This is a genomic window from Bacillus sp. X1(2014) (genome assembly GCF_007678255.1).
In genome coordinates, this window is the sequence record NZ_VEED01000010.1 from 1 (window position 1) to 115,343 (window position 115,343).

Sequence of the window (115,343 nt, forward strand, 5' to 3'; positions counted from 1 at the left end):
ATAGGTGGAAAAACAGTGAAAAAGTCAAAAGGGGTTCGGAATGTAAACATTCCGAACCCCTTTTGTCGACAATCTGACATGGTGCTTCCGCGCCATGTTTTTTTATTTTATTTTATTTTTACTGAAAATTTGCTATTATTTATTCTTAAATGTGTAAGTGCAACAAGGGGAGGAATAGTGTTGGCCGATCTAGCTTTTAGTAAAGAATCATCAGAATTTAAAAAAGGAATTCAAGCCGGGATAAGTATTGGAATTGGCTATTTTCCAATTGCGCTGACCTTTGGTCTTCTCGCTAAGACTTCGGGACTATCTCTATCTGAAACGGTGTTAATGAGCTTAATTGTATTTGCTGGTGCATCCCAATACATATCGCTGAGCCTAATCGCTTATGGTACAGGAATATTTGAAATTATTTTAACAACGTTTATCGTAAATATTCGTCATTTCCTAATGAGCACATCCCTGAATGAAAAGGTTGAAGAGGACCATCTACTCAATAAGTTAATTTATTCATTTGGGATTACAGATGAAACATTTTCAGTGGTTGCTACAAAAGAAGGCCCGGCGGCAACCGGTTTTTTATTCGGTGTTATTTCGGTATCATACTCTAGTTGGGTAGTTTTTTCTGGACTGGGTCATTTGATTGGAGCTAACCTGCCTCAAACCCTGCAGGACAGCATGGGGGTCGCGCTATATGCCATGTTTATTGGACTTCTAGTCCCATCCATGAAAAAGAGCATAAAAGTAGTATTTCTAGCGGTACTAGGCGCGATATTTAATTCGATTTTTACCATTGGAAACCTCATGGCTCAAGGCTGGGCCATTGTTACCGCCACCCTTTTATCAGCCATCATTATCGAATCAGTTGAAGTAATTAAAAGGAATCGGAGTGTAAGACATGAAAACTGAAATCGTTTGGATGATTCTTGGAATGGGTTTGGTTACATATATACCGCGTATGATGCCGTTTGTTTTATTCAAAGGGAAAGAACTGCCACCCTTTATTCAAGGAGTATTAAAAAATGTTCCGTATGCTACACTGGGGGCGTTAATTTTTCCAGCGATTATTTTTATTCAGAAGGATGATATCTGGTATGGGGTATTAGGGGCCGCTGCCGCTTTTATTGCGGCTTTTTTAGGAGCTAATATTATTGTAGTAGTGCTTGGTTCTATTGCTGTCCTATCCATATATTCGTATCTTATGTAAGTCGGTATTTCATACCGGCTTTTTTATTGTATAGGAAATTATAAAATAATTTATGGTGGATACATTCAAATGGCTCTCTGAATCCAGCTCCAGCGCCCAGCGGCTAGTGTACTTCGCTCTCCGCCCTACGATAAGTCAAGCACGAATGCGCTCCGCTCTTCGTGTTTCCTTTATCTCGGTTGGAGCGCTCCAGTCCATACGCCGCAAAACGGGCGCTTGCGCTTTTTGTTCTTGTCTAGGCTCAAGCGCGGAGGCACTTGCATTTTAATTGTTCTAATTTGTCTTTTTTTAACTAAACTAAGTATAGAGAGTTTGTACAAAAAGGGGGACAAATCATGGCGAGAAAAATGGGAGTCTATGCGGTTGTGGGCTACATTCTATATGGATTGTTTTTTTATTGGTATTTATTTTATTTTGCTGACTCAAGCCTTCCTTTCGAATATGAAGGATCGAAGGCTGACCCGGCCACCTTTTTGAATGGCAGGGAACTTATGCTGAGTGAGGAGTACTCTAAAATAAGAAATTTATTATTTTTCTTATCTACTCCCTTAGAATGGCTTATTTACTTCTTAATATTATTATTCGGCTTATCTAAAGCAATCAAGAATTGGGCTGAAAACTCCTCTAGGTATAAATTTCTCCAAACAGCCATTTATCTGATTTGGCTATCTGTTTTTGCTTATTTGGCGACATTTCCATTAAGCTATATTAGTTTTAAATTATCAAAAACGTATAATATTTCGACCCAGTCGTTTGCTTCCTGGATGAAAGATGAGTTAATAGATTTTTGGATTAATTATGGGACGTGGCTGATCATTGTTCCGGTATTATACTGGTTGATGAAGAAAAGTCAGAAACGCTGGTGGCTGTATGGATGGCTCTTATCCATTCCATTTACATTATTTATGATGTTTCTCCAGCCAGTTGTGATTGATCCGTTATATAATGACTTTTATCCTTTAAAAAATAAAGCATTGGAAACAAAAATCTTGACCCTGGCTGAAAAGGCTCAAATTCCAGCTACTCATGTATTTGAAGTGAATAAGTCAGAAGAAACGAATGCTTTAAATGCCTATGTTACGGGGATTGGTTCTAATGCTCGGATTGTCCTGTGGGATACTACCTTAAATAAACTATCGGATAATCAAATCTTATTTATAATGGCTCATGAAATGTGCCATTATGTTGAAAAACATATTTATTTTGGAATAGCTGGCTACTTGCTGATATCACTGCTCGGTTTGTATTTGACCTATAGGATTATGAATTGGGCAACAAGACGATGGGGCAACGAATTGAAAATCTCAGATGTAAGAGATATCCGTTCACTGCCATTATTTTTTATGATTCTTTCGATGCTTCTGTTTGCTGCCAGTCCGTTTACTAATTTTACTTCCCGTTATCAGGAAACTCGCGCTGACAAATACGCGATTGAAATGACCAAAAATCCAGAAGCAGCGATTACATCTTTTCAGGAATTAACTCGTTCTGGTTTAAGTCAAGTAAATCCACCGTTATTAGTAAAAATCTTCAGGTATACCCATCCTTCCATGCTTGACCGGATATCGACGCTTGAAGAGTACGAATTAAAGCATAGAAATAAATAGATACAAATCAAAAAAGGGCTGCAGACATCGTTAGATGTCTGCAGCCCTTTTTGTTGGCGAAAAATAAAAAAGCCGTCAGTCATGACGGCAGTTAAAAGTAATTACGTTCCAAACTTTTTGTTAATTTCCTTTAGTTGCCCGGATAACTTGAGAAATGACTTTTTGTCTCGAGAATCAATGGCCACATCGATTTTTTGCAGTAGTTTTTCTCTTTCAACTGTTAGCTGAATTTCGGACAGCAGCATGTCGATGTATAAATCCTGGACAAAGTTCTCTTTCAAGCGATTGCGTTTCATGGCACCAAGTTTCATTAATTCCGTGTATGATTTTTCATTCATGAAAATCACCTCTGATACTTTTTAAAATTATATGGGTTTTTTTGAAGAATATCTCAGTTTTTATAATTTTCAGATAAATATTTATTTAGCCTAAATTTTGTGAATAATTTAGGAACAGTTCAGAAAAGTAAGGGAATAAAAAACAAGGAGTGTTAAGATATGATGGATAAGATGAAAAAGGAGTTGAATGGATTGAAGCAAATCGAGATCGAAGATTATGAAATCAATTCACGTACGATGTTTGTAGAACCGGTGGTATATGGTAGTAAAATTTACTCACGTGTAGTGGAAGTAGAAGATGAATTCTTGTTACCCTTTAAGCCCTTGGATCTAATTAAAAAAAGTTGCAATTATTATGGTGTCGATTACGAAAGCAGGAAAAGAGGAACACGGCAACTAATTGGTTATTTCCGAAAACTCTCAATCATCATTGAACCAACTTACCACATCTATTTTTTCCCTACAGTTTCGCCGCTTAAACCTGAGTGTATTTGGATAGCATTTGAACATGTGGAATGTTATCGCCGCGTAGCCGCACAAAAGACAATGATCACTTTCCGTAACAAACAATCACATTTATTTCCAGTTCCAGTAAGTACAATAGAAGTACAGATGTTAAGAACTTCATTATTAAAAACAAAGCTCATGCAAAGAATAGAAAGTAATGGGAGAAAGTTCTTTAATAAGGCAAATGGACCCCAGTTGATAAATGCATCGGAAAGCTCCCTAGAATACGATGCCTATTCGAAGGATCCAAAGTAAGGTTGCTTATTTCTAACAATTAACGGGACAGATGTTTTTTTAATAAATAGGCCTCCATTATTTCTTGGACCTTATTGCGTATCCTTGGGTTAAAGTAATTATGGTTTTCTTCGTAGCCTTTATAGATAAACCTGTATAAAGTAAAAGCATCGTCCCGTTTTGTTTCAATTACCTGAAGTTTATTTTTTTTCATATAATGTTTTACTTCCGCCAATTCCTTCTGGATTTCCTTCATCGTTTCCTCAATCAAATCTAAATAGGGTTGTTTTAATTTAAAAGGGCTTTTTTCGACAACGGTTAAATCCCGGTTTAAGATAATTAGAACCATTGGCAAATACATTGCCTTCTCCATTATGTCTCGATCATCTTCGGGGATTCTGGTCATTTTTTTCAGTCACACCTTTCGTTATAATAAGAACAAATGTTCCTCCTTATTTTACAAAAAAGGAACATTAAAAGCAATAGGACTTAACATAAACAAAACTCGTCATTTGGCGAGCTTTTTTTATTGAAATAATCTGTTGTTATATGAGAAAGTTTTTATTAATAGAAGGATATCTGATAGGGGAAAATGAATTAAATGAAGAAACCCCTAAAGAGAAAAAACGGTCATATAACTAGGAGCATAAAAAACATGGATGAATAGGTGATAATCAATGAGATCTGATAAACATCAAGTGAAGAAAAAGAGACGATGGCCATCCGTTTTACTAGTATTCTTACTGCTAATTGGGGCAGTAGCGGGCTATGCTTATTATCAATACAAGCAAGGAGTTAACCAATCACTAAAAAAAATTGATAAAAAGGCATCAAATATTGTCTATACTTTCGAAGGGCAAAAGGATCAGTATGGGGGGACGAATATCCTTTTGCTTGGAAGTGATGCAAGAGGGAAAGAAAAGTCTCGCGCAGATACAATCATGATTGTTCATTATAATGAAGACAAAGGAACCTTTAAATTAACTTCAATTATGAGGGACAGTTACCTCGAGCTTCCGGGACATGGTAAACATAAGGTTAATTCAGCATTTGCACGCGGTGGACCAGAATTAATGAGGCAAACGATTAAGCAAAATTTTGATATTGACCTTCAATACTATGTCATTGTCGATTTTCAAGGCTTTGTGCAACTTATCGATGAAGCATTCCCTAATGGGGTAGAGATCGATGTAGAGAAAAAAATGTCAAAAAATATTGATGTAACTTTAGAGCCAGGTCTGCAAAAATTAAATGGAGAGGAAATGCTTGGTTATGTCCGCTACCGTCATGATGCTATTGGGGATTTTGGAAGGGTAGAACGTCAACAAAAGGCGGTTAAGGCCATCGGAGATCAATTGATGGGACTGCAAACGATACCCAAGCTCCCTAAACTTATTGGGGTAGTGACTCCTTACGTGAATACAAATATGAAAACTTCAGACATAACATTTATGGCGAAGGATTTCTTTTCAAATGATCGTGGAAATATTGATACGTTACGAATTCCTGTTGAAAATAGCTATTCGGATGCTCGTATAGCTGGGGAAGGTGCCGTATTAGATATCAATGTTGAAAAAAATAAAGAGGCACTTCATCAATTTATCACAAAGTAATCATTGGTACTGCTAATTCGTAAAAAAATGAGGAGAAATAGGATGGACATTGAATCATTAAAAGCATGGTTTACGCTTGAACATATAATGAGTCTAATTCGTGAATATCGAACCCTTGGCCCCATACCTGGCATAATGCTTATTGTCATTGAAGCTTTTTTGCCATTTCTCCCATTGTTTTTATTTGTAATGGCTAATGCCAGTGCTTTTGGACTCTGGTTAGGATTTTTATATTCATGGCTCGGAGCCTGTATTGGGGCCATACTCGTATTTTTACTAGTCAGAAGGTATGGGCAGCAAAAGTTATTATCTTTTTTGCCCAAGCACCCTCAGGTTCGTAAATTGATGGATTGGCTGGATCGTCATGGATTCGGCCCCCTCTTTTTATTGCTATGTTTTCCATTTACCCCCTCAGCTGTAGTGAACATAGTTGCAGGTCTTTCTAAAATTCGCCTTGCCCAATACACGTTAGCTGTGTGTATCGGGAAGATGGTGATGATATTCACAATTAGTTTTGTGGGCTATGATATCCAGTCATTGCTGACGAAGCCTCTTCGGACTGTTGTAGTATTGCTTATTATATTCATTCTTTGGATTGTTGGTAAAAGAATTGAAGGCCGAATGAATAAGAGCACGGAAACTGACCATAATGGTGAAATAGATAGAAACTATAAGCAGGAGAAACGGAGGAGCGTTAATGAAGATTGAATGGAAAAAGGAAGGCATGGAGTGGGCTAAGGCTTTTGCGATTGGAATCATTATTTTTGCTTTTATTCGTACATTTTTCTTTTCAAATTATGTTGTCGAAGGCGAATCAATGATGCCAACGCTCCAGGATGGAAATAAGCTGGTAGTTAATAAGCTTGGTTATCAAGTGGGGGAATTGAATCGATTCGATGTGATTGTTTTTCATGCCAATGAAAAAGAGGATTTTGTAAAACGGATCATCGGCCTGCCAGGAGACAAGATTGAATATCGAGATGACCTATTGTATATTAATGGGCATAAGTATGATGAACCATTTTTAAATGTGTACAAACAAAAATCACCTGGAATAAGGATTACTGGTGATTTCAGTTTAAAAGAAATTACCGGTGAAAATACTGTCCCTGACGGAAAGTTATTTGTCCTTGGTGATAATCGATTAGGAAGTTGGGACAGCCGACAATTCGGTTTTATTTCAGCCAGTCAAGTCGTAGGTAAAGTCGATTTACGCTACTGGCCCTTAAATGAAATGGACGTCCATTTTTAAATATTGAGATGAAGGCACTTACACGATGAAGAATCGTGTTTTTTTTGTCTTAAAACCGTATAATTTACCAATTATGGCTTGAATCTGTACATGGGTATTGCAAACGTTTGTGCTTATTTTATGATAGAATGGGAGATATAAAGTTTAAGAGTGGTTGTGGAAAGCGAGGTTTTTACATGTCATTAAGAATGGTAATCGGGCGGTCAGGAAGCGGCAAAACAGCTATGTTCATCGAAGAAATAAAGGAGCGGCTTCTGGAAAAACCAGAAGGTACACCGATCATTTACATCGTTCCTGAACAGATGACTTTTTTATCTGAATACCGCTTGGCAACAGACCCAGCAATCGGCGGAATGATCCGCGCTCAAGTATATAGTTTTTCACGACTAGCGTGGCGGATCTTGCAAGAAACAGGCGGGATTAGCCGAATCCATTTAAGCAGTGTAGGGATGAGCATGCTCATTCGCAAAATTATTGAAGAGCAAAAGGAGCAGCTAGGACTTTTTCAACGTGCTGCCGATAAGACTGGATTTATCAAACAGCTTGAGCAAATGATCACTGAATTTAAACGATATTGTATAAGACCCGAGGATTTAATTCAGAGCGCATTCCAATCTAATGGTGATGCAACAGCGGCCAATGCCTTAAATGATAAAATCAAAGATTTAGAAATTATTTATAAAAAGTTTGAGGATGAAATTTTTGGTAAATATATCGATTCAGAGGATTACTTTACACTCTTAGCCGAGAAAGTGTCCCATTCAACCTATTTAAAAGATGCAGAAATATATATTGATGGTTTTGATAGTTTTTCACCACAGGAATATCGGGTAATGGTGGAATTAATGAAACATTGCCAAACTGTTTCAATTGCACTAACAACCGATCATTTATCCTTTGGTTCAGCTCCTGATGAACTAGACTTATTCCGCTTATCTGGTGGAACTTGTTTTTCCATTTATGATTTAGCTAAAGCAAATGGTATCGAGATAGAACAGCCTGTCATTTTAAAAGAGCAGAAAAAATGGTCTGAGCCATCCTTGTGTCATCTGGAAGAAAAATTTGATACGCGTCCTGTAGTACCATTTTTGGATAAGTCCCAAATTCATATTTGCCAAGCTGCAAATCGTAGAGCCGAGATAGAAGGGATTGCCAGAGAGATTCGTGATTTTGTCAGAACAAAGGGTTTCAGGTACCGGGATATCGCATTGTTAATCAGAAATGGGGGGGACTATCATGAGATTGTTGAACCAGTTTTCAATGATTATCAGATTCCCTATTTTATTGACCAAAAACGGACGATGCTTAACCATCCTTTAATTGAATTAATTCGATCGAGTCTTGAGGTGATTAATTCTTACTGGCGCTATGAACCGGTATTTAGAGTAATTAAGACAGAATTATTATTCCCCCTTCAGGAAAATACCGCTAAAATGCGCGAGAGAATGGACAAACTAGAAAATTATTGTCTTGCATACGGAATAAACGGAAGTAAATGGACGAAAAAAGATCGTTGGAGCTATCGGCGCATTAGAGGGCTGGAATTAGAGGTTAACTCTCAAACCGATGCAGAAAAAGAGATGGAACAAGAGTTAAATGAATTAAAACTGATGATTACAGCGCCGATATTACGTCTATCAAGAAGATTGAAAAAAGCTGATTCAGGACGAAAACTCTGCGAAGCCATCTATTTATTGCTAGAGGAATTGGATGTCCCAGCCAAGCTTGAAAAGTGGAAGGCAGATGCCGAGGAAAAGGGTAATCTGGTAAAAATGCGTGAGCACGAACAAGTCTGGAATGCTGTCATTGACCTTCTCGATCAATATGTTGAAATACTCGGGGATGAGCCAGTCCCATTAAAGGCATTCGCGGCGGTGTTAGAGTCAGGTTTTGAATCCTTACATTTCTCACTTATTCCACCTGCACTTGACCAGGTTTTGGTTGGGGATTTAGAAAAATCAAGGCTGAATGAAATAAAAATTGTCTTTGTGGTGGGTGTCACTGAAGGAATATTGCCTGCGAAAATATCGGATGAAGGGATTCTTTCAGATGAAGACAGGGAAATGCTTTTGGCAGCTGGGGTCAATATTGCACCTAGCAGCAGGACACGGTTGCTCGATGAAAACTATCTAGCCTATAAAGCTTTTACCGCACCATCTGAAGCCCTTTTTGTGTGTTATCCACTTGCGAATGATGAAGGAAAAGCGTTAATTCCTTCCTCGTATATTAAGAGACTGAAAGATATGTTTCCAGATGCTAATGAGCTTTTCTACGTTTCAGATCCATCACAAGTTTCGGAACGGAGTCAACTAAGTTTTATTTCAAATTTTACAACTACGTTGTCTTACCTCAATTCCCAACTGCAATGGAAAAAACGAGGATATCCAATTTCTGATCTTTGGTGGGATGTTTATAACTACTATCTTGATAGTTCAGGGAAGGACAAGGCCAAAAAAGTGTTTTCAAGCCTGTTTTATTCGAACCCAGTAGTAAAACTTTCTACAGAGACAGCAGATGAATTATATGGCGAAGCCATTCAAGCTAGTGTTTCCAGAATGGAACTATATAACTCTTGTGCTTTTTCTCATTTCGCTCAGCACGGTTTAAAGCTCCGGGACCGCCAAGTATATCGGTTAGAGGCTCCTGATATCGGGGAGTTGTTTCATGCAGCCCTAAAACAGATTGCGGATATTGTCAATGAACAAAACCTTTCTTGGGCAGAGCTTTCAAGGAAACAATGTGAAGAGCTCTCGAAGGAAGCAGTCATGACATTAGCCCCTAAATTGCAAAACGAAATATTATTAAGCTCAGAGCGACATCATTATATTAAACGGAAATTGGAGCAAATTATTACCCGTGCTTCTGTTGTATTAAGTGAGCATGCTAAAGTGAGTGGTTTTTCACCTATTGGTTTGGAATTAGGATTTGGACCAAATGGAAAACTGCCGCCATTATCATTCTCACTGAAAAATGGGAAAAGAATGGAGTTAGCTGGTAGAATTGATCGAGTCGATCAGGCAAAAGCTGCAGATGACAGCGTCTTTTTACGAGTTATTGACTACAAGTCAAGTGAAAAGGATGTCAATTTTAGCGAAGTGTATTATGGGCTTGCACTGCAAATGTTAACATACCTTGATATTGTTATGACACATTCGAATGAATTGGTAGAGATGAAAGCCAGTCCTGCAGGTGTTCTCTATTTCCATGTTCATAATCCTTTTATTAATACAACCAAAATGTTGACGATTGATGAAATCGAAAAGGAAATGATGAAAAAGTTTAAAATGAATGGATTAATGGTAAGTGATCAAAATGTAATCCGGCTGATGGATAAAACACTTGAATCGGGTGATTCACAAATTATTGCGGCTGGTATAAAAAAAGATGGGAATTTATCTAAAAAATCAAAAGTTGCCAGTCTATCAGAGTTTGATGACCTGAAAACGTATGTCCGTAAATTATATCTAAAAACAGGTAACGCTATAATCGATGGTCAGATTGATATAGCACCATATAAATTAAAGGATAAAACACCTTGTACATTTTGTTCTTATAAATCAGTTTGTCAATTTGACGAGGCCATTGAGACTAATCAATTCCGGGTTCTCACACCGCACTCGAAGGAAGATGTACTAGAATTGATTAGGAAGGAGGTTCGAGAATATGAGTAAGGTTGCTATTCCGCCCAAGCCAGAAAATGTAACATGGACTGATGACCAATGGAAGGCAATAATGGCAAAAGATAGAGACATACTCGTCGCGGCAGCGGCTGGTTCGGGAAAGACGGCTGTCCTCGTGGAAAGAATCATTCAAAAAATTCTATCAAAAGAAGATCCGATTGATGTTGATGAATTATTGGTAGTGACCTTTACGAATGCATCGGCAGCTGAGATGCGGCATCGAATAGGGGAGGCGCTTGAAAAAGCTATTGATGCGGACCCAAGGTCTCGCCATTTAAGAAAACAGCTCAGCTTATTAAACAAAGCATCCATTTCAACTCTTCACTCTTTTTGTATGGAAGTCATCCGAAAATATTATTACTTAATCGACGTAGACCCAGGGTTTCGAATTGCTGATGAAACAGAGGCGCAATTAATCCGCGATGAAGTGATGGACGAGTTATTTGAAGAAGAATATGGCCAAAAAGATAATGATGCCTTTTTTAACCTTGTGGATTCATTCACTAATGACCGCAGCGATGCTGCTTTAATGGATATTGTTCGGTCTATTTACGATTTTGCTAGCTCAAATCCAGAGCCAGATCGATATTTACGGTCGATAATAAATATGTATGATGTTTCATCGATTCAAAATATAGAGGACCTTCCTTTTATACAGGACCTGCTTTTTGATATTGAACTACAATTAGAAGCGGCTAGAGAAATGATAAACCGGGGGCTGGAAGTTACGAAGCTGCCAGGCGGACCAGCACCTAGAGCCGAAAATTTTCTAGATGATTTAATGGTAATTGATACTCTTCTACTTGCCAAAAAGGAATCTTGGGAAACACTTTATCAAGCATTAATGACCTGGTCATTTTCACGGGCAAAACAAGTGAAAGGTGATCACTTTGATAAAGAACTAACGGATAAGGCTCAAAAACTTCGCGACAAAGCAAAGAAAAAAATTCAAGATATAAAAGCGGAATTATTCTCTCGAAAACCTGAAAGCTTTTTACGTGATATGGAAGAGATGCGGCCGTTAATAGAAACATTGGTACATCTTGTGAAGGAATTTTCACAGCGGTTTGCAAAGGTGAAAAGGGAAAAAGGACTTGTCGATTATGCAGATTTAGAACATTACTGCCTTGGAATTTTGATAAAAGAAATCTCAACTGAGGGTGAGTTTCTTCCATCAGAAGCGGCTCTTGCATACCAAAGGCATTTTAAAGAAGTCTATTGTGATGAATATCAAGACACAAATATGGTGCAGGAAACCATCCTGAAACTTGTCACGAAGAATGAAGAGCAGAATGGAAATATGTTTATGGTCGGAGATGTGAAACAGTCCATTTACCGCTTTCGATTGGCTGAGCCAAACCTTTTCTTAAGCAAGTATACCCGCTTTAAAGTCGACGGAGAGTCAACGGGATTACGTATTGATTTAGCACGAAATTTCAGGAGCAGAAGTGAGGTACTCGATGCTACCAATTATTTATTTAAACAAATTATGGGTGTTAAGGTGGGCGAAATCGAATATGACGAGGCGGCAGAGTTACGTGCAGGTGCACCCTATCCAGAAGATGAGCCCTTTCCAGTTGAACTTCTGCTGATTAATCAAAACGTTGAAGAAAAAGAATCATCAACCGCGACATCTGAAGTTGAGGCAGGGACAGAGGCGGAACTAGAAGAATTTGATGCAGTTGGTCTGGAACAATCTCAACTTGAAGCAAGGGTTATTGCTTCTAAAATTAAAGAATTAGTAGCTGCTGGAGCACCAGTATATAATCCAAAAACAAAATCTACTCGGCCGCTCATGTATCGGGATACAGTTATTCTGCTCCGTTCAATGACATGGGCGCCGCAGATCATTGAAGAATTTAAGCAGCAAGGGATTCCCGTTTACGCCAGTCTCTCAACGGGGTACTTTAACGCAACGGAAGTGGCCATTATGATTTCACTTCTGCGTGTTATTGATAATCCATTCCAAGACATCCCTCTTGCCTCTGTATTACGGTCCCCCATCGTTGGATTGAACGAGGAGGAACTATCAATCATTCGCATTCAACAAAAGCGAGGCTCATTTTGGGAGGCAGTTACCGCTTTTTGCAAAAGTAAACAAGCTGAGAATACGGCTGCATGTTACGAAAAACTGCGACGCTTTTATGACTTTTTGACAGGATGGCGTTCTATGGCAAGGCAGGGGTCACTTTCGGAATTAATTTGGCAGCTGTACCGCGATACTCAGTTTTATGATTTTGTCGGTGGTTTACCGGGAGGAAAGCAGCGTCAAGCGAACCTGCGTGCATTATATGATCGAGCCCGGCAATATGAACACACCTCTTTCCGTGGTCTGTTCCGGTTCCTGCGGTTTATTGAACGAATGATGGAAAGGGGAGATGACCTCGGGGCAGCAAGGGCACTTGGAGAGCAAGAGGACGTTGTCCGAATTATGACAATTCATAGCAGCAAAGGGCTTGAATTTCCAGTTGTATTCATGGCAGGAATGGCCCGAACCTTTAATATGGCTGATATACGTAAACCATATATGCTTGATAAAGAATATGGATTTGCTTCTAAGTATGTAAATGCAGAAAAAAGAATATCGTATCCTTCCTTACCACAACTTGCTTTTAAGCGAAAAAAGAAAATGGAAATGCTTGCCGAAGAAATGCGTGTCTTATATGTAGCTATGACAAGAGCAAAGGAAAAACTTTATTTAACCGCAACACTAAAAGATACTCTCAAAAAAATTGACCATTGGAATGATGTTGCAGCCAATACAGAATGGCTGTTAAAAGATTATGAACGGGCAGCTGTTTCAAGCTATATTGATTGGATTGGTCCGGCCCTTGTTCGCCATCAAAATAGTAAAGAATTTAGAAGTAATGAAACGATAAATCCACTTATACCTGAAGAAATCACAAATCACCCTTCCGTATGGAAAATTTCTTTGCTAAGTGCTGAAGAGGTGAAGCAGAAAGAAACAAAAGAAGATATAGAAGAAAATCATCTTCTTGAACGTGTACAAAAAGGTGCACTTGTCGAGATTACGTCACCATTTGCTGAAGAAATTAGGTCCCGCTTAGATTGGGAATATCAGTTTTCTAATGCTTCAAGCCATCGTTCAAAGCAATCCGTTTCGGAAATAAAGCGCCAAAGGGAAATGGCAGATGAACAAAGTGGAACCGACCTTGTAAACCACTTTAAGAAATCAATCGTAAAACGTCCTAAGTTTATGCAGGAAAAGCAATTAAGCCCAGCCGAACGAGGCTCTGCTATGCATATGGTCATGCAGCATGTCGATTTAACAAAAACAGTGAATCAAGAATCACTTCAAGAACAATTAACATGGATGGTTAATAATGAATTGTTAACCCCCGAACAAGCTGCAGTCATCGATAAAAATTTGATCATTCAATTTTTTGATTCCAATTTGGGACGAAGATACTTTAATGCTAAAACAATCAACAGGGAAGTTCCATTTACACTTTCGATGCATGCGCGTGATGTGTATCCTAATTGGAACGAGGAAGATGAATCTGTGTTTGTACAAGGGATTATTGACTGCATCTTTGAGGATGAAGACGGACTGGTTTTGGTGGATTATAAGTCAGATCGGATAACTGATCGCTATAAAGGCGGGTTTGACCAAGCCAAGATAATTCTTGAAAACCGCTATAAGATGCAAATTAACTTATATACCCGTGCAATTGAACAAATCTGGAAAAGAAAGGTCAATGAGAGGTATTTGTTTTTCTTTGATGGGGCTTATATTTTGAAGGTTGAGAAGGATTAATTCAATAAAAAATGACATAGACCATCTTGTGGTTTATGTCATTTTTTTAATTATTACCCACAATTGGCTGATCGACTACTTTCGTATCAAGTACATTTGTACCACTTAATCCCGAATTCGTCACGATGAATCCACCGGTATTAAATGCACCTGATCCTGCATTTGCCTTAGAGGCACTCTTTGGAGAGATATACACCGTATCGCCAAATTGCACAATACCGCCACCTACGTTAACGATTTGGACAGGACCGATAATCGCTGGCATACCAAACATCCTTTTTAGTAAAAACTTAGTTATATCCTTAAGAGTAACTTATGCATTTATTGTTGTCCTTGTTCTCCTTCGTCTTCTTCATTTCTAGGACTTGGACTTAACTGTCGAATATGCATAATTCTAGCTTCCATGGAAATATGACGGCTGCTCCCAACGTGCAAGAGGGAAGCTGAAGATATCCCCGTAATATCAATTCGGCCAACCTTAATTAAAGGGTTTGGATTTTGACGGGAGTATGTGAAAGATTCATTAATAGGTAGAAAAGGTATTGGTTCAGAATAGACTCTGTAAGGGGATAAATTCCCTTCATTTCCATAGAACACTTCGACCTCCCTTTGGACCGCGAGTGCTCTAGAAAGACTATTTATAATACAGGAATCCCCTAACTGTACCGTAGAGGAAAAAGAGACGATTTTAATATTAATCGTGTCTACACAAGAGGTTCTCTGCAGCATGTTGTTCACTCCACTGAAAGCGGAACAAAAGGACCAATAATTAATGATTCCGCAGGGGTATCAAAAGTAGAGGCTAACTGGATTGTCTCTGTATCGCCTACCATTACTAACGAGGAACTTGACACCCCAGTGATTTTTATGTTTTGGACAAAGAGTTCGCGGTTATAAACTACAAAGTTCATTCCGTATGCATCCCTTTCAGGTTATCAGGTAAATTACTAAAAAAAACCATTACCCCATTTTGAATTTCCTTCTTTAATGCTTCAATAATTAAATCATCTGACGGGGCATCTTCAATCGTGCGATTGTCCGAGGATTTGGTGTTTAAATGATGTTCGATTCTACTCGGAAGCTGTTTAATGATGTCTTGTTTTATGAATGCTAAATACTCGTCATTTGGTAGAACGTTCAATTCTCTTTGAGTAGCTTCCACGATCGGAGGTAAATCCGATTCTAAATATCTATAAATGGCTTCCTCAATTTTCATTGATCTTTGCATTTGATGTTTTGGTGAGATTGGGGTGGATAAGGATTGATTTTGGACCGCAAAATCTTCAATTCCTGCTAATTCGGATGGATTTAGACCAATGTTTAACGTTCCTTCAAGTGTCTCTACCTTTAGTTGATCAAATTTATATTCAATTTTGTCTACATGGATGGCTTGTTTTTCACATAATTGTTTGATTTCTGCTTGCATTTTTTGGAGAGTACTCTCTAAATACAGAATTCTCTGCTCCTGAGCTTGAATACACATCTGCAACCATTGAAGATATTGGGAATAATCCTGATACATGTAATCACCTCACAATTATTTCTCCAATAAACGTATCGATTTTCATAAGATAGGCGACTTATTTATCCTGTTCTCTTACCGAGGCTTGTAGGGGGACTGCTGGTGTCCCTAATAAAGAGCCTGAAGATTTGATCGTTTGTGGTGCAGGTCCAGTAAATCCGCCAGTATTATATAAATGAGCCGTAGGTTTAATAATCCCAGCACTGCCTATTTGTAAGACTGAGGAATTGGTAATCCCGCCAATTTTAATGAAATTAATCTGAATGGACTGCTGGATATAAAAGTTCATTTAAAATCACCCATTCATTAAGCATTTAGTGCAATCCCTTGATCGTAAAGATCTGAATCAGTTGTGTTGGTGGAACTTACATTATTTTGAAGTTGTAAGCTATCCCCAGTGTTAAAGGAACCAGCGCCAGAAAATGTTTTTGCGGTAGAAAATGGCATGATTTTATATACATCTCCAATATGGAAAACAGAACTGCTGCCAAGTGTAATGACCTGTGCAACTCCAACAATTGCTGGCATTTTCAACACCCTTTTTTTCATAGTATCTTCTACATCCTATGTATAGGCAAAGGTAATGTGATTGATTCGCCTAAATAAATTGAAATCAGTGGTTATTTATTTTGTTAGAAAATAAGTGGATAATGATTATAAATACCTATTATTTTCGATGAAAAATGATAGGTTGGTAGGATTTTTAATAAATAAGAAAGGGACTATTATAGGATTAAGAGAACAGTCGGAAATAAACACTGTTTCTCGATAAAGGCAAACCTGATGAAAATCAGTGACGCAAAGCTAAAGGGGCTAAGGTGCATGTGCACTAAGCCAGCCAGTTACCGAAAGATTAGGGTGTTTCATAATGATTATTCTATGTGTGCATAGGTCTTCTATGTATCTATGGATAATCTATGAATTTTATCCCCCCTTAGGTAAAGGCGGGGCTATTTCTATTTTACGGAGGTGAAAACTAATCGATTACTTAACCTGTTTTGGACCCATAAATCCACTTATTTTAGATGAAGATGTTTCAGAGGTTATGGTAAATGGACCTAACCAGGTGTACTGTGAACGAAAAGGGAAATTAGTATTAACATCAGTACAATTCCGTGACAATGAACATGTCATGACTATGATCGACAGAATTCTTGCCCCACTTGGATGGAGAATCGATGAAAGTTCGCCAATGGTAGATGCTAGGCTGCCTGATGGCTTACGAGTGAATGCCATCATTCCTCCCCTTGCATTAAATGGACCATCCATTACTATCAGGAAATTTTCAAAGTATCCCTACCAAATTGAAGATTTAATCAACTTTGGGACAGTGACCGAGGAAATGGCATTTTTTCTAGATGCATGCGTGAAAGCCCGGTTGAATATGTTTGTTAGCGGTGGCCCGGGGTCTGGTAAAACAACCACTTTGAATGCCCTTTCCAATTTTATTCCAGATGAAGAAAAAATCGTAACGGTTGAAGATGCAGCTGAAATTCAATTGGGACACGAGCATGTAATATCATTAGAGCTGCGACCTTCCGAAATAAAAGGTAAAAGGGCCATTTCAATTCGGGATCTTTTCAAGAAATCGTTACGTATGAGACCTGACCGGGTTATTATCGGAGAAGTCCGTGGTGGAGAAGCGTTTGATATGCTTCAGGCAATGAATTCTGGCCATGATGGTTCACTTGCTGCAGGGCACTCATATAGTCCAAGGGATATGATTAGCCGCCTGGAAACAATGGTCCTTTTAGCCGGAGTGAATAATTCGATTAAAACCATACGAGAGCAAATTGCCGGCGCAATCGATGTAATTATACAGCAAACTCGTTTAATGGATGGAACAAGGAAAATTATCAATATTACTGAAGTTCAAGGAATGGAAGGAGAAAATATCGTTCTGCAAGATATCTTTTCATTTAAACAAAAAGGACTTAATTCTGAGGGGAAAATTATTGGACAACTTATATCTACCGGTGTCCGCCCCAAATTCTATGATCGCCTAGAGGCATCTGGGATTCATATTCCGGCGTCATTGTTTAAATAAAGTAAGGTAATAAAAGGCATTAATTTTGTATAGTAGGGGCTGAATTTCCTTTTCTTAGGGTTCGGCTTTTTTTGTTCACTAAATTTGTTCGAGGGATTTGTCTCTTTGTGATTAAAAGGAAGTAACAATTGAAAAAATTGGGACGCTGAAAAATACTATTCAAGAATAAAGCTATACTTGAAAAATAATTTATAGCATTCTTCTGTTTGTTGCTATATTTTACTTCCTTTTTTTCGTTTTTATTAAAGGTTTATGGTATGATAAATTTCGATATATATGAAATTTCATACTTAAGGAGGAACTATATTGATTCACGGACATATCACGGCTTGGCTTTTAGCATTAATCTTATTTGTTGTGGCACTTTTTTTACATAAGGGTGGAAAAGAAAAAGGTGCAAAAATTGTTAAAATGATTTTACGAGTATTATATTTGCTTATTATTGCAACAGGTGTAGGACTTCTATTTTCGGTTTACAAAATTGATGTATGGTATGTTTTAAAAGCGGTTGTCGGACTGTGGGTAATCGGATTATTTGAAATGATCCTTAGCCGAGTGGCTAATAACAGAAGAACTTCTGTATTTTGGATTCAGTTTGTCGTTGCATGGGTTCTTGTTTTATATCTAGGTGGAAGATTGCCAATGTCATTTTTAAACCCATAATTTTAATGTTTCTTGTAAAGGCTGTCGAACAATTCGGCAGTCTTTTATATTTGCAAAAATGATAAACAACGTGACAACTGCTTAGTTTGGTTTTAATATTGAAATTAGTAGAGAGGAGAGGGATCCATATGCTCGTAAAAGTGTTTGCTAATCTCCGGCAAATTTGTGGTGGGGTAACGGTTGACGTTCAGCCAGATGGTGAAAGAGTAATAGATGTACTGGATAAAATGATTGAGATGTTTCCGCCTTTAAGAGATGAAATCTTTACAGCAGAAAAGGAACTTCTACCATTTGTTCATGTCTACGTAAATGGGAGAAATATTATCCATCTCGATGACCTAGAAACGAAAGTAAACGAGAAGGATCAATTTGCTCTATTTCCGCCAGTAGCAGGTGGGTAATATGGAAATACGAGAATTAGAATTTCGTGGGATAGGGATTGAACATCTAGGTATGTATTTTGAAGAATTAGGTGCCAAACCAGTGACTGACAAGTTCCCTTACATTTATGAAACGGAAAACTGGAGCGGATATATACTTTCGGAAGAGGAAATTTCATTTACTTCAAGTTTTAAAGTTAATAAAGTCAAAGTTCGTTTTTGTGCAAATGAAGCTCAAACTCTTGATGAATTAATCAAAAATTACCGCTATAAAACAACTAGAATAGGGGGTTAACCTCTATCAAAAAAGCTTCAGCACCTTTATGGGCAGAAGCTTTTTTGATATTTTTCTTAGACTGTTTGCTTTACTTCAGGATCGATAATACCCAATTCACGAAGTTTCTCATCTGTGACGAGGCCGTCTTTCCAGCCGCGAACTTGGTAATATTCTTCAAGCATGATATCCATTCGGCTAACATGACCTGCACTGTTTCCAGATGCTGGTTCTTCCGTAAAACGTTTTGGCAGGAAGTCGTCCTCGCGTTTATTAAAACCAGCTAGGTTATTGTAATAACGTTCAAGATTATAGATTCTCTCCCCAGCCTTCATCACATCCTCAGCAGTAAGCTGATTTCCTGTCATTGCACTATATTGCTCAGCATAATGCTCTGCGTTTTCAGAGAAGGAGGAGAACTTACAAATATTCATAGAATCGGAGAATGCTAGCATGTCTTGGAATACCTTTAATAATTCGCCTTTGCCTTCTGGCTTTAAGCGGTCAGTTGGTTCAGGGATACCGGCTATTTCACTGGCAACTGTGTATCCGCGCAGATGGCAGGCACCGCGGTTACTTGTTGCATAACCAAGTCCAATACCTTGAATTCCACGTGGGTCATATGCAGGGATAGACTGACCTTTAACAGACATGGACAGTTCAGGTGTTCCCCAAGCTGCTGCTGCACGTGCTGGTCCTTCCGCAAGAATCCCCCCGAAGCCTTCACGATGTGCAATCTTCTTGGTTAAATCAATCATAGAATCGGCATCACCCCAGATTAATTCCTCTGAAATGATTCCTTTTTCATAAGCTTCCATTGTAACAGAGAAGCAGTGGCCCAGTTCAATTGTATCTAGACCATATTCATTACAACGGTCGATCATATATGAAATCGCTTCTGCATCACTTAGTAAACAGTTTGAACCAAGTGACCAGGCAGATTCAAATTCAATACTTTCTACACGAGTTTTGTATTTGCCATCTTTTACTTCTACTTCGATTTTACAGCCAACAGGGCAGGCATGGCATGTATTATTGGCTACACGTAAATTCGTGTTATAATATTCACCGCTATGTTTCTCTGCTTCATCCCAGTGTGTTAGTTGGGAATTCTTAGTTGGAAGCGCTCCCACTTCATTGATTAAGTTAGTTAATACATTTGTTCCATATACGGATAATCCACCTTTATTAGGTGCAGTTAAGCCCCCATCAAGGATTGCTTTGACGGCTTTTTTATTAGCATCTTTGTAATCAGTATCCAATTTTGGCTGCGGCATATTGCCTTTTTGAGGAGCTTTAATGACAATCGCTTTTAACTTTTTAAAGCCTGCAACTGCAGCAGTACCACCGCGGCCTGCTGCCCGGTCATGCTCATTAATAAATGCGGCAAAGCGTACAGTGTTTTCACCCGCTTGACCAATAGTCATTACACTTAGATCTGTTTCTCCATGTTCATCTTTCATCGCTTGGATAAAAGCTCTAGTACTAGTTCCCCATAAGTTAGATGCATCGCGAAGCTCTGCTTTGCCATCTTCAATTAATAGGTATACAGGCTTGTCGCTTTTTCCTGAAAAAATAATATTATCCACACCAGCCCACTTTAGACGTGCTGCTGTCCATCCACCAATGTGAGAATCTGTAACTGTGCCAGTTAAAGGTGATTTTGTAACAACACAAAGGCGTCCGCTCATGGAAGAACGTGAACCTGTGACAGGACCTGTCATGATACATAGGATGTTTTCTGCAGATAAGGGCTCGACTTCAGGGCCGTTATCTAACACATACTTAACCCCAAGGCCGCGGCCGCCTATGTACTTTTTTGCATCCGCTTCATTTATTTCTCGGTAATTAACTACCCCATTTGTTAAATCGACCAATACTTCTTTGTTATTAAAACCGCCTAAATTCAAAGTTTTTCCCCTCCAATTCTAATTTTAAGGATTAGATATGAATCTCTTATAATATTAGAAAATGGTATAAGAGATTCCTTCCAAAATTATACTTAAACCTATTTTTTATTATATATCTTTTTAATTATTTTTAAAATTAAATAATTTGTAAACAACAACAATAATTAATAATTTGGTAAGATAATAGTAGTTTGGAAAAGAGGTGTAATATGAGTGATTTAGAACGCTATTCGAGACAGATTCTTTTTCAACGCATTGGGGAGACAGGTCAAATAAAATTATTGAATAGTAAAGTGGCCATTGTGGGAGTAGGAGCACTTGGCACGGTGATTGCGAACCATCTTGTCCGTTCAGGGCTGGGCTATATCCGTTTAATTGATCGGGATTTGGTTGAATTTTCAAATCTGCAGCGTCAGACGCTCTTTGATGAGGAGGATGCAAGCTTACAGCTTCCAAAAGTCATCGCTGCACAAAAAAGGTTAAAAAAAATAAATTCATCTGTTACCATTGATGCACATATCACTGATATAAACCTGGATAATGCAGAAGAATTATTAACAGGAATGGATTGCATCGTAGATGGCACCGATAATTTTATGACACGCTTCTTAATCAATGATGTAGCTGTTAAGTATCGAGTTCCCTGGGTTCATGGGGCTGCTGTTAGCTCTAGAGGGATGTTTACTTCCATAATACCAGGAAAAACACCTTGTTATCGCTGTCTCTTTCCAAATGTTCCAACTGGGACAGGGGAAACTTGCGATACCGTTGGTGTATTGTCACCGTTAACAGATATTATTGGTTCATTTCAAGCCCTTGAGGCAATCAAAATATTAATTGGGGAAAAGACTACACCTAATTTAGAACAAATTGATATTTGGGATTATTCCACCATGCAAATGGATATTTCCGAGGGGAGAAATCCTCATTGTCCAACATGTGTGAACCATCAATTTGATTTTCTCGATCGATCCTCAGAGCAGCAGATAGCTTTTACAACACTTTGCGGGCGTAATACCGTTCAAATTAATCCACGAAATAAACCCGAATTGGATATACGAAAGTTAGCCGCGAATCTTAAGAAAAGTGGCAATGTATCGGGAAATGACTATTTGCTCCGCTTTTCTCCAGATGTAGATATTTCAATTGTTGTGTTTAAGGATGCACGTGTATTGATTCATGGAACTAATGATGTGGTCAAAGCAAAATTGCTTTATTCCAAATATATCGGGAACTAAATGAATTCAAATGAAAAAGGCGTGGATGCCCATGCCTTTTTTTCTATGAAATCATTTTCTCTATCACTAATCGTTTTCCCGTATTTAATGTAAATTCAAACCGATCATTCACTTTTTCGTAATAACAAAAATGGTGTTGGACATTGCAAATTTGTTCTTGATTATCGAAGACTAAAAAATTTACCCCATCCTTGCGATTTTCATCCGATAAGAATGATAAATGATTATAACAATAGATGCAATCGTAAATAGAAAAGTTTAAGGAGTTTAAAGTGGTAACAAATTGAAAAAAGGCATCATCATTTATCCCATCTAAAAGCCTTTCAAGTGAATAGACTAAATGTTTCCTAATCCTGACTAAATCATGATTACGAAGCATGGTTGCTTCGTTTCCAATTCTGATTTTTCCTGTTTCATACAATTTACCTCTCTTCCAACGGTTCATTCGGAAGACTTCAATTTCTTGCTGAAGGTAATCATCTAACATTTCAGCTTCTTCCGTTTCCTCATCAAAGAAGATCCATTGTTCATTAATTTGTTCAACAGTTCCTTCAGTGTAGGCTCTTTCTTGAAAATCGTATAGTCTCATTCGTTGTTGTCGATTCATTATTAACCTCCGTGCCAGATGATATCATATTCTTTTTAGACATCTTCATGGGATTTTATAACTGAAAAATAAATTATCTTAAAATCTGACTTCCTTATGCAGCCTTCCGCTTTTCTTTTTGGACAATTAACCATTTCCTATGGGCTGAATACTATAAAACATGATTCATGTACAGTAGTTCTGTTAATGAGGAGTGTGAAAGGAAATGTGTGGCATTACAGGCTGGATTAATTTTGATAGGTCACTCAAAAACGAAGTAGAAACACTGACCAAAATGACAAATACTCTGGCAAAAAGAGGCCCTGATGAAACAAACATCTGGTCTGATGCAAATGTTGCTTTTGGTCATAAAAGACTGATTGTTGTTGACCCTGAAGGGGGAAGACAGCCAATGTCCAAACAAAAAGACGGATATAATTACACCATTTGCTATAATGGGGAATTGTATAATACAGAAGATATCCGCAAAGTTCTCCATACTAAAGGATATTCATTTAAAGGTCATTCTGATACAGAAGTTCTATTATCTGCCTATATAGAATGGGCGGAAGAGTGTGTAAATTATTTGAACGGAATTTATGCATTTGCTGTCTGGGATAGCAAAAGGGAGCACCTCTTTATAGGCCGAGATCGCTTAGGAGTAAAACCATTATTCTTCAGGGAACATGAGAAAGGTCTTTTATTCGCTTCTGAAACCAAGGCTATTTTAGCCCATCCAGAAGTCAAAACTGAAATCAATCAAGAAGGTCTTGCTGAAATCTTTGGAATTGGGCCTTCTAGATCACCAGGTTCCGGGGTCTTTAAAGGAATAAATGAACTTAGACCGGCACATGCTCTAACATTTTCAAAGAATGGTCTAAAAATTTGGCGTTATTGGAATGTAAAAAGTGAAGAACATAAGGACAGCGTGGAGGAGACCGCTGAAAAGGTCCGCTATTTAGTAACAGATGCTGTAACGAGGCAGCTTGTTTCGGATGTTCCATTAAGTACCTTTTTGTCTGGCGGTTTAGATTCAAGCATCATCACGGCGATTGCTGCAAAGGGTTTTCAGGACCAAAACAAAGGGCAGCTCCACACCTACTCCATTGATTATGAAGGTAATGACAAATATTTTTCCTCAACAGAATTCCAACCAGATGCTGATGGAAAATTTATTCAAATGATTACGGATAAATTTAAGACCATTCACCATAATAAAATAATTACTCAGGAGCAATTGGTGAATGATTTGGTGGAAGCGACCCATGTAAGAGACCTTCCAGGGATGGCAGATGTTGACTCCTCATTACTTTGGTTTTGTAAGGAAATCAAACAGGATTTTGTTGTTAGCCTATCCGGGGAATGTGCAGATGAAATTTTCGGCGGGTACCCTTGGTTCCATCGAAAACAAGATTTAGACCGGCCAGGGTTTCCGTGGATGCGGTCATTAGCAGAACGACAAAATTTGTTGAAATCACATTGGCAGGATAAACTTAAATTGAATGATTACGTAATGGAAAAGTATTATCAGGCTACCGCTGAAACGCCAAGATTAGATGGTGAAAGCGTGGAAGAAACAAAACGTAGAGAATTATTTTATATTAATATGATTAGCTTTATGACTACATTGCTTGATCGGAAAGACCGGATGAGCATGGGTGCAAGTCTCGAAGTCAGGGTTCCATTTGCTGATCACCGCCTGGTTGAATATGTGTGGAATATCCCGTGGGAAATTAAAATGTATCGTGGGAGAGAAAAAGGAATTCTCCGAAAAGCATTTGAAGGTATTTTACCAGAGGAAGTATTGTATCGGAAAAAAAGCCCGTATCCGAAGACACACAATCCTGCTTATACCACTGCTGTCCAAAAACAGGTGGAGAATATTTTAAAGGATAAATCCTCTGCATTACATGAATTCTTTAATAAAGAGCAACTTGAAAATATTGTGAAGTCTGGTGGGAATTCATTTCAAGAACCTTGGTTTGGCCAATTGATGACAGGTCCTCAATTATTGGCGTACCTTGTGCAACTGCACACATGGTTCAAGGATTATAATATTAACATAGTGAATTAGGTTTGATTTTTTAATAAAACAAAGAATTTAAATTTGGAATAAAAATTGGATTAGATTAAAATAGTGTAGGGAAGAGGATATCCTCTTCCCTTTTTTAGAGGAGGATATAACTATTATGAAAAAAATTACACTTATTTTAATCTTGTTATTACTTAATTCATCGCTTTCTGCACATGCGGCTGTTGAAAAGAAAGAACGGTTATGGCAGGATGAATCGGTTTATTCCATTATGGTTGATCGTTTCAACAATGGAGATCGGAATAATGATATTGATGTAAATACAAAAGATCCTTTGGTATATAATGGCGGAGATATCCAGGGAATTATTGATAAGTTAGATTACATACATGATATGGGGTTTACTGCGATTCGATTAAGTCCAATTTTTGACAATACAAAAAATGGGTACCATGGATTTTGGGTAAAGGATTTTTATAAAGTTGATGAGCATTTTGGCACGATGAAATCGTTTCAAACGTTAGTAAAAGAAGCCCACAAACGAAAAATGAAGGTAATCATCGATTTTGTGACGAATAATGTAGCGGCGGATCATCCTTGGCTAAGTGATTCTAGCAAGCAGGAATGGTTTCATGCAAAACAAGAGAAAGTATCTGGAGAGGAAAAACAGAAGGAACTTGAGCAAGGCTGGATTGATGGATTGCCCGATCTTAATCAGGACAACCCAGAAGTGAAAAAATACTTAGTAGATACAGCAAAATGGTGGATTCATAAAACAGATATTGATGGATTTAGTTTACCAGAAGTTAACTATGTTCCGGTCAGCTTTTGGACCGACTTTTCAACTGAAGTAAAGAAGGGAAAGAAGGACTTTTTTCTATTAGGGGTACTGTCAAATAATACTCCTTTAGATGTACAAAAATATACAGGCGCGGGGATAGACAGTGTCGTTACTTATCCGTATAGTGAAAAGTTAAGAAAGGCATTTGCAAGTACGGATCAGTCCTTTAGCAGTCTGTACACGGATGTCGACAATAATCAAAAATCTTTTTTAAGGGCTAATTTTTTGGATAATGAATATACATCAAGATTTACAAGTGATATTGTGGCAAAGAAACAATTTCCTGGATCACGATGGAAAACAGCAATGTTGTATCTTTATACCACCCCAGGCATTCCTATCATTTATTATGGAACAGAAATTGCTTTAAATGGTGGAGGAATTCCTGATAACCGCGGGCAAATGAGTTTCAGGGCTGAAAAGGAATTGATTGATTATATTACCAAGGTGGGTGAATTGAGGAATCAACTCCCATCCTTAACAAGAGGAACAATGGAGACACTCTATGATCATAAGGGTATGGTTGTTTATAAACGTGTGTATAAAGGTGAAACCTCAATTATTGCGATCAATAATTCCAGTAAGTCCCAAAGTGTAGCATTAACAAATGAACAGATTAAAGATGGACAAGAACTGAGGGGGCTGCTGGGAGGAGATAAAGTAACAAGTAATGATAATAAATATATGATTATTCTAGATCGGGATAATTCGGAAGTGTATGTTGCAACTGAAAAAAGCGGCATCAATTTTCCACTAATTACAGGGTTAGTTGTTGTTTACCTATTGTTTTTCTTATTTCTAATGAAATTAAGAAAAAATAAAAGATAAAATGTCGGGGGGCTTTCCCCGACATTTTTTTAGCCGTTAATAATTTCTCCACCATTTACATGAATCATTTGCCCGCTAACATAAGAGGAGTCATCTGAGGCAAGAAATACATAGCTACCTGCTAGTTCATATGGCTGTCCTGCTCTACCCATTGCCGTATTTGAACCAAATGTAGCAACTTGATCTGCTGTAAAAGTCGAAGGAATCAGTGGTGTCCATATTGGACCCGGAGCCACACCGTTAACCCGAATCCCTTGAGGTGCAAGGGACAGTGCTAAAGAGCGGGTAAAGGAAACTATTGCTCCCTTGGTTGAAGAATAGTCCAATAATTGTTCATGCCCCTTGTAAGCCGTAATGGAGGCAGTATTAATAATCGATGCCCCCTGTTTTAAAAAAGGGAGAGCCATTTTTGTCATATAGAAAAAGGAGAAAATATTTGTACGGAATGTTTTTTCCAATTGTTGTGAAGTAATGGATAATAAACTTTTTTGCGGGTGTTGTTCCGCTGCATTATTGACAAGTATATCTAACCTGCCAAATTCAGAATGAATCTTATTCACGGTCTCTTTGCAGAAATCTTCACTGCCAATATCTCCAGAATAAAGGAGGCATCTACGCCCTTCCGCTTCAATTAATTGCTTTGTTTCTTTTGCATCTTGATGCTCTTCCAAATAAATAATCGCTACGTCTGCCCCTTCTTTGGCAAAATAAATAGCAACTGATTTGCCAATCCCACTGTCACCACCAGTAATAATCGCTGTTTTACCAGTTAATTTTCCACCTGGCTTATAATTAGGATCAACCGAAATGGGCAGAGGATTCATTTCACTTTCTATGCCGGGCTGATGATTTTGATGTTGTGCTGGAAACGTTTTCTTTTGTTGATTTTGATTGTTGCTCATTACCTAAAACCTCCAAGTGTTTACTCCTTATTAGTTTTAGATAAATGGGTCAAATTATGAAAAATAATGATAATAAAAAAAGCGAAAGGATTTTACCATCCTTCCGCCGTTTTTATTCATCGATAATTTATAAATTGGACATCCACTGTTAAGTCAGCTTCACGCACAAGGGAGATTATTTTTTGTAAATCATCCCGGTTTTTACCGCTTACACGCACTTGGTCATCCTGAACCTGACTTTTCACTTTGACGCCGCTATTTTTAATAATGGTATTAATTTTTTTTGCATTTTCTTTATCAATCCCTTGAACCATTTTAGCACGTTGACGAACGGTTCCACCGGATGCTCCTTCGACTTTACCGTAGTCCAGATTCCTTACTGGAACTCCACGTTTTATTAATTTGCTAAATAAAACATCCTTTAGTTGGTCCATTTTATATTCATCATCGGATACAAGCACTAGTTCTTCTTTATCTTTATCAAGTGAGACTTCACTTTTGCTGCCTTTAAAATCATAACGTGTACCAATTTCCTTCATTGTTTGGGCAATCGCATTTGATACTTCTGATAAGTCAACTTGAGATACAATATCAAATGAGCTATCTTTTGACATAACAAAACCTCCATTTTATTAACAATATCTTAAAATCACGCTTGAAGAAAGTTTCCCTTTATGGGTACATTATAGTAAAATATAGCAGTTCAAACAACTATTTGAAGAGGAAGCGTCCGTTCCGTACATATGGAATGGAGTGCTCGGAATGAACTTAACTAATTCTCCGTGAGTAGAAAAGAGGAGCTATATATGTCTTTAAATGAATTAATCGGTCAAACCACCACATTAACTGTAGCTAGGAAAGCTTCGTTTGGGTATTTTTTAACAGATGGTAATGAAGATGTATTACTTCATTTTAATCAAGCCCATCAAGAATTTGAAGAAAATGATCAAGTTGAGGTTTTTCTTTATGTTGATTCAGAAGGTCGAATCTCTGCTTCAACCAATATTCCAGATGTAGCGATTGGACATTATGCTTGGGTAAAGGTTACAGACTCAAATCCAAGGATTGGTGTCTTTTTAAATATTGGGCTTCCCAAGGATATCTTGTTAGGTATTGATGATTTGCCTGTACATAAATCCGTCTGGCCACAGCCTGGAGACTTAGTCTATATTACTTTAAAGCTAAGCAACAATTATCTCCTATACGCAAAACTGGCCACGGACCCAGTGATTGAATCTATTTCTGTAAAAGCAACAAGAGCAAATTTTAATAAAAATGTGCAAGGTCATATTTACCGAACAGCCAAAGTCGGCAGTTGGATTTACACTATAGAAGGTTTTAAAGGATTCATTCATGAGTCACAAAGACAACAAGAACCGCGGATTGGAGAAAAGGTTGAAGGTAGGATTATTGATGTAAAAGAAGATGGTACAATCAATGTTTCCTTGCTGGCAAGAAAAGAGGAAACGCAAGATATTGATGCGGAACGGATTTATGAGTATTTGATGAGCAGAAATGGTGCCATGCCATATAACGATAAAAGCATGCCTGAAGATATAAAAGATCGATTCAACCTTAGTAAAGGTGCCTTTAAACGTGCGCTTGGTAAACTTATGAAAGAGGGCAGAGTATACCAAGAGGGCAGCTGGACCTACGTAAAGAAAGATTAATGTTTTTACATACTCTTTTCAAATTGACAGAAACTAAATGTGAATCTATTTGAAAGGGGTAAGTTTATGCCGCATACTTCAGACAACGATAAAAAAGCGAAAGACAACAATGCCCTTCGCCATGAAAAGAATATGATGCGCGAAAAAAATCGTCAAGCAGGAAAAAATCAATACTCCAAGAAGACGGACCATAAATAGAGTAATGAAAAATGAGTGAGGTGTTTATACCCCACTCATTTTTTAATTTGATGAAGGCAGTTCATTTAAAAAGAAAATGGAAATGGTACCAGCACCTGTATGGGACCCGATAGCAGAACCGATTGAAGTCATAAAAACTTCGACCGGACGGAATTCTTCTTCAATCATTGCTTTCATTTCTGTAGCGTTTTCTTCACAATCCGCGTGGCTAATTCCAATGACTTGGTTATCCATATCAGCGCCGCGGTCCTTCATAATTTCGATGATGCGCCGCATCACTTTTTTCTTACCGCGTATTTTTTCGATTGGGACAAGTCTCCCATCCTCTACATTGAGGATAGGCTTAATATTCAATAAACCTCCTAGAAAAGCAGAGGCTTTGGATACACGCCCTCCCTTCGCTAAATAATCTAAATCTTCTACCGTAAAAAGATGTTCCATATGAGAACTTCTAATTAGCACATCTTCTAATATCTTTTCTTTTTCAATATTTTTAGCAGCAAGAACCGCTGCTTCACGAACCACTAGACCAATTCCAAGCGAAGCACATTTGGTATCGACAATTGTTAAATTAAAATTTGGATATTTTTCCTTCACTTGGTCAAGAATCATAACAGCAGTAGAATATGTACCAGATAATTCTGAAGAAAAGGCTATGTATATCCCGTCTTCACCTTTTTCTGCCATTTCGGTAAATACTTCCTCGAACAAAAGAGGGGAGACTTGGGATGTTTTTGGAACAATTCCACTACGAATTGCTTCATATACAGTGTTAGGATCAATTGATTTTACATCTTCATATTCTTTGCCATTAATCTCAACTTTTAAAGGAAATAAAGTCACATGGTGCTCTTCATAAAAACTTTTTGGTAAATCGCATGCGCTATCAGCTAGTATTCGTACCTGCATATAGCTCACCTGCTTTCAAACTATTTATAGTTTCAGTTTATCGGTTTCACAATAAAAATACAATTATCTATCACAGAAAACGTTTCAACGGATTCATATTCTCTCAGGTAAAGGGGTAATAGATATGATTTGGCTCCAGATAAAGAAGCTAGGAGTGGTTGCAGCGGGTTCCTTGTTAGGTGCCTTAGCGATGAATTTATTTTTGGTACCTGCAAATATTTACTCAAGTGGATTTACAGGAATAGCCCAATTACTTTCAAAGGTGTTAAGTGACTATACACCAATACATGTGTCTCTAGGATTTTTATTATTATTACTAAACATTCCTGTGGCTATTTTAGGATGGAAAAAGGTAGGAAAGTCTTTTACAGTCTACAGCTTCATTAGCGTTGCACTGTCTTCGTTATTTTTGATACTCATCCCAATTAAACAGGTTTCAAATGATATCCTTCTAAATGCAGTTTTTGGTGGTGTCATCCAAGCCGTTGGCGTTGGGATTACGTTGAAATGGGGAGCTTCAACGGGCGGTGTAGATATCATTGCAATGGTTTTATCGAGAATGAAAGACAAGCCGATCGGACCTTATATGTTGGTCATAAATGGAGTGATTATTTTAACAGCTGGATTTTTGTATGGCTGGGAAAAAGCTCTTTATACGCTTGTTACTTTATATACTTCGACAAGGGTGATTGACGCCATCCATACAAGGCATGCAAAACTTACTGCAATGATTATTACCAAAAAGGCAGATGTAATGAAAAAAGCCATACAAGAAAAACTTGTAAGAGGAATCACGATCCTTCCTGCCAAAGGAGCATTTTCAAACGAAGCTAGAGAAATGTTAATGGTTGTCATTACACGATACGAACTTTTTGATTTGGAAAGAATCCTTAAGGAAGTGGATCCTAATGCCTTTACGAATATAATTCAAACCACCAATATCTATGGATTTTTTCGCAAAGAATAACGCAAAAAGCGGAAGCGACAAGGCGCTTCCGCTTTTCGGGTTAAGACAGTTGTTCAAGCTCTTGTTGCATTTGTTGGAGCTGTGCTTGCTCTGCTACAGTGGAATTTGCATAAGCAGAACTTAATGCATTTTTTGCTTTCGCCACAGCAGAATCAAGTTCAGCAGGGTTGGCCGATTTCGCCATTTCAACAAATCTTCGTGCTTCTTGGAACAATTGGTTTCCCATTTTATATTCCTCCAAGCGAGGATTCTTGCACATTGGCCATTTTCTGAGCTTCCGCTTCAGCATAGGTCATGTGGTAGGGAATACGTTCCGCATGTTTACTGACCGTATCCACTCCTTGCTGGACAAAGCGTTTTGATTTGTTTCGTTTACCCATTCGAATCCCTCCAATATGCTCAAGGCTCATTTTGAAACAGCATTGCTGCCTCAGAATATAGTATGTACAAAAATGAGGACGTTCATTTAGGTAAACACTGGCGAATGGATGTTATAATTTTATATTTAACAAATTTGCCAAATATTGTCCTACTCCATCTTCTTCGTTACTTAAAGTAACGTCATTTGCAATGTTCTTTACTTTATCAATGGCATTTCCCATGGCAATCCCATGACCAGCATATTCAAGCATTTCTAGATCGTTGTCTTCGTCGCCAAATGCAATCACTCTTTCCGCAGGGATATTATAATAATCGGAAGCCTTTTTCAATCCAACAGCCTTATTTAAGCCAGACTTAATTATTTCAACCACATGCCATGGTGCTGCCCAACTGCGATGGTCAATAACTTCCGCATGGACTGCAGATAAATGATCGCGTATTATATTTAATTGATCTTCTTCTGTATGAACTAACAAACTTGTAGGTGAATCCTTTAAATAATCGGCTAAATCTCCAGTCGTGATGTTAGGGTTTCCAAAATTAAAAATGTCTAAAAGCTTTTCATCATGATAGTGAAAATAGACATCATCGATTACTTCCGCGATAATATTATGAAAATGAAAGCTTCTACACGCTTCAACTATTTCGTGCGCAACCTTGATATCAAGTGGTTCGTGATAACCCCAGCCGGGCTTTCCGGGATAATGCATAAACGCACCATTGAAATTGACAATTGGTGTGTCTAAATTCAATTCACGATAATACATTTCACAGGAACGAAAAGGCCTGCCCGTTGCAATCATGACGATATGTCCTAATTCTCTTGCCTTTTTAATAATTTCTTTTGTTTTTAAAGATATCGTCTTATCATCTTTCAATAAAGTTCCATCTAAATCTAATGCAATTAAGTGTCTATTTGCCATAAGAACTCCTTCTAATAATAATTTCATCACGAATAATGATGGTTGCTTTAGGAAAAAAATTATATTCGTGATACACTCTAATATAAATATAGCTGTTTCCTGTAACTTTTATTATTTCTATATTCACTATGTTAACAATTTTATAACGAAACTGTAAAAAAATTCACACCAAAAGGTATAAAAAAACTATATACTTTTTTTTGTGAAGTCTCAATTTTAAGGAAAATAAAGTTATTTGCTATAATAAATTTAGGACCAAGACATTTGAGGAGTGGAATAAAAATGAATGAAGAGTTAAAAGAAAATATATTAGGCGCGTTAGAGTTAGTTATTGACCCAGAACTTGGAGTAGACATCGTAAATTTAGGGTTAGTATATGATACGGAAATGGATGATGAAGGGAATGTAACCATTACGATGACATTAACATCAATGGGCTGCCCGCTTGCTGGTACGATTGTGGACCAAGTTAAACGAGCATTGGCTGATATTCCAGAAATCAAAGAGGTCGAAGTAAATATTGTATTCAATCCTCCTTGGAATAAAGATATGATGTCACGCTATGCGAAAATTGCCTTAGGAATTCGCTAAAAACAGCAGAACTTTTCTGCTGTTTTTTTATCCTTCACTTTTCAGACATATTTATGGGCCAGAATGTGAGATAGTTCACTTTTTTCTTACATAAACACCTTTATAATACAGGTTAATAAGGCTATTTGATTAAAAGCCAGTATTAGGAGGCACATTCAATATGAATTTTAGCCGAGATTTTAATAAAGACCCATTTATCGTTATTTGGGAACTCACTAGAGCTTGCCAATTAAAGTGCCTGCACTGCCGTGCGGATGCCCAGTATAGAAGAGATCCACGTGAACTATCGTTTGAAGAAGGAAAAAATTTAATTGATCAAATATATGAAATGAACAATCCAATGCTAGTTTTTACAGGCGGGGACCCGTTGATGAGAGAAGATGTTTTTGAAATTGCAAAATATGCAGTCGAAAAAGGTGTACGGGTATCAATGACGCCAAGTGCGACACCGAATGTAACCAAAGAAGCTATTGAAAAGGCGAAAGAAGTAGGTCTAGCACGTTGGGCATTTAGTATTGATGGTCCCAAAGCCGAGATTCATGATCATTTTAGAGGAACGGCTGGTTCCTTCGACCTTACCATGGAAAAAATAAAATATTTGCATGAGGTTGGGTTACCTATTCAAATAAATACGGTAATTTCCCGTTACAATATTGACTATCTTAATGAAATGGCAAAAATGGTAGAGGATTTAGGCTGCGTGTTATGGAGTGTCTTTTTCCTAGTTCCAACAGGAAGAGGTCAAGAATCGGATATGATTTCTCCTGTTCAACATGAAAAAGTCTTCAGATGGTTATATGATTTAAGTAAACGGGTTTCTTTTGATATCAAAACGACAGAAGCAATGCACTACCGTCGGGTTGTGATTCAAAAAAAAATGCGTGAAGCAAAAGAAACAACTGATGAAATCGAATATTTAAGTGCTTTAACAGAAAAAGGATTAACAGGCTCCATTGACGGATTGGGACGAGCTCCAAAAGGTGTTAATGATGGAAATGGATTTGTGTTTATCTCCCATATTGGGGATGTATATCCAAGTGGACTACTACCAGTTAAAGCGGGTAATATTCGTGAAACCCCATTAGTAGAAATTTACCGAGAATCACCAATATTTAAATCATTAAGGAACCCTGACCTCTTTAAAGGAAAATGCGGTGTTTGTGAATTCCGTCATGTTTGCGGAGGATCAAGGTCAAGAGCCTATGCGATGACGGGAGATTATCTGGAAAGCGAGCCATTCTGTGTTTATATCCCAAAAGCATTAAGAGAAAAGCAAGTACAGGAAAATTAGAAAAATAGTACAAGGCTGCCCCATTTTTGTGGGACAGCCTTGTCAGAATCGTTAATTAAGGAAAATAAAAATAGGATGGCTTCCCATCCTATTCAATATTGCAATAGACTGCAGAACAATTTTCACAATCTATTTCATTTTTTAAGTATTGTAAATCCAAAATGGATATTTTCCCTTTTTTAACAGAAATGATTTTATCTTTTTTTAATTCGCTTAAAATTCGGTTGGTACTTTCACGGGATGTACCGCAGAAATTAGCCAGTTCTTGGTTTGTAAGCGGAAGGTCAATGAGGATTCCGTTATCTTTTTGAATACCATAACTATTTGACATACGGATAAGAGTTGAAAATAGTGCCCCGCGTTTCCCATTTAGGACAAGATCGCGAAACTTTGTTTGCGTTTTACGGAAATGATCACTCATCCATTTCATGAATTCAAAGGCAAGTTTACTATTTTGAAATATTTCGCTTTCAATTACATCTTTTTTTATTGCAACCACTTCTCCTTCTTCAAGAACCATTGCACTTAATAAATACCTAGGATTATCCGTAAAAAGGGTTAATTCTCCGCAAATATCATTTTCTCCACAAATTCTTAACGAAAGTTCACGACCATCTGATGTGATTTTACTAATTTGAACTTTTCCAGAAATGATAATGTAAAGTTCTTCGGCAACCATTCCTTCTTGAAATAAAAAGCTTCCTCTTTCACTTTTAAATTTCCGATCTGCAAATCTAAGTAATTCTTTTATTTCAATGGAATGAGTTGGTTTCATTGGTATTGTCATTGGATTCACCTCTACGCATCATTTTAATAACCATTTATTTTCTAATCTTCATGATTTGTTTGTTAGTAATATTTTATCTTATTAGAAGTCATAAAATAGAAGTAAACAATGACAATATAGTGAAAACTTGTGCGGACCTAAAAGTATTTCTTGATTGGCAAACTTCTGCTAAGATAAGACTTATAGTAATAAGTATTGTGATAGTGAATAATGTAACAGTCTTTTTTATGAATTACTGATACACTTAAGATAGGTTCCTTAAAAATAATGGAGTTGAGATTAATGGAAAAAACCATTATTAAAGATAAATTAAATAGACCCTTGCATGATTTAAGGATTTCTGTAATCGACCGATGCAATTTCCGCTGCCAATACTGTATGCCAGCAGATCAATTCGGGCCTGATTTTGAATTTCTTCCAAAAAGCGCTTTGCTGTCATACGAGGAGATTGAACGCCTTGCGAAAATTTTTGTTAGTTTGGGAGTGGAAAAAATTCGCCTAACTGGGGGAGAGCCTCTTCTTCGTAAGGATTTGCCTATTCTTGTTAAAAAACTTTCAGTTATTGAGGATTTGCACGATATCGGATTAACGACTAACGGTGTGCTCCTGCCGAAATTAGCAAAAGAGTTAAAGGAAGCTGGTCTTAAACGCGTTAATGTCAGCCTTGATACTTTGAACGATGAACTCTTTGGGGAGATTAACGGTCGCGGAGTAGGCACTGGACCTGTATTGGAGGGCATTGAAGCCGCCAAACAAGCTGGACTTGGGGTCAAAATTAATATGGTTGTAAAAAAAGGTCTAAATGATACTGAAATCATTCCAATGGCAGAATATTGCAAAGAAAATGGACTAGAGTTGCGTTATATTGAATTTATGGACGTTGGCTCTACAAATGGCTGGAAAATGGATGATGTCATTACAAAAAAACAGATTTATTATCTATTAAAAGAACGATTTGAACTCGAGCCAGTCGATCCTGCCTATTATGGGGAAGTAGCAAAACTGTATCGTTATAAGGATAAAGATGTGAATGTTGGGTTCATTACATCTGTATCTGAGTCGTTTTGCACAAGCTGTACACGCTCTCGTTTATCAGCCAATGGTCAGATTTTTACTTGTTTATTTAATGGGAATGGGCATGATATTCGAAACTTTATGAGAAATGGTGCCACTGATGAAGAAATCCGGGCACGAGTGACTGCGATTTGGAATGGTCGAGATGATCGATATTCAGACGAAAGAACTGCAGAAACGTACAAAAATCGAAAAAAAATAGAAATGTCTTATATTGGCGGTTAAACTCTCTTCATCAGAAGAGAGTTTTTTTACAGATGAAAAACAGCCTGGGATTGTACAGGCTGTTGTTTTTATCGTTAAATATATCTTGGAAATAGTATGTTGTTTTCAAGATGCACATGCATAAAAGTTAATCCTTCTAAGGCCTCTAAACGTGCATAAACTAGACGATACGTACCACAAGCATCTAAAGGGAGGGTAAAGTCAGAGGTAACAGCACGAATTTTCCTTAAAATTTCTCCAGCTTGATCATGTTCTTTTTCTAATTCAACAATCATTGCAATAGCTTCTTCACGGTTCTCGACAGTTCCATCTGCCAGCTGCTTAATTAAAGGAAATACAACAGCTTCCTCTTTTGCCATATGTTCCATCAATTCTTTTTTGAATTCATAAAAGAGTTCATTCACCTGTAATAATTCTGGGTGGTTATCACCGTGAACACGTGATACTTTTGTTACGTATGGACTAAGCATTGTTAATTCCTCTTCTGATACACGATGGTAATTGGAGATGACATGATTAATTATCGTAGTTGAATCAGAATTAGTCCAAACTTCAACGTTTTTTTCGGCGTTTTCATATGTTTCAAATACTTTTTTTAATTCCTCTAATAAAGTATCGAGGTTAAGATTATTTTGAGTGACAGCAGTTGCTAATGGAATGTTACCTCCACAGCAAAAATCAATCCTGTTCTTTTTAAAAACATCACTTGTTTTTGGTAATTCATTTACAATATCTTTAACTAATGATTCTGCAGTAATAGTGAAACTCATCGTATATTTCCTCCTTAAAAAAATCCTGTTGAGTAAATCTACGTTAATCATAATTTATAAAAGCAAAAAATTAGGTGACCTGAATCACACATTCGATATGATTTACATTTTTATGTCTGAATTCCTTTAAATTGTGACATTTGATATATTGTTATGTTTCTAATAAGCTTATAATGAAGGGGATTCAATGATTATTGGTACATATCAAAAATAGATATAGGTTTATGGCAGGAGTTGATGAATTTGTTTGAGAGAAGAAAACCGATTCCAATTGGAGAAGCGGTCCAAAAAATTATGGAATATCAATTAGAGGGTGTAACTGAACATATTTCAATAAATGAGAGCTATGGCCGTTTTTTATCAAAAGACTTAATCGCTACAAGCGATGTTCCTCATTTTGATCGGGCTCCCTACGATGGCTTTGCTGTCAGGTCAATCGATACCCGTGATGCCTCACAAACGAATATCGTTGAGTTTGAAGTTGTCGATCATATTGGTGCTGGAATGGTTTCAACAAAAGTAATTGGTGCGTTCCAAGCTGTAAGAATTATGACTGGAGCGATGATGCCAGAGGGTACAGACGCAGTGGTTATGTTCGAACTTGCACAGGGATACGAAAAGAATGGAATTCCCTATATGTCAATTAAACGCAGCTTTAAAAAAGGTGATAATGTTTCATTCAGTGGAGAGGATGCCAAGCAAGGTGAAGTCTTGGTTAGAAAAGGGACGTTAATCAATCCTGGGATACAAGCCATGCTTGCGACATTTGGATATGAACAAGTAGCCGTAGCCAAAAAACCTCTTGTTGGTTTATTTGCTACAGGGACGGAACTGTTAGAGGTGAACGAACCCCTAGTTCCTGGGAAAATTCGTAACAGTAATTCCCATATGATTGCAGCGCAGATAGAAAGAGCCGGAGGGATGGTCCGATATTTTGGCAAGCTTCCTGATGAGTTTGATACTTGCTTTGAAGCAGTGAAAAATGCTTTAAACGATGTTGACTTGTTAATTACAACCGGCGGGGTTTCAGTGGGTGATTTTGATTATCTGCCGGCTATTTATGAAAAGCTTGGTGCCGAGGTTTTCTTTAATAAAGTTGCCATGCGGCCTGGAAGTGTGACGACCGTGGCACAGTATAATCGTAAGCTTCTATTTGGGCTTTCGGGAAATCCATCAGCATGTTATGTCGGGTTTGAATTGTTTGCCCGCCCAATCATCCGAAGAATGCTTTTTTCAGAAAAACCGCATCTTCGAATTGAAAAGGCACTATTAGAGGCGGATTTTCCTAAAGCCAATCCATTTACTAGGTTTGTTCGAAGTTCAACGTTTATTGATGCGGGAAGACTAAAGGCCACACCGAGTGGACTTGACAAGTCTAACATCATTATGAGCCTTTCAGGGGCTAATTCATTAATGATTCTTCCAGGCGGAACTAGAGGCTATGCAGCTGGCAGTGAAGTCGATGTCCTTCTGCTTGAAGATCAAGTTGGTAGTGAATGGCCTTGGTAACTCCTGTCATCTTTCAAGTGGTCGGTTATCAAAATAGTGGAAAGACAACAATCACTTCAAAGTTGATTAACCTGTTAGCAGAAAAAGGGGTAAAAACAGTTACCATAAAGCACCACGGACATGGTGGCAGACCAGAATATCTACCGCTGAAAGATACAGAAAAACATGTAAAGGCAGGAGCACTTGCATCAATCGTCGAAGGAAATGGAAGTTTACTCCTCCAAGCAGAAAACCATTATTATTCACTTGAAGACCAGATTGAGTTGATGACATTTTTTCAGCCAGATGTGATTTTAATCGAAGGATACAAACTAGAGTCTTTTCCAAAGTTGCTGTTATTAAGAGATGAAAATGACCTTTCTTTATTAAAAAGCGTGTCCAATATTGCTGCAATTGTATACTGGAAAGCTAAAATGGATAAGGTACTCACGTTGAAAACCAATATTCCTTGTTTTCATATAGATGATAAAAGGGCGATAACTTGGACTTTGAAATTACTTCAAGAGCTTGTTCATAAAATGGATCAAAAAAGTTAAGAAGATGTCACAAAGAGAAGGCGAAGGCCTTCTTTTTTATGGAATTATGTGATGTGTTTCACTTATTTTTTTGCTTAACTAGCTTATATTTAGGCTAGTCAGGAAAAAGGAGTGAAAATAATGAAGTTATTTTTACCGAAGCAACATGGTGCATGGGCAATGCTAATCATCCCTTTTTGGCTTGGTGTCATTAAGGGAGGATTCATTTGGCAACATATCCCGTTTTTCATCGGCTGGCTCTTGTTATACTTGGCAACCTATCCGATGCTCCTCTTATTTAAAAGAAAAAAAATCTCTTTTTATACAAAATGGACTCTTTTATATATGATTCCATCGTTATTATTTTTACTTTTTCCTTTGTTAGAAAGACCATCAATTATATATTTTGGCCTTCTGATGCTGCCATTTTTTATGATAAATGCTTTTTATACTTCAAAGAATCAAGACCGGGCGTTTATGAATGATCTCAGTGCTGTTTTTGCCTTTTCAATTGCCGGATTAGCAAGCAGTTATTTAACAAATGGGGAAATAAACTTCGAGACACTTGTTTTCACCTTTTTAACATCAGTCCTATTTTTTGTTGGATGTACCTTTTATGTAAAAACAATGATTAGGGAAAAGAAGAACACCCAATTTAAATGGATTTCATGGTTTTACCATATTATGTTAGTGATTTCTTGCTTTGGTTTAGGTGTTTGGATTGTTGCATTAGCATTTATCCCTAGTTTACTAAGAGCGATTGTTTTTTATGGCAGGTCATTATCCCCGAAACAAATTGGCATTTACGAAATCATTAATTCCGCGATATTCTTTACGATATCAGCTATTCAAATAGGCTTATTAACATAAAAAATCGGTCAAATGACTGATTCAGATTGTCGAGAAAGGGAACTTTTCTCGGCAATTTTTTTCTTTATCTGAAACAATTTTTTGATTTTGTCCATGCTATTGGGCCTGTTGATTTCCGCTCCGGGCACTCGCTTTCCGCGGGGAGGTCCTGGAGCCTCCTCGGCGCAATGGCGCCTGCGGGGTCTCCAGTGACCTCTATATCCCGTAGGAGTTGAGTGTCCTCCGCTCCAATCAACATGGTGTCAAATCAACCCAAGCATTGCCACACACTTTTGCTACCCTAATTAAATATGTTGTGATCTTTATTATATTTTTGCAGGCTACAATAAGAAGAACCTTTCATTCATCTTTAAAGATATATTTATATTCCATTTGGTTAGATTCTTTTGGCTTAAAAATTGAATTATTATAATATATTGAGTTGCAGATCTTTATTAATACACCTGTTGATTGGAGCGAAGCACCTGGAGCGCAAATCAACAGACTTGTCGCAAAGTCTAAATATTAAAATAAAAAGGCTATCGAAAGTTTCGATAACCTGAAAATTGGTCAAATGACCGATTTTTTTCGCCTAAAGGATACCTAATCCACTTTACAGATTTCTACTGGACAGTCCTCACAATCGATTTCCCTTTTTAAATAGTCCAAATCATGAATGGTAATCGTGCCCTTCTCGATGGATACAATTCCGTTCTTTCGTAAATCGCTTAACAAGCGATTTACAACTTCGCGTGAAGTACCGCAAAAATTTGCTAACTCCTGATTGGTTAATGGCAGCTCGATTAATATTCCTTTATTGGTTTTAATTCCATAACTATTGGTAATTCGAATAAGTGTAGAGTATAAAGCTCCTTTTTTACCATGAAGCACCAAATCACGAAACTTAGTTTGGGTTTTTCGATATTGTTGGCTCATCCACTTGATGAATTCGAAAGAAAGTGATATATTTTGCGAAAGTTTTTCTTCGAGCGTATCTTTCATAATAACAGCTACCTCACCGCTCTCAACAACACGAGCACTTAATAAATATCGTGAAGAAGGGGAGAATAAGTTTAACTCACCGACAAAATCACCACGCGAGCACATTCTTAATGTGAGTTCTCTCCCATCAGGAATGATTTTGCTGATTTGAAGAATTCCACTTTGTACTATGTACAATTCATCAGCTGTAGATCCTTCCTGAAATAGAAAAGTACCTTTTTCAACTTTCTTTATATGGTGAACTGTATCAAAAAGATGGGACAGTGTTACCGGCATTTCTCTTACTGACTGCATACTCATAACCACCTTTAAAGGTACGAAAATTTGATTTAAAAAATTGACAGTCAAGGTTGGATTTACAAGATAATACTATAATTATATTGTTAACAAAGAATAATTAGCAATAAATGAGCAATAAGTTCATACAATCGTCATAACTTCGTGCCGACTTTGTTTATTTCTTAGGAAATAATGTCGAATAGTATGGGAATTTGTAAGAAATGCCAATAATGACAGAGCCTGAAACGGAAATAATAACATTGTGAAGAAAAGGAGGGAAAAAGAATGGGTCAAAATCGCCAGTTTAAATCTGGGAGTAAAGCACCTAATAATGGTGTATATATTGAAGTGGGAGATACGGGAAGCAATGTCAATAATCCGAAAAAAATCAAGTTAAAAGCAGGAGATGCCTTCCCTGAGACTTCTAATGATGAACGTGTTTGGACATATCAGCGAAAACCATAAATTTAATACAGAAAAGGTCATCCATTGGGTGGCTTTTTCTTTTGTTTAAACTCTCGACTACAGACTGTATTTCTAAACGGGAAAATTTTCTTTTTAGACGCGATTGTTTTATAATAAAGACAAAGGTCAAAAATGGTCAAAGAGGGTGTTGAAAAATGGATATGAACCGAATGACAGAACGGTTACAGAAAGGATTGATGGATGCCCAAACGTTAGCCGTTAAGCAAAATCATCAAGAGATTGATGAACCTCATTTATTTATATCGTTAATGGAGCAAGAAGATAGTCTCATTTCTGCCATATTAGAAAGGGCAGGAGTGTCTTCTGAAAGAACGAAAAGCAACCTTATGGAATCTCTGTCTAAAAAACCAGTGGTTACCGGCAGTGGAGTAGAACAAGGAAAACTATATATTACCGCAAGACTGCAGAAGATACTTGTAAAAGCTGAAGAATATAAGCAAAAATTTTCAGATGAGTATTTATCTGTCGAACATATTCTGTTAGCTGCGGTTTATTCAGATGACTCAGAAATGCGAAAGATATTACGAGCTTTAGGCAAGCAGCCAGATCATGTTTTACAAGCCATAAAAGATATAAGGGGGAATCAAAGAGTGACATCACAAAATCCCGAAGCAGGATACGATGCCTTAAAAAAATATGGACGGGATCTTGTTGCAGAGGTTAGAGCAGGAAAAATGGATCCTGTTATTGGCCGTGATACTGAAATCCGAAATGTCATTCGGATCTTATCAAGAAAAACAAAGAATAATCCGGTGTTAATCGGTGAACCTGGTGTAGGAAAAACAGCAATTGTAGAAGGGTTAGCACAGAGGATTGTTCGGAAAGATGTTCCAGAGGGTTTAAAGGATAAAACCATTTTTTCATTAGATATGAGTGCGTTAATTGCAGGTGCTAAATTTAGGGGTGAATTTGAAGAACGATTAAAGGCCGTATTAAATGAGGTTAAAAAGAGTGAAGGCAGGATCTTATTATTTATCGATGAGATTCATACAATTGTTGGCGCAGGGAAAACGGAAGGTGCAATGGATGCAGGAAATATGTTAAAACCGATGCTTGCACGTGGTGAACTTCATTGTATAGGAGCAACAACGCTTGATGAACATAGAAAATATATTGAGAAAGATCCTGCACTTGAACGAAGATTTCAGCAGGTACTTGTCCAAGAACCAAACGTTGAAGATACCATTTCAATTTTAAGAGGCTTGAAAGAGCGTTATGAGGTACACCATGGTGTTAAAATCCATGATCATGCTTTGGTAGCAGCGGCAACATTATCAGACCGTTATATTACGGATCGGTTCTTGCCCGATAAAGCCATTGATCTTGTTGACGAAGCGTGTGCGTTAATCCGGACTGAAATAGATTCCATGCCAACAGAATTAGATGAAGTAACTCGTAGAGTTATGCAATTAGAAATTGAAGAAGCAGCGTTAAGTAAAGAGGTAGATGAAGGAAGCAAGTTACGACTTGAAGCACTTCTAAAGGAACTTGCGGACCTTAAAGAGACAGCCAATGAAATGAAGGCAAAGTGGCTGCAAGAGAAACAAAGTATTCAAATATTGCAGGAGAAAAGGGAGCAACTGGAGAAACTTCGCAGGGAGCTTCAACAGGCAGAGGATAAATACGATTTAAATCGTGCAGCAGAACTTCGACATGGTCAAATTCCGTTAGCAGAAAAGGAACTGAAAGAACTCGAAACCGCAACCTCTAAAGATGAAAGATTACTTCGTGAAGAAGTGACAGGTGAAGAAATTTCGAACATTGTATCTAGGTGGACTGGAATTCCACTTTCTAAATTAGTCGAAGGCGAGAGAGAGAAGCTGCTCCGATTAGAATCGATCCTGCATGAAAGAGTAATTGGCCAGAATGAAGCTGTAAATTTAGTGGCAGATGCAGTCCTAAGGGCCCGTGCTGGAATTAAAGACCCTAACCGGCCAATCGGATCATTTTTATTCTTAGGTCCAACTGGGGTTGGAAAAACAGAGTTAGCAAAAGCTTTAGCGGAGTCTTTATTCGATAGTGAAGAACATATCATCCGGATTGACATGTCAGAGTATATGGAGAAGCATGCCGTTTCCCGCTTGATTGGTGCACCTCCTGGATATGTGGGCTACGAAGAAGGCGGACAATTAACTGAAGCAGTAAGGAGAAGGCCATACTCTGTTATCTTAATGGATGAAATTGAAAAAGCCCATCCTGAGGTCTTTAACATTCTCCTTCAAGCGCTTGATGACGGAAGAATTACAGACTCGCAAGGGCGTGTAGTTGACTTTAAAAATACAGTGATAATTATGACATCCAATATTGGCTCACAATTTTTGCTAGAACGAAGTGAAATTGAAAGTGGAATCCCCGATGAGGTTCGAGAAAAAGTGATGATTCAATTGAGGGGGCATTTCCGGCCAGAGTTTTTAAATCGCATAGACGAGACGATTCTCTTTAAGCCACTATCCCTAGAGGAGATAAAGAATATTGTTGCAAAAATGATGAGGGAATTGCAAAATCGTTTAAAACATCAACATATAGATATTCTAATCAATGAGAAAGCAAAAGAATTTATTGCTGTAAATGGTTTTGATCCAATATATGGTGCTAGACCGTTAAAACGTTTTATCCAAAGAAATATCGAGACAAAACTTGCTCGTGAAATAATTGCTGGAAAGCTTCATGACCAATCCAAAGTGGAGATAGGTATCAGCAATGGAGAAATTTTCATTAACGGTTAAATAGAGATCCATATAAAAAAGGTCATCCGCTTGGATGACCTTTTTTAATGTTTTGAAACTGGCTCGTTTGGAATCAATGCAGTTACTACGTAAATTAGAATAGTTACACCAATTGCAGCAACAGTACCAGTAACGAAATCATATTTTGCGCCTGCAGTCATTGAGCTCACTACATATGTAAGCATTTGCACTAATAGAAATGACCAGAAAAGGGTCCAAAAAAATCGCATTATTCTTCACCTCTAACAACCTATTTTACATCTTTAATTATATTATCATATGATTCAGAAATGATAAAGCGAAACTTAATCTCGGGATGGGTTGTCCAATTCTGGTTTATAGTGCAATCTTCTTATTTACAACTTGAATTCCAGATATGACATGTAAATTAGGCAAATCCCCTTTCAACTTTAATAAGGCGGCATACAATACTGTGAGGAAATATGGAAAAGGAGATTTATCGATGGAGAATCGCAATTTTCAGATGGATACCCAATGGAATATTATTCATTACCCAGAGAAGCCTACAGGATTTGGGATCTTAGTACTTGGAGATGAAAGGCATTTTGTCGATGACTGTAAATGCTTTTGGACACAAAATGAAGGTAAGTTGGCAATTATCAACCAGCTAAAAGAAAAAGGGTACACCATTTTTTCCTCGAATCTTTATGGGCGAAACTGGGGGAGCGAGAATGCTGTTGAACTTGCAGAGAGGTTATATCAGCATGTAATTCGAAACGAGATTCTTAATAACAAAATTCATGTTTTGGCAGAAGGTATGGGGGCATTGGTCGCATTGAAATTAATGGAAAAAATGAAGCACAAGATTAGGTCAATCATTTTACTTAATCCGATCCTATCCTTAAAACATCATCTTGAACAAGAAAAGGAACATAAATTTTTTTATAAGAAATTACTGAGGGAATTATCAGTGGCGCATCAAATGGAGCAGAAGGTACTTGAAAACACTATTCTTAGCAAGGAAGAAACCATTAAACAACCATTTGACTGCCCAGTTAAAATAATTCATGTCCTATCTGGGGCAAAATCTTATAACCAATCTAAATTGTATCAACAATTAATTAGTGTATCAGAAATAAATCCAACATTTATTCTTCCAGAAAAAAAACAACAACTAGCGATTATTATGATAAAGTTCTTCAACAGCCATGAATCGGTCTTATAAACTTCATCCTCCCTGCAAGAAATAATTCCTTAACGATGCGCATAGGATTCATTAAGGTTAGTGTGGGGAGGAAAAATATATGGACAAGGCAATTCTTTTTGGTATGTTTGACTTTGTAAATTTTCATATTTGCAAGAGTTTGTTAAATAAAGGGATAGAGGTAAAAGGGATTCATCTAGCAGAGACGGAGCATATAGCATTTCTAGAAGAAAAAAGGCTTGAAGTGGGCCGAAATGCAAACTTGATTGAACAATCATTATCCGAGTGGGAGAGTGACACAGAAAAACCCACACCTAATACCAGTCTGATCATTTCAATATATGATCTTTTTATGAGTAAAAAAGAACAAATTTTACAGGATAGCAAAATAACTAAGCAGATAATTCAATACCTTGAGGTTAATAAGAACCAAGTCAATAATGTTCTTATTCTCCCAGTACAATTACTTACGAGTACATTTAGGGGCAAGGAAATAGAGGGATTTCTAGATTTAATAAAAGAAACAGGAAAGAATACGCAGTTTATTTACTTACCCTCAGTTTATGGCCCATGGCAAACGTCTACTTTTTTATTTCAAAAAGTATTAATTTCAAAATATCAAGAAATAAAGATTACAACTGATGAACGGGAATGGTCCAATGATGTCCTTTTCATTAATGATGCGCTAGAGGCGATCTTAGATATAATGGAAACAGGAAAGGCAGGCAGTTATGTACTTGACAGTGGCAAGCAGAATCAATGGTTGAGATGTGCCGACTATCTAAATATCACTGAAAATCATCTGGGTAAAAATGGTTTTGAATCATTGGATTTGAATTCTGACATTGTAAAAGTCTCCATAAAAAAAGGAACTCCATTAAAAACATCCATTCAGGAACAAAAGGATCATGTCCAGCGATTGTATGCAAATCAGTTGTAAAGTGTCCTGATTTTTGTATAGAATATGTTGGAAATAGGGATGATGTAAGAAAGGATTCATTTCGCTAATAACAGCTAGAAGGAGATAATATGATAAGTCAGGATAAATCTTTAGAATTTATGCAGATCGCGATGAAATACTTACCAGAAGCTAAAGAACAATTGGACAAGGCTGGCGTTGAATTATCAATGGATTTAATTCAGCCGTTCATGAACCTTTTTACAAAGGTTATGCATGAGGCATACGAACTCGGGTTAGCTGAAGGACGTAAAGAAATGTAAAAAGAAATAAGCTCTCGGTTGCGGGAGCTTATTTCTTTTTCAATATTTGCCCTAAACTGTTGCTTAAAATAGACTTTATTTGATAAAATTAGTACCAAGTCATAATAATTGATATTAAACAATAGGATATAGAATCTTGTCATAAATAAAAGGAGATGGACCGTATGAGAGCAGGGATTGTAGGTATCGGAAGATATTTACCAGAGAAAATTGTCACCAATAAGGATTTAGAAAAAATTATGGATACATCTGATGAATGGATTCGTACAATGACAGGAATCGAAGAAAGGAGAATCGCAGCCGATGATGTTGAAACCTCGGACATGGCATTTGAAGCGGCCCAAAAGGCGATTCAAGATGCAGGGATTACTGCAGAAGAGATTGATTTAATTTTGGTAGCTACGGTTACTCCTGATACTCCTTTTCCTTCGGTTGCATGCAGAATTCAAGAAAGGCTGGGAGCAAAGAAGGCAGCAGCGATGGATGTCAGTGCTGCTTGTGCTGGTTTTATGTACGGCATTGTGACTGGTAAACAATTCGTTGAAACCGAAGTTTATAAATATGTCCTAGTCGTTGGAGTTGAAAAACTTTCGAAAATTACAGACTGGTCTGATCGCAATACAGCAGTTTTATTTGGGGACGGTGCTGGAGCGACAATTATCGGACCTGTTTCAGAAGACCGAGGAATTCTTTCCTTCGAACTTGGGGCTGATGGGACAGGATCTAAACATCTGTACCAGGATGAATATATTATTATGAACGGTAGAGAAGTTTTCAAATTTGCTGTTAGGCAAATGGGGGAAAGCTGTATTAATGTCCTCGAAAAAGCAGGTTTATCAAAAGATGATGTCGATTTCCTGATTCCTCATCAGGCAAATATTCGTATTATGGAAGCGTCTAGACAAAGATTAGAATTACCAGTTGAAAAAATGTCAAAAACCATTAATAAATACGGTAACACTTCTGCAGCGTCGATTCCCATTTCACTTGTAGAAGATTTGGAAGAGGGAAGAATTAAGGATGATGACATTATTGTCATGGTAGGTTTCGGTGGAGGCCTAACTTGGGGTGCGATTGCGATCAAATGGGGAAGATAAAGAACAGAATGAGCAAAAAGATAAGAAATGAAGGAGATAGATAATATGGAAAAGCGCAGGGTTGTAGTAACTGGCATAGGTGCAGTAACGCCGCTAGGAAATGATGCCGAAACTACTTGGAAAAATATATTAGAAGGGAAATCTGGGATTGGGCCGCTGACAAGAGTTAATGCAGATGAATATCCGGCAAAAGTTGCTGCAGAATCAACTGATTTTAATCCTGAAGCATTTATGGATAGAAAAGATGCACGCAAAATGGACCGTTTTACACAATTTGCGGTTGCCTCGGCAATAATGGCAGTGAAAGATGCTAATTTAACCATTAATGAAGAAAACTCCCATCGTGTTGGAGTATGGATTGGTTCTGGAATTGGCGGTATGGAAACCTTTGAACAGCAATTTGAAATATTTCAAAATAGAGGATATAAGCGTGTTAGTCCATTTTTTGTTCCAATGTTAATTCCAGATATGGCAACAGGACAAGTTTCCATTACATTAGGTGCGAGAGGCTTCAATTCATGTACGGTAACCGCCTGTGCAACTGGAACAAATTCGATTGGTGATGCATTTAAAGTCATTCAACGCGGTGACGCAGATGCAATGGTTACAGGCGGAGCAGAAGCACCGATTACAAAAATGTCAGTCGCAGGGTTCTGTGCGAATACTGCTTTGTCCACCAATCCAGACCCAAAAACTGCTAGCAGACCATTTGATAAAAATCGTGATGGATTTGTCATTGGTGAAGGTGCGGGGATTATTGTCTTGGAAGAACTTGAACATGCCTTAGCGCGTGGTGCCAAAATCTATGCTGAAATTGTCGGCTATGGGGCTACTGGTGATGCCTACCATATTACAGCACCAGCACCAGGTGGTGAAGGCGGCGCCCGTGCTATGAAAATGGCCATTAATGATGGCGGGTTAAAGCCGGATGAAATTGATTATGTTAACGCCCATGGGACTAGTACAGAATATAATGACAAGTTTGAAACCCTTGCAATGAAAGAGGTATTTGGTGAGCACGCCTATAACTTAGCAATTAGTTCAACGAAATCTATGACTGGGCATCTTCTTGGTGCTGCTGGCGGTGTAGAAGCGATCTTTACGGTATTAGCGATAAGAGACAGCATACTGCCACCTACCATTAACTATGAAACACCAGATCCAGAATGTGATTTAGATTATGTACCAAATAAAGCACGTCAAAAGGAAATTAAAGCGGCCATGAGTAATTCATTAGGATTTGGCGGACACAACGCTACGATTGTATTTAAAAAATACGAATAAACATCTAAGAACGACCAGACAATTATGTCTGGTCGTTTTTTAACCATTTTACCTATGAACCTCTTTCGATAACCTTCATAAACTGTTCAGAGAGGCTAGGTAAATGGGGTGTTAGGATGGGAATTATTCAAACAGATTATTGGATAGAAGAGGAGTTTGACAGACCTGTAAAGTTGTGTGAGAAACTAGAGCCATTTTTTTTAAAGCAAACGCCAAAGGAAATATATAATCAATTATTGAATTTTGGTATGTACCGGCCTTCTAGATCCGCTCGGATTATTTTTGACCGAATGAAAGAACAAAAGGCTTGGACTCAAGTGGAAGAACTCTTTCATCACTATAAAGAGAAATGGAATGGTCCTGACATACCAGTATTTCTTTTTCCAGTAGCACAAGCAGGCGGGTTCTTTTTTAGAGAAGTTAAAAGTAAAGCTGGTGTCTCGTTCCCTGATAAAATGTTTCTTTTTCTCTCGCATTTTGAGGATCCGAAAGAAATAGAGGCACTAATGGTCCATGAATATCATCATGTCTGCCGGTTAAGAAAGTTGAATAAAAGAATGGAAGACTATACCTTGCTTGATTCAATAATTATAGAAGGACTTGCTGAATATGCTGTTTTAAAAAATTGTGGTTCGGAATATTTAGCCACATGGTGCCGTATGTATAATAAAAAAGAATTACTAAAATTTTGGGATAAATATATAAAAAAACAACTAGGTACGAAGAAAAATGAAAGAGGACACGATGAATTACTTTTCGGAGAGGGAAGACTGCCAAGACTTCTCGGTTACGCAATTGGATATGATATTGTTGAACATTTTTACAAAACTAATCATTATTCTACAAAACTATCTTTTTCCATTCCCGCAATAAAGTACCTAGAAAACTATAAGAATTACTTCGAAAAAAGCTAATAAAACTAGATTAAAAAAGTTAGATAACATATATTATATAGAATTCAAATAAATCTTGCAATTGTAACAATTTCGTAATAAAATTTCAAGTGAATAGTTTGAATAAACAGAATAATTTAAAAAGTTAGAAGGTGTACTATGAGCACAAAAAAATCGTTGCACAAAGAGGCACCATTGCTCGAGGTGAGAAACTTAGAGACGGCATTTGATATTGACGGAACTGATTATAATGCAGTAGATAATGTTTCATTTAATGTTAAGCCGGGACAAATTGTTGGAATTGTTGGAGAGTCTGGTTGTGGCAAATCCGTTATGAGCCTCTCCGTTATGAAGCTTTTGCCTAAGGGAAGCGGAAAAATAAAAACAGGTGAGGTTATTTTTGATGGAATAAATCTTGAGAAAATGTCCGAATCTCAAATCAATAAAATTCGTGGAAAAGACGTCTCGATAATTTTCCAAGAGCCGATGACTTCACTAAATCCAGTTTTTACAATAGGCTATCAAATACAAGAAGTCCTTTTTAATCATTTAAAAATTACGAAGCAAGAAGCCAGGCTAAGATCAATTGCCCTTTTAAAAAGTGTCGGAATCTCACGACCTGAAAAACTGGTTGATGAGTATCCACATCAACTATCCGGCGGGATGAGACAAAGAGTGATGATCGCTATTGCAATTGCTTGTCAGCCTAAATTATTAATTGCTGATGAACCAACGACTGCTCTGGATGTTACTGTTCAAGCTCAGATATTAGAACTTCTTAAGGAAATTCAGGCAGTAAATGACATGTCTATAATTTTAATAACACATGATTTGGGCGTGATTGCGGAAATGTGTGATGAAGTTATGGTGATGTATGCCGGAAGGATTGTTGAACGTTCGGATGTTGATACGCTTTTCCATAATCCAAAACATCCATATACTAGTCTGCTATTGGGGGCCATCCCGAAAATGGATGGACAAGAAGAACGGTTAAGTTCAATTAAAGGTATCGTGCCATCTCTTATTAATATGCCAAAAGTGGGCTGCCGTTTTGCGAATCGATGTCCAAAAGCAATGCCCGAATGCACGGCAATCACCCCTTTACTTGAAGATGTTGAACATGGCCACGAAGTTGCATGTTTACTCTATGAAACAAGTAAACCAATTGAAGGGGTGATATCATGAAGACTGTTTCAGTACATAAACAGGGTGACCATTCTCCCTTACATTCAGAAAATCTATTAGAGATTAAAAATCTTAAAACCTATTACCCTGTTAAAGGCGGATTTTTAAAACGCACAATTGGAAATGTAAAAGCAGTGGATAATATCTCTTTTGAGATTAAAAAAGGGGAAACCCTTGGGCTAGTGGGTGAATCTGGATGTGGTAAATCAACTGCAGGCAGAACAATCCTTCGACTATTAAAACCAACAGAGGGCCAAATTCTATTTAATGGTAAAGACATTACCAAAGTATCAGGCAAATCACTTCGTGAGATTCGAAAGGATATGCAAATGGTGTTTCAGGACCCATATGCTTCTTTGAATCCGATGCAAATGGTAGGGGACATTATCGCTGAGCCTATTTATAACTTTTCTAAAAAAAGTAAGGATGAATTAAAACAGGAAGTCATGGATTTGTTAAATAAAGTAGGGTTACCGCCAGATGCCTATTACAAGTATGCACATGAATTTTCTGGGGGCCAGCGTCAAAGAATCGGAATTGCTAGAGCGTTAGCATTAAAGCCAAAATTAATTATTGCCGACGAACCCGTTTCAGCACTTGACGTTTCAGTCCAATCTCAGGTCCTAAATTTGTTAAAAGATTTGCAGGAAGAATTTAACCTTACTTTTCTTTTTATAGCACATGATTTAAGTGTTGTTAAACACATGAGTGACCGAATTGGTGTTATGTATCTAGGTAACATGGTTGAGGTTGCAAATAAAGAAGATTTATATGCTGAGCCTCTCCATCCATATACACAAGCATTAATTTCAGCAATTCCATCTCCTGATCCCAGGGTGAAAAAAGAGCGGATTATCTTAAAAGGTGATGTGCCAAGCCCAATTAATCCTCCAATGGGATGTTCATTCCATCCGCGCTGCCCCATGGCAATGGAGCAATGTTCAAAAAGTAAGCCGGTATTAAAGGAGGTGAAGCCCTCTCATCGAGTAGCTTGCCACCTATACTAGAAAAGCGAAAGCTCATGAACGCTTTCACTAGACAGTAACGAAAGCAAAAATAAAAACTATAGGGGGGAAAACAAATGAAGAAGAGAAGTATGCTTATGCTAGCCGCATTGATGCTGGTTCTATCCGCATTTTTAGCGGCCTGCAGCGGCGGAGAAAAAACAGGGACAAGCAAAAACGAAGATGATGGTAAGACTGGTGAAACTGCTGGAAAGCCACAAGACGGCGGGACACTAGTTTATGCACTTGATTCTGCACCAGAGGGTAAGTTTAACTACACTTTTTATGAAAGTGCATCAGATCAATATGTAATTGATTTCTTTGATGAAAACCTAATTGATTATGACGAAAACCTAAAGGCACAGCCGCATATCGCTTCATGGAAAACAACTGACAATAAAGTGTTTGATTTCGAAATCAAGCAGGGCGTGAAGTGGCACAATGGTGATGAATTATCTGTTAAAGACTGGGAATTCGCATTGAAGGTTATTGCTGATAAGGATTATGAAGGTGCACGTTTTGATAACGTAAGAAATATCGTGGGTGCACAAGATTATCATGATGGAAAAGCGAAGGAAATCGCGGGTATTAAAATCATTGACGATTACCACATCCAAATTACTTTTGATAAAGCTCGTGTAAACAACTTGGATAATCTTTGGACATACCCGATGAACCGCACGGAATTTCAAGGCGTTGCAGTCAAAGATATGCTGGGATCTGCACAAGTTCGGACAAAGCCTGTAGGTTTAGGACCATTTAAAGTAACGAAAGTGATCCCAGGTGAATCCGTAGAATTGGAACGCTTTGATGATTACTTCGGCGGCAAACCTCATATAGAAAAAGTTGTTATTAAAGTTATCGATCCGTCTCTTTCTGTAGGAGAGCTTAAAAACGGAACGCTTGATATGACTTCCTTCCATCCTAGTATTATTGATCAAGTTAAAGCACTTGATAATGTAAATGCTGTAACCTATCCAGGCGTAAGCTACTACTATGTTGGTTTCAGATTAGGTACTTGGGATGGCGAGAAAAACATCATGAACGAACCAAAATACCAAGAGAAAAAGCTTCGTGAAGCAATGTATTATGCAATCAATCGTGAAGAATGGGTTAAGGCGTTCTTCTTTGGTGTTGGTAAACCAGTAAACCGTCCAATTCCAACAAACCATTGGATTGCAGCCCCAAATGAAGAGTTAGAGCAATACAAATATGATCCGGAAAAAGCTAAAGCATTATTAGATGAAGCTGGATATAAAGATGTTGATGGCGATGGTTTCCGTGAAGATCCAAATGGGAAGAAATTTGTTGTTAATTTCAGCCACTATGCAACGGATAATCCTACATTTGAATCGCGTGCCAAGGCAATGACTCAATATTGGGAAGCAGTCGGCTTGAAAACGAAATTAACAATGACAGATGTAAACCTTTATTATGAAATGCTTGATAAAGCTGATAAATCAATGGAAGTATTCTTCGGCGGCTGGTCAACTGGAGCAGACCCAGACCCGACTCCGCTTTGGGGATCAAAAGCAGTTTGGAACTATCCGCGCTGGGTAAATGCTGACAGTGATAAATTGTTAGATCAAGCACTTGATATCAGTGTTGTAGGAACAGATACCGAGAAGCGCAAGGATCTGTATGTAGAGTGGCAAAAACTATTCATGCAAGATCTACCAGCCTTACCAATTGCTGAACTAGAAGAAACAATGGCAGTCAGCAAGCGAGTACAGGACGTTAAATTTGACGTATCTGGAATGAACCGTCCAAACGAGTGGTGGATTAAGCAATAGGTTCGTCAAAAAAATACTAACTCAATCTTAAACTTCAATGGGAGAAGCCTTACTTCTCCCATTTGAATAAGCTGGTATTGGATTTACGCAGCTCTTGTGTACCAAAGCTTATTAGACAAGGAGAATGCACATGCTGAAATATGCATTTCGAAGAATATTGGGAATGATTCCAATGTTACTCCTTACCTCCATTGTAGTATTTACATTGGCAAAATTAATGCCGGGCGATTCACTAAGTGGAGAAATAGATCCTAGAAATACAAATCCAGAGTATATCGCAGAAATGCGTGAGAAATTGGGTTATAATGACCCACTGCCTCAGCAGTATTTCCGTTGGATTAGTGGATTCGTTGAGGGGGATTTTGGAAAATCAACACGTTTCAAAATAGAGGTATCCGAGGTTATTGGTGAGCGGCTCCCTAATACGATACTTTTAGGATTTTCATCAATATTAATAACCTATATTCTCGCATTTATAATGGGTTCCTATGCAGGACGAAAGCCATATACCTTAACAGATAATTTAATTGGAGGATTAAACTACATAGGATTGGCCATTCCATCCTTTATTGCTGGGGTATTCGCCATTTTCTTCTTTTCTTTTACGCTGGGCTGGTTCCCATCAAATGGTTCAGTCGATATTAGTGTTACCGATGGAACTATTGAATGGTGGTTAAGCCGATTACATCATGTCTTTCTGCCTGCAGTTGTACTTGGATTATTAAGTACAGCTAGTTATACCCAATTTTTACGTAACGATATTATTGAAAATAGCCGCAAGGATTATGTCCGTACAGCACGTGCAAAAGGCACGCCGGAACGAAAGATTTATAATGTTCATATTTTAAGAAATTCAATTATTCCACTTATAACGTTTTTAGGATTTGATATCGTCGCCATTATTAGCGGTGCCATCATTACTGAGACGATTTTTACCTATCCTGGTTTGGGACAACTATTCCTACAATCAGTTGGGACAAGGGATTATCCAGTATTATTGACGTTGACAATGTTATTCTCCTTCTTAACACTAATCGGCAATTTAATAGCTGATGTTTTATATGGTGTTGTAGATCCGAGAATTAGGCTAGATTAAAGGGGGGAGAAAAGAATGCAAATAGCAACTCAAAATGAGAAAAATGTTTCAGTTACACCCCCGAGAAAAAGTTTATCTCCTTTTGCAATAGCCCGAAAGAAATTTGTGAAAAATAAATTGGCAATGATAAGTCTTTTCTTTTTACTGATTGTTACTATTGTTTCTATTCTCGCCCCCTATATCACAACGGCAGATATTACTAGAATTAACATTGGGCAAATGTCGTTAGAGCCAAGCAGTGAACATTGGCTGGGGACAGATAAATCCGGACGGGATGTATTTACAAGATTACTCTATGGCGGACGTATATCTTTGTTAGTAGGAATCAGTTGTACATTATTTGTTATTTTACTAGGAACGTTAATTGGCTCGATCTCAGGGTATTTCGGCGGAGCCGTTGATAGCTTATTAATGAGATTTACTGATTTTATCTTAAACTTTCCATTCCTTGTATTTGTCATTGTTTTAAATGCCATTCTTTTTGGAAAAGTTAACGGTTTATGGGTCTTAATTGGAACAATTAGCTTGCTAAGCTGGGGGGGGATTGCACGGATTGTCCGTAGTAAGATTCTCGCTGAAAAAGAAAATGAATACATTACAGCGGCCATTTCTATTGGTTGTTCACCGGCAAAAGTTATTATGAAGCATCTGCTGCCAAACATTTTATCTACCATAATTGTTCAAGCGACGATTACATTTGCCACGATGATCGTTGCTGAAACAGGTTTAAGTTTTCTTGGCTTTGGGGTCCCGCAAGAAATTCCAAGCTGGGGAAATATGTTGAATTCAGCAAATGAGCCGGATGTTCTCCAATTCAAACTTTGGATTTGGGTACCGCCAGCATTAATCATCACAATAACCATCTTATCAATTAACTTCATCGGTGAAGGTCTAAAGGATGCTTTTAATCCAAAATCTAAACGTTAAAGATCCGCCATTAACCTGGTGGATTTTTTTGCGTGTTAACGGTCATTGATTATTGGAGTTCATAAATGTAATTGGAGCAAAATATATATAAAGGAATAATTTAACTAAGGTCTGCCCATACTGATTTACAAACAGTTTCTTGAAGTGAGGGGTTGTACAATGTTGTATCTTCATGATGTATGGGTAAATTGGTTTGAAGGGGAAGAAAACGGTTATAATGTATGCCAATTCCATGAATGGCGTAAGGATGATGGAGTGGAATTATTAGACCAAGTGCCATTGATGAAAGTTGAACCGATTTTGTTTAATTACATTGAAAATGATTTGTCAGAATTACCTCAACAGCTCTTGGATGATATCTTCCAGAAAGCTTATTTGAGGAAGAATCATGAAAGAGTGCAACTTGACTATTGCTTTGTAGTCACAGATGGAATCGGTATATTAGCCATTGATACCATTGGCTATAATATTCCGATCCGTAAAAGCCGGTTAATTCCAAGACAAGAGCAGTTAGTTTACGAAATGATAAGTCAACATGAGGCTAATAAATACCACTTTTATGAGCAACCAAAGTTAAAGGACTATCACATTCTCTCACCTGAACCGGAATTGATGAGAGGTTTAACAAGAAAAGAACGTCAATTAAAACAATTATTATTTATGGCACTTGACCAATTACTCTCTTCGAGTAATGAAGCAGAAGTAAGGTATTGGTACACTGAATGGTGTCCGGAGAATTATTCAACGATTCAAGCTTTAAATTTTGAAGCAGCATGGGAACAGTTATTTGAGGAAACAAAGTATGGATGGTCGAAGAGGCATGAAACATTTTGTGAAAATCTAATAAAAGGACAGCCGTTTTTTGAAAAACTTTGGGAAATGGAACACGGTCCAAAAGTAAATTAAAAGCCTGACCAAAAGATATACGCACAACATATCTTTTGGGCTCAGGCTTTTTTTATGCTATCTTCTCTTACGACCTAATCCCATAGCATTTTCCATTTTCTTTAAAGTCTTATTAGCCACTAAATTTGCTTTTTCTGCACCCTCATCCAATATACGGTCAAGTTCTGGTGAATCAAGTAATGCATAGTATCTTTCTTGTATTGGTGTAAAGAAATTGACAACGACATCCGCTAGGTCACTTTTAAAATCACCATAGCCTTTCCCTTCGTACATTCCTTCAATTTCGGAAATAGTTTTTCCACCCAAGATAGAGTAAATCGATAATAGGTTTGATATGCCAGGTTTGTTTTCTTTATCGAATTTAACAATCCCTTCGGAATCTGTCACAGCACTCTTAATTTTTTTCACCATTTGCTTTGGATCATCTAACGGTGTGATATTAGCTTTTTGGTTTGGATCAGATTTGCTCATTTTTTTCGTTGGTTCTTGCAGAGACATAATTCTTGCACCAACCTTCGGAATACTTATTTCAGGAATGGTTAAAATGTCTCTGTATTTTTTATTAAATCTTTCTGCTAAGTCACGAGTTAATTCCATATGCTGCTTCTGATCTTCGCCAACAGGTACTAAATCCGTATTATATAGAAGAATATCGGCTGCCATAAGGGGTGGATAGGTTAATAAACTTGCCTGTACTGCCTCTTTCCCCGTAGATTTATCTTTGAATTGAGTCATTCTTTCTAATTCACCGATGTAGGCTACACACTGCATCAACCATCCCGCTTGAGCATGAGCAGGAACCTCTGACTGAACAAACAATGTGGCTTTGTTTGGATCAATTCCAACTGCTAAATATAATGCAGCTAAACTTCGGATATTTTTCCGAAGTATTCCCGGATCCTGAGGAACGGTAATGGCATGCTGGTCCACGATACAAAAAAAGCAATTGTATTCGTTCTGCATTTCTACAAACTGTTTCAACGCTCCAATATAATTACCAAGTGTGATCGTTCCACTTGGCTGAATACCAGAAAAAATCGTTTTCATAATAACTTCCTCCTAAAAAATATATAGAAAAAACCATTCATCCCCTAGAAACGAATAGGGACGAATGGTTCGCGGTACCACCCTAAATTACTCAAAAAAAGAGTCACTCAATGCTAAAACCATCTTGAAGACAATTTAGCCACCTTTTAACGCAAGGTTACGTCTAATCCTACTTTTTATAAAACATAAAAATAATATGTTCAGACAGAGGCTCCAAAGTCCATTCCGTATTTATTCGTGTTTGTTTCCACCACCCACAAACTCTCTGAACCGAATGTAAATACGTACTATTCTTTATCATCGCCTTTTAAGCAACTATACAATTGTACTTATTATAATGAAACGAATAATTATTTTCAAGTCAGTTAAAAATAATATATGACAAGGGCAATAAGCATAAACAGCCCATTAATAAGCCCGTAAAAAACTAAGGGTTTTTGGTTGAAAGTAACAAGTTCTGATAAAGGAGGTATTTCATCAAAGCGTCTTTTATTCTGGCCTCTTTGAAACGCAAAACTAAAGGATCTTGAAATGACGTCATAGAATCCTGAATGAATAGTAAAAACAAGCAATGAGATAAGCAAGAGTCCTGCTGAGAAATAAAAAGATATATTGATATAGCTTAACAAAGAAACTTTGTGATAAGTAAGGAACGAAATTAAAATAATCACTAGTTGTGTGAATGCTAAAATTAAGAGTCTTTTCTTAAGTTGATAATTCACTAAATAACCTCCAAAAGATTGATTTAATAGGGGTTCACTTAAGTATATTATATTAAAAATCCGTATAAGTCTAAATTATATCACAGGGAAATGTAATGATAACGTAAAGATTGTTTCTGAAATGTAAATAAAGTTCAAAAAAATAATGTACAATTTGTAGAAAATATGTATAATAGAGAATGTAGTAATTTTTCAGAATAATAGAAAAGGGAGGTCTACTAGTGAAGAAATCAAAACTTTCACTACTATTAGTACTATCACTAGTTCTTAGCATGTTCCTTGCAGCATGTTCGGGCGGAAACAAGAATGAAGGTACGTCCAAAAATGAAGGCGATAACAAAGCCGGCACTGAAGAAACTCAATTAGCAGATGAGCAAGTTCTAAATGTTCTTGAGTCTGCAGAAATTCCTTCAATGGACAGCGTTATGTCTCAAGACGTATTGAGCTTCACAATGTTAAATGCTACAAACGAAGGACTATATCGTTTAGATCCAGACCAAAAAGTTATTCCTGGAGTTGCTGAAGCAGCACCAACTTATAATGATGATAAATCTGTTATCACAATTAAATTAAGACAAGATACAAAATGGTCTAATGGTGACCCTGTAACTGCGCATGACTTTGTGTTTGCATGGCAACGTGCAATTGATCCGAAAGTTGCTGCTCCATACGGTGCATACTTCATGGAAGGCAAAATCAAAAATGCATCTGAAATTGTTGCTGGTAAAGCAAAACTTGATGATTTAGGTATTAAAGCACTAGATGATTATACTGTGGAAATTACATTAGTAAGACCACTTCCATACATCGAATCTTACTTAACTTTCCCATTGTTCTTCCCGCAAAACAAAAAGTTTGTTGAAGCGGAAGGCGATAACTATGCGAAAGATGCAACACACCTACTTTACAATGGTCCATTTAAAATGACAAAATGGGATGGTCCTACTGGTACTGAGTGGGTATTAGAAAAGAATGCTGATTATGTAAATGCAAAGGACGTTACTTTAGAGAAGATTAACTTTAACGTTTCTAAAGATCCACAAGCATCTGCTAACGCATATACTGCTGGTGAAGCTGATATCACACCAAAACTTGCACAAGCTGCAATCCTTTCACAATTTGAAGGACAAAAAGATTTACTTCGCTATCAAGAACCATCAATCTGGTGGTTAAAAATGAACGAAAAGAACCCAGCATTGAAGAATGTTAATATCCGTAAAGCAATTGCTTTAACTGTTGACAAAAAAGCTTTAACAGAGGATGTATTAGCAAACGGATCAATCCCTGCTGATTTCCTTGTACCAAAAGGTTTCTCATTCTTAGATGGTAAAGATTTCCGTGAAACTGCAGGAACTTACTTAAGCACTAACAAAGACGAAGCTAAAAAGCTTTGGGAACAAGGTCTTAAAGAAACAGGACTTAAAGAAGTTAAGTTTACTTATGTAGGTCAAGATACTGAAACTTCAAAAGTAACTGATGCATTCGTTAAAGATCAGTTAGAGAAAAACTTACCAGGATTAAAAATTACAATCGAAGCAGTTCCTTTCAAAATTCGTATTGCTCGTGAAGATGCTGAAGATTATGATTTATTAATGGGTGGCTGGGGACCTGACTACGCTGATCCAATGACTTATATGGATCTATGGGTTACTAACGGCGGACAAAACCACATGAGCTATAGCAATCCTGAATTTGATAAGTTAATCAAATCAGCTAGTGAAGAACTTGTAGCTAAGCCACAAGATCGTTGGAAAGCTCTTCAAGATGCAGAAAAAATCTTGTTAGAAGATGATGCTGCTATCGCACCACTTTACCAACGTTCAGTGAACCTACTAATCAATCCTAAGGTTCAAGGTTTTGCTCACCACGCATTCGGTCCTGACTATAGTTACCAGTGGATTAAAATCACAAAATAGTAACTATAACTAATCAAATAAAAAGAGAGTATATTTACCAATATACTCTCTTTTTACCTGTGTGAGAATTGTCGTAAGATGTCGAAAATTCAAATTAATTAGGAGGTGTAGGCATGGTCAAATATATACTAAAACGTGTTGGTTATATGATTATTACACTTTTTATCGTTACATCGCTTACCTTTTTCCTCATGAAGCTAATTCCAGGTAGTCCTTTTAATAACTTCGAAAAGCTGTCGGAAGTTCAACGAAATATTTTGCTGGATAAATATGGCTTGAACGACCCCCTGCCTGTTCAATATTTTAACTATATGATGAGCTTAGTAAAAGGGGATTTAGGAGTTTCCTTCCAATTTGATAATACCCCTGTAACAGAACTTATTGCAAATCGCCTGGGACCTTCTGCACAATTAGGTTTTCAAGCTATGGTTGTAGGTTCAATTTTAGGTATTTTATTAGGTGTAGTTGCTGCTCTAAAGCAAAACACTTGGATAGATTACGGTTCTACTTTTATCGCAGTAGTTGGTAAATCTATCCCATCATTTATTTTTGCTGGATTAATGCAGTATTATATTTCGGTAAAGTTAGGCTGGCTTCCAGTAATGCTATGGAAAGGACCTGAATATACTATCCTTCCTACTATCGCACTAGCAATGTTCCCAATCTCGATTGCAGCGCGTTTTATGCGTACTGAAATGGTTGAAGTATTAGGGTCTGATTATATTACTTTGGCAAGAGCTAAAGGTGCGAGCCGTTGGCAGATAAGCTTTAAGCATGCCTTAAGAAATGCCTTAATACCAGTTGTAACTGTTCTAGGGCCTTTAGCAGTTAGTTTAATGACGGGATCCCTTGTTATTGAGCAAATTTTTGGAATCCCAGGAATTGGTGAGCAGTTCGTTAAATCAATTAATATGAATGATTACCCCGTTATTATGGGTACTAACATTTTATTTGCCGTCCTATTTATCGTAGTAATCTTAATTGTTGATATTCTTTATGGAATCATCGACCCACGTATTCGTGTATCGGGGGGGAAAACTAAATGAGCAACAAAGACATAACAATTTCAAAGGATATGTTTGCTCCTGTCCATATTGATCCATCAAAAAGTGAAAAAATTGCTAAACCAAGTTTAAATTTCTGGCAGGATTCATGGCTAAGAGTCAAGAAAAATAAAGGTGCTGTAGTCAGCATGGTTATCCTGGTTATCATGATTATCATGGCCTTTGTGGGACCAATGATTACGCCATATGACTATGATACGCAAAACACAAAACATAATAATTTGCCACCGCGAATTCAAGGTTTAGAGGATGTTCACTGGCTTCCTTTTGATGGAACTTTGTCAAGAAGAGATGGTACAGTTTATAACGCTTATGAAGTTCGTAAGGTCGATGCCTATTATTGGTTCGGTACCGATAATTTAGGCCGAGATCAATTTGCACGTGTTTGGAAAGGTACGCAAGTATCGTTATTCATCGCTTTTATGGCTGCGTTAATCGATATGGCTATTGGAGTTGCATATGGAGCCATCTCTGGTTATCTGGGTGGACGAATAGATAGCGTAATGCAGAGGATTATCGAGGTTATAGTGGGAATTCCGAACCTGATTGTTGTTGTTTTAATGATTCTCGTGTTAAAACCTGGTATTATCCCAATTATTATTGCCTTAACTATTACGGGATGGACTAGTATGGCTCGTGTGGTTCGTGCGCAAGTATTAAAATTTAAAGGTCAAGAATTTGTTCTTGCGGCTAAAACTTTAGGTGCTTCAAATTCGTCTATCATTTTTAAACACATGATTCCAAATATGTTTGGAGTAATTATTATTAATACGATGTTTTCTATCCCGAATGCCATTTTCTTTGAAGCATTTTTAAGCTTTATCGGGTTAGGATTACAGGAACCTCATGCATCGCTTGGAACATTAGTAAATGCAGGATTTAAATCGATGATTGCTTTTCCTTATCAAATGATTATTCCTTCCATTATGATTGCGTTAATCATGGTATGCTTCAACCTTGTTGCAGACGGATTACGTGATGCGTTGGATCCAAAAATGCGTGATTAGAAGGCAGGTGGATGTAAATGGATAAAATTTTAGAAGTAAAAGACTTAAATATATCGTTTCATACGTTTTCAGGTGAAGTTAAAGCTATCCGTGGCGTAAGTTTTGATTTATATAATGGTGAAACCTTAGCCATTGTAGGTGAATCTGGTTCAGGTAAATCCGTAACCACCAAATCTATCATGCGTTTACTTCCTGAGCATAATTCAGAAATAAAAGGCGGACAGATTCTATTTGATGGCAAGGATTTAACAAAATTAAAAGATAAAGACATGCAAAAAATCCGTGGGAAAGATATATCAATGATTTTCCAGGATCCAATGACGTCATTAAATCCAACCATGAAAATTGGCAACCAGATTATGGAACCGCTTATTAAACACCAAAACATGAGCAGACACGCTGCAAAGGAAAGAGCAATTGAATTATTAAAGCTAGTTGGTATTCCTAAGGCGGAGTTAAGAGTGGATCAGTATCCGCATCAGTTCTCTGGTGGTATGAGGCAAAGGGTTGTTATCGCTATTGCATTGGCATGTAACCCGAAAGTACTTATTGCTGATGAACCGACCACTGCACTTGATGTAACCATTCAAGCGCAAATTCTTGAATTAATGAAGGATTTGCAAAAGAAAATTGATACATCTATTATCTTTATTACTCATGATCTTGGTGTGGTTGCAAATGTAGCCGATCGTGTTGCTGTTATGTACGGAGGAAAAATAGTTGAAATTGGGACTGCAGATGAGATTTTCTATAATCCAAAACATCCATATACATGGGGATTAATTAGTTCGATGCCTGATATGGATACCCAAGATGATGAACTATTCTCTATTCCAGGAACACCACCAGATTTATTAGATCCACCAAAAGGGGATGCGTTTGCACCACGTAATCCATTTGTTATGAAAATAGATTTAGAGCAAGAACCACCATTCTTCAAAGTGTCGGATACGCATTATGCTGCAACATGGCTGCTCCATCCGGATGCACCAAAAGTTGAACCGCCAGCTGCTGTTTTAAGACGGCAAAATCAATTTTCTGGTAATGCGGATTTAGTCAAAATTGGAAAAACTGGTCAAGCACCATTCCCTGAAAATAAGGAGGGGAAATAAATGGCTGAAAAAGAAAAATTACTTGAGATCAAAAATCTCAAACAATATTTTAATGAAGGTAAAACAAATGAAGTAAAAGCTGTTGATAATGTATCCTTTGATATTTATAAAGGTGAAGTAATGGGCCTTGTGGGTGAGTCAGGCTGTGGTAAATCCACAACAGGACGTACAATTATTCGTTTGTATGATGCTACTGGCGGAGAAGTTTTATACGATGGAGTAAATGTTCATGGAAAAAAGTCAAAAAAGCAATTAAAAGATTTCAACCGAAAAATGCAAATGATCTTCCAAGACCCTTATGCATCTTTAAATCCTAGATTAAAAATAGCAGATGTTATTGCCGAGGGAATTGATATTCATGGTTTAGCAAAGTCTAGGGAAGACCGAATGGAGCAGGTGTATGAGCTCCTAGAAACCGTTGGCTTAAATAGAGAGCATGCAAACCGATATCCACATGAATTTAGTGGCGGTCAGCGTCAACGGATTGGAATTGCACGTGCTCTTGCTGTTCAACCTGAATTTATTATTGCGGATGAACCGATTTCCGCATTGGATGTTTCTATCCAAGCTCAGGTAGTTAACTTAATGAGAAAACTGCAAAAAGAGAAAAGTTTGACCTACCTGTTTATTGCTCATGATCTTTCAATGGTTAAATATATTAGTGATCGGATCGGTGTTATGTATTTTGGTAAAATGGTGGAGCTTGCACCTGCGGATGAACTTTATAAAAACCCACTGCATCCGTATACACAATCACTTTTATCAGCAATTCCTTCTCCAGATCCAATCAGTGAACGGACTCGTAAACGGAAGTCTTATGACCCGGCAAGTCATAACTACGAGCCGCATGAACCAGTGGAATTCAGAGAAGTTACACCAGGTCACTTTGTACTATGTTCTGAGAAAGAATTCAAACAATACCAAGTACAATCTAGATAATAAAAAAAACGATCTCGCATCTGAGATCGTTTTTTCAAATGTTAACGGTATTCTTATTTCCGATTTCCCCCAACAGTTTTCCAACCAGTCTGGTATTTGGCACTTTCATCAACAAATTCACTCCGATTTTTCCCACCGAATACCTTTTCACCAAAACTGTTCGTAATCACACCCATTAAGGCTGTGATTCCTATAATTAATAAAGCAACAATCGTTAAATCAAATATGTATGAGCCCATGGTAATAACCCCTCCATTAATTAGTTGCTTAGAATATTTGTGGTGCCAATTTAAATATCTCCTACTTTATTGTAAAAGACTTTACCGTTGATTTAAAGAGGAAATTAAATTAAAGTGATAAGTTTTCAAAAATTAAATGAATGCGTTTTCATTTCGGATTTATAATTGAGAATACTATGAAGGTTTATTTTTCTTAGAAATAGGGTAACTCAATATTATAAGTAATTTATTTCATGAATACCCTTGCATTATCAATCATTGTTGACGAACATTATAACAGATGAATAAATATGAGTGCAAAAATACAGATAAAATAATTAAAAAACATGAAACTTTTAGAATAATTATTCGTCTAATATAGTGTAAATGAAATTTTTGAATGTTTTGCTCTTACAATATTTTTTGGAAAAAAGGATACCCTTTTAAGAAACAGTGGTGTATAATCAATGATATAAATTACTTATTTATAATTATTATTGAAATTGGTACTACCTGATTATAACCAAATTGCTTGATTCAATATAACGGATATTAAATAACAGTCTCAAATAAAAGAGGAGTGTGAAGATCGGATGGTAACACTATACACTTCACCAAGTTGTACATCATGCAGAAAAGCAAAATCATGGTTAGAAGAACATGAAATCCCATACACAGAGAGAAATATTTTTTCAGAACCATTAACCATGGAAGAGATTAAAGAGATTCTTCGAATGACCGAGGATGGTACAGATGAAATTATTTCTACAAGGTCAAAAACATTTCAAAAATTAGACGTTAACCTAGATGCAATGCCGTTACAAGATCTATTTGGTTTAATCAAAGAAAATCCAGGGCTATTACGCCGCCCGATTATCATTGATGAAAAACGATTACAGGTTGGGTATAACGAGGATGAAATCAGACGATTCCTTCCAAGAAGAGTTAGAACATTCCAGCTGCGTGAAGCACAGCGAATGGTTAATTAGATAAATAGGCCTTCAAATAGGAGGTCTTTTTTTGTATATAAAAATTATATGATTTCATTTGTAGTTTTGTTGCCACTTTGCTACAATAAAATGAATATCCAACTGTTATTCATTAGGCATTATCACGGTTTATAGATTTTAGCCTTTTTTATTTCCCTTATTAGTACTTTTATCATAAAATAAAGTACACGAGTATTTACTTTTTGCCCTATGAGAATCTTTGTGGATTTAAGTAAATGCTAAGGCAGTATCTGCTTGGGGGTATTTTGTCCCTTCAATCTGGAAAACGGAAGGGAGAGGTTTAGATGGAGATTGAACGTATTAATGAAAATACAGTAAAATTTTACATTTCATATGGTGATATAGAAGAACGAGGCTTTGACCGTGAAGAAATCTGGTACAATCGGGAACGAAGTGAAGAACTCTTTTGGGAAATGATGGATGAAGTTCATGATGAAGAAGAGTTTGTGATTGAAGGTCCTCTTTGGATCCAAGTTCAAGCGCTTGATAAAGGTTTAGAAATCCTTGTTACTAAAGCACAACTATCAAAGGATGGTCAAAAGTTTGAATTACCTATTCCAAATGACAAACTAAAAGATCTGCCAGTTGATGAGCAAATTGATGAGATTCTTGATCATCATTTTAATCCGAATCATTCAGATGAGGAAGATATATTACTTGAGGAAGAAACATTAGAATTTCTCATTGGTTTTAAAGATTTTGAGGATGTCATTAGTTTATCCAATCGGGCAGGTTTAGATGATTTAGTGACAAAGCTTTATCATTTTGAAGGGAAATATTATCTATTTACAGAATTTCCTGAAGACTTATTTGAAGAAGATGAAATTGATGATATTTTAAGTATTTTGCTTGAATACGGATTTGAGACACAACTTACGATCCATCGAATTCAAGAATATGGAAAAGAGATAATTTCTGAAAATGTTTTTGCTGAAATACGCAAACATTTTCGCTAACTAATGTACCGATTTCATTATTGAAATCGGTATTTTTAGCATTAATTATTTTGGAAATAAATTCTGGCAGGTGAGAACGCTGAAAAACACAGTAAGGGTTATTTTATATTTGCTTCTATTATCCGTACTATGGTTTTTCTTTAAGGATCGTTTAGCTAGTGGAATATTCGGTATCCTAAGTGTACTTGTTACACTGTCGGTCATATTCATAGCCCTTGTAATTTTCCTTGAAAACCGTCATCCAACACAAACGATTACATGGTTAGTGGTCTTAGGCAGTTTCCCATTAGTTGGTTTTATTTTTTACCTCCTGTTTGGAAGAAATTATCGTAAGGAAAAGATGTTTAGAAAAAAATATTTCTTAGATAAACAAGCTTTTTTGACCGTTGAGGGGGAAGAAGATCCAAGAAATGATGAAAAACTTAGTTTAATGGGTGAACATCAAGGGAAATTATTTAACTTAGCTCAAAAGCTAGGGAATAGTCCTATCTCCTTTGACACAGCTACAAAAATATTAACAAACGGTGACGAAACTTTTCAGCAAATTATAGAGCAATTAAAAAAGGCTAGACATCACATCCATCTGGAATATTATATTGTTCGTCACGATCATATTGGGCAGGAAATAAAAAATCTATTAATTGAGAAAGCCCATCAAGGTGTTAAGGTACGTTTTTTATATGACGCAGTAGGTTCTTGGCAACTTTCAAAATCTTATATTAATGAACTTAAAAATGAAGGGATTGAAATGGTCACGTTTGGACCTGTAAAACTCCCATTTTTAAATAATAAATTTAATTTCCGTAATCACCGTAAGATGATCATTATTGATGGAAATATTGGCTTTGTTGGCGGGCTAAATATTGGAGATGAATATCTGGGGAGAAATAAGCAGATAGGGTTTTGGCGTGATACCCATTTAATGCTTCGAGGAGAGGCAGTAAGAACGTTGCAGTTAATATTTTTACAAGACTGGTATTATATGACCAGTCACAGTTTCTTAACTGCCGAATACCTATCACCTCAGATTGATGACGAAAGTCACGGTGGGGTGCAGCTCATTGCTGGAGGGCCGGATAATGAGTGGAGTGTGATTAAAAATATATTTTTCTCCATGATTGCAAGCGCGGAGAAATCAGTTTGGATTGCATCCCCTTATTTTATTCCTGATGAAGATATTTTTTCAGCCATAAAAGTAGCTGCACTTAGTGGCATTGATGTACGACTTCTTGTACCTAATAAACCAGATAAACGGATTGTCTTTCACGCTTCCCGTTCATACTTTCCAGAACTTTTGGAAGCAGGGGTTAAGGTCTATGAATATGAGCGGGGATTTATGCACAGTAAGATTGTCATTGTTGATAATGAATTAGCCTCGATCGGGACATCAAATATGGATATGAGAAGTTTTCACTTGAATTTCGAAGTAAATGCTTTTTTATTCCGTACAAATAGCACACAAAAGCTAGTTGAGGAATATTTAAATGACCTTGAATTTTCTAAACAATTGGATAAAGCAACCTTTGATGATAGACATCTTGGTTTTAAGGTACTTGAATCGACGGCAAGACTACTCTCGCCATTACTCTAAACTTATAAAAAAACTCGTCAAATAGACGAGTTTTTTTTATGCTTTAAAAGGTTTTTATCGAAATTTGACGAATTAACATAGTGAAAGGAGGAGTGAATTAATTGCTAACGGCTCAAACAAAAATGGGTGTATCTATCTGTCTCGGCCTAGATTACAAAAAAGATACTCTTTTAGAACTTCGCAGTAAAGAAGAATTTTTTTGCCCTATCTGCGGGGAAAGCGTTTTACTCAAATTAGGGAATCAGCGCATTTTTCATTTTGCCCATAAGCAAGGCGGAGTTTGTCATGATTTTTATGAAAATGAATCCATATACCACATGGAGGGTAAACGTCAACTCTATCAGTGGCTGGTGAAACAAAATATCCCTTCAATATTGGAGTACTATGATAAGGAGATTCAGCAGCGACCTGACATAATGTTCAAGTTTAATGGCGAGAAATTTGCATTAGAGTATCAATGTTCAACGATTCCAGAAAGTATACTTATCAAAAGGACCAATTCATATCTTCAGAACGGTTATCATCCCATATGGATTATATCTAGCAACCAAATCCATTCGAAGAGAAATAATATGGTTGCTTTATCCAACTTTCAATATCTATTTTTACGAACAACTTCTGCAGGTAAGTTTTATATACCATCATATTGCCCCGAAAAACAGCAAATTCACTTTATTGGATCCATTACCCCTTATTCAATAAAAAATGCCTTCGCCTATCATTCTTTTTACCCAATAAGGAAAATGGATATAAAAGATTTATTAGAACCAAAAATCAACACTCAAATAGATTTTTCTAGTTGGAACAAGCAAATAGAAAAATTTCTTCTTAATTGGACCCTCCATCCTAGTAAACAGCATCATTCATTTCTTCATGAGATCTATAACAGAAACCTTAATCTCTTCCTATTACCGGCAGAAATTGGCCTTCCAATCCCTCATTCGCTAGTCATTCAAACTTCACCGATTATTTGGCAAACCTATTTATTTATTGATTGTATAGACAACAAAAATATTGGTGATTTAATAACCTTGCAGGAATTATCTTTCCATTTCAATAAAAGGATTCGTAGAAAAGAAATAGTCTTAAGAAATTTGCCACTAGTTAAAACAGGGACATCATTATCTGCCATACTTGACTATCTTTTATTGTTAGAGCAATTGGGTATCTTTACGAAAATGGGAGAAACCACATTTCAAGTGAAACGAAAAATATTTATTCCTAGGACAAATCGAGAAAAAGAAGAAGCGAAGGTTTTATTTTTTCAAAAATATCAGCGTTTCCTATCGAATATATAAATGAAAACAAACAGAAGGGCATACTATATAGAGGTGTAAATAGTTTCCTTTCTGTTAATTGAAAAAGGAAATTGGAAAGATAAGGAGAATACTATGTAATAAGCTTTCTATCACAGGTATGAATAGAATGGAGGATGAAGGATGGCAAATGAAACAGCAACAAAATCACTGCCAGCAAGAAGTGAGATCCCTGAACAAGATACATGGAAATTAGAAGATATTTTTGCAAATGATCAGGAATGGGAAAAGGAATTTCAAGAAGTAAAAAGCCAAATCCCAGGAATTAAAGAATTTGAAGGGAAATTAGGTGAAAGTGCAGAGACCCTTTATAAAGCGCTTCAATTCCAAGACAAATTGTTAGAACGAATTGGAAAGCTTTATACATATTCACATATGCGTTATGACCAAGACACAACAAACTCTTTTTATCAAGGCCTGGATGACAGAATGAAAAATATGTATTCACAAGCAGCCAGCCAATTAGCTTTTATTGTCCCTGAAATTCTCTCATTGGACGAGAGCCAAGTAACCAGTTTCTTAAGTGAAAAAACAGAATTAAAGCTCTATGAGCATGCACTAGCCGAAATTAACCTGCAAAGACCACATGTCCTCACGGCAGAACAGGAAGCATTGCTAGCAGAAGCCAGCGAGGTGATGGATGCTTCTAGTAATACGTTTGGGATGTTAAATAATGCAGACCTTGAATTTCCATCTATTAAAGATGAAAATGGTGCTGAAGTTGAAATTACTCATGGCCGCTATATTCGCTTTTTGGAAAGTGAGGACCCACGTGTAAGACATGACGCATTTAAAGCTGTATACAAGACATATGGTGATTTTAAAAATACTTTTTCAAGTACATTAAGTGGTAATGTGAAAAAGGATAATTTTAATGCAAGAGTAAGAAAGTATGATTCAGCAAGACATGCTGCGCTTTCTTCGAACAATATCCCAGAAAGTGTGTACGATAACCTTGTAAACACGGTTACCGATAATCTTCATTTATTACATCGATATATAAAGCTTCGTAAAAAAGTCTTGGGTCTTGATGAACTTCATATGTATGATCTGTTTACACCTCTTGTCAAAGATGTAAAAATGGAAATTAAGTACGAAGAAGCGAAGGACTTAGTCATTAAAGGGTTAGCTCCATTAGGCGAGGAATATGCGAAAATACTAACTGAAGGCTTTGAAAATCGCTGGGTCGATGTGCATGAAAATAAAGGCAAGCGGAGTGGTGCCTATTCATCAGGGGCATATGGGACACATCCATACATTTTAATGAACTGGCAGGATAATGTAAATAATTTATTTACACTTGCCCATGAATTTGGCCATTCCGTACACAGCTTCTATACTCGAAAATCACAGCCGTATCCTTACGGGAATTATTCAATTTTCGTTGCCGAGGTGGCTTCGACCTGTAATGAAGCACTTTTAAACGACTATTTATTAAAAACGATCGATGATGAACAAAAACGTATATACTTACTCAATCATTACCTAGAAGGCTTTAGAGGGACAGTGTTCCGTCAAACTATGTTTGCCGAGTTTGAACATATGATCCATCAAAAAGCACAAAACAACGAAGCCTTAACAGCAGATGCATTAACAGAAAGTTATTATGCATTAAATAAAAAATATTTTGGCGAAGAAGATATTGTAATAGATGAGGAAATCGGATTGGAATGGGCGAGGATTCCTCATTTTTATTACAATTACTATGTTTATCAGTATGCAACGGGTTTTAGTGCAGCTACAGCGCTAAGCAAGCAAATTTTAGAAGAGGGCGAACCAGCGGTAAAAAGGTATATTGACTTCCTAAGTGCAGGAAGTTCAGATTATCCGATTGAGGTGTTGAAAAAGGCTGGCGTCGATATGACTAGTGCAGAGCCAATAAAAAATGCTTGTAAGGTTTTTGAAGAAAAACTGAATGAATTAGAGCAATTATTAACACAAGCATAATGAAAGGGATGGTGCCAAACTGGCTGCCATCCCTTTCTAAAATCCTCTAAATTTTTTCCGGTCATTAAGGTAATTAATGAAGATAAATATCGATACAAATAATATAGGGGTACTGAACAATAAAGGGAAAATCTTTAACAATGCAAGGATTTGAAGAAAAAAGGCAATTAAAATAAAAACAATCATAAGTGTTAAAGGGAATTTTCTCATCTAAAAGGCCACCCTCATAAAAGTGAGTTTCATTTCTCTTACTACTATGTCTATTGTCCATTCCGTGAATTTATGATAATTTGACAATTATGTGAAATAAAGCACATACTTATTGCCGCACTTAGAAATAGCGTGCTATATTATATACATGAAGTTGATCACAACAAACACAAACCCCTTTGTTTGACCGTGAAAAATTTCTCCCATCCCCTTTGTTCGTATAATAGAAAAATGCCTTGCGGTAGAAACTGCAAGGCATTTTTGTATATTAAATGAAACGAAGCACGCCGTTATAACGGCATGCTTCTATTGTTCGATATATCTCCAAAACGTACCATACTTTGCTGGAATTTGTTCCACCACTTGCTTCAAAAGAAGCTTTTTCATTTCCTTTTCAATTTGTGAAATCGACATATTATAAACAACAGCAATTTCTTTTGATGCTACAAATTTAAAAAATTTCAAAAACGTTTCTAATGGCGGTGGAGGAGATTGGATTGGTTTTTCAGAAAGCATTTCCTCTAATATTTGAACATATACCTCATAGGGGTAGGAACCGGTAATTTTAATTCCTTCATCCTCTACATTTTCATTAAAAAATACTAAGGTAGGGATTTCCTGTACATCCATTTCAGAAGTAATCTTCAGATCGCATTGGAAAGCTTTTGCTGCACTTTCAGAATGGATATCATACATGAATTCATCCACATCCAAACCTAGGCTCCGAGCGCAATCCTTTAAAACCTCAAGATTAGAAACATTTAGTTTCTCTAAAAATAATCCCTCTTGGATTCTCCGCAAGAAACGGAGTCCAGCCCGTCGCCCTTGTAATTCTGCTGCTTTTAGAGCGATGGAAACAGTATAAGGAGAATCGACAGGATTCTCTAACCATAGGCTTCCATCACATGACATTCCCGACCTGCTAGCTGTCTTCTCCCACACCTGTGCGATATTCTCAAAATTCTTTTTCTTACTTATATTTAAATCGGCTAATCGTCCACTTAAAATATGCTTAATTGAAAAATAACGTCCATATTCGATTTGCAACTTCTTTAAAATCGGCTCTAATGCCCAACATTCAGGACATAAAGGATCAATAAACATGTAAATCTCAATCGGCTTTTTATCACTGCATTGCCGCTTTGCACTCGAAGATTTTGACCTATTCACTATCTTCACCTGTGGTCTCGCCCTGGTTAGGCGTATTAATCATGTGTTGTGCCGTAAGATAAAGCCGTGAATAAAATTCATCTCGTAAGGGACCCTCTAAGCCTATTTTGTCCATAGCCTGTGACATGCATGCTAGCCAGGCTTTGGCTCGTATAGGGGTAACTGGAAATGGCAAATGACGTGCACGCATCATAGGATGGCCATGTTCCTCAGTATACAATGCAGGACCGCCTAAATATTGAGTTAAAAATTGCTTTTGTTTCCGAGCAATTTCTGTAAATTGATTTGGGAATATTGGAGCTAGGTCAGGATGTTGTGCAACAAGGCCATAAAAAGTGTCCACAAGACGGTGTAAGGTTTCTTCACCAATGGATTCAAATGGTGAAAGCTTTCTTTCAATCATGTTGCCAACTCCCTTAAATGTATTATGTAGATTTATTTTATCAATGCATTTTTCATATCTCAAATGAATTGCTTTGAAAATGGAAATTTGTCAATTAAACATATTAATAATGTATGCCAAGTGAGCATTTCTTAATAGAAAAACCAGGAATTTGGAAGTTGGAAATAACTCCAATTAAATTAAATCTATATCTAAATACACTTAAAATTCATTTTAGTTTAATGATGACCTTTTCTTTGGCTATTGTTTAGAGTTCTGGTCATCATCGGCTTGATGATGACTTTTTTCACGGCTATTGTTAAGAGTTTGGGTCTTATTGGTTGGTTTGCTGGTATTTTCGGTAATAGAAACGGCGAATTTTATTTTCTGTTAATCGAGCAGGAATCTTAAATTGTTCTAACAGTTCAATAAAGATTTTCTCTCCAGTCTGATAGTTTTTAACTTCATATTCCAATTCATAATCTTCTGTATCTAGATAGATACTATGGTCCAATACCAATAAACCTTCTTCATACTCGAATTCAACTCGCTTGGTTATTAAAGACCCAAAATATTCAAGTGTTGAAAAAGGAATCTCGCTATCTTCTATAGTATGTTGAATGATTCCTGTTGGAAGTTTTCCAAAATGAATGGCCAATTGTGCTTCATCTTCACTAATTGTCTGATTGGTCTCTAGTAGTCCGACAGATGCAGGCTGTTTTAAGGTCATCTCGTAGTTTAACCCTTTTTTACGAATCCTTAGTGCACTCTCTTTACTCTTTAAAGAAAAATTTGGTGTATCAAAGTAATGGTTTTCCTGTTTAAAAATTTGAGTTGTATCTATCTTAAAAAACTTAAGTAAACGTTCATATTCATTCTTTGTTAGGATATTTTTAAATTCAATTTCAATATTTTGCATCATGTGTGCATCTACCTTTCTATAGGGGATCTTCATTATTAGCTCTTTTCTAACCTCAACATCATCCTTGGGAGAAATCGTGAATTATGCTAAAATAAGGAGGTGAATAATGGAGGTATGAATGATGAAAAAAAGAATAATGATTGAAAAGTCATACATAATTGAAGAGAAACTAATGTTAGAAACTAATGAGAGCATCCTTGAATTGGTTCCTGGAGAGCAGATTCTTGTAGATTCTGACCAATTTTCTTTCATTTACTTAATGGAAGATAAAGATGATTATACATATATCGTTTTACATGAACAAATCTGGCCGCACTTAAAAATTGCATACGAAAAAAAATTACCTGTATGGGTTACTTTTAATGAAGATAAAAAAGAACTGGAAAACTTTCAGGATGAATTTAATTATCTGCTAACCAATATTTCAGGTAATAGTAATTATGGGAAAGAAATGGTTACAAAAGTAGAGCGTATTTTCTTAACATAACTTGTTTTAGAGGTGAATTATGAAGCATTGGGACCAATTTCTAGCCCCATATAAACAGGCGGTTTCAGAGTTAAAAGTAAAATTAAAGGGGATGAGAGGTCAGTTCGAACTTGATGCTACTCATTCACCGATTGAATTCGTTACGGGAAGAGTCAAACCGATTGCAAGTATCCTTGATAAGGCAAATCAAAAAGGGATTCCACTTGAAAGATTAGAAGAAGAAATGCAGGATATTGCGGGAATGCGCATTATGTGTCAATTTGTAGATGACATTCACACAGTTGTCGATTTACTCCAAAACCGAAATGATTTTGAAATAGTTGAAGTTAGAGATTATATTTCACATAAAAAAACAAGCGGTTATCGATCGTATCATGTTGTGATTCGCTACCCCGTTCAAACCATTCATGGCGAAAAGAATATCTTGGCAGAAATTCAGATACGAACGCTTGCTATGAATTTTTGGGCGACAATTGAACATACATTGAGCTATAAGTACAAAGGGATATTTCCAAGTGATATTCAAATGCGGCTGCAAAGAGCAGCTGAAGCAGCGTTTCGTTTAGATGAGGAAATGTCATTAATTCGCGGTGAAATACAGGATGCTCAAGCCTTTTTTACAAGGAAGAAAGAATTGAAACAGGAAGAGAAGGACTGAGATACGAAAGTTGATTTAAAAGCCATTCGCACAAGGAGCCAAAAATTTATGAAATTTGCGATTACATCAAAAGGAGATCAAAAATCAAATATCTTAATGCACAAAATGAGGACGTATTTACTTGATTTTGATCTTATATACGATGAAGACCAACCTGACATAGTTGTTTCCATTGGTGGTGACGGCACGCTTCTGTATGCATTTCATCGCTATAGCAGCCGTTTAGATAAAACTGCTTTTGTTGGAATACATACTGGACATCTTGGGTTTTATGCTGATTGGATTCCGGATGAGATTGAAAAGTTAGTGATAGCGATTGCGAAAACACCTTATCAGGTTGTCGAATACCCTCTATTAGAGGTTATAATCCGTTATTCTCATGCCGGAAAGGAATCAAGGTATCTGGCCTTAAATGAGTCAACAGTAAAAAGTGTCGAGGGAACACTGGTTATGGATGTTGAGATTCGTGGACAGCATTTCGAACGGTTCCGTGGTGACGGCTTATGTGTTTCAACCCCTTCAGGCAGTACGGCCTATAATAAGGCCCTTGGCGGGGCGATTATTCATCCATCAATAGCGGCCCTTCAAATTGCGGAGATGGCATCGATTAATAACAAGGTTTTTAGGACGATTGGCTCGCCATTAATTCTTCCAGCTCACCATAATTGTATGCTTAAACCAGTCAATCGGTCAGATTTTCAGGTTACCATTGACCACCTGACATTGCTTCATAAGGATGTTAAATCAATCCAATTTAGAGTTCCAGAAGAAAAAATCCGTTTTGCCCGTTTCCGTCCATTTCCGTTTTGGAAAAGAGTTCATGATTCCTTTATTTCAGATTAAGAAGCAGGTGCCGTCGTAATGTCTCAGCAATTTCAAATGAAGTGGGTCATTGGTGAAAGCGATGTTGGGAAGTTGGTTAGGGAATTTTTAAAAGAGGAAGAGATTTCTCGGACGGCTTTAACAGATATTAAGTTCAAAGGTGGTAATATCCTAGTAAATGGAGTAGAAGTAAATGTCCGATACCGTTTAGTATCAAGCGATAAATTAACCGTGATTTTTCCCATAGAAAGTCCTAGCGAGGGACTTTTGGGTGAAGATATTCCATTATCGATTTTTTATGAAGATGAGTATTTGTTGGTAGTAAATAAACCAGCAGGAATGAACACGATCCCGTCGCGAGAACATCCTGCAGGCAGTTTGGCGAATGCGCTGATTGGCTATTATCAGCGGTGCGGTCTGCAAGCTACTACGCACATAGTCACACGGCTTGACAGGGATACTTCAGGAATTGTTCTGATTGCTAAACACCGCCATGTACATCATTTGTTTAGTATGATGCAGCAGAACGGTCAAGTTAAGCGGACATATGAGGCATTTGCAGAAGGTGAAATGCAACAAGATAATGGTACAATAGTGGCTCCTATTGGCCGTAAAGATGACAGTATCATTGAGCGGGAAGTTCGTAAGGATGGACAATATGCGTGTACCCATTATCAGGTTCTTGCGAGATATAATGGATTTACTCATTTGGAACTTGTGCTTGAAACGGGACGTACCCATCAAATTAGAGTCCATATGTCTTTTTTAAATCATCCCTTACTTGGTGATGATTTATATGGAGGAGATATATCACAAATAAATCGACAGGCACTTCATTGTAAAAAAATTTCTTTTATTCACCCATTCTTAAAGGATGAAATGATATTTACTGCTCCATTACCCAGAGATATGGGTAAATTAATAAAGGCTGACCTACTTGATTAAGAGGCAGCCTTTTTTGTGTATTTGCAATGCTCCTAATCAAATTGTTTAAATTTTTCCTCCACATATGGCATAGTAGAGGTAACTGACACCAATTCCATCTCAGGATATCTTAATGCTGTAAGTTTCCCGCCAAAGACCGCGCCAGTATCAATATTGTACGTATTATTTATGTACCTGGGCTCTTTAACAGGCGTATGTCCATAAATGATACAGGGCTTACCATGGTATTCCTTCGCCCAATCTCTTCTGATTGGAGACCCATCCGGGTGTTTTTTACCTGTAATATCTCCGTAAAGGACAAATTCCTTAACTTTCCCATGGGATTGTCCGATAAATTCTTGTTTAATCCCTGCATGTGCAATAACAAGCTTCGTATTGTCTAATACTAAATAGAGTGGAGCTTTTTCGTAGAGTTCAATAAATTTTTTTCGAATGGATTGCTGTTCTTTTTTATATAATGATTCATACTCAGCAACCGTTGTTTCAAGCCCATGTGCAATCTGAACTTTGTTGCCTAGGAAGAAGCGGTATAACTTATTACAATGATTCCCTGGTGTGTAATAAGCTTTTTTTTCTTTCAAAACCAACTTCCAAACAATTTCGATTACATGAAGTGATGCAGGTCCACGGTCTGTTAAATCTCCAAGAAAACCAAGTACTCTGTTTTCGTGAAGTGGGATTCCATTCACCCATTTATAGCCAAGCTTCAATGTGAGTTCCTTAAATTCTGTAAAACATCCATGGATATCACCGATTACATCAATTTTCATTGGATCAGCTCCTTATCCTCTATATTTTTAGTCATAGCGTTTATTTTTATAAAAAGTTTCTAATTTCTATATATTGAAAGGAGTCATTCTATGGAGCAGCATGTTTCAGTCATTTCTTTATTAGTTGTTGTGACAACTGCTTTTTTAACCCCTATTCTTTTACATCGACTTAAATTAAACTATATCCCAGTGGTTGTTGCTGAAATTATCATGGGACTGGTCATTGGTAAGAGTGGATTCGATGTTGTTCATGAAGATATTTGGCTTTCCACCTTATCGACACTTGGTTTTATTTTTCTCATGTTTTTAAGCGGGCTTGAAATCGATTTTAAAGCCTTTGCTGGAGGGAATAAGCGTAAGGTTCTTCCCAATGGGAAAAAGGAGCCAAATTCATTTGTTGTGGCGTCATTAATCTTTGTCGGAGTTTTTATCTTCTCGCTCGGCCTATCCATTGTCTTTGTAATGGCAGGTTTTATTGACAATGCTTTTTTAATGACGCTAATCATTTCGACGATATCTTTGGGTGTAGTGGTACCAACCTTGAAAGAGGCCCATTTGATGAAAACTGTAATCGGCCAAATTATCTTATTAGTTGCGGTCATTGCAGATTTAGTGACAATGATTTTACTCGCTGTGTTTGTTTCGTTGAATGAATCAGGTCATGGGAATACGTGGCTGTTACTTATATTGTTTGCCGCGGGTATCGTTCTTTATTTTCTTGGAAAAAGATTTAAAAATCGTACGTTCATTGAATCACTTTCAACGGGGACCGTACAAATTGGAACCAGGGCAGTTTTCACACTGATCATTGTTTTAGTTGGGCTTTCTGAAACAGTTGGTGCTGAAAATATCTTAGGGGCGTTTCTAGCGGGTGTACTTGTATCCTTGTTAGCACCGAATCAAGACCTTGTACATAAGTTAGATTCTTTTGGTTATGGATTTTTGATACCTATATTTTTTGTGATGGTAGGAGTAAACCTTGATATTTGGTCGCTATTTAGTGAAAAAAAGCTTTTGTTATTAATACCGCTTTTATTAGCAGGGCTGCTTTTTTCAAAACTCATCCCAGTTTACCTATTAAAAATTTGGTATGATTTAAAAACGGTCATTGCGTCTGGCTTTTTGCTTACTTCAACGCTATCACTTGTCATTGCGGCTGCTACCATTGGAGAAAGATTAGAAATCATATCAGCGGAGATGAGTGGAACACTAATATTAGTGGCAGTAATCACCTCAATATTTACACCAATTGTTTTTAAAAAGTTATTTCCTAGAGAAGTGGTTGCAAATAAAAAGGTTAGTGTAGCGTTCTTGGGTGCCAATCAGACGACACTGCCTGTTTCAAGAGAATTAAAGTCAGGTCTGTATGATCCAATCCTTTACCATACCCAAATGGATAAATCAGATAAACAAATTGCCGATTCACTATTTGAAATCGTTGAAATTCCAAACTATTCTCTTGAAACGTTGGAGAATACAAAAGTCTTTCAATCAGAAGTTGTCGTGATATCTACTGGTGATGAAAAGTTAAATGCAGCCTTATCGATCGCTGCGAAAGAAAGAGGAGTATCTAGGGTCATTGCACGAATTGAAAGTCCAGATATCGAGGAAAATTTACGTGAAAATAATATAGAAATGTTTTCGACATTTATGTCGACAAAAGTCTTACTTAGGGCATTGATTGAATCACCAACCCTCATCAACATACTTACTAATCAAGAGACAGGACTTTATGAAATTGTCCTAATGAATAGCCAATTTGATGGGATGTCTTTACGGAAGTTCCCCTTTACAGGCGATATCATTTTTGTACGAATTTTTCGAGGCAAAGATTCCATCGTTCCGCATGGAGATACAGAACTAGAGATGAATGATCGGTTAATTGTTACTGGCTCGAAGGAATATGTTGATGAGTTAAAAAGAGAATTGGAATTTTGCGAAACTTGTTAATTTATTGTTGAAAAAGGCTATGTTAAAGCTAATTGTTTATTTTGGCACCCTGTTGATTGGAGCGGAAGGCACGAAGACTCCTGCGGGAGGACGGGGCAGGGGAGACCCCGCAGGAGCACAGCGACGAGGAGGCTCCAGGGGACCGCCCGCGAACCGCACGTGCCTGGAGCGGAAATCAACAGGCTATTTAACAGAGCATTGAAAACGGTAAACTTTTCATTTACGGCAAATTAGTGTAAAATTAGTACCAAGTACTAATATCATGTGTAATTGTAGGAGGACTTTTTCAATATGAACTTTTCTTTATCTGGAAAAACATACGTAGTAATGGGTGTAGCCAATAAACGCAGCATCGCGTGGGGAATTGCCCGCTCACTGCACAATGCAGGTGCAAGATTAATTTTTACCTATGCAGGTGAAAGGTTAGAAAGCAGTGTTCGTGAACTGGCTGGTTCTTTAGAAGCCGAAGGGACAATAGTATTACCTTGTGACGTGACTAACGATGAAGAAGTTGCAAAATGCTTTGCTGAAATCAAAGAGTCAGTTGGTTCCATTCATGGAGTGGCACACTGCATCGCATTTGCAAATAAAGAAGAACTTAGCGGGGAGTATTTAAGCACAACCAGAGAGGGCTTTTTGCTCGCTCACAATATAAGCTCCTATTCCTTAACAGCTGTAGCCAAAGAAGCACGAGGATTAATGACTGAAGGAGGAAGTATTGTCACATTGACATACTTAGGCGGCGAACGTGCTATCCAGAACTATAATGTTATGGGTGTAGCTAAAGCTTCTCTTGATGCTAGTGTTCGTTACTTAGCTGCAGACCTTGGTAAAGAAAACATTCGTGTTAATTCGATTTCTGCAGGTCCAATTCGTACCTTATCCGCAAAAGGAATAAGTGATTTTAATTCCATCTTAAAGGAAATTGAAGAAAGAGCGCCATTACGCCGAGCAACCACTCCAGAAGAAGTTGGCGACACGGCCGTGTTTCTTTTCAGTGATCTATCAAGAGGAATTACTGGAGAAAACATTCACGTTGATTCCGGATACCATATTCTATAACTCAGAAGCACCTGTTTGGGTCCGTATTAATACGGGCCTTTTCTTATGCTTTTTTTATTTTTTTGTGACCTATATGGGCCTCTTGCATAAATATAATCTAAAGGTTTATGTAAATGGAGGTGCTAAGAATGTCCGAAGAAAAGAGGAAGGGACCATTATTATATATACATCAGCCGTTTGTAAGAACTACTGCCACTAATATGCAGGACACATACTCAATTAGACAAGACCTGGTGATTGAAGAAGAAAAGCTAAGCGAGGAGGAAGGAAAGAAAATAATCTCACTTGCAAAAAATGAACTAGGACCAGAGCAAATAATTAAAGACGAAACCAAATTAGATAAACCATCAATAACACAAAAATCGAATTCACCTGCAACTCCAACATCCAAATCGTTTCAAAAAAGGAAGCATGCATCCTTGAATCGGGTAAAGCCTTTTAAAGAAATGAATATCGAAGAACGCTTAGATTATTTAAAAAACTATCCGAGGGTCCTTCCACCAGCTCCATGCGTTTTTGTTACCGAGGAAAATAACTATCAAGGGTATCTGACCGAATACGATGGTCAAGATGTGACGATTCGATTTCATGATCAAACAACTAAAACCGTGCCTGTACATGCACTTACAAATATTATCTTAATTGGGCTAAGGAAATAGTTGGACCATAAAAAAGCCAGCCGTTTTACCGACTGGCTGCATTTTTAGGTACAAATTCCCAAATTTACATCAGCAATACATTGCACTGCACAGAAGCAACTTAAGTCAACTGTAATACAGTCGTTACTTGCGCGGAAGCGTTCAACCTGACAAACTTTATCCAGGTTGATGCAGCATTTATCTCCGCCTGAAACCAAGTTAACTGGACAGAAAGTTCCACCTTCGCGGCGTCCTGGTACTAACACTCGAAGTGTAGCGCAGCAATTATCGAATACATCTTCTACACGGAAGTAGATAGATACACATGCATTATTTTCATTACTAAAGAATGCATGGAATGGCGAACCATCCGCAGTACTTAGCACAAATACACGAGTGTCGACAGGATCTCTCCTCACTGGTGACACCAATGAACCTAGAGGCTCAGCAAAACAACTAGAACACTCTGGACATTCGTCCTCCATTACCGCATTATCTTGGATATCCTTAATGGCACGAACTACTTCACAAACGCAATTACCATTACGAAAATCATGATTGTTTCCACAACCCATATAAATTTCCTCCTTATTCCATATATATATCTTACAATACTAAGATATTTAACAGAGCAGTTTTGGGACACGGACAATCGCCTTATTTAAGTAAATTAGGCTGATAAAAGGTCTTTGAAAGGATCCTCCATTATGAAAATAACCTTTTTACATTTGCTTCTTCTTTCGCTGGCAAGCTTTAGGCTGACAAGGTTACTTGTATTTGACAAAATTACCGAGTTTATTCGGGTTCCTTTTTTTAATGAAATAAAAGAAGTAAATGAGTATGGAGAAATGGAAGTTTATTACGTGCCGAAGGAAAAGGGAGTCAAAAAATTTTTCGGAGAACTTCTTAGCTGTTATTGGTGTACAGGAATATGGACTTCAATCGCAATTGTTAGTTTATCCATGCTATTCCCAGACTTTTTATTCCCAATTATCTTAATTTTGGCGGTTGCGGGATGTGCATCCATAGTGGAGACCATTGTGCAGTTTTTTATAGAAAAATAGTGTGTCCGCTGAGACAAGGATTATAAGTTGTTCATATTCTATATTAGTGGATATAGACTTGACAGCGAGGGAGAGAGAATCATGAGTCAAAAGAAAAGGAGAACTCAATCAACTGACTATTCACAATCAATTCAATCATCACAATCGACCAACATGTATCAACCATCAAAATCGATAAAGCAAAAAGGAACAGGTTGTGGCTGTGGGAAAAAAACTTCAAGGTAAGTGAGAGTAACTGTCAGATTAGCTGGCAGTTTTTTATTTTTCCTAAACAATAGATAAATTAAAGTTATTCCTCATAATTTTAATCATTGTCGAAAAAACTACATAGTAGTGGTAAATATAAAATGGAACAAGGGATGGGAATCATATGAGAGCTATTCATCGATGGGTATTACTTGCTTGTTTATTGTTACTTTCCTCCTGTGACCAAAACCAACAGGTTACGGATAGCCAATTAACTCTTATGAAAACAACGAATCCTAGCCCAATCGTAACACAAAAGAATAAAAGTAAAGATCATGTTAAAGACATTGAGCAGGATGTCAGCTCGTTTCCAGAATTATATGATGTGGCTGTTGTGGAAGGCAAGAAAGATACACTAGTTGTTTATAAAGTTAAACACTTATATCGATTTAAAATGAAAAAAATTGAAAAGGGTATCAACAAAATGCTGGAACAAAAATATCCAGATGAAACCTTTACAATCTCAAGTGACTATAAAATTTTTCTAGAAACAGTCAGACTTGATGAGAAAATGAAATCCTCAAAATTTACAGGTAAGAAAGCTGAAAAACGTTTTAACGAGATCGTTAAGATGACAAAAGATTTGAAGTAAGAAAGGAAGAAAATAGATGGCAACGAGTAAACAAAAAAATATGACACCCCAGCAGCGCAACTATCAACAACTTCAACAGAAGCATGAAATTAAACGACCTGTTCTGAAGAACTGTATTAAGGCATTTTTTGTTGGCGGTATAATATGTGTGATCGGTCAAGCCATCAGTTATTTTTATATTTATTATTTTGATTTTACTGAACAGAGTGTAGGAAATCCAACGGTCGCAACCATGGTATTTTTATCTATGTTACTAACTGGATTTGGAGTATACGATCGACTTGGACAATTTGCCGGGGCAGGGAGTGCTGTGCCCGTTACAGGCTTCGGAAATGCTGTGATATCTGCAGCTATAGAGCATCGAACTGAAGGCTTTGTTTTAGGTGTGGGTGGAAATATGTTTAAGCTTGCAGGGTCAGTCATACTCTTCGGTGTTTTCTCGGCATTTGTTGTGGCACTGATTAAGACCCTGCTAGTGATTTGGGGGGTGTTGTAAATTGTTAAAAGGGCACCAATCTTGGATTTTTACAAATCGGCCAATGATCACCTCCACTGGAGTTACTGGTGGACCGTTTGAAGCCAATGGTAATTTAGCAGAGGATTTCGATTTACTATATGAAGACTTGTGGATGGGGAAGGAAACCTATGAAAAAGCACACCGATTACTATTAGAAGAGGCGATTAAAACAGCACTAAATAAAAGAAATATGGAAAAAGAACAGATCCAATTTTTATTTGCTGGAGATTTAATTAATCAAATAACACCAACAAGTTTTGCCGCAAGGACCATGCAGATTCCTTATTTTGGGCTATTCGGTGCATGCTCAACATCCATGGAAGGTTTGGCTCTCGCTTCATTCGTTGTAAATTACCAGGGCGCAAATTACGTCCTAACAGGTGCATCCAGCCATAATGCAGCGGTAGAAAAACAGTTTCGCTACCCAACCGAGTATGGAGGTCAAAAACCGCCGACTGCACAATGGACGATCACAGGAGCAGGCGTGGCACTTGTTCAGCCTAATGAGCCTGGGCAGGTATTTCCGGTTACAACTGCGGCTACGATCGGAAAAGTGATTGATATGGGATTAACAGATCCCTTTAATATGGGAGGGGCGATGGCCCCTGCCGCAGCCGATACCATTATTGCTCATTTCCGTGATTTGCAAATAGACCCTTCTTATTATGACTTGATTGTTACTGGCGACTTAGGCAGGGTCGGTCACGATACAGCCTTTGAACTAATTAACAAAAGTGGTCTTGAATTAGAACGAAAACAATTCCAGGATTGCGGGTTATTAATGTATAAGGACGATCAGCCAGTACAGTCTGGAGGAAGTGGGGCCGGGTGCTCAGCAACAGTCTTGTATGGACATTTATTGAACCAATTGAAAAAGGGTACATATAAACGGATTTTAGTAGTCGCAACAGGCGCATTGCTGTCCCCGCTCAGCTTTCAGCAAAATGAATCAATTCCATGTATTGCACATGCCGTTGCCATTGAAATGAACGGAGATAAGGGGTGATCCTATGTTAGCAATGTTTTTTTGGGCATTTGTAATTGGCGGGCTAATCTGCGTGATCGGGCAGCTTTTATTTGATGTTGCAAAGCTTACTCCTGGCCATACACTCAGTTTGCTCGTGGTGATTGGCGCTGTATTAGATGGTTTCGGTCTTTATGAACCACTTGTTGACTTTGCTGGGGCAGGTGCTACCATTCCAATTACCAGTTTTGGTAATTCCTTAGTTCATGGAGCAATGCAGGATGCAGAGAAACATGGACTTATTGGGGTATTGACTGGGATGTTCCAAGTGACTAGCTCTGGAATCTCAGCAGCGATTATTTTCGGATTTATCGGTGCATTAATTTTTAAACCTAAGGGTTAAACTAACCATTTTTGAATCCAATTTACTGAAATCGATGTCGCGCCTACACACAGTATAGGGTAATTTCATATGTTATTAATGAGATTACAGAAGTGAGGTGACATTATATGTTTGGATATGGCGGATGTGGTTACGGTTACGGCGGTGGATTTGGCTACGGTTCAACTTTCGTATTAATCGTCGTATTATTCATCCTTTTAATCATTGTTGGTGCAAGCTTCTATTAATAAATAGTGCCTGCATAAGGGAAAAGGGTTGGCATGATAAAGTGCCAACCCTTTAACCTTGTTGAGCGAAAAGTGCCTAGGTGCACGTACGCTTTTCCAATTTTTTATTCACCAAATTATCCATCCTTCATACAATAAAAGTAGTTTATGAAGGAGCGTGATCTTTGAATATGGATAATGGATTTTTTAAAAACATTGAAAAGAAAACGGGCGTTAATATGAAAGATATCTTTGAATTAGCTAATTCATTACAAAATGCGAATTTTAAAGATGAAAAAACAGTCCGAAGTGTGATTCGTCGAGTTTCTCAAATTGCCAATAAACCGGTAAGTCAAGAAATGGAAGATCAAATTGTTAAATCCATTGTTAATGATGGAAAGCAACTTGATCTTAATACGATTTCGAATATGATTAATAAAAAATAAAAAGAAGAAGACCTCCTTCCTAAATTAGGAAGTGGTCTTCTTCTTTTTAGTTAGCGGAGAAATAAACCTTGAACGATGTGCCTTTTTGCCCCGTCTATTTTCTGGAACAGAGATAAAAAGCTGATCCATAGCTCGAGTCATCGCTACGTAAAATAATCTTCTTTCTTCTTCAAGTGCTGTAAAATCGCCATTTCGATACGCTTCTAGTGCAAAATCGTGTGGTAAACTGCCATCGACAGCACCTACAATATAAACTGTTTTGTATTCGAGACCTTTTGAGCGGTGAATCGTACTAAGACTAATGGCTTCATGAAAATGTTTACTTAAACTTTTAATTTCTTTGTTCATAGCCGACATATGCTCTGCATGAGCAAGGAACGCTTCAATTTTATCGAAGCTTTTTGCGGCCACTTTTAGGTCTTTAAGGTCGTCAGAGCCTTTTTCAAGCTTATTTGACTCGTTACCCCGTTTTTTCAAAAAATCAAGAAAGCCAATATCTTTTTCGACTTTTTCAAGTGCTGAGTGTGGGGATGAATGCTTCAGTCCCCGAATAATCGTGACCGCTTTTTTTAATTTCTTTTCCTGAAAAGCGTGGGCCGTAGTTAAGTGGCTAAGCGCTTCAAGCAGGCTGCAATTCTTTAGGATGCTTTGTGCTTTCAATTCTTTAAGGACCGTTTGCCTTAGAAATAGCAAAGGTAATATCTCAGACATTGCCTTTGTGTCATCCTCATTTAAACTCACTTTTAGAAAAGAAAGGGCGCTTCTAACGATATAACGATCGTAAAAAGCTTCTGCATCTAGATCAATCTTAAATGGAAGATTCGAGCCGGCCAGTCTTTCAAACACCGCACGCGAGCCGGCATTGGTCCGATAAAGAATGGCAAAGTCGGAAGGGTTTGCTCCATTAGATATCTGCTCTTGTATATCAGTGACAACCATCGTTGCTTCTTCCTCTTCATCATAAGGAAAAAATAACTGTGGAAGTGTTCCTGAAGAAAACTGTGCCTTCATTTTCTTTGATCTTCTGATTTTATTCGCTGCAATCATCTGGTTCGCAGAGGAAACAATTTCATGTGAAGATCGATAATTTTGATCAAGTGTGACCATTTTTGCATAGGGAAAATCCTTTTCAAACTGTAGTAAATAACTTGGGTCACTTCCTCTAAATGAATAAATGGCTTGATCATCGTCACCAACCGCACAAACATTTTTATTTTTTGCAGATAAAAGTTTGATGAGCTCGTATTGGACCTTATTTATATCCTGAAACTCATCAATTAAAAAATAATGAAAACGATTTTGATACTGGTCAAGAAGGGAGGGGGATGAGATAAACAGATGATAGCATCCAATCAGCATATCATCAAAATCAAACAGTCCCTCTTTCTTCTTATAGTCCTCATATTTTTTATATAAAAAGGCCGTTTTTTCTTCCCAATCAGAAGTGGGCTTCACTTCATTTGGCATTAGCAGAGAGTTCTTCCAAAGGCCGATTTGCTGAAGCGCTAAATCATAGGCAAACTCTTTTTCAGATAAATCAAGTTCTTTTCCAGCTTCCTTCAGGATTTTGTCTCGCTGCCATTCTTTTTTTAAAAGTTTGCCTGATGACCAATTATGCGCGTCGTGGAACATCAGGATGCGATAAAAAATACTGTGAAAAGTACCAGTAACCAGTTGATTAATGTTATCGCGTTTTATTTGTGGATAGGAAAGCAGCCGATGCTTCATTTCTGCTGCCGCTTTTGATGTGAAAGTGACAAGCATGATCGTTTTTGGGTCGATGAGTTTTTCAGTCAGCATATATGCTGTTCGTACTGTTAATACTCGAGTTTTACCACTTCCGGCACCAGCAAGTACTAACAGAGAGCCATCTGTTTCTTTGACAGCGGCAGCCTGACTTTCATCAAGAACAATTCCATTTCCTGCAAGTCGTCGTAAAAAAGGTGAGAGTTCCTCCTGAGCGTTTTTATCCGACAGGTTAAATGGAACAGAATATTCAATTGTTTTGGCGGCTTTAAATTGGTCAATGCTTTGCGGGGTTTTTGTTATCGTCCTACCCTTTGGAATGCTAAATCCATTCAATTCAGTAGTTGGTTGTATATCAGCCTTGTCGTCGATCACGACTTCGGGCTCTGGACAATGTTTTTCAGGTGAATGTATATGGAAAAAATGAGGTTCCTTGTGGATACCTAAAAACAAGCGAACGTTTTCGTTACAGCTCGGACAATTTAAATGACCATTTTTTCCGGCAAGAAATATTTTCTGATACTGGTCCCTGCTTAATTGCTCAAGGACAATATTTTGATTTTGATAAATCGCTGTTTTCATAATTTTTTATCCTCTATATCCAAAAATCAAGACATGTTCTATCATATCAAAACCTTGGAGGAACTAAAAGAGGTTCTTTGACATTGATGGAATTACCAAAAAAGCACTTAACGCTGCCGCGTTAAGTGCTACAAGAGGTTAAATTTTTTTCACCATCGTTTTATGTGGAATTCCTGAATCCATAAATTCTTCTGAGACAACCTCATAACCAAGTCCCGAGTAAAATGGAATAGCCTGGGTTTGAGCATTAAGCTTTAATTTATGAATGTCTTTTTCACGTGCATAGTTTTCAATCGAATTCATAATCGCTTTTCCGGCCCCAATTTTTCTTGCCTCTTTCAAGACACAGATTCGTTCGACTTTTCCATAACCATCAATGTAACGAAAGCGGCCAGCACCAACTGGAGAACCTTCATGGTACATGACAAAATGTTTTGCATCGTTTTCGTATGCGTCGATTTCCTCTTCAAGTGGGACAGCCTGTTCTTCAACGAATACAGTTTTCCTAATAAAATAGGCATCTTCAAGTTCTTTTTGATTTTCAACAATCTTTACTGTCAATTAAACTATTCCTTTCCAAGACGAAATGTTTCATAAACGGTCCAAGAACCATTTTCTAATTGATAAAGAAGATGGAAACGATCAATCATTTCTTCATGGTTAATCGCAGTCATACGCAGGGAACCAAATACATCAGAATGTTCATCATTGGAAAGCTGTTGACCAATGGTGATATGCGGAACAAATGCATATTCTAAGTTTTGCTCTGTAAATTCTTGATTAACTTCGTTATGCAAAGCGGTTAGTTCGTCCGATTTTTCGACTTTAAAATAAATAACATTGTTTACGGGTTTGAATGAGCTGATTTTCGAAGTTTTTAATGTAAATGCATTATGACTTGCAGCCAATCTTCTTAATTTATCAGCATACTCTCTCGCTTCTTCTTCGGACGCCTCAAAAGCATTTTTCAATGTTAAGTGCGGCGTAATTAAAGCATAATGCGGGTCATAACGTTTTCGATAGGAATTAGCTAAATCCTGTAGTTTTTTTGATGGAAAAATAACAACTCCAAATTTCATACGTATACCTCCATTTAGATGAACTTCCTTTTTACAATATAAACAAAAATTAACCTTCCTAATATTATAGCAAATTTTCAAAAAATATTAAATGACTTATCATGTTGTTGATATTTGTTAAATTAAAATAACATTTTAAGGGCGCGCCGTAAATCAGGCTGCCAGTACTTCCAGGTATGATTACCACTAAATTCTTCATAAAAATATGTAATGGGTTTCTCTGAAATTATTTTTGATAGCTCCCTGTTCGGGGTTAGGAAATCTTTCAGACTGCCGTCCGTTGTCTGAACTTCCGTTTCTTGATTCCCAATTACATGATAAAGCTGTAATAACTGTCCCTCCGAGAAGGTCTTAACTGCGTTCAAAATATTTTCATCCACAAATGGGGAGTGTAAAAGGACTTTTCCGAATGTATGTGGATATTGAAGCGCTGTCATTAAAGAAACAGCACCACCGAGAGAGTCGCCTATTAGTGCTCTTGTTGAGCCCATTTGGTAGGTAGGAAACTCTTGGTCAAGAAAAGGAACTAATTCATGGGCTAAGAACCGGATGTATGGTTGATTCTGAGAGCCATTGGGATGATATTTTTTGCGGCGGTCTTCTACATTTTTATAGGGTACCCCTACAATGATTAAATTTTCAATTTCTCTTTGAAAAAGAAACTCGTCTGCCAAGCGCGCGATTCTGCCGAGCTGGAAATAGTCTCGGCCATCCTGGGCAATTAACAGCGAGTATTTATATAGCGGTGAGAAGTTTGCTGGCAGATAGACAAGGAGTTGGATGTCCTCTCCAAGTTCTGCACTATAAATGGTAAGTTCTTTGATGGTTCCTTTTGGAAACGCCATGTGATAAATCCCCCCGTGATTCAATCTCTACCACTGCATTATAACAAAACTAAAGTGGAAATGCTTTTAATAATAGAGGGAGGAATGTGGTGTGACTGTGGGTGTGAGGATTAGTGAAGGTAGCGGTAGTTAGTACGGGAATCAGGCATAATGGATAATATATTTTCACGTTTGAAGGTACGCATTTGTTTTCGGAGCAGACAAAAGGCGCGAATATATTCGTCATTCACTTCCTTCACAATCAATTTCCGTTGGGATAATTCTTGGTTGTCGGCAAGGTAAATCATTTCTAACGGGATATTTTCCTCGATTGATCGCATGAAAAGTCCATCCATTTGGATCTCTCCTTTCTTGGTTATAGTATTATTATATCCAAACATTTGTTCTTTATTCAAGGGGAATAGAACTAATGTTCTTGTTTGTATTAGAGATTGGTTGTAATGGATAATTATAAGGAAAACTAAAAATGGTATTGACATTTTTATTATTTTTACTATAATTAGATTTGTAGTTAAATAAGAGATCTGTTAGCTCAGCTGGGAGAGCGCAACCTTGACAGGGTTGAGGTCGGGGGTTCGAACCCCTCACAGGTCATCATAAAAAATCCTAAAATCTTAATGATTTTAGGATTTTTTCTTTTGTAAGAGTTAAATTATCCGTTTAAATGAATTTATTATTTTTAAAAATATAGGTTAGTTAATTGGATTTAGTCGAACGTATGTTTTGTAATTAGGTTAGGATGAAATTTAAGGAAGACAGAGCCGGTGAAAAGAGTTTGGGCTTATTACCATGTAATTTTTAAATGTTTTTGGGCCGAGATGTTTTCGAGCGTATTTATCTTTCCATTCATCGACGAATTGATAAAAGGTTAACTTCTGTGGAGCTATGTATTCTCTGGTTTCAATTTCTACAACAAATTTGCTGCCTCTCAATTTGTATTTTATAACAACTTAACGTTGATTCTGGAAATTGAGCTTCGCTGCCCACTAATTGAACTCTACTTCATCTGGAGACCTTTAATAATATTACCCTTTCTTCTGACAGACTTATTAAATTTCGAAAACAATCCATTCCATCATCTTTTCGTATAGAAAAACTTATTAAGAAACATGCACTAGAGAAAATATAAATCATATATAGGTGATATCCCATTTAAATGGTTGAGGAGGATATCATGAAACCTATGCTGCCTATTGAAAATTATTTCGGTAAGTTTGAACTAGTTTATGCATTTTATGGCACTATGCCTACAGGTGTTAGTGTTTCGGAAACTGGTCGTATTTTCATTTGTTTTCCGAAATGGGGAGACGATGTTAAATTTACGGTGGCGGAAATTGTTGAGGATAAATTGCAGCCTTATCCTAATTTACAAACCAATTTGGTTAACCCCGAGAATATAACAATGACTTTCATCAGTGTCCAAAGTGTAGTTGCTGATGGAAGGGGAACGCTTTGGGTATTAGATACAGCGGCACCCAATTTTTCTGAACCTATTAAAGGTGGGGCAAAATTAGTCGCTGTTGATTTAAAAACCAATACAATTAGAAGAGTATACACCTTTACAGAAGATGTTGTCCTGCCAACAACATACCTAAATGATGTCCGATTTGATTTTCGTGTTGGAAACGCAGGTTATGCCTATATAACGGATTCTTCTTCCAAAGGACCAGGAGCTATTATCGTCGTAGATTTAGAAAATAGAAACGCGTTTAGACGGTTAAATGGGGCAAATTCAACTTCACCCGATCCCTATTTTATACCGAAAGTAGAAGGAAAAGTGTTGATGAATCGAAATAAAGATGGCGGGACTTCTCCATTTAGATTGGCGTCGGACGGAATTGCGATTTCTCCTGATGGAAAGGTATTATATTTTTGTCCACTAACCAGTCGTCATCTGTTCTCGATCTCAACAGAAGCCCTGAGAGACAGAAATATACCGGACATGGATTTACTTTATCAAGTGGAGTATTGGGGAGAAAAAGGGGCGTCTGATGGAATGATTACAGATGCAAAAGGGGCAATTTATGCTGGAGATTATGAGAACAATAGTATTCGAAAGATATTGCCGAATGGCACAATGGAAACCATCGCACATGATCCGAGAATTTTATGGCCGGATACTTTTTCGATTGGTCCGGATGAATACTTATATGTCATTGTGAACCAATTACATCGGCAGGCAAGATTTCATTATGGAAAAGACCTGCGACAAAAACCTTATAGTTTACTTCGTATGAAAATTGATGAATTTCCTGCTCCTACCATTTGATAATAAAAAATAGTTGGTTCATTTTTTTGTGAAATTTGAACGGGTAAGCATGGAGCCAATAGGTCGTAATTAGCTTAATATAGCTCTATTCATAAAAGCAAAGACATCAAATTTGTAATTGTAAAAGAAAATGGTGGTAGCAAAAGGAGGGAAATCGTTATTTAAATCATTTAAATATAAATGGTTTATTAGGAACAGTTTAGGTTGGTAATATTAAACTGCTCCTATTTTATTTTATATAGTGGGTAAGTTCAATGCTGTATTGATATTATTTAAGTCTAAATTGATTTGTTCGTTGGTATCCCAAGCATGGTACCATCCTTTTTCTTCCATATATGAGGAAATTTGTTCATGCATATCAAGAGCTTCCATTAAATGGCGAGTGAGCATTTCTTTAATTTCGGGCGTTCCTGATTCCGTAACTGCCATGGCATAATTTCTAACTCAACTTTTAGCTGCAATCAATAAATCCATTGCAACCACTTGATCCGATAGTGCGTCCATGCCACTTCATTGGTTTAATTAAGACGATTACTGTACGATTGAATATTTTCTGGGGCATCTTGGTTGTACACAAGTTTCCATGCCTCAAGGAGATTTTCTTTTGTTACTTTTAGAGCCGGAACAGCTACATAAGCAGGTGCTGGTTTGCCGAGCAGAGCATAACCTGCCAGGATCGCCTCGGCCACTCCTTGATGGTAGGGCATCTGTGAACCCGAGCCCTTGATAAGACCATCTTTGGCAATTTCTACAGCAGCATTGGTACCCAAATCGATTGTTGTAATGACTAAATCATGTTTTCCAGCGGCACTGGCGGATGCCATAACACCTTCCGCTACCAAATCCCATACAACAAAGATTCCCCTCAAATCCGGGTGTTCAGAAATCATAGCGTCTGAAAGTTCTTTCCCATCCAATGGACTTGTAAAACCGCTACGGGCTATGATTTGAATGTCAGGATAACTTTCTTTAATCGTCTTTTCAAAAGCAGTTAATCTTTGTTTCGTTACAAAAAAATCAGCATCGTGGTATATAACCCCAATCTTGCCTTTAAAGCCAATTTTCTCTGCGAGGATGTCTGCGGCGTAGGCCCCGTTTCCATAATTGTCAGCGGATACAACGCTAACATAATCCTTACCCGCTTCTAGCCCATATGGTATATTGTCCATAAACACCAGCTTAACACCTGATTGAGCTGCGGTTTGAAATGCACTCACGGTCAATACTGGATCGATGGGAAGACTGACAATAATATCCGGTTTTTTCGCTAATATCTTTTGGATATCTGCGACTTGCTTTTCCCAGTTAAATTCGGCATCAGTTATAGCCACGACCCTAATCCCCATTTTATTAAAAGTTGTCTTCAATCCCTCGATTTGTGCCTTTGCCCAATTATTTCCTGTATAGTGCATCGCAATGGCAACTGTATAGTTCTTTTCCCTGAGTTTTTTTAAATCTTTCAAAGACAACTGCAATGTCTTGGCAGAAACAGCTTCCTCTCCATTTGGTCCTATACTTAAAATATTATGTTCGGGTATATTTTGATTAATTGTACTCGTTAAAGTCTCGTTTACAGTTGTTAAGAACTCCTTGATATTAATGGGTTTCGTCACATAATTATCAAACCCCTTGCCTAATGTCTGCTGGATGTCCTGGGGCATGGCATTGGCACTTACAGCAATAACAGCAACGTCCCTCGTCTTTTCATTCATTTTTAAAAGCTTAAACACGTCGAAACCATGGATATCCGGTAGATTCAGATCCAGCAGAATTAAATCGACTTTTTTTGTTCTAGCGAGTTCTAGTCCTTCTTTTCCAGATTGAGCAGTTAAGATCGTAAAGGAGGACTGCGATTTCAGGATGTTCTTTACCAAGTTTAAATTGGATTGATTATCTTCAATATATAGCAAACAATAGTGGTCATTTTTGCCATTCTTTGTTGGAAGATCGATCACTTCTTCCCCCCACTGCATCGCTGCCTTTAATTCATAGGGAAGGGGGAGGCTAAAGTAAAAATCACTGCCAATTTCTTTTTGGCTTGTGACACTAATTTTTCCACCCATTAATTGGACAAGCTGTTTCACTAATGACAATCCGATCCCAGTACCTTCTTCTTGTGTCCCTTTAATTCTGTAAAATGGAACAAACACTTTATGATATTCCTCAACTGAAAGCCCGGTCCCAGTATCTGCAATATGAATGACAGCCTCGTTTCGTTTTAAATAGGAAAAGATCATGACTTTTCCGTCTTCCTGGTTATATTTAATAGCATTATCAAGAAGATTCAGGAGGATTTGTTTCAGTCGAATGGGATCGGCTAGAACTGAAATGGTTTGCGATGGATCTAACTGGTTGTGAATACTAATACCCTTGTTCTTGGCTAGTGGTTGTACGATGTTCATACATTCATTAATAATCGTCTCTAGTTTTACTTCTACAATTGAAACTTTTAATTGGCCGGTATCTATTCTTGATAGATCTAAAATATCATTGATTAAGCTTAATAAATGTCTTCCTCCACCTAGAATCTCCTGGACAAAGTCACTCTGCTCATCATTTAAGGAATCATCTAACTCTAAAAGCTGTGCGAAACCAAGTATTCCATTCAATGGTGTCCGAAGTTCATGGCTCATTTTGGACAGAAAATCAGATTTAGCCAGGTTCGCCTTTTCTGCCTCTTCTTTAGCATGAATAATGGTTTGTTCCATTTTTTTTCGTTCGGTGATATCCGAAATGGTAATTAGGGCAACCTGTTCACCATCTTTACGCATGTTGAGAGGTTTTGAATTTATTGAAAGCCATTTGGTGCCGGATTCAGGATTAATCACTCCCACCACATAGTTATAAAAAGGGATCCCTTTCTCGAGTGTGATCATTCCTGGCAATTGGGAATAGGGCAGTGTTGTGCCGTCTTCATTTATATATTCAAGTTGCTGAAAGCTTGAGCCTGTAAAAAATTCTGATTTAACACCGAGCACGTTTTCCGCGTTTTCATTAAGTGCAATTGTTTTACCTGACTTTTCCTGAATAATGACGTATTCAGACATGGTTTGTAAAACTTCTTTATATAAATTTTCGTTAGGGGTGAGTTCCATTTTCTTATCCTGCCTTTGACCGAATAGTCGTGCATTTTTCTGAAGCTTTAGTGTTAGTATAGTCCACAGAAAACTGCAAAAAAACACTATCAGCAAATTATATTAAATTACTTCCTTTACCGCTTAAACTGCCTTATACTCAAAGTAGATAATTTGTTAACGATTTCAAAAAAGAATTTTCAATTTACTTATATTAATGTTTCAATAAATTAAAAGCTTTTAACATGAGGTGATCTTATGAGGGTTCTAATTGCAGAGGACCATGCACCATCCAGAAAACTATTGAAGCATCTCATTAAACCTTTGCAGAGTTATGAAATGGTTGGAGAGGCCGTTAATGGTGAGGATTTAATTTGCAAGGTGATGATAGAAAAGCCAGACATCATTTTGGTTGATATTAATATGCCATTGTTGAATGGGATGGAAGCGGTGAAATCTTGTAAAAAAGTAGTCCCGTCATTGCAAGTTATCTTTATCACCGGGCATGATGAGTTTGCCTTAGAAGCTTTTAGTGTAAATGCAATCGATTACATTATCAAACCTATTGACCGTGACCGTCTTTATGCAGCGTTAGGACGAGCAGCTGCACTTGCTAAGACTCCAGCCGAAAGCGAGCGCCCAACTGTTAAGAAGGATTTAATGGTAAAACAGTCCAATCAGTTTTCTTTTATACCGTTAGATGACATTATTTTTATTGAACGAGCGGACCGAAAGGCCGTCATCCATACAATTGATCAAAAAATAGAGGTAAATGAGGCGTTAACGAATCTTGAAGAACTCCTTGATTCTCGTTTTGTAGCCTCCCATCGTTCCTATATTATTAATTTGCAATATTTAAAGAGGATTGAAACGGCAGGGCAAACGTACAAAGCATATTTTAAAAATTATGAGGAGACAGCAAAAGTTTCCAAGAATAAGTTAGCAGAATTACAAAAAAATAAATCGTTGTGAGGTCCGGGTTTACCGGACCTCAATTTTTTTGTTTTTTTTTAAAATTTATGATTTTATTGTCCGAATGAACGATAATCGTGTTCAAAAGGATAGAAAACGATTTCAGTTGAAAAAAAACCTTGTCGGAAGATGATTAGACGACAATTTTGTAATCGATTACAATTCAAATATAGAAACAGGAAAGGACAAATAACAAAGATGGTAGGGATTGTAGATGTAGCAAAGAAGGAAATTGTTTCTGCTAAAACCATTCTAGTTGTTGTGCCTGACATTACAAATCCGTTTTTTTCAAAGGTGTTTAGGGGGATTGAAGCAGTAGCCGTTACTAATGGATATCAAGTTATACTCGGCGATACAGGCAATGAACTGGAACGAGAAAAGTGGTTTTTAAACCTTTTGCATCAAAAAAAAGCAGATGGAATGGCTTTATTAACTGCCCAAACGGATGCAGCAACCGTTGAAGAGACGGCCCAAAGATTTCCTTTGGTCCTTGCGTGTGAGTATATGGAAGGTTCCAACATCACAACTGTTTCGATTGATAACATAAGTGGTGCCAGAAATGCAACGGAATATTTAATCGATTTGGGACACGAAAGAATTGGCTGCATTATTGGACCTCTCAATAGTATCTTGAACCGAGACCGTCTCAAAGGATTTTATCAAGCAATGTCAAGCAACAACCTTATCGTGGATCCTGTGCTAGTCCAGGAAGGTGATTTCTCTTTTGAAAGCGGTTTTAACCTTATGATGAAGTTTTTTGCCATTGGTCAACTCCCATCTGCGATTTTCGCTGCCAATGATGAAATGGCAATGGGAGTCATTAAAGCCATTAAATCTAAGGGGCTTAAGGTGCCAGAGGATATTTCGGTTCTCGGTTTTGATAATCTGAAATTCTCGTCCATATTCGAACCAGGTCTGACAACGATTGCCCAGCCCGCGTTTGAAATTGGTGAGAAAGTGGCGGAATTATTATTGAGGCTCATCAACAAAGAAGAAATCAAACACGAGCAAATGCTTTTAGCTAACCAGTTGATTGTAAGACAGTCTTGTCAGCAGTATGTGAAAATTTTTTAGAAAAAAATTTAATCAATTACATTTTTTGAAGCCCATAGAATCCTGGTTTTATAACTTAAATGAATGTAATCCATTACTAGAAATATTCTATTAAGCTTACATTTATGAAAAGGGGGTGGTGCCACACTTATAGATTGTAAGGTGGTACCGACAAATAAAGAGCTTCAACTAAATAACTACTATAGTGGGGGTAATCAAATGAAAAAGAGTTTTTCTATTACAGTTTTACTGTTACTTGTTTTAAGTGTTTTTCTTACAGGGTGTGGCGGAAAAAAATCTACATCTGAACAAGCGAGCACGAAAAAGAATGAAAACTACTCAGAAACAGCTTCAGGTCCATTAACGATCAATCCAAAGATTCCTGATTTAGCGGTACAAGATAAAGGGCCGAACGGAGAACAGGCCGTTTCAGCTAAGACATTGCAGCTTACGGAAGATGAGCTAAAGAAGATTAAAGAAGGTAATTATAAAGCGGCAATTGTTATGCACTACTCTGGTACTGACTATATGAATGCCGCAGTTGGTGCGATGAAAGATACATTTAAGAAGATGGGCATCAAGATCGTTGCTGTAACAGATGCACAGTTCAAAGCGGAAAAGCAAGTAAATGATATCGAAACCGTTTTAGCGAAAAAGCCGGACATTATGATATCTGTTCCAGTTGATGCCGTATCTACCGCACCAGCTTATAAAAAGGCTGTTGCCCAAGGCGTAAAGTTAGTATTCATGGATGGTGCTGCACAAGGTTTAGTTGCAGGTAAAGATTATATCAGTATTGTGTCTGGTGACAACATGGGTAACGGAGCAACCGCAGCAGACATTATGGCTGAAAAACTTGGCGGAAAGGGTAAAGTCGGCATTGTGTATCACGATGTAAACTTCTTTGTAACCAAAAACCGTTCTGATGCTTTTGAAAAAAGAATCAAAGAAAAATATCCAAATATTGAGATTGTCGCAAAAAGTGGGATTACTGGTCCAAATCAGGCAGAAGAAGTAGCATCTGCTATGTTGACAAGACACCATGATATTGATGGTATCTTCGCTCCATGGGATGTACCGGCTGAAGGTGTTATGGCTGCAGCAAGAACAGCTGGCAGGGATGACCTAGTTGTTACAACAGTTGACTTAGGTACAAACGGAGCAATCTCCATTGCACAAGATGGAATTGTTAAAGGTCTTGGAGCACAGCTCCCATATGACCAAGGTGTAGCTCAAGCAATCCTTGCCGGCTATGCACTATTAGGGAAAGAAGCACCAGCTTATGTCGCTTCACCATCCATCAAAGTTACGAAAGAAAATGTATTAGATGAATGGAAGTTAATCTACGGAACAGACGCTCCTGACACAGTAAAAAATGCGATGAAATAATTTTAAAAAAAGGAAAGGGGCTGCTTTTGAAAGCAGCCTCTAACATAAAAAGAAGGTGGACTTGGATGGAACAACCGATTCTCGAAATGAGAGGTATAAATAAAGCTTTTAATGGGATTACCGTTTTAAACGATGTCCATTTTTCCGTCAAAAAAGGTGAAGTTCACGCCTTGATGGGGGGAAATGGTGCCGGGAAATCGACGTTAATGAAAATCCTCACAGGCGTATACTCTGCAGACAGCGGCGAGATTTTAATTGAAGGAAAACCAGTAAGCATTAAAAGTTATGATGATGCTCAAAAGAATAATATATCGATGATTTTCCAAGAGTTTAGTTTAATTCCTACCCTTACCGTCGCCCAAAACATCTATCTTACTCGTGAGAAGAAAACATCATTAGGGCTGCTCGATGATAAGAATTGTGAGAAGAAAACAGAAAAATTGCTTGAAGAATTAGGCGTTGATATTAGACCAAATGATGTAGTTCAAAATTTGGGGGTTGGCTATTGGCAGATGACGGAAATTGCCAAAGCACTTTCCCAAGAAGCAAAGATTCTGATTATGGATGAGCCAACCTCGTCCTTAACCAAAAATGAAACGGAAGTACTCTTTAGTTTTATTAACAAATTGAAAGCAAAAGGTTATTCCATCATCTATATTTCTCACCGGATGGATGAAATCTTTGAAATATGTGACCGAATCACGATTATGCGTGATGGCCGATATATCACAACAGAAAAATGCAGTGAAACCGATCTTGATACTGTAATTTCACATATAGTCGGTATGCAATTTGACCAAGCGTTTGAATGGAAAGAACGTTCCTACGCAACGGACGTGCCGCCCATTTTTGAAGTAAGAAACTTAAGTGCCGAACATGTCCAAGATATTAATCTGAAAATTCAGCCGGGTGAAATCGTCGGAATTGCCGGGTTAATGGGAAGCGGCCGGACGGAATTACTTCGAAATCTCTTTGGGATTGACCCAATTAAGAGTGGAGACATCTACATCAATGGTCAAAAACAATCCATTAGGAATCCTAAGAATGCCATAGAAGCCGGACTTGCACTGATTCCGGAGGACCGCCGGATGCAAGGATTGGTCCTTGAACATAGTGTCAAGGATAATATGATTCTTCCAATTCTTTCGAAGGTGAAAAAAGGAGCTTTTATTGATAGTAAGAAATCCAATGAGATTAGTAATGAATTTGTTAGGAAGTTAAATATTAAAACAGATAATATTTTTAAAAAGGCCGGGTTGTTATCGGGCGGTAATCAGCAAAAAATCGTTCTAGCCAAATGGCTGGCGAACGACCCTACTGTCTTGATGTTGGATGAACCAACAATTGGTGTGGATATAGGTGCAAAAACAGAAATTGTTGAAATTATTCGAGCTATGGCCGAAAACGGCAAGGCGATCCTTGTGGTTTCCTCCGAGCTCCCAGAACTGCTTGCTTTGAGTGACCGTGTGATCGTCATGCATGATGGGAAAATCAAAAAGGAAATGACCCGCAGGGAGATTAAATCAGAGGAGGAATTACAATATGCAATCCAAGGTTTCTAGTATTCAAAAGCCAGCAACTTCTGCGTTGAAAGGATTCGAGTGGCGTAATTATATTGTCTATTTTGCCTTCGTGGGCGTATTAATCTATTTTTCTATCAGCTTAAGTGATGAAGGGTTTTTAACTTCAGGGAACTTATTAAACATTGTTAGACAAACAGCGACGATTTCTTTGATGGCGTTAGCCATGACATTTGTTATTAGTACAGGAGAAATCGACCTTTCTGTCGGTTCCATCGCTGCCCTTTCTTCTCTGGTAGGTGCATTAGCCATCCAAGCTGGTTATGGCATCATTGGTGGACTTATAGGCGGTGTTGGTACAGGTCTTGTGGTTGGATTAATCAATGGTCTGCTTGTAACAAAAGTAGCGATTCCTTCCTTCTTGGTAACACTGGGAACAATGGGAGCCATTAAAGGTGCTGCGATGTGGGTTACAGATACTGCTCCAGTTCCGATTGTAGACGCAAATTTCAATTTCATCTTTGGTTCAGGGGACATTGGACCGATTCCTGTTTTACTTATTTGGACTCTAGTATTTACAGTGATTGCCCATATATTACTTCGTAAGACATCATTTGGCCGTCAGGTATTAGCAACAGGCGGAAATGAAAATGCTGCAAGATTCTCTGGCGTAAAGACAATGAAGATCAAGCTAATGGTATTCCTAGCAACTGGTTTAATGGCTGGTTTAGCTGGTCTCCTTTATGCGGGCCGTATGAATGCAGGACGTTTTTCCTTCGGTGAAGGGGATGAGCTTTCTGTTATTGCTGCGGTTATCCTTGGTGGGACAAGCTTGTTTGGCGGTGTAGGAACAATCATCGGAACGATTGTTGGTTCACTAATGATTGGTACGATCAACAATGGTTTGATTATCATGGGTCTTGATGTCAGCCAGCAAATGATTATTAAAGGGATTATCATTATTTTGGCGGTGGCTTTCGGTAAGAAAGCGTTGAAGAGGTAATTTTTAATAGAGATTTCCACGGAATAATAGCAAAATTCTGTGGAATTCCCCCGTTTATTGACGGAATTAATGAGAAAACTGGCAGAATTTCCTTGGACATTATCTGAATTAATGATAAAAGCGGCGGAATTCTTTTCAAAAAAAGCGGAATGACCCTATAAGGTCTATAAATTTGCATCCTTGAACAACACGATCAACTTTTGAACAGGAGGAAGAAAGGTGGAGAAGATTAAAGTTGGTATTATCGGTACTGGTTTTATCGGGCCGACTCACATAGAGGCCATCAGAAGGCTTGGTTTTGTAGAAGTAGCTGGTTTGGCGGAAACCAGTCAAGAAATGGCTGAAAAAAAGGCAGCTGAGCTTGGAATTCCGAAGGCCTTTGGTGATTACCGAGAAATGCTGAAAGACAGCGAAATCCAGGTCATTCACAATTGCACACCAAATCATCTTCATTTTGCCATTAATAAAGAGATTATTTTAGCTGGAAAGCATGTTGTCTCAGAGAAACCACTGGCTATGAACAGTGATGAATCAGCAGAATTGTTGGAGTTAGCAGAAAAACAAGGCGTCATCCATGCGGTGAACTTTAATTACAGACAGCATGCGAGTGTACAAAACTTAAAAGCGAAAATCACTGAAGGTGATCTTGGGAAAGTGAACTTGGTTCACGGAAGCTACTTGCAGGACTGGTTATTATATGAAACAGACTACAACTGGCGTTTGGCACCGGAAGTAGGCGGAAAGTCACGCGCAGTAGCGGACATTGGTTCCCATTGGTGTGATACCGTCCAATTTGTAACAGGGAAAAGGATTGTCGAAGTTTTTGCCGATTTAGCAACTGTTGTTCCAGTAAGAAAGAAACCGACAGGAAACGTAGCTACTTTTGGGGCACAGACGGTGGAAGATATGAAATATGAAGATGTACCAATTAATACAGAAGATTATGCATCTGTTCTTGTCCGGTTTGAGGATGGATCTAGAGGAGTCTTTACTGTATCTCAAGTCAGTGCGGGACGGAAAAATAGATTAAGCTTTGAGATTAATGGAAGTAAAGCTTCAATATTCTGGAACCAGGAAGAACCAGAGAAGCTATGGATCGGGCACCGGGATAAAGCAAATGAAGTTCTATTAGCGGACCCGGCGTTGTTTTCTCCGGAGGCAAGGTCTGCTATTCATCATCCTGGAGGGCATAATGAAGGCTGGCCAGATGCTTTGAAAAATATGATGTTGAATTTCTACTCGTTTGTTCGCGATGGCAAAAGCCTGAAAACAGACAAGTCTAATTTTGCGACATTTGCAGACGGGCACCTTTCGATGTGTATCACAGACGCAATCTTAGAAAGTAACCAGCAGCAGAAATGGGTGAAGGTTCAGGCTAGCAAGGAGGTACTTGCGTGAAATTAGGTGTATTTACCCCCTTGTATCAGAACCTGCCTTTTGAAGAAATGTTGGATAAACTGGCAGCCATGGGTGTGGAGGCCGTTGAATTGGGGACAGGGAATTATCCCGGCAATCATCACTGTAATCCGGATGAATTGCTTGAATCTCCTGAAAAAAGAAAATCATTCCTAAGAGCACATGAAACTAGGGGATTAACGATCTGCGGCTTAAGCTGCCACGGTAACCCGCTTCATCCAAATGTAAACATTGCTCAAGAGTCACATGACGTTTGGAGAAAAACGGTATTACTTGCAGAACTTTTGGAAGTTCCTGTTATCAATGGCTTCTCCGGCTGTCCGGGTGATTATATAAGTGCAAAAAATCCAAACTGGGTTACATGCTCATGGCCTCCGGAATATTTAGAAGTGCTGAACTGGCAATGGAACGAAGTCGTTATTCCTTATTGGAAAGAGGAAGCAAAATTCGCGAAAGAGCATGGCATTCAGCAAATTGCTTTTGAAATGCACCCAGGATTTGTAGTTTATAATCCTGAAACTCTACTAAAGTTAAGGGAGCATGCCGGCGAAAACATTGGTGCAAACTTTGATCCGAGCCACCTTGTTTGGCAAGGAATTGACCCGGTCGAGGCCATCAAAAAGCTTGGCAGGGAAAATGCAATTTTCCATTTCCATGCGAAGGACACTTATTTAGATCAAGCAAATATCAAGATTAATGGTGTTTTAGATACAAAGCATTATAGCCAAATTTTAGACCGCTCTTGGACATTTAGATCAGTCGGATACGGCTCGGACGAAAAAATGTGGAAAGACATAGTAAGTGCCCTTCGAGCAGTCGGATACGATTATGTTATTTCCATTGAACATGAAGATATGCTTGCTTCCACCGACGAGGGACTAAGCAAAGCTATTACTCTCTTAAAAGGGGCCATGTTCAAGGAGAAAATTACCGAGATGTGGTGGGCTTAATTTTTTGGAAGCATGGGGACGGTTCTCTTGCTTCCAAAGGGAGGGGCTGTTCCCTCCCGCAGCTCATTTCAAGGAAATATGATAGGATAATTGTTTTTCAAAATTAATGATGAATGATTGGAGGCAGTACAATGACAACAATGAATGCTGTATTTTTTCCAGGAGATAAAAAGGTAGAAATTCGTCAGGTGGATATCCCAACACCTAGCCAAGGAGAGGTATTAGTTCAATTAAAAGCTTCAGCTATTTGCCGCAGTGATATGAGCTTATATTATGGAACTTCTGTTTTTGAAGGAACAAAATGCGGCTGCACCGTGCCAGGACATGAGCCTGCAGGGGTTATTACTGAAGTTGGTACCGGCGTATCAAAGTTCAAAACCGGTGACCGCGTGGCTGTTTACCTAGCTCTTGGCTGCGGGGAATGTGCTCATTGTAAGAGCGGCTACAAAATGTTCTGCAAAGAGTTTAAGTGTATCGGCTTTGACTCTCATGGCGGTGACGCAGAGTACATGGTCGTTCCAGCGGAAAACTGCATGAGATTGCCAGATAGCATGAGTTTCGTAACAGCAGCTGTTTCAACCGACGCAGTTGGAACTCTTTATCACGCGCAAAAGAGATTAGGGATTTCCGGAAGAGACTATCTTGTTATTTTTGGAATGGGACCTATGGGCGGCGCTGGTGTGATGATCGCTAAAGGATTAGGAGCAACCGTTATTGCTGTTGATATGCTGGATGAGCGCTTGGACCTTGCGAAGGAATTGGGTGCGGATTATACCATCAATGGTAAAACAATGAATGTTCAAGAAGAAATCGCTCGTATTACAAAGGGTCTTGGTGCAGATGCTGCAATTGATTGTTCCGGAAGCCCTTACGGTGAGAATGATGCATTAGATTGCGTGAGAGCACATGGACGTGTCGCTTTTATCGGGGAAAGTAAAGAGACCACAATCAAACCAAGTGCGCAATTAATTCGAAAACAGATTTCTGTAATGGGTTCTTGGTACTTCCCAATTCAGGAATTTGATGAGATTGCGGAGTTTATTGTTAGAAAGAATCTGCCTGTAGAAAAGTTGGTTACTCACCAATTTAAGTTGGAAGAAGCGGAAACAGCTTTCCGTATGTTTGATGAAAGAAAGACTGAGAAAGCTGTGTTTGTTTGGGAATAATCACATTGGAATAACAAAAATTTGCTTTATGATTTAATTTTGAGGAGGATCAAAAAATGAAACTTTCATTTAATACATGGGTTTATAATTCTTTTCCATCCATGCTGCCCTTTTATCCATTAGAAGAAGTGATTAGCCGGATTGCTGCATTTGGATATGATGGAATTGAAATCGGTTGTGCGAGTCCTCATGCATGGCCTGATTATCTATCCACACAAAGACGTAAGGAAATTCTTCAGCATTTACAAAGAAATAATCTTAATGTTGCAGCTATGCTTCCCGCTCCTGGAGGAGGACCTGGAGTGAATCCAAGTTCAGCTTTGAAAGAAGAGCGTGAATTTACCATCAATCATTATAAAGAAGTCATTCGCTTAGCGCATGACTGGGAATGCCCAACTGTGATGTGGCTTGCCGGTTGGTACGGCTTTGGAATGAACAAACAAGAAGCATGGAAATATAGTCGGGAAGGTTTGCAGGATGTCGCAAAATATGCGAAAGATCTTGGTATCACATTAGTAGTTGAACCTCAAGCCGCTGATTGTAATTTAATCGAATCTGCAGATGATGCCCTGCAGTTGGCAGAAGAATCAGGTGAATCCAATGTGAAAGTAATGTTTGATACCTTCCATGCCCTATATCGTAATGAGGTACCGAGCGATTATGTTTATAAAATGAAAGATAAGTTACATCATGTTCATATTTCGGATGACGATCGTTTACCGCCTGGACAAGGAACGGTAAATTGGGATTCCGTATTAAAAGCATTAAAGGAAATTGATTACAAGGGCTACCTCTCAATGGAAATTGGATTTGGTACTAGAAAAGCCGATCCTGATTGGTATGCGAAAACATCCATTGATTACTTGACAGAAAAATTAAAAGGAATGGGATGTAAGTAATAACCTAATTAAAAAAATATAGGGGCGGATGCAGGCGTTTAATTGCAACTGGTTCGCCCAGTAAATCTATTTAAACACTCAAAACATTTTTAATAGAAAACATAATCACCTAAAGAGAATCAGTTAAAAATAATTTTTAATTAGTAAAAATGTAATCGATTACATTTCGAGAGAGGATGTGATACATAACAACAATTAAAATTCGATATTTTAATAAAGTATTCAAAAAATCCAATGCTCAATAGGGGGCTAATCATGAAAAAGTTACTATCTATTATCACTATGATTCTTTTTATTACTAGTATCGCACTTGTCGGCTGTGGGAAGGATAGCAGCACAACTAGCAGCGGAAGCGAAGAGACAGAGAACACTAAAACCGAAGAAACAGCAGCAGTTTCAGGTCCAATAACGATCAACCAAGATATCCCTGATCAAGAGATTTTAAGTAAAGGTCCAAGTGGGGAAGCAGCCGTTTCTGCAAAAATGTTGAAGCTTGCGGAAGAAGAAGTACAAAAGATTAAGGAAGGCAAATACACAGCGGCGATTGTCATGCACTATGCTGGGAATGACTGGGCAACCGCTCAAATCGATGGATTAAAAGCAACTTTTGCAAAAATGGGAATTAAAGTGGTTGCCGTAACAGATGCCCAGTTCAAAGCTGAAAAACAAGTATCAGATATCGAAACGGTTTTAGCTAAAAAACCAGATATTATCGTTGGTATCCCGGTAGACCCTGTTTCAACTGCCTCTGCTTTTAAGAAAGCGGCAGATGCAGGAGTGAAAGTCGTGTTTATGGATAATAAACCTAACGGATTAGAAGCCGGCAAGGATTATGTGAGTGTAGTTTCTGCGGACAACTATGGAAATGGTGTTCAAGCAGCGGAGATCATGGCGAAACAACTTGGTGAAAAAGGAAAAATCGGTGTTATCTATCATGATGCGGATTACTTTGTAACAAAACAGCGTACAGAAGCCTTTGAAAAAACAATCAAGGAAAAATATCCAAAAATAAAAATAGTTGAACGAGGCGGCATTATTGGTCCTAACGATGGTGAGAAAGTTGCATCTGGAATGCTGACCAAAAATCGTGATCTTGATGGAATGTTTGTCGTTTGGGACGTTCCAGCTGAAGGTGCTTTGGCAGCAGCGCGTACCGCAGGAAAGAAGGATTTTGTCATTACGACTATTGATTTAGGGACAAACGTTGCTTTAGACATTGCATCAAATGGTTTGATTAAAGGTCTAGGTGCTCAGCTGCCATATGACCAGGGGATTTCAGAAGCGGTTTTAGCTGGTTATTCTTTACTTGGTAAGGAAGCACCTGCCTATGTAGCTGTTCCGGCTTTAAATGTAACGAAAGAAAATGTATTAGATGCATGGAAACTTGTTTACCACCAAGAGGCACCAAAATCAATTCAAGGTGCGACGAAATAAACTACTAGCTGTATAGATAAAGAGGCTCGATTTTAAGAGCCTCTTTTATGTTAGAAAAACTCCCTATTTATCTACTGCAGTCGAAGTCTACCTTAAGTCAAAAAGAAGGAATAAGAAGTTTTATTTAAATTGAAAGGAGACATACGTCACGGCGTGCTAAACTCTACTATTCTTTTAAAAACTCCCCGGTTTATTACAATTAAAGAAATAAATGAAAAAAGCCCCAATTGGATTGACAAGCATTCCGCACCTGATGATACAGAGATTATCTATATTCAACAGGGTTATGTAGAATTTACTTTTGAAAACAAACCATTTATCGGGCAAGAAGGAGATCTTATTATTCTTCATCCTTTTAGTCATATTGAAGGAAAACTATGTACTGATGATACTTTTAAAGCAATTTATATATGTATGTCAAATCTGCATATCAATGGTAATGATAAAGGTTGGTTGACCAATTCTAGTGATTTTCCAGTTATTCATTTACAAGAGGAAAAAAAGGAGATTGATAATTATTTAAAAGTTATTTTAAGCGAATATCGAATGAAACACGCTGGATATCATGATGTCATTTCTTCCATTTTGCAAGCCGCTATTATTAAAATTACTCGTCTGTTGAAAAATTCGTATCATCAATCCTTTTCTTCGATATGCTTTGAAGTAAAAAAATATATAGAAGAAAATTTTAGACAAGAGCTGACGTTAAACGATTTAGCGAATCTAGTTTATGTAAGCCCATACCACTTAGTTCATGTTTTTAAAGAGGAAGTAGGGATGCCTCCTATACAATATTTAATTCATTGTCGTATCGGAGAAGCAAAACGTTTGCTTAAGCATTCGAATCTTACTGTAAAAGAAATTGCTGTTATTATTGGATACGAAAATCCAAACTACTTTAATTTTTTGTTTAAAAAAACTACAGGAAACCCGCCTGGTAAGTTCAGAAAAATGAAAACCTTATGCTCTACTTAACGATTTAATGATTATGAGGATAAGAGCTTTTTTATTGAAAAATTTTAACAAGGTCTATAGCAATTATAAAAGGGACGTATGGCATGAGCAATTCTTCATTTAGAAGAATTGCTTTTTTGGTATGTGGAAGTTCTGATCATCTGTAGAATATAGATAAGGAATATGCTGGTGCGTCGAATAACTATAAAAAATGTATTAGATGATCCGAAACATTGTACACCAAAGACCTAAAAAGGGTTCCATTTTAATGTTAAGGCAACCTCTTCTATTATTAAAACAGTATTTGCTAGGATAACTTTTTTCTAAACTTTCCTGGAGAAAAACCGGTGTATTTTTTAAATAATAAGTTAAAATAGTTGGCATTGGGATAGCCTACTTTGGAAGCGATTTCAACGATAGGAAAGTTTGTAGTAAGCAGCAAGGTTTTCGCTATATCAATTCTATAAGTAATAAGGTATTGAATTGGTGAACTCCCTGTCTCATCTTTAAAGGTGTGGGCTAGGTGATACGGGTTTACAAAAACAATATTGGCTAATTCGTTCAGAGAAAGATCACGATTATAGTTTTCAGATATATATTTTTTTACTTTATCAGAGATAGAGGCACTTTGACTAGAATTTGTTGAACACAAAATACGAAGGATTTTAATGATTAATGTTATTAATAGGGAAGAAATGATTTCTTGAGAACCAGGGTCATTATTTTTATATTCCTCATGAATATCCTCTATATACTTTTGGATTGTTATATGCTGATCTTGAACATTCAAAATCGGTATTCCATCGTCCTGGATAATTGATCCTACTGGGAGAGGTGATAAATGTAAACCAGAAAAAGTTAAAGAGAATCCTTTTAAACTACTATCGACACAAGATGCGGTTTCATGTTCAAGATTAGAATTAATAAGGAGTAGGTCTCCTCTATTCACCGTTAAGGTTTGACCGTTTAGAATAAAATTCGCATTTCCTTCTTGAATAAACATAATCTCGGTACATTCATGTTTATGTAATGCTTTACATTTTTGCTTGTGGTCATGGTTGAGTTTCACAACCGAGTTAAGATGAGGAGTTTTTATTAATGTCGGTAATTGGTTCATAAGACCTCCTCTAGAGTTATTACTAATGTTTTAATAAAATAGAAAAATTATAAAATTCAGTAATATTATTGATAAATTAGCTATTTAATTCAATACAAATAGTGAAAACCCACAAGAATCTATATTTTTTAAACAATAATTTTAATTTTACAATCGAATTTATGTATCCTAAACTGAAGAAAACTGTATCAAATGGTTACTTAAGAAGAGGTGTGAGGATGCTATTAAGATTAAATCACATAAGTAAATCCTTTTTTGATAATAGAGTGTTAAACGATATCAGCCTAGAAGTAAAAGCTGGAGAAATTCATGCTTTAATTGGTGGGAATGGAGCGGGGAAATCAACTTTAGTTAACATTGCGTCCGGTGTATATAAACCTGATTATGGAGAAATCACAGTCAATCAACAATTGGTCCAATTTGATTCCCCTTATCATGCCCAACGCTATGGAATAGGTGTTATTCATCAGACGCCAGTTTTGGTGCCAAGAATGAGTGTGGCGGATAATATTTTCTTTGGAATCGAACCGAAAATATTAAAGTTTTTTGTGAATTATAAGCAAATGAGTTTAGAGGCTGCAAGAGTTCTAGACGAACTTGGTGTCAAAATCAATCCGAAAGAAAAAGTAATGAATATACCCGTTCGCTATCATTATCTAATATCAATCGCCAAAGCCATTGTTCAAAAATCAAAAATTCTCTTTATGGATGAACCGACTGCAAACTTAACTGAGCAGGAAAGAGAGAACCTTTTTAAAATTATAAAAAAATATAAAGACGCCGGAGTCGGAATTGTCTTTATTACTCATAGATTAAATGAAATTCACGAGTTATGTGACAAGGTTACAATTATTCGTGATGGAAGACATATATCAACTCACCATGTAAAGGATATCACATTGAAAGAAATGACCAATTTAATGCTTGGATATAATCTAAGCCATTATTATCCCCCTCTTAATGAAATAACAGGGGGAGAATTACTACGAGTTGAAAGGTTAACCAAGAAACCCTATTTAGAGACTGTGAACTTAACGCTTCATGAGGGTGAAATCATCGGCATTGCAGGTTTAGCAGGCTCTGGTAAAACTGAACTTGCCCAAATTATTTTTGGGCAACGAAAAAAAGACAGTGGCAGCATCTATTGGAAGAATAGTGAGATTAATTTTAAGCATCCTATTCAAGCTGTTCATAACCGTTTTGGGTACGTCAATGACAATCGCTTAACATCGGGGTTATTTATGAATATGAGTGTCACAAATAACTTAACCTTTGCAAGTTTGGAAACGCAAAATAGTTTAAGATTGGTAGGTCGGAATTTCGAAGTAGATCAATCTATTGATCAGGTTATTGATCTTAATATTAAGGTCGATCATATTCATCAAAATGTTCGATATTTAAGCGGCGGCAACCAACAAAAGGTCATGCTGGGAAGATGGTTAATGAAGGAAAGTGATCTTTATATTTTGGATGAGCCCACCATTGGGGTAGATATAGGCAGCAGGACCGATATCTATCTGAAGATCCACGAGCTTGCAAAACAAGGGAAAGGAATTATTATTATCTCCTCTGATACATCAGAGCTGCTTGGGTTATGTAACCGCGTCTTGGTAATGCATAGGGGAACCATCGTTGCTAATGACATTAATGATCATTTCACTGAAGAAGATATCATTCATTTTATGAATGGAATATGCCCAAACACTAAAACATCTTGATAATTGAGTTTTGTATATTGACCATACAGTTCCTTATTAAAGGGCGTATGGTCTTTTTTTGTGATTGTTCAGTAAGGATTTAGTCCTTAATAGTAAATCGAGATATTTAAAATTGTTAAAAACGAAATATTTAAAAAACCGCAAGATTGTGAAATTTTGACCCAAGATTATTAATTGTTGGATAGTGTTAATCCAAGTAACATTAGAGACAAGAAATCTTACTAACAAGTTAGTGAACAGATCCAAAAGTTAATAGTTGTAAGCGGTTGCTCGTGAGTATTAGAAATCTGACTTTAAGGAGGTCAGCCTACATGAAAATGACTAAGGAGGTTAAAGACATTCCTCCATTGCTGGAAATGCGTAATATTTCAAAGAATTATTCCGGCATTACCGTTCTCCATAATATTAATCTAAAGATTCAAGCCGGTGAAATATTAGCGCTTGTAGGAGAAAATGGAGCAGGTAAATCTACTTTAATCAAAATACTTTCCGGTGCGATTAAAGCGAATGGCGGCGAGCTTTTAATAAACGGAAAAAAAGTAGAATTTAACACCCCTCTTGATGCAGAGAAAAGTGAAATTGTTACCGTGTACCAGGAGTTTAATTTATTTCCTGATTTATCGGTAACGGAAAACCTCTTTTATGCGAATTTTCATAAATCAAAGGGAACCATTAAATGGGCTGCATTGCACGATGAGGCCAAACGGTTTTTAAATGAATTCGGGGTCGATTTGCCAGTGGAAAAGCCAGTTTCCAGCCTCAGTATTGCCCAGAAGCAAATGTTGGAAATTGCCAAAGCGCTATATAGAAATGCCCAACTTATGATATTGGATGAACCAACGGCTGTTTTAGGCGGAGATGATGTAGATCGGCTTCTATCAATCGTAAAAGAGCTGCAAAAGCGCGGAGTAGCAGTAATATTCATTTCCCATCGATTAAATGAAATATTTGGGTTGGCTGATCGATATTTGGTGTTAAAGGATGGTCAGCAAATAGGGGACGGTGAGATTAGAGACACCGATCCAGACCAATTGATTGCCATGATGGTGGGACGTCATATTAAGACAGCACCGCGTACCAAAATTAATTATGAAGAAAACGAAGTGGTCCTTAAGGTGGAAGGGCTAAACCGAAAAGGTGTCCTTCATAACATTAATTTCAACCTTCATAAAGGAGAAGTACTGGGGATTGCTGGATTAAGGGGGGCTGGAAGGACAGAGCTGGTAAGAGCGATATTTGGAGCCGATCCCATTGATTCAGGACACATTTTTGTAGATGGACTTCAGGTAATGAATTCTTCCCCTCGAGTTGCCATTCAAAATGGAATCGGATTAGTGCCCGAAGACCGTGGAAGACAGGGATTATTCAAAAATCTATCATGTTTGCAAAATATGTTTATGGCTAGCAATAAAAACAAGTTGATCAAACGCGACATGGAACAAGAGCAAGCAGAAAATTATGTGGACATGCTGAAAATTAAATTACCCCATTTGAGCTCACTCGTCGGCAGTCTCTCTGGCGGGAATCAGCAAAAAATAGTACTTGCCAAATGGCTGGAGTCAGGGATTAGGGTTCTTCTACTTGATGAACCAACTAGAGGGGTGGATGTTGGAGCTAAAGCACAAATTTATTCAGTGGTAAGGGACTTATGCGAACAAGGATTGTCTGTCGTCCTGATTTCATCCGAATTACCGGAAATTTTAGAGAACAGTCATCGAGTGCTTGTGATGTGCAAAGGTGAAATTACTGGAGAAATGGATCATGAATCAGCCACTGAAGAAGGAATTATGAAATATGCCGTAGGAGGGTTGTAAAAATGAAAAATGAATTATCTCTTCATTCTGAAGCAACTGTGGCGGAACAATTGCCTAAGAACAGCGCCTTGAAACAGTTTTTAAAGCAATACCGAGTGACTATTCTTCTATTTGTTGTCGTCCTGGCTTTAACAGCTGTGTTGACGCCAGAATTCTTCAATGTAACCAATATTACAAACGTAGTGCGGCAGGCCTCCGTAGTGGGAGTGGTTGCCATCGGGATGACCTTTGTCATTCTAACAGGTGGGATTGACCTTTCGGTAGGAGCCATTCTGGCAGTCTCTGGAGTATCATTCGCAATGATGCTAAATAGTGGTTTATCCATTCCGCTAGCTATGTTAGTAGTCATCCTCATTGGAATTTTCATTGGAATGATCAACGGAATAGGCTCCACCTTTCTGGGGATTCAACCCTTTATCATGACACTAGCTACAATGGCGGTTGGAAATGGGGCTGCTTTACTTTTATCAAACGGTGCCCCTCAGAGTTTCAATGTGAACAGCAAAATTGTAGATTTGTTAGGTAATGGAGGAATTGGTCCTATACCTGGCCCAGTGATTTTATTCGCCATAATTGCCCTCATTTCATGGCTGTCACTTAAATACCTACCTTTTGGAAGATTTGTTTACGGTGTTGGAGGCAGTATCGATGCGGCACGTCTATCGGGCGTCAGAACAACACGCATCTTACTTTTTGTCTATGCAATCAGCGGTATATGTGCTGCCGTAGCAGGAGTTATTAATGCTTCAAGGCTCTATGTTGGTCACCCAACTGCAGACAGCAATATTATGCTGGATAGTATTGCGGCGGTTGTAATCGGCGGAACCAGTTTAATGGGTGGCCGAGGCGGAGTTGGCGGAACCATTCTTGGCGCTTTGTTATTGGCAATGGTTGCGAATCTATTAAATTTACTAGGAGTTTCACCATTCAATCAGCAAATTGCGAAAGGTGTTATTATTGTAGCCGCAGTTCTGTTCACAATGCCGAATTTAAAGCAGCATATCAAACAACAGTGGACAGGTTTATGATGGTAGATATTTTGGGGCAAAGGAGGAAAGTGGTACCTTTTAAAAGCTAGTCTAATTAGGAATTTAAGGGGGAGAAATTTTATGAAGTTAAAAAAAATAAAAAGTTTAGTTGCCATCTCATCATTAATGTTTCTTGTGACTGCTTGTAATAGTAATTCATCTACCGAACCAACTGCCGCTACCAAATCAACAGGGCATGTAAAAATCGATTATGGTCTTTACTGTGGATCTGATTGTCAGGCAGCCTTAACATTAAAAGCTTCTCCTGATTCGATCAAAGGAAAAGTGGGATTAGCGATTGCATCGACAACATTTCCTTATGGAGTAGCCGTTAAGAACAGGTCAGAGGAAGCGGCTAAGAAGTATTTCCCTAATATGGAGTTACTAGTCGGAGATGGCCAAAATGATCCCGTGGTGCAGACAAGACTCGTGGATGATTTTATTGCAAAGGGTATAAAGGTTTTAATCATAAATGCAGTTGAAAAGGATGCGTTGGCTCCGGCTGTTAAAAGAGCCGAAGCTGCAGGGATTAAGGTTATAGCATTTGACCGTACTGTTAATGCTCCTGTTCTCACTACAATAAAAGCCAATGATATAGATTTAGGATTGGCAGCGGGAAAAGACCTCGCGACTCGATTGAATGGTAAAGGTAATGTAGTCGAACTGCAAGGGAGCCCATCCGCCTCTCCTACTATTGATAGACACAAAGGGTTTATGAAAGCGCTTAAAGATTCTCCGGGAATTAAAGTGATTGCTAGTCAAAATGCCAACTATGATCAAGCACAGGGTCTGAAAGTAATGGAGGATTTATTGCAAAGATTCCCTAAGGGCAAGATTGATGCCGTATTTACCCA

115 protein-coding genes, 1 tRNA gene, 1 pseudogene, 1 riboswitch and 1 other annotated feature (1 of these 119 running past the window's edge) are annotated in these 115,343 nt (G+C 37.6%); of the genes and pseudogenes, 81 read left to right on the forward strand and 36 right to left on the reverse strand.

Features of this window, described 5'->3' with window-relative positions:
- Positions 1–180: 180 nt before the first annotated feature.
- The 3 genes from FS608_RS17930 (at position 181) to FS608_RS17940 (ending at position 2,814) form a co-directional block, all read left to right on the forward strand.
- Positions 181–909 carry an AzlC family ABC transporter permease gene (locus tag FS608_RS17930; protein WP_144553515.1) on the forward strand — a complete coding sequence of 243 codons (729 nt, stop codon included), beginning with the start codon at positions 181–183 and terminating at the stop codon, positions 907–909.
- Entirely contained in the window at positions 899–1,207 is a 309-nt protein-coding gene (locus FS608_RS17935; RefSeq protein ID WP_144553517.1) for an AzlD domain-containing protein, read from the forward strand. The genes FS608_RS17930 and FS608_RS17935 overlap by 11 nt, the downstream gene beginning before the upstream one ends.
- A 335-nt stretch (positions 1,208–1,542) precedes the next feature.
- Positions 1,543–2,814 (forward strand): M48 family metallopeptidase, encoded by a 1,272-nt coding sequence (locus FS608_RS17940; RefSeq protein WP_144553519.1) that lies wholly within the window; start codon positions 1,543–1,545, stop codon positions 2,812–2,814.
- Positions 2,815–2,915: 101 nt separating this feature from the next.
- On the opposite strand, the gene FS608_RS17945 is transcribed toward FS608_RS17940, so the two are convergent.
- Positions 2,916–3,152 (reverse strand): IDEAL domain-containing protein, encoded by a 237-nt coding sequence (locus FS608_RS17945; protein ID WP_144553538.1) that lies wholly within the window; start codon positions 3,150–3,152, stop codon positions 2,916–2,918.
- Positions 3,153–3,311: 159 nt separating this feature from the next.
- Between FS608_RS17945 and FS608_RS17950 the strand changes: the two genes are divergently transcribed.
- Positions 3,312–3,914 carry a competence protein ComK gene (locus FS608_RS17950; RefSeq protein WP_144553540.1) on the forward strand — a complete coding sequence of 201 codons (603 nt, stop codon included), beginning with the start codon at positions 3,312–3,314 and terminating at the stop codon, positions 3,912–3,914.
- 19 nt (positions 3,915–3,933) lie between these two features.
- Here FS608_RS17950 and FS608_RS17955 read toward each other — a convergent pair whose 3' ends face one another.
- Positions 3,934–4,299: a YhjD family protein gene (locus FS608_RS17955; protein WP_144553542.1), complete on the reverse strand. Its 366-nt coding sequence runs from the start codon at positions 4,297–4,299 to the stop codon at positions 3,934–3,936.
- Positions 4,300–4,570: 271 nt separating this feature from the next.
- On the opposite strand from FS608_RS17955, the gene FS608_RS17960 reads away from it, so the two are divergent.
- From FS608_RS17960 to addA, 5 genes are all read left to right on the forward strand, one after another.
- Complete coding sequence (locus tag FS608_RS17960) at positions 4,571–5,506, forward strand: LCP family protein (protein ID WP_144553544.1); 936 nt, start codon at positions 4,571–4,573, stop codon at positions 5,504–5,506.
- Between the two features lie 42 nt (positions 5,507–5,548).
- On the forward strand, positions 5,549–6,214 hold the full coding sequence (locus tag FS608_RS17965; RefSeq protein WP_144553546.1) for a TVP38/TMEM64 family protein: 666 nt from the start codon (positions 5,549–5,551) through the stop codon (positions 6,212–6,214).
- A complete protein-coding gene (gene lepB / locus FS608_RS17970) occupies positions 6,204–6,758 on the forward strand; it encodes a signal peptidase I (protein ID WP_144553548.1) in 555 nt (184 codons plus the stop codon). The genes FS608_RS17965 and lepB overlap by 11 nt, the downstream gene beginning before the upstream one ends.
- A gap of 176 nt (positions 6,759–6,934) precedes the next feature.
- Complete coding sequence (gene addB / locus FS608_RS17975; RefSeq protein WP_144553550.1) at positions 6,935–10,429, forward strand: helicase-exonuclease AddAB subunit AddB; 3,495 nt, start codon at positions 6,935–6,937, stop codon at positions 10,427–10,429.
- On the forward strand, positions 10,422–14,216 hold the full coding sequence (gene addA, locus FS608_RS17980; protein ID WP_144553552.1) for a helicase-exonuclease AddAB subunit AddA: 3,795 nt from the start codon (positions 10,422–10,424) through the stop codon (positions 14,214–14,216). The genes addB and addA overlap by 8 nt, the downstream gene beginning before the upstream one ends.
- Before the next feature lie 46 nt (positions 14,217–14,262).
- Here the strand turns inward: addA and FS608_RS17985 are convergent, their stop codons facing one another.
- The 6 genes from FS608_RS17985 to FS608_RS18010 are packed head-to-tail and all read right to left on the reverse strand — an operon-like array spanning position 14,263 to position 16,266.
- A complete protein-coding gene (locus FS608_RS17985; RefSeq protein WP_144553554.1) occupies positions 14,263–14,481 on the reverse strand; it encodes a spore germination protein in 219 nt (72 codons plus the stop codon).
- 56 nt (positions 14,482–14,537) lie between these two features.
- Positions 14,538–14,945, reverse strand: coding sequence for a spore germination protein GerPE (locus FS608_RS17990; RefSeq protein WP_144553556.1), 408 nt, complete (start codon positions 14,943–14,945; stop codon positions 14,538–14,540).
- Positions 14,946–14,950: 5 nt separating this feature from the next.
- Entirely contained in the window at positions 14,951–15,127 is a 177-nt protein-coding gene (locus FS608_RS17995) for a spore gernimation protein GerPD (protein WP_144553558.1), read from the reverse strand.
- Positions 15,124–15,738, reverse strand: coding sequence for a spore germination protein GerPC (gerPC, locus tag FS608_RS18000; RefSeq protein ID WP_144553561.1), 615 nt, complete (start codon positions 15,736–15,738; stop codon positions 15,124–15,126). Before gerPC ends, FS608_RS17995 begins: the two co-directional genes overlap by 4 nt.
- A gap of 58 nt (positions 15,739–15,796) precedes the next feature.
- Positions 15,797–16,027 carry a spore germination protein GerPB gene (locus FS608_RS18005; protein ID WP_144553563.1) on the reverse strand — a complete coding sequence of 77 codons (231 nt, stop codon included), beginning with the start codon at positions 16,025–16,027 and terminating at the stop codon, positions 15,797–15,799.
- 17 nt (positions 16,028–16,044) lie between these two features.
- Positions 16,045–16,266 (reverse strand): spore germination protein, encoded by a 222-nt coding sequence (locus tag FS608_RS18010; RefSeq protein WP_144553565.1) that lies wholly within the window; start codon positions 16,264–16,266, stop codon positions 16,045–16,047.
- Positions 16,267–16,501: 235 nt separating this feature from the next.
- Positions 16,502–16,588, forward strand: a riboswitch (cyclic di-GMP riboswitch).
- A gap of 156 nt (positions 16,589–16,744) precedes the next feature.
- On the opposite strand from FS608_RS18010, the gene FS608_RS18015 reads away from it, so the two are divergent.
- From FS608_RS18015 to FS608_RS18030, 4 genes are all read left to right on the forward strand, one after another.
- Entirely contained in the window at positions 16,745–17,785 is a 1,041-nt protein-coding gene (locus FS608_RS18015; protein WP_483861891.1) for a TadA family conjugal transfer-associated ATPase, read from the forward strand.
- Between the two features lie 306 nt (positions 17,786–18,091).
- Positions 18,092–18,448 carry a YisL family protein gene (locus FS608_RS18020; RefSeq protein WP_144553569.1) on the forward strand — a complete coding sequence of 119 codons (357 nt, stop codon included), beginning with the start codon at positions 18,092–18,094 and terminating at the stop codon, positions 18,446–18,448.
- A gap of 128 nt (positions 18,449–18,576) precedes the next feature.
- A complete protein-coding gene (locus FS608_RS18025) occupies positions 18,577–18,849 on the forward strand; it encodes a ubiquitin-like small modifier protein 1 (protein WP_144553571.1) in 273 nt (90 codons plus the stop codon).
- A 1-nt stretch (position 18,850) separates the two neighbouring features.
- Positions 18,851–19,123: a MoaD-like domain-containing protein gene (locus tag FS608_RS18030; protein WP_144553573.1), complete on the forward strand. Its 273-nt coding sequence runs from the start codon at positions 18,851–18,853 to the stop codon at positions 19,121–19,123.
- A gap of 56 nt (positions 19,124–19,179) precedes the next feature.
- Here the strand turns inward: FS608_RS18030 and FS608_RS18035 are convergent, their stop codons facing one another.
- Positions 19,180–21,012, reverse strand: coding sequence for an aldehyde ferredoxin oxidoreductase family protein (locus FS608_RS18035; RefSeq protein WP_144553575.1), 1,833 nt, complete (start codon positions 21,010–21,012; stop codon positions 19,180–19,182).
- 209 nt (positions 21,013–21,221) lie between these two features.
- Here FS608_RS18035 and FS608_RS18040 point away from each other — a divergent pair, with 209 nt between their 5' ends.
- On the forward strand, positions 21,222–22,250 hold the full coding sequence (locus tag FS608_RS18040) for a ThiF family adenylyltransferase (RefSeq protein ID WP_144553577.1): 1,029 nt from the start codon (positions 21,222–21,224) through the stop codon (positions 22,248–22,250).
- Positions 22,251–22,293: 43 nt separating this feature from the next.
- On the opposite strand, the gene FS608_RS18045 is transcribed toward FS608_RS18040, so the two are convergent.
- Positions 22,294–22,857 (reverse strand): DUF2777 domain-containing protein, encoded by a 564-nt coding sequence (locus FS608_RS18045; RefSeq protein ID WP_144553579.1) that lies wholly within the window; start codon positions 22,855–22,857, stop codon positions 22,294–22,296.
- Positions 22,858–23,062: 205 nt separating this feature from the next.
- Here FS608_RS18045 and asnB point away from each other — a divergent pair, with 205 nt between their 5' ends.
- Positions 23,063–24,910 carry an asparagine synthase (glutamine-hydrolyzing) gene (asnB, locus tag FS608_RS18050; RefSeq protein WP_144553582.1) on the forward strand — a complete coding sequence of 616 codons (1,848 nt, stop codon included), beginning with the start codon at positions 23,063–23,065 and terminating at the stop codon, positions 24,908–24,910.
- A gap of 115 nt (positions 24,911–25,025) precedes the next feature.
- A complete protein-coding gene (locus FS608_RS18055) occupies positions 25,026–26,537 on the forward strand; it encodes an alpha-amylase family glycosyl hydrolase (RefSeq protein ID WP_144553584.1) in 1,512 nt (503 codons plus the stop codon).
- 29 nt (positions 26,538–26,566) lie between these two features.
- Here the strand turns inward: FS608_RS18055 and FS608_RS18060 are convergent, their stop codons facing one another.
- Both FS608_RS18060 and FS608_RS18065 read right to left on the reverse strand, forming a co-directional pair.
- A complete protein-coding gene (locus FS608_RS18060) occupies positions 26,567–27,439 on the reverse strand; it encodes an SDR family oxidoreductase (RefSeq protein ID WP_144553586.1) in 873 nt (290 codons plus the stop codon).
- A gap of 116 nt (positions 27,440–27,555) precedes the next feature.
- Positions 27,556–28,053 carry a YajQ family cyclic di-GMP-binding protein gene (locus tag FS608_RS18065; RefSeq protein ID WP_144553588.1) on the reverse strand — a complete coding sequence of 166 codons (498 nt, stop codon included), beginning with the start codon at positions 28,051–28,053 and terminating at the stop codon, positions 27,556–27,558.
- A gap of 192 nt (positions 28,054–28,245) precedes the next feature.
- On the opposite strand from FS608_RS18065, the gene FS608_RS18070 reads away from it, so the two are divergent.
- Together FS608_RS18070 and FS608_RS18075 are read left to right on the forward strand one after the other, a co-directional pair.
- On the forward strand, positions 28,246–29,109 hold the full coding sequence (locus FS608_RS18070) for a CvfB family protein (protein ID WP_144553590.1): 864 nt from the start codon (positions 28,246–28,248) through the stop codon (positions 29,107–29,109).
- 66 nt (positions 29,110–29,175) lie between these two features.
- A complete protein-coding gene (locus FS608_RS18075; RefSeq protein WP_081825501.1) occupies positions 29,176–29,307 on the forward strand; it encodes a DUF3941 domain-containing protein in 132 nt (43 codons plus the stop codon).
- Positions 29,308–29,349: 42 nt separating this feature from the next.
- On the opposite strand, the gene FS608_RS18080 is transcribed toward FS608_RS18075, so the two are convergent.
- Positions 29,350–30,216: a DegV family protein gene (locus FS608_RS18080; protein ID WP_144553593.1), complete on the reverse strand. Its 867-nt coding sequence runs from the start codon at positions 30,214–30,216 to the stop codon at positions 29,350–29,352.
- Between the two features lie 124 nt (positions 30,217–30,340).
- Here FS608_RS18080 and FS608_RS18085 point away from each other — a divergent pair, with 124 nt between their 5' ends.
- Entirely contained in the window at positions 30,341–31,183 is an 843-nt protein-coding gene (locus FS608_RS18085) for a YitT family protein (protein ID WP_144553595.1), read from the forward strand.
- Between the two features lie 40 nt (positions 31,184–31,223).
- On the opposite strand, the gene FS608_RS18090 is transcribed toward FS608_RS18085, so the two are convergent.
- The 3 genes from FS608_RS18090 to FS608_RS18095 all read right to left on the reverse strand — a co-directional run bounded on the left by FS608_RS18090 (position 31,224) and on the right by FS608_RS18095 (position 32,487).
- The gene (locus FS608_RS18090) at positions 31,224–31,409 is read right to left on the reverse strand and encodes a DUF3813 domain-containing protein (RefSeq protein WP_144553597.1); all 186 of its coding nucleotides are present in this window, start codon (positions 31,407–31,409) and stop codon (positions 31,224–31,226) included.
- Between the two features lies 1 nt (position 31,410).
- A complete protein-coding gene (locus tag FS608_RS30410) occupies positions 31,411–31,563 on the reverse strand; it encodes a hypothetical protein (protein WP_166258563.1) in 153 nt (50 codons plus the stop codon).
- A 111-nt stretch (positions 31,564–31,674) separates the two neighbouring features.
- Positions 31,675–32,487 (reverse strand): Cof-type HAD-IIB family hydrolase, encoded by an 813-nt coding sequence (locus FS608_RS18095; protein WP_144553599.1) that lies wholly within the window; start codon positions 32,485–32,487, stop codon positions 31,675–31,677.
- 282 nt (positions 32,488–32,769) lie between these two features.
- Between FS608_RS18095 and FS608_RS18100 the strand changes: the two genes are divergently transcribed.
- Together FS608_RS18100 and FS608_RS18105 are read left to right on the forward strand one after the other, a co-directional pair.
- Positions 32,770–33,078, forward strand: coding sequence for a metal-sulfur cluster assembly factor (locus FS608_RS18100; protein ID WP_144553601.1), 309 nt, complete (start codon positions 32,770–32,772; stop codon positions 33,076–33,078).
- Between the two features lie 160 nt (positions 33,079–33,238).
- Positions 33,239–34,369 (forward strand): TIGR04053 family radical SAM/SPASM domain-containing protein, encoded by a 1,131-nt coding sequence (locus FS608_RS18105; RefSeq protein ID WP_144553603.1) that lies wholly within the window; start codon positions 33,239–33,241, stop codon positions 34,367–34,369.
- Between the two features lie 88 nt (positions 34,370–34,457).
- Here FS608_RS18105 and FS608_RS18110 read toward each other — a convergent pair whose 3' ends face one another.
- A complete protein-coding gene (locus FS608_RS18110) occupies positions 34,458–35,156 on the reverse strand; it encodes a Crp/Fnr family transcriptional regulator (RefSeq protein ID WP_144553605.1) in 699 nt (232 codons plus the stop codon).
- Positions 35,157–35,438: 282 nt separating this feature from the next.
- On the opposite strand from FS608_RS18110, the gene moaA reads away from it, so the two are divergent.
- Positions 35,439–36,455, forward strand: a complete 1,017-nt coding sequence (gene moaA, locus FS608_RS18115; protein WP_144553607.1) for a GTP 3',8-cyclase MoaA — start codon at positions 35,439–35,441, stop codon at positions 36,453–36,455.
- Between the two features lie 74 nt (positions 36,456–36,529).
- On the opposite strand, the gene ric is transcribed toward moaA, so the two are convergent.
- Entirely contained in the window at positions 36,530–37,225 is a 696-nt protein-coding gene (ric, locus tag FS608_RS18120) for an iron-sulfur cluster repair di-iron protein (protein WP_144553609.1), read from the reverse strand.
- A 243-nt stretch (positions 37,226–37,468) separates the two neighbouring features.
- Here ric and FS608_RS18125 point away from each other — a divergent pair, with 243 nt between their 5' ends.
- The 3 genes from FS608_RS18125 (at position 37,469) to FS608_RS18135 (ending at position 40,119) form a co-directional block, all read left to right on the forward strand.
- Entirely contained in the window at positions 37,469–38,734 is a 1,266-nt protein-coding gene (locus tag FS608_RS18125) for a molybdopterin molybdotransferase MoeA (RefSeq protein WP_144553611.1), read from the forward strand.
- Positions 38,722–39,270: a molybdopterin-guanine dinucleotide biosynthesis protein B gene (gene mobB, locus FS608_RS18130; RefSeq protein ID WP_144553613.1), complete on the forward strand. Its 549-nt coding sequence runs from the start codon at positions 38,722–38,724 to the stop codon at positions 39,268–39,270. Before FS608_RS18125 ends, mobB begins: the two co-directional genes overlap by 13 nt.
- Positions 39,271–39,390: 120 nt before the next feature.
- Positions 39,391–40,119: a YwiC-like family protein gene (locus tag FS608_RS18135; RefSeq protein WP_144553615.1), complete on the forward strand. Its 729-nt coding sequence runs from the start codon at positions 39,391–39,393 to the stop codon at positions 40,117–40,119.
- A 582-nt stretch (positions 40,120–40,701) separates the two neighbouring features.
- Here the strand turns inward: FS608_RS18135 and FS608_RS18145 are convergent.
- Positions 40,702–41,394, reverse strand: a complete 693-nt coding sequence (locus FS608_RS18145; protein WP_395947787.1) for a Crp/Fnr family transcriptional regulator — start codon at positions 41,392–41,394, stop codon at positions 40,702–40,704.
- Between the two features lie 270 nt (positions 41,395–41,664).
- Between FS608_RS18145 and FS608_RS18150 the strand changes: the two genes are divergently transcribed.
- Both FS608_RS18150 and clpB read left to right on the forward strand, forming a co-directional pair.
- The gene (locus FS608_RS18150) at positions 41,665–41,844 is read left to right on the forward strand and encodes a YjzC family protein (RefSeq protein WP_026566122.1); all 180 of its coding nucleotides are present in this window, start codon (positions 41,665–41,667) and stop codon (positions 41,842–41,844) included.
- A gap of 155 nt (positions 41,845–41,999) precedes the next feature.
- A complete protein-coding gene (gene clpB / locus FS608_RS18155) occupies positions 42,000–44,591 on the forward strand; it encodes an ATP-dependent chaperone ClpB (protein WP_144553617.1) in 2,592 nt (863 codons plus the stop codon).
- Between the two features lie 44 nt (positions 44,592–44,635).
- On the opposite strand, the gene FS608_RS18160 is transcribed toward clpB, so the two are convergent.
- The gene (locus FS608_RS18160) at positions 44,636–44,821 is read right to left on the reverse strand and encodes a YjzD family protein (RefSeq protein ID WP_144553619.1); all 186 of its coding nucleotides are present in this window, start codon (positions 44,819–44,821) and stop codon (positions 44,636–44,638) included.
- Between the two features lie 233 nt (positions 44,822–45,054).
- Here FS608_RS18160 and FS608_RS18165 point away from each other — a divergent pair, with 233 nt between their 5' ends.
- The 12 genes from FS608_RS18165 to FS608_RS18220 all read left to right on the forward strand — a co-directional run bounded on the left by FS608_RS18165 (position 45,055) and on the right by FS608_RS18220 (position 57,162).
- The gene (locus FS608_RS18165) at positions 45,055–45,777 is read left to right on the forward strand and encodes an alpha/beta fold hydrolase (protein WP_144553621.1); all 723 of its coding nucleotides are present in this window, start codon (positions 45,055–45,057) and stop codon (positions 45,775–45,777) included.
- A 79-nt stretch (positions 45,778–45,856) separates the two neighbouring features.
- The gene (locus FS608_RS18170; RefSeq protein WP_144553624.1) at positions 45,857–46,696 is read left to right on the forward strand and encodes a hypothetical protein; all 840 of its coding nucleotides are present in this window, start codon (positions 45,857–45,859) and stop codon (positions 46,694–46,696) included.
- A 92-nt stretch (positions 46,697–46,788) separates the two neighbouring features.
- Complete coding sequence (locus FS608_RS18175) at positions 46,789–46,977, forward strand: ComZ family protein (protein WP_144553906.1); 189 nt, start codon at positions 46,789–46,791, stop codon at positions 46,975–46,977.
- Positions 46,978–47,141: 164 nt separating this feature from the next.
- Entirely contained in the window at positions 47,142–48,074 is a 933-nt protein-coding gene (locus FS608_RS18180) for a beta-ketoacyl-ACP synthase III (protein ID WP_144553626.1), read from the forward strand.
- 45 nt (positions 48,075–48,119) lie between these two features.
- Positions 48,120–49,358: a beta-ketoacyl-ACP synthase II gene (fabF, locus tag FS608_RS18185; protein WP_144553628.1), complete on the forward strand. Its 1,239-nt coding sequence runs from the start codon at positions 48,120–48,122 to the stop codon at positions 49,356–49,358.
- Between the two features lie 116 nt (positions 49,359–49,474).
- The gene (locus FS608_RS18190; protein WP_144553630.1) at positions 49,475–50,272 is read left to right on the forward strand and encodes a DUF2268 domain-containing putative Zn-dependent protease; all 798 of its coding nucleotides are present in this window, start codon (positions 49,475–49,477) and stop codon (positions 50,270–50,272) included.
- 138 nt (positions 50,273–50,410) lie between these two features.
- A complete protein-coding gene (locus tag FS608_RS18195; RefSeq protein ID WP_144553633.1) occupies positions 50,411–51,436 on the forward strand; it encodes an ABC transporter ATP-binding protein in 1,026 nt (341 codons plus the stop codon).
- On the forward strand, positions 51,433–52,443 hold the full coding sequence (locus FS608_RS18200) for an ABC transporter ATP-binding protein (RefSeq protein WP_144553635.1): 1,011 nt from the start codon (positions 51,433–51,435) through the stop codon (positions 52,441–52,443). The genes FS608_RS18195 and FS608_RS18200 overlap by 4 nt, the downstream gene beginning before the upstream one ends.
- A 74-nt stretch (positions 52,444–52,517) precedes the next feature.
- Complete coding sequence (gene opp4A, locus FS608_RS18205; protein WP_144553637.1) at positions 52,518–54,233, forward strand: oligopeptide ABC transporter substrate-binding protein; 1,716 nt, start codon at positions 52,518–52,520, stop codon at positions 54,231–54,233.
- Positions 54,234–54,363: 130 nt separating this feature from the next.
- Positions 54,364–55,329, forward strand: a complete 966-nt coding sequence (opp4B, locus tag FS608_RS18210) for an oligopeptide ABC transporter permease (protein ID WP_144553639.1) — start codon at positions 54,364–54,366, stop codon at positions 55,327–55,329.
- A 15-nt stretch (positions 55,330–55,344) separates the two neighbouring features.
- On the forward strand, positions 55,345–56,256 hold the full coding sequence (gene opp4C, locus FS608_RS18215) for an oligopeptide ABC transporter permease (protein WP_144553642.1): 912 nt from the start codon (positions 55,345–55,347) through the stop codon (positions 56,254–56,256).
- Positions 56,257–56,415: 159 nt separating this feature from the next.
- On the forward strand, positions 56,416–57,162 hold the full coding sequence (locus FS608_RS18220; RefSeq protein WP_144553644.1) for a YjbA family protein: 747 nt from the start codon (positions 56,416–56,418) through the stop codon (positions 57,160–57,162).
- A 57-nt stretch (positions 57,163–57,219) separates the two neighbouring features.
- Here FS608_RS18220 and trpS read toward each other — a convergent pair whose 3' ends face one another.
- Complete coding sequence (gene trpS, locus FS608_RS18225; protein WP_144553646.1) at positions 57,220–58,212, reverse strand: tryptophan--tRNA ligase; 993 nt, start codon at positions 58,210–58,212, stop codon at positions 57,220–57,222.
- 50 nt (positions 58,213–58,262) lie between these two features.
- Positions 58,263–58,519, reverse strand: a binding site (T-box leader).
- A 55-nt stretch (positions 58,520–58,574) separates the two neighbouring features.
- Positions 58,575–58,931, reverse strand: coding sequence for a DUF3899 domain-containing protein (locus tag FS608_RS18230; protein ID WP_186328798.1), 357 nt, complete (start codon positions 58,929–58,931; stop codon positions 58,575–58,577).
- 221 nt (positions 58,932–59,152) lie between these two features.
- Here FS608_RS18230 and FS608_RS18235 point away from each other — a divergent pair, with 221 nt between their 5' ends.
- The 5 genes from FS608_RS18235 to FS608_RS18255 all read left to right on the forward strand — a co-directional run bounded on the left by FS608_RS18235 (position 59,153) and on the right by FS608_RS18255 (position 64,969).
- Positions 59,153–60,847: a peptide ABC transporter substrate-binding protein gene (locus tag FS608_RS18235; RefSeq protein ID WP_144553650.1), complete on the forward strand. Its 1,695-nt coding sequence runs from the start codon at positions 59,153–59,155 to the stop codon at positions 60,845–60,847.
- A gap of 113 nt (positions 60,848–60,960) precedes the next feature.
- Positions 60,961–61,893: an oligopeptide ABC transporter permease gene (opp3b, locus tag FS608_RS18240; protein WP_144553652.1), complete on the forward strand. Its 933-nt coding sequence runs from the start codon at positions 60,961–60,963 to the stop codon at positions 61,891–61,893.
- Entirely contained in the window at positions 61,890–62,918 is a 1,029-nt protein-coding gene (gene opp3C / locus FS608_RS18245) for an oligopeptide ABC transporter permease (RefSeq protein ID WP_144553654.1), read from the forward strand. Before opp3b ends, opp3C begins: the two co-directional genes overlap by 4 nt.
- 17 nt (positions 62,919–62,935) lie before the next feature.
- Complete coding sequence (locus FS608_RS18250) at positions 62,936–64,030, forward strand: ABC transporter ATP-binding protein (protein WP_144553656.1); 1,095 nt, start codon at positions 62,936–62,938, stop codon at positions 64,028–64,030.
- Positions 64,031–64,969 carry an ABC transporter ATP-binding protein gene (locus FS608_RS18255; protein WP_144553658.1) on the forward strand — a complete coding sequence of 313 codons (939 nt, stop codon included), beginning with the start codon at positions 64,031–64,033 and terminating at the stop codon, positions 64,967–64,969.
- A 53-nt stretch (positions 64,970–65,022) separates the two neighbouring features.
- Here the strand turns inward: FS608_RS18255 and FS608_RS18260 are convergent, their stop codons facing one another.
- Entirely contained in the window at positions 65,023–65,208 is a 186-nt protein-coding gene (locus tag FS608_RS18260) for a hypothetical protein (RefSeq protein ID WP_144553660.1), read from the reverse strand.
- A gap of 572 nt (positions 65,209–65,780) precedes the next feature.
- Here FS608_RS18260 and spxA point away from each other — a divergent pair.
- From spxA to pepF, 5 genes are all read left to right on the forward strand, one after another.
- Positions 65,781–66,176, forward strand: a complete 396-nt coding sequence (spxA, locus tag FS608_RS18265) for a transcriptional regulator SpxA (protein ID WP_026566143.1) — start codon at positions 65,781–65,783, stop codon at positions 66,174–66,176.
- 305 nt (positions 66,177–66,481) lie between these two features.
- Positions 66,482–67,153, forward strand: coding sequence for an adaptor protein MecA (gene mecA / locus FS608_RS18270; RefSeq protein WP_144553662.1), 672 nt, complete (start codon positions 66,482–66,484; stop codon positions 67,151–67,153).
- Between the two features lie 79 nt (positions 67,154–67,232).
- Positions 67,233–68,744, forward strand: a complete 1,512-nt coding sequence (cls, locus tag FS608_RS18275; RefSeq protein WP_144553908.1) for a cardiolipin synthase — start codon at positions 67,233–67,235, stop codon at positions 68,742–68,744.
- 101 nt (positions 68,745–68,845) lie between these two features.
- Entirely contained in the window at positions 68,846–70,042 is a 1,197-nt protein-coding gene (locus FS608_RS18280) for a competence protein CoiA (RefSeq protein ID WP_144553664.1), read from the forward strand.
- A gap of 141 nt (positions 70,043–70,183) precedes the next feature.
- Positions 70,184–72,007, forward strand: a complete 1,824-nt coding sequence (gene pepF / locus FS608_RS18285) for an oligoendopeptidase F (protein WP_144553666.1) — start codon at positions 70,184–70,186, stop codon at positions 72,005–72,007.
- 516 nt (positions 72,008–72,523) lie between these two features.
- Here the strand turns inward: pepF and FS608_RS18290 are convergent.
- The 3 genes from FS608_RS18290 to FS608_RS18300 form a co-directional block, all read right to left on the reverse strand.
- Entirely contained in the window at positions 72,524–73,387 is an 864-nt protein-coding gene (locus FS608_RS18290) for a ClpXP adapter SpxH family protein (protein ID WP_260871733.1), read from the reverse strand.
- Positions 73,380–73,790 carry a globin domain-containing protein gene (locus FS608_RS18295; RefSeq protein ID WP_144553670.1) on the reverse strand — a complete coding sequence of 137 codons (411 nt, stop codon included), beginning with the start codon at positions 73,788–73,790 and terminating at the stop codon, positions 73,380–73,382. The genes FS608_RS18290 and FS608_RS18295 overlap by 8 nt, the downstream gene beginning before the upstream one ends.
- 313 nt (positions 73,791–74,103) lie before the next feature.
- Positions 74,104–74,724 carry a CYTH domain-containing protein gene (locus tag FS608_RS18300; protein ID WP_260871734.1) on the reverse strand — a complete coding sequence of 207 codons (621 nt, stop codon included), beginning with the start codon at positions 74,722–74,724 and terminating at the stop codon, positions 74,104–74,106.
- An 88-nt stretch (positions 74,725–74,812) separates the two neighbouring features.
- Between FS608_RS18300 and FS608_RS18305 the strand changes: the two genes are divergently transcribed.
- From FS608_RS18305 to FS608_RS18320, 4 genes are read left to right on the forward strand one after another with little or no spacing between them, the layout of a single operon-like run.
- The gene (locus FS608_RS18305) at positions 74,813–75,178 is read left to right on the forward strand and encodes a UPF0738 family protein (RefSeq protein WP_144553674.1); all 366 of its coding nucleotides are present in this window, start codon (positions 74,813–74,815) and stop codon (positions 75,176–75,178) included.
- Between the two features lie 19 nt (positions 75,179–75,197).
- Complete coding sequence (gene yjbM, locus FS608_RS18310; RefSeq protein WP_144553676.1) at positions 75,198–75,836, forward strand: GTP diphosphokinase; 639 nt, start codon at positions 75,198–75,200, stop codon at positions 75,834–75,836.
- Positions 75,837–75,884: 48 nt separating this feature from the next.
- Positions 75,885–76,679 (forward strand): NAD kinase, encoded by a 795-nt coding sequence (locus FS608_RS18315; protein WP_144553678.1) that lies wholly within the window; start codon positions 75,885–75,887, stop codon positions 76,677–76,679.
- Positions 76,680–76,697: 18 nt separating this feature from the next.
- Positions 76,698–77,603, forward strand: a complete 906-nt coding sequence (locus tag FS608_RS18320; RefSeq protein WP_144553680.1) for an RluA family pseudouridine synthase — start codon at positions 76,698–76,700, stop codon at positions 77,601–77,603.
- Between the two features lie 32 nt (positions 77,604–77,635).
- On the opposite strand, the gene prpE is transcribed toward FS608_RS18320, so the two are convergent.
- Complete coding sequence (gene prpE, locus FS608_RS18325; protein ID WP_144553681.1) at positions 77,636–78,373, reverse strand: bis(5'-nucleosyl)-tetraphosphatase PrpE; 738 nt, start codon at positions 78,371–78,373, stop codon at positions 77,636–77,638.
- A gap of 90 nt (positions 78,374–78,463) precedes the next feature.
- On the opposite strand from prpE, the gene FS608_RS18330 reads away from it, so the two are divergent.
- The 4 genes from FS608_RS18330 (at position 78,464) to FS608_RS18345 (ending at position 82,044) form a co-directional block, all read left to right on the forward strand.
- Positions 78,464–80,323 (forward strand): monovalent cation:proton antiporter family protein, encoded by a 1,860-nt coding sequence (locus FS608_RS18330; protein WP_144553682.1) that lies wholly within the window; start codon positions 78,464–78,466, stop codon positions 80,321–80,323.
- A 7-nt stretch (positions 80,324–80,330) separates the two neighbouring features.
- Positions 80,331–80,525, forward strand: a complete 195-nt coding sequence (locus FS608_RS18335) for a hypothetical protein (protein WP_222127377.1) — start codon at positions 80,331–80,333, stop codon at positions 80,523–80,525.
- A gap of 89 nt (positions 80,526–80,614) precedes the next feature.
- Positions 80,615–81,385, forward strand: coding sequence for an enoyl-ACP reductase FabI (fabI, locus tag FS608_RS18340; RefSeq protein WP_144553683.1), 771 nt, complete (start codon positions 80,615–80,617; stop codon positions 81,383–81,385).
- A 128-nt stretch (positions 81,386–81,513) separates the two neighbouring features.
- On the forward strand, positions 81,514–82,044 hold the full coding sequence (locus FS608_RS18345) for a CotO family spore coat protein (RefSeq protein ID WP_186328800.1): 531 nt from the start codon (positions 81,514–81,516) through the stop codon (positions 82,042–82,044).
- A gap of 44 nt (positions 82,045–82,088) precedes the next feature.
- Here the strand turns inward: FS608_RS18345 and FS608_RS18350 are convergent, their stop codons facing one another.
- Positions 82,089–82,598 carry a CotY/CotZ family spore coat protein gene (locus FS608_RS18350; RefSeq protein WP_144553687.1) on the reverse strand — a complete coding sequence of 170 codons (510 nt, stop codon included), beginning with the start codon at positions 82,596–82,598 and terminating at the stop codon, positions 82,089–82,091.
- Positions 82,599–82,730: 132 nt separating this feature from the next.
- Here FS608_RS18350 and FS608_RS18355 point away from each other — a divergent pair, with 132 nt between their 5' ends.
- The 7 genes from FS608_RS18355 to spoVIF all read left to right on the forward strand — a co-directional run bounded on the left by FS608_RS18355 (position 82,731) and on the right by spoVIF (position 86,461).
- Entirely contained in the window at positions 82,731–83,087 is a 357-nt protein-coding gene (locus tag FS608_RS18355) for a DUF1360 domain-containing protein (RefSeq protein WP_144553689.1), read from the forward strand.
- 370 nt (positions 83,088–83,457) lie between these two features.
- On the forward strand, positions 83,458–83,925 hold the full coding sequence (locus FS608_RS18360; RefSeq protein ID WP_144553691.1) for a sporulation protein: 468 nt from the start codon (positions 83,458–83,460) through the stop codon (positions 83,923–83,925).
- 16 nt (positions 83,926–83,941) lie between these two features.
- Positions 83,942–84,421 carry a stage V sporulation protein AC gene (spoVAC, locus tag FS608_RS18365; protein ID WP_098572471.1) on the forward strand — a complete coding sequence of 160 codons (480 nt, stop codon included), beginning with the start codon at positions 83,942–83,944 and terminating at the stop codon, positions 84,419–84,421.
- A gap of 1 nt (position 84,422) precedes the next feature.
- Positions 84,423–85,448, forward strand: coding sequence for a stage V sporulation protein AD (gene spoVAD, locus FS608_RS18370; protein ID WP_144553693.1), 1,026 nt, complete (start codon positions 84,423–84,425; stop codon positions 85,446–85,448).
- A 4-nt stretch (positions 85,449–85,452) separates the two neighbouring features.
- Positions 85,453–85,809, forward strand: a complete 357-nt coding sequence (gene spoVAE / locus FS608_RS18375; RefSeq protein WP_144553697.1) for a stage V sporulation protein AE — start codon at positions 85,453–85,455, stop codon at positions 85,807–85,809.
- Positions 85,810–85,916: 107 nt separating this feature from the next.
- Complete coding sequence (locus FS608_RS18380; RefSeq protein WP_098572473.1) at positions 85,917–86,036, forward strand: YjcZ family sporulation protein; 120 nt, start codon at positions 85,917–85,919, stop codon at positions 86,034–86,036.
- Between the two features lie 170 nt (positions 86,037–86,206).
- A complete protein-coding gene (spoVIF, locus tag FS608_RS18385; protein ID WP_144553912.1) occupies positions 86,207–86,461 on the forward strand; it encodes a sporulation-specific transcription regulator SpoVIF in 255 nt (84 codons plus the stop codon).
- A gap of 24 nt (positions 86,462–86,485) precedes the next feature.
- Here the strand turns inward: spoVIF and FS608_RS18390 are convergent, their stop codons facing one another.
- The 5 genes from FS608_RS18390 to FS608_RS18410 form a co-directional block, all read right to left on the reverse strand.
- On the reverse strand, positions 86,486–88,789 hold the full coding sequence (locus FS608_RS18390) for a UvrD-helicase domain-containing protein (RefSeq protein WP_144553699.1): 2,304 nt from the start codon (positions 88,787–88,789) through the stop codon (positions 86,486–86,488).
- 138 nt (positions 88,790–88,927) lie between these two features.
- Complete coding sequence (locus FS608_RS18395) at positions 88,928–89,350, reverse strand: GNAT family N-acetyltransferase (protein WP_144553701.1); 423 nt, start codon at positions 89,348–89,350, stop codon at positions 88,928–88,930.
- Between the two features lie 5 nt (positions 89,351–89,355).
- A complete protein-coding gene (locus FS608_RS18400; protein ID WP_144553703.1) occupies positions 89,356–89,868 on the reverse strand; it encodes a YjcG family protein in 513 nt (170 codons plus the stop codon).
- Positions 89,869–89,990: 122 nt separating this feature from the next.
- On the reverse strand, positions 89,991–90,713 hold the full coding sequence (locus tag FS608_RS18405; protein ID WP_144553705.1) for an alpha/beta hydrolase: 723 nt from the start codon (positions 90,711–90,713) through the stop codon (positions 89,991–89,993).
- Between the two features lie 110 nt (positions 90,714–90,823).
- A complete protein-coding gene (locus FS608_RS18410; protein ID WP_144553708.1) occupies positions 90,824–91,048 on the reverse strand; it encodes a hypothetical protein in 225 nt (74 codons plus the stop codon).
- Positions 91,049–91,234: 186 nt separating this feature from the next.
- Here FS608_RS18410 and FS608_RS18415 point away from each other — a divergent pair.
- Positions 91,235–91,307, forward strand: a tRNA-Val gene (locus FS608_RS18415).
- Positions 91,308–91,887: 580 nt separating this feature from the next.
- The gene (locus FS608_RS18420) at positions 91,888–92,982 is read left to right on the forward strand and encodes an L-dopachrome tautomerase-related protein (RefSeq protein ID WP_144553710.1); all 1,095 of its coding nucleotides are present in this window, start codon (positions 91,888–91,890) and stop codon (positions 92,980–92,982) included.
- A 234-nt stretch (positions 92,983–93,216) separates the two neighbouring features.
- Here FS608_RS18420 and FS608_RS18425 read toward each other — a convergent pair.
- Positions 93,217–93,486, reverse strand: a pseudogene (locus FS608_RS18425) (spore coat protein).
- Positions 93,487–93,500: 14 nt separating this feature from the next.
- Positions 93,501–96,077: a substrate-binding domain-containing protein gene (locus tag FS608_RS18430; RefSeq protein WP_144553711.1), complete on the reverse strand. Its 2,577-nt coding sequence runs from the start codon at positions 96,075–96,077 to the stop codon at positions 93,501–93,503.
- 237 nt (positions 96,078–96,314) lie between these two features.
- On the opposite strand from FS608_RS18430, the gene FS608_RS18435 reads away from it, so the two are divergent.
- The 11 genes from FS608_RS18435 (at position 96,315) to FS608_RS18485 (ending at position 108,833) form a co-directional block, all read left to right on the forward strand.
- Positions 96,315–97,028, forward strand: coding sequence for a LytR/AlgR family response regulator transcription factor (locus tag FS608_RS18435; RefSeq protein WP_144553713.1), 714 nt, complete (start codon positions 96,315–96,317; stop codon positions 97,026–97,028).
- Between the two features lie 129 nt (positions 97,029–97,157).
- Positions 97,158–98,102: a substrate-binding domain-containing protein gene (locus FS608_RS18440; protein ID WP_260871735.1), complete on the forward strand. Its 945-nt coding sequence runs from the start codon at positions 97,158–97,160 to the stop codon at positions 98,100–98,102.
- A 198-nt stretch (positions 98,103–98,300) separates the two neighbouring features.
- Positions 98,301–99,470: a substrate-binding domain-containing protein gene (locus tag FS608_RS18445; RefSeq protein ID WP_144553715.1), complete on the forward strand. Its 1,170-nt coding sequence runs from the start codon at positions 98,301–98,303 to the stop codon at positions 99,468–99,470.
- 65 nt (positions 99,471–99,535) lie between these two features.
- Positions 99,536–101,032, forward strand: coding sequence for a sugar ABC transporter ATP-binding protein (locus FS608_RS18450; RefSeq protein ID WP_144553718.1), 1,497 nt, complete (start codon positions 99,536–99,538; stop codon positions 101,030–101,032).
- Positions 101,013–101,993: an ABC transporter permease gene (locus tag FS608_RS18455; protein WP_144553720.1), complete on the forward strand. Its 981-nt coding sequence runs from the start codon at positions 101,013–101,015 to the stop codon at positions 101,991–101,993. The genes FS608_RS18450 and FS608_RS18455 overlap by 20 nt, the downstream gene beginning before the upstream one ends.
- Positions 101,994–102,212: 219 nt before the next feature.
- Entirely contained in the window at positions 102,213–103,391 is a 1,179-nt protein-coding gene (locus FS608_RS18460; RefSeq protein ID WP_144553722.1) for a Gfo/Idh/MocA family protein, read from the forward strand.
- Positions 103,388–104,359: a sugar phosphate isomerase/epimerase family protein gene (locus FS608_RS18465; RefSeq protein WP_144553724.1), complete on the forward strand. Its 972-nt coding sequence runs from the start codon at positions 103,388–103,390 to the stop codon at positions 104,357–104,359. Before FS608_RS18460 ends, FS608_RS18465 begins: the two co-directional genes overlap by 4 nt.
- Positions 104,360–104,490: 131 nt before the next feature.
- Complete coding sequence (locus tag FS608_RS18470; RefSeq protein WP_260871736.1) at positions 104,491–105,525, forward strand: zinc-dependent alcohol dehydrogenase family protein; 1,035 nt, start codon at positions 104,491–104,493, stop codon at positions 105,523–105,525.
- Between the two features lie 56 nt (positions 105,526–105,581).
- A complete protein-coding gene (locus FS608_RS18475; RefSeq protein ID WP_144553726.1) occupies positions 105,582–106,424 on the forward strand; it encodes a sugar phosphate isomerase/epimerase family protein in 843 nt (280 codons plus the stop codon).
- 255 nt (positions 106,425–106,679) lie between these two features.
- A complete protein-coding gene (locus FS608_RS18480) occupies positions 106,680–107,858 on the forward strand; it encodes a substrate-binding domain-containing protein (RefSeq protein WP_144553728.1) in 1,179 nt (392 codons plus the stop codon).
- A gap of 129 nt (positions 107,859–107,987) precedes the next feature.
- Positions 107,988–108,833 carry a helix-turn-helix domain-containing protein gene (locus FS608_RS18485; RefSeq protein ID WP_144553730.1) on the forward strand — a complete coding sequence of 282 codons (846 nt, stop codon included), beginning with the start codon at positions 107,988–107,990 and terminating at the stop codon, positions 108,831–108,833.
- 286 nt (positions 108,834–109,119) lie between these two features.
- Here FS608_RS18485 and FS608_RS18490 read toward each other — a convergent pair whose 3' ends face one another.
- Positions 109,120–109,929: an AraC family transcriptional regulator gene (locus FS608_RS18490; protein ID WP_144553732.1), complete on the reverse strand. Its 810-nt coding sequence runs from the start codon at positions 109,927–109,929 to the stop codon at positions 109,120–109,122.
- Between the two features lie 218 nt (positions 109,930–110,147).
- On the opposite strand from FS608_RS18490, the gene FS608_RS18495 reads away from it, so the two are divergent.
- The 4 genes from FS608_RS18495 to FS608_RS18510 all read left to right on the forward strand — a co-directional run.
- Complete coding sequence (locus FS608_RS18495) at positions 110,148–111,647, forward strand: sugar ABC transporter ATP-binding protein (protein ID WP_186328802.1); 1,500 nt, start codon at positions 110,148–110,150, stop codon at positions 111,645–111,647.
- A gap of 311 nt (positions 111,648–111,958) precedes the next feature.
- Positions 111,959–113,461, forward strand: a complete 1,503-nt coding sequence (locus FS608_RS18500; protein WP_144553736.1) for a sugar ABC transporter ATP-binding protein — start codon at positions 111,959–111,961, stop codon at positions 113,459–113,461.
- A gap of 2 nt (positions 113,462–113,463) precedes the next feature.
- Positions 113,464–114,489 (forward strand): ABC transporter permease, encoded by a 1,026-nt coding sequence (locus tag FS608_RS18505; protein WP_144553738.1) that lies wholly within the window; start codon positions 113,464–113,466, stop codon positions 114,487–114,489.
- 81 nt (positions 114,490–114,570) lie between these two features.
- Positions 114,571–115,343: the 5' portion of a substrate-binding domain-containing protein gene (locus FS608_RS18510; RefSeq protein ID WP_144553740.1), read on the forward strand. It continues 277 nt past the right edge of the window; only the first 773 of its 1,050 coding nucleotides appear in the window; its start codon is at positions 114,571–114,573; the stop codon falls past the right edge of the window.

Bases quoted from the DNA above. Each gene is read 5' to 3' on its own strand.
- FS608_RS17935 (WP_144553517.1), top strand. From the start codon at position 899: ATGAAAACTGAAATCGTTTGGATGATTCTTGGAATGGGTTTGGTTACA.
- FS608_RS17940 (WP_144553519.1), top strand. From the start codon at position 1,543: ATGGCGAGAAAAATGGGAGTCTATGCGGTTGTGGGCTACATTCTATAT.
- FS608_RS17945 (WP_144553538.1), bottom strand. From the start codon at position 3,152: ATGAATGAAAAATCATACACGGAATTAATGAAACTTGGTGCCATGAAA.
- FS608_RS17950 (WP_144553540.1), top strand. From the start codon at position 3,312: ATGATGGATAAGATGAAAAAGGAGTTGAATGGATTGAAGCAAATCGAG.
- FS608_RS17955 (WP_144553542.1), bottom strand. From the start codon at position 4,299: ATGACCAGAATCCCCGAAGATGATCGAGACATAATGGAGAAGGCAATG.
- FS608_RS17960 (WP_144553544.1), top strand. From the start codon at position 4,571: ATGAGATCTGATAAACATCAAGTGAAGAAAAAGAGACGATGGCCATCC.
- FS608_RS17965 (WP_144553546.1), top strand. From the start codon at position 5,549: ATGGACATTGAATCATTAAAAGCATGGTTTACGCTTGAACATATAATG.
- lepB (WP_144553548.1), top strand. From the start codon at position 6,204: ATGAAGATTGAATGGAAAAAGGAAGGCATGGAGTGGGCTAAGGCTTTT.
- addB (WP_144553550.1), top strand. From the start codon at position 6,935: ATGTCATTAAGAATGGTAATCGGGCGGTCAGGAAGCGGCAAAACAGCT.
- addA (WP_144553552.1), top strand. From the start codon at position 10,422: ATGAGTAAGGTTGCTATTCCGCCCAAGCCAGAAAATGTAACATGGACT.
- FS608_RS17985 (WP_144553554.1), bottom strand. From the start codon at position 14,481: ATGCCAGCGATTATCGGTCCTGTCCAAATCGTTAACGTAGGTGGCGGT.
- FS608_RS17990 (WP_144553556.1), bottom strand. From the start codon at position 14,945: ATGCTGCAGAGAACCTCTTGTGTAGACACGATTAATATTAAAATCGTC.
- FS608_RS17995 (WP_144553558.1), bottom strand. From the start codon at position 15,127: ATGAACTTTGTAGTTTATAACCGCGAACTCTTTGTCCAAAACATAAAA.
- gerPC (WP_144553561.1), bottom strand. From the start codon at position 15,738: ATGTATCAGGATTATTCCCAATATCTTCAATGGTTGCAGATGTGTATT.
- FS608_RS18005 (WP_144553563.1), bottom strand. From the start codon at position 16,027: ATGAACTTTTATATCCAGCAGTCCATTCAGATTAATTTCATTAAAATT.
- FS608_RS18010 (WP_144553565.1), bottom strand. From the start codon at position 16,266: ATGCCAGCAATTGTTGGAGTTGCACAGGTCATTACACTTGGCAGCAGT.
- FS608_RS18025 (WP_144553571.1), top strand. From the start codon at position 18,577: ATGCTCGTAAAAGTGTTTGCTAATCTCCGGCAAATTTGTGGTGGGGTA.
- FS608_RS18030 (WP_144553573.1), top strand. From the start codon at position 18,851: ATGGAAATACGAGAATTAGAATTTCGTGGGATAGGGATTGAACATCTA.
- FS608_RS18040 (WP_144553577.1), top strand. From the start codon at position 21,222: ATGAGTGATTTAGAACGCTATTCGAGACAGATTCTTTTTCAACGCATT.
- FS608_RS18045 (WP_144553579.1), bottom strand. From the start codon at position 22,857: ATGAATCGACAACAACGAATGAGACTATACGATTTTCAAGAAAGAGCC.
- asnB (WP_144553582.1), top strand. From the start codon at position 23,063: ATGTGTGGCATTACAGGCTGGATTAATTTTGATAGGTCACTCAAAAAC.
- FS608_RS18055 (WP_144553584.1), top strand. From the start codon at position 25,026: ATGAAAAAAATTACACTTATTTTAATCTTGTTATTACTTAATTCATCG.
- FS608_RS18060 (WP_144553586.1), bottom strand. From the start codon at position 27,439: ATGAGCAACAATCAAAATCAACAAAAGAAAACGTTTCCAGCACAACAT.
- FS608_RS18065 (WP_144553588.1), bottom strand. From the start codon at position 28,053: ATGTCAAAAGATAGCTCATTTGATATTGTATCTCAAGTTGACTTATCA.
- FS608_RS18070 (WP_144553590.1), top strand. From the start codon at position 28,246: ATGTCTTTAAATGAATTAATCGGTCAAACCACCACATTAACTGTAGCT.
- FS608_RS18075 (WP_081825501.1), top strand. From the start codon at position 29,176: ATGCCGCATACTTCAGACAACGATAAAAAAGCGAAAGACAACAATGCC.
- FS608_RS18080 (WP_144553593.1), bottom strand. From the start codon at position 30,216: ATGCAGGTACGAATACTAGCTGATAGCGCATGCGATTTACCAAAAAGT.
- FS608_RS18085 (WP_144553595.1), top strand. From the start codon at position 30,341: ATGATTTGGCTCCAGATAAAGAAGCTAGGAGTGGTTGCAGCGGGTTCC.
- FS608_RS18090 (WP_144553597.1), bottom strand. From the start codon at position 31,409: ATGGGAAACCAATTGTTCCAAGAAGCACGAAGATTTGTTGAAATGGCG.
- FS608_RS30410 (WP_166258563.1), bottom strand. From the start codon at position 31,563: ATGGGTAAACGAAACAAATCAAAACGCTTTGTCCAGCAAGGAGTGGAT.
- FS608_RS18095 (WP_144553599.1), bottom strand. From the start codon at position 32,487: ATGGCAAATAGACACTTAATTGCATTAGATTTAGATGGAACTTTATTG.
- FS608_RS18100 (WP_144553601.1), top strand. From the start codon at position 32,770: ATGAATGAAGAGTTAAAAGAAAATATATTAGGCGCGTTAGAGTTAGTT.
- FS608_RS18105 (WP_144553603.1), top strand. From the start codon at position 33,239: ATGAATTTTAGCCGAGATTTTAATAAAGACCCATTTATCGTTATTTGG.
- FS608_RS18110 (WP_144553605.1), bottom strand. From the start codon at position 35,156: ATGACAATACCAATGAAACCAACTCATTCCATTGAAATAAAAGAATTA.
- moaA (WP_144553607.1), top strand. From the start codon at position 35,439: ATGGAAAAAACCATTATTAAAGATAAATTAAATAGACCCTTGCATGAT.
- ric (WP_144553609.1), bottom strand. From the start codon at position 37,225: ATGAGTTTCACTATTACTGCAGAATCATTAGTTAAAGATATTGTAAAT.
- mobB (WP_144553613.1), top strand. From the start codon at position 38,722: ATGGCCTTGGTAACTCCTGTCATCTTTCAAGTGGTCGGTTATCAAAAT.
- FS608_RS18135 (WP_144553615.1), top strand. From the start codon at position 39,391: ATGAAGTTATTTTTACCGAAGCAACATGGTGCATGGGCAATGCTAATC.
- FS608_RS18145 (WP_395947787.1), bottom strand. From the start codon at position 41,394: ATGCAGTCAGTAAGAGAAATGCCGGTAACACTGTCCCATCTTTTTGAT.
- FS608_RS18150 (WP_026566122.1), top strand. From the start codon at position 41,665: ATGGGTCAAAATCGCCAGTTTAAATCTGGGAGTAAAGCACCTAATAAT.
- clpB (WP_144553617.1), top strand. From the start codon at position 42,000: ATGGATATGAACCGAATGACAGAACGGTTACAGAAAGGATTGATGGAT.
- FS608_RS18160 (WP_144553619.1), bottom strand. From the start codon at position 44,821: ATGCGATTTTTTTGGACCCTTTTCTGGTCATTTCTATTAGTGCAAATG.
- FS608_RS18165 (WP_144553621.1), top strand. From the start codon at position 45,055: ATGGAGAATCGCAATTTTCAGATGGATACCCAATGGAATATTATTCAT.
- FS608_RS18170 (WP_144553624.1), top strand. From the start codon at position 45,857: ATGGACAAGGCAATTCTTTTTGGTATGTTTGACTTTGTAAATTTTCAT.
- FS608_RS18180 (WP_144553626.1), top strand. From the start codon at position 47,142: ATGAGAGCAGGGATTGTAGGTATCGGAAGATATTTACCAGAGAAAATT.
- fabF (WP_144553628.1), top strand. From the start codon at position 48,120: ATGGAAAAGCGCAGGGTTGTAGTAACTGGCATAGGTGCAGTAACGCCG.
- FS608_RS18190 (WP_144553630.1), top strand. From the start codon at position 49,475: ATGGGAATTATTCAAACAGATTATTGGATAGAAGAGGAGTTTGACAGA.
- FS608_RS18195 (WP_144553633.1), top strand. From the start codon at position 50,411: ATGAGCACAAAAAAATCGTTGCACAAAGAGGCACCATTGCTCGAGGTG.
- FS608_RS18200 (WP_144553635.1), top strand. From the start codon at position 51,433: ATGAAGACTGTTTCAGTACATAAACAGGGTGACCATTCTCCCTTACAT.
- opp4A (WP_144553637.1), top strand. From the start codon at position 52,518: ATGAAGAAGAGAAGTATGCTTATGCTAGCCGCATTGATGCTGGTTCTA.
- opp4B (WP_144553639.1), top strand. From the start codon at position 54,364: ATGCTGAAATATGCATTTCGAAGAATATTGGGAATGATTCCAATGTTA.
- opp4C (WP_144553642.1), top strand. From the start codon at position 55,345: ATGCAAATAGCAACTCAAAATGAGAAAAATGTTTCAGTTACACCCCCG.
- FS608_RS18220 (WP_144553644.1), top strand. From the start codon at position 56,416: ATGTTGTATCTTCATGATGTATGGGTAAATTGGTTTGAAGGGGAAGAA.
- opp3b (WP_144553652.1), top strand. From the start codon at position 60,961: ATGGTCAAATATATACTAAAACGTGTTGGTTATATGATTATTACACTT.
- opp3C (WP_144553654.1), top strand. From the start codon at position 61,890: ATGAGCAACAAAGACATAACAATTTCAAAGGATATGTTTGCTCCTGTC.
- FS608_RS18250 (WP_144553656.1), top strand. From the start codon at position 62,936: ATGGATAAAATTTTAGAAGTAAAAGACTTAAATATATCGTTTCATACG.
- FS608_RS18255 (WP_144553658.1), top strand. From the start codon at position 64,031: ATGGCTGAAAAAGAAAAATTACTTGAGATCAAAAATCTCAAACAATAT.
- FS608_RS18260 (WP_144553660.1), bottom strand. From the start codon at position 65,208: ATGGGCTCATACATATTTGATTTAACGATTGTTGCTTTATTAATTATA.
- spxA (WP_026566143.1), top strand. From the start codon at position 65,781: ATGGTAACACTATACACTTCACCAAGTTGTACATCATGCAGAAAAGCA.
- mecA (WP_144553662.1), top strand. From the start codon at position 66,482: ATGGAGATTGAACGTATTAATGAAAATACAGTAAAATTTTACATTTCA.
- pepF (WP_144553666.1), top strand. From the start codon at position 70,184: ATGGCAAATGAAACAGCAACAAAATCACTGCCAGCAAGAAGTGAGATC.
- FS608_RS18295 (WP_144553670.1), bottom strand. From the start codon at position 73,790: ATGATTGAAAGAAAGCTTTCACCATTTGAATCCATTGGTGAAGAAACC.
- FS608_RS18300 (WP_260871734.1), bottom strand. From the start codon at position 74,724: ATGAAGATCCCCTATAGAAAGGTAGATGCACACATGATGCAAAATATT.
- FS608_RS18305 (WP_144553674.1), top strand. From the start codon at position 74,813: ATGAAAAAAAGAATAATGATTGAAAAGTCATACATAATTGAAGAGAAA.
- yjbM (WP_144553676.1), top strand. From the start codon at position 75,198: ATGAAGCATTGGGACCAATTTCTAGCCCCATATAAACAGGCGGTTTCA.
- FS608_RS18315 (WP_144553678.1), top strand. From the start codon at position 75,885: ATGAAATTTGCGATTACATCAAAAGGAGATCAAAAATCAAATATCTTA.
- FS608_RS18320 (WP_144553680.1), top strand. From the start codon at position 76,698: ATGTCTCAGCAATTTCAAATGAAGTGGGTCATTGGTGAAAGCGATGTT.
- prpE (WP_144553681.1), bottom strand. From the start codon at position 78,373: ATGAAAATTGATGTAATCGGTGATATCCATGGATGTTTTACAGAATTT.
- FS608_RS18330 (WP_144553682.1), top strand. From the start codon at position 78,464: ATGGAGCAGCATGTTTCAGTCATTTCTTTATTAGTTGTTGTGACAACT.
- fabI (WP_144553683.1), top strand. From the start codon at position 80,615: ATGAACTTTTCTTTATCTGGAAAAACATACGTAGTAATGGGTGTAGCC.
- FS608_RS18345 (WP_186328800.1), top strand. From the start codon at position 81,514: ATGTCCGAAGAAAAGAGGAAGGGACCATTATTATATATACATCAGCCG.
- FS608_RS18350 (WP_144553687.1), bottom strand. From the start codon at position 82,598: ATGGGTTGTGGAAACAATCATGATTTTCGTAATGGTAATTGCGTTTGT.
- FS608_RS18355 (WP_144553689.1), top strand. From the start codon at position 82,731: ATGAAAATAACCTTTTTACATTTGCTTCTTCTTTCGCTGGCAAGCTTT.
- FS608_RS18360 (WP_144553691.1), top strand. From the start codon at position 83,458: ATGAGAGCTATTCATCGATGGGTATTACTTGCTTGTTTATTGTTACTT.
- spoVAC (WP_098572471.1), top strand. From the start codon at position 83,942: ATGGCAACGAGTAAACAAAAAAATATGACACCCCAGCAGCGCAACTAT.
- spoVAE (WP_144553697.1), top strand. From the start codon at position 85,453: ATGTTAGCAATGTTTTTTTGGGCATTTGTAATTGGCGGGCTAATCTGC.
- FS608_RS18380 (WP_098572473.1), top strand. From the start codon at position 85,917: ATGTTTGGATATGGCGGATGTGGTTACGGTTACGGCGGTGGATTTGGC.
- spoVIF (WP_144553912.1), top strand. From the start codon at position 86,207: ATGGATAATGGATTTTTTAAAAACATTGAAAAGAAAACGGGCGTTAAT.
- FS608_RS18390 (WP_144553699.1), bottom strand. From the start codon at position 88,789: ATGAAAACAGCGATTTATCAAAATCAAAATATTGTCCTTGAGCAATTA.
- FS608_RS18400 (WP_144553703.1), bottom strand. From the start codon at position 89,868: ATGAAATTTGGAGTTGTTATTTTTCCATCAAAAAAACTACAGGATTTA.
- FS608_RS18405 (WP_144553705.1), bottom strand. From the start codon at position 90,713: ATGGCGTTTCCAAAAGGAACCATCAAAGAACTTACCATTTATAGTGCA.
- FS608_RS18410 (WP_144553708.1), bottom strand. From the start codon at position 91,048: ATGGATGGACTTTTCATGCGATCAATCGAGGAAAATATCCCGTTAGAA.
- FS608_RS18420 (WP_144553710.1), top strand. From the start codon at position 91,888: ATGAAACCTATGCTGCCTATTGAAAATTATTTCGGTAAGTTTGAACTA.
- FS608_RS18430 (WP_144553711.1), bottom strand. From the start codon at position 96,077: ATGGAACTCACCCCTAACGAAAATTTATATAAAGAAGTTTTACAAACC.
- FS608_RS18435 (WP_144553713.1), top strand. From the start codon at position 96,315: ATGAGGGTTCTAATTGCAGAGGACCATGCACCATCCAGAAAACTATTG.
- FS608_RS18440 (WP_260871735.1), top strand. From the start codon at position 97,158: ATGATTAGACGACAATTTTGTAATCGATTACAATTCAAATATAGAAAC.
- FS608_RS18445 (WP_144553715.1), top strand. From the start codon at position 98,301: ATGAAAAAGAGTTTTTCTATTACAGTTTTACTGTTACTTGTTTTAAGT.
- FS608_RS18450 (WP_144553718.1), top strand. From the start codon at position 99,536: ATGGAACAACCGATTCTCGAAATGAGAGGTATAAATAAAGCTTTTAAT.
- FS608_RS18455 (WP_144553720.1), top strand. From the start codon at position 101,013: ATGCAATCCAAGGTTTCTAGTATTCAAAAGCCAGCAACTTCTGCGTTG.
- FS608_RS18470 (WP_260871736.1), top strand. From the start codon at position 104,491: ATGACAACAATGAATGCTGTATTTTTTCCAGGAGATAAAAAGGTAGAA.
- FS608_RS18475 (WP_144553726.1), top strand. From the start codon at position 105,582: ATGAAACTTTCATTTAATACATGGGTTTATAATTCTTTTCCATCCATG.
- FS608_RS18480 (WP_144553728.1), top strand. From the start codon at position 106,680: ATGAAAAAGTTACTATCTATTATCACTATGATTCTTTTTATTACTAGT.
- FS608_RS18490 (WP_144553732.1), bottom strand. From the start codon at position 109,929: ATGAACCAATTACCGACATTAATAAAAACTCCTCATCTTAACTCGGTT.
- FS608_RS18495 (WP_186328802.1), top strand. From the start codon at position 110,148: ATGCTATTAAGATTAAATCACATAAGTAAATCCTTTTTTGATAATAGA.
- FS608_RS18500 (WP_144553736.1), top strand. From the start codon at position 111,959: ATGAAAATGACTAAGGAGGTTAAAGACATTCCTCCATTGCTGGAAATG.
- FS608_RS18505 (WP_144553738.1), top strand. From the start codon at position 113,464: ATGAAAAATGAATTATCTCTTCATTCTGAAGCAACTGTGGCGGAACAA.